General features: G+C 27.0%; 106 protein-coding genes, 3 pseudogenes and 1 other annotated feature (1 of these 110 running past the window's edge). Of the genes and pseudogenes, 86 read left to right on the forward strand and 23 right to left on the reverse strand.

All coding sequences use genetic code 11. The features are described 5' to 3' along the window. Positions 1–291: 291 nt before the first annotated feature. Positions 292–1578 (reverse strand): serine hydrolase, encoded by a 1287-nt coding sequence (locus J7M87_RS07865; RefSeq protein WP_291650348.1) that lies wholly within the window; start codon positions 1576–1578, stop codon positions 292–294. 508 nt (positions 1579–2086) lie between these two features. Between J7M87_RS07865 and J7M87_RS07870 the strand changes: the two genes are divergently transcribed. Further along, positions 2087–2755, forward strand: coding sequence for a polysaccharide deacetylase family protein (locus tag J7M87_RS07870; protein WP_291650350.1), 669 nt, complete (start codon positions 2087–2089; stop codon positions 2753–2755). 47 nt (positions 2756–2802) lie between these two features. Here the strand turns inward: J7M87_RS07870 and J7M87_RS07875 are convergent, their stop codons facing one another. Both J7M87_RS07875 and J7M87_RS07880 read right to left on the reverse strand, forming a co-directional pair. Then, positions 2803–3531, reverse strand: a complete 729-nt coding sequence (locus J7M87_RS07875) for a type 1 glutamine amidotransferase (RefSeq protein ID WP_291650352.1) — start codon at positions 3529–3531, stop codon at positions 2803–2805. 16 nt (positions 3532–3547) lie between these two features. Continuing rightward, on the reverse strand, positions 3548–4906 hold the full coding sequence (locus tag J7M87_RS07880; protein ID WP_291650354.1) for a Mur ligase family protein: 1359 nt from the start codon (positions 4904–4906) through the stop codon (positions 3548–3550). 207 nt (positions 4907–5113) lie between these two features. Between J7M87_RS07880 and J7M87_RS07885 the strand changes: the two genes are divergently transcribed. From J7M87_RS07885 to J7M87_RS07905, 5 genes are all read left to right on the forward strand, one after another. Further along, positions 5114–6031 (forward strand): alpha/beta hydrolase, encoded by a 918-nt coding sequence (locus J7M87_RS07885; protein ID WP_291650356.1) that lies wholly within the window; start codon positions 5114–5116, stop codon positions 6029–6031. Between the two features lie 147 nt (positions 6032–6178). Continuing rightward, positions 6179–8098 (forward strand): PAS domain-containing sensor histidine kinase, encoded by a 1920-nt coding sequence (locus tag J7M87_RS07890; RefSeq protein WP_291650358.1) that lies wholly within the window; start codon positions 6179–6181, stop codon positions 8096–8098. Between the two features lie 18 nt (positions 8099–8116). Then, positions 8117–10120 carry a HAMP domain-containing sensor histidine kinase gene (locus J7M87_RS07895; protein ID WP_291650360.1) on the forward strand — a complete coding sequence of 668 codons (2004 nt, stop codon included), beginning with the start codon at positions 8117–8119 and terminating at the stop codon, positions 10118–10120. A 60-nt stretch (positions 10121–10180) separates the two neighbouring features. Continuing rightward, entirely contained in the window at positions 10181–10783 is a 603-nt protein-coding gene (locus J7M87_RS07900) for a TspO/MBR family protein (RefSeq protein WP_291650362.1), read from the forward strand. Between the two features lie 68 nt (positions 10784–10851). After that, positions 10852–12804, forward strand: coding sequence for a DNA topoisomerase (locus J7M87_RS07905; protein ID WP_291650364.1), 1953 nt, complete (start codon positions 10852–10854; stop codon positions 12802–12804). 48 nt (positions 12805–12852) lie between these two features. Here the strand turns inward: J7M87_RS07905 and J7M87_RS07910 are convergent, their stop codons facing one another. Together J7M87_RS07910 and J7M87_RS07915 are read right to left on the reverse strand one after the other, a co-directional pair. Beyond that, positions 12853–13557 carry an LrgB family protein gene (locus J7M87_RS07910; RefSeq protein WP_291650366.1) on the reverse strand — a complete coding sequence of 235 codons (705 nt, stop codon included), beginning with the start codon at positions 13555–13557 and terminating at the stop codon, positions 12853–12855. Then, positions 13557–13934 carry a CidA/LrgA family protein gene (locus J7M87_RS07915; protein ID WP_291650368.1) on the reverse strand — a complete coding sequence of 126 codons (378 nt, stop codon included), beginning with the start codon at positions 13932–13934 and terminating at the stop codon, positions 13557–13559. Before J7M87_RS07915 ends, J7M87_RS07910 begins: the two co-directional genes overlap by 1 nt. Positions 13935–14143: 209 nt before the next feature. On the opposite strand from J7M87_RS07915, the gene J7M87_RS07920 reads away from it, so the two are divergent. The 6 genes from J7M87_RS07920 to J7M87_RS07945 all read left to right on the forward strand — a co-directional run bounded on the left by J7M87_RS07920 (position 14144) and on the right by J7M87_RS07945 (position 21100). Beyond that, the gene (locus J7M87_RS07920) at positions 14144–15172 is read left to right on the forward strand and encodes an ABC transporter substrate-binding protein (RefSeq protein WP_291650370.1); all 1029 of its coding nucleotides are present in this window, start codon (positions 14144–14146) and stop codon (positions 15170–15172) included. 87 nt (positions 15173–15259) lie between these two features. Further along, a complete protein-coding gene (locus tag J7M87_RS07925) occupies positions 15260–16027 on the forward strand; it encodes an ABC transporter ATP-binding protein (protein ID WP_291650372.1) in 768 nt (255 codons plus the stop codon). Beyond that, positions 16020–16808, forward strand: coding sequence for an ABC transporter permease (locus J7M87_RS07930; RefSeq protein WP_291650374.1), 789 nt, complete (start codon positions 16020–16022; stop codon positions 16806–16808). Before J7M87_RS07925 ends, J7M87_RS07930 begins: the two co-directional genes overlap by 8 nt. A gap of 214 nt (positions 16809–17022) precedes the next feature. Next, entirely contained in the window at positions 17023–18870 is a 1848-nt protein-coding gene (locus J7M87_RS07935; protein WP_291650376.1) for a tetratricopeptide repeat protein, read from the forward strand. Between the two features lie 99 nt (positions 18871–18969). Then, the gene (locus J7M87_RS07940) at positions 18970–20073 is read left to right on the forward strand and encodes a hypothetical protein (protein WP_291650378.1); all 1104 of its coding nucleotides are present in this window, start codon (positions 18970–18972) and stop codon (positions 20071–20073) included. A 136-nt stretch (positions 20074–20209) separates the two neighbouring features. After that, positions 20210–21100 (forward strand): undecaprenyl-diphosphate phosphatase, encoded by an 891-nt coding sequence (locus J7M87_RS07945; RefSeq protein WP_291650380.1) that lies wholly within the window; start codon positions 20210–20212, stop codon positions 21098–21100. Positions 21101–21141: 41 nt separating this feature from the next. Here the strand turns inward: J7M87_RS07945 and J7M87_RS07950 are convergent, their stop codons facing one another. Next, positions 21142–22074 (reverse strand): hypothetical protein, encoded by a 933-nt coding sequence (locus J7M87_RS07950; protein WP_291650382.1) that lies wholly within the window; start codon positions 22072–22074, stop codon positions 21142–21144. A gap of 323 nt (positions 22075–22397) precedes the next feature. Between J7M87_RS07950 and J7M87_RS07955 the strand changes: the two genes are divergently transcribed. Continuing rightward, on the forward strand, positions 22398–23498 hold the full coding sequence (locus tag J7M87_RS07955; RefSeq protein WP_291650384.1) for a 6-phosphofructokinase: 1101 nt from the start codon (positions 22398–22400) through the stop codon (positions 23496–23498). A gap of 170 nt (positions 23499–23668) precedes the next feature. Next, positions 23669–24448 (forward strand): serine hydrolase, encoded by a 780-nt coding sequence (locus J7M87_RS07960; protein ID WP_291650386.1) that lies wholly within the window; start codon positions 23669–23671, stop codon positions 24446–24448. Between the two features lie 382 nt (positions 24449–24830). On the opposite strand, the gene J7M87_RS07965 is transcribed toward J7M87_RS07960, so the two are convergent. Next, a complete protein-coding gene (locus J7M87_RS07965; RefSeq protein WP_291650388.1) occupies positions 24831–25154 on the reverse strand; it encodes a hypothetical protein in 324 nt (107 codons plus the stop codon). Positions 25155–25382: 228 nt separating this feature from the next. Between J7M87_RS07965 and J7M87_RS07970 the strand changes: the two genes are divergently transcribed. Next, a complete protein-coding gene (locus tag J7M87_RS07970) occupies positions 25383–25586 on the forward strand; it encodes a DUF6290 family protein (RefSeq protein WP_291650390.1) in 204 nt (67 codons plus the stop codon). A gap of 254 nt (positions 25587–25840) precedes the next feature. Here J7M87_RS07970 and J7M87_RS07975 read toward each other — a convergent pair whose 3' ends face one another. Both J7M87_RS07975 and J7M87_RS07980 read right to left on the reverse strand, forming a co-directional pair. After that, on the reverse strand, positions 25841–26086 hold the full coding sequence (locus J7M87_RS07975) for a YmaF family protein (protein ID WP_291650392.1): 246 nt from the start codon (positions 26084–26086) through the stop codon (positions 25841–25843). Positions 26087–26350: 264 nt separating this feature from the next. Next, positions 26351–26782 carry a hypothetical protein gene (locus tag J7M87_RS07980; RefSeq protein WP_291650393.1) on the reverse strand — a complete coding sequence of 144 codons (432 nt, stop codon included), beginning with the start codon at positions 26780–26782 and terminating at the stop codon, positions 26351–26353. A 499-nt stretch (positions 26783–27281) separates the two neighbouring features. On the opposite strand from J7M87_RS07980, the gene pyrB reads away from it, so the two are divergent. The 6 genes from pyrB to J7M87_RS08010 are packed head-to-tail and all read left to right on the forward strand — an operon-like array spanning position 27282 to position 32428. After that, positions 27282–28208 (forward strand): aspartate carbamoyltransferase, encoded by a 927-nt coding sequence (pyrB, locus tag J7M87_RS07985; protein ID WP_291650395.1) that lies wholly within the window; start codon positions 27282–27284, stop codon positions 28206–28208. Then, positions 28209–28640: an aspartate carbamoyltransferase regulatory subunit gene (locus J7M87_RS07990; RefSeq protein ID WP_291650397.1), complete on the forward strand. Its 432-nt coding sequence runs from the start codon at positions 28209–28211 to the stop codon at positions 28638–28640. Between the two features lie 28 nt (positions 28641–28668). Next, on the forward strand, positions 28669–29865 hold the full coding sequence (locus J7M87_RS07995; protein WP_291650398.1) for a dihydroorotase: 1197 nt from the start codon (positions 28669–28671) through the stop codon (positions 29863–29865). Positions 29866–29875: 10 nt separating this feature from the next. After that, the gene (pyrF, locus tag J7M87_RS08000) at positions 29876–30751 is read left to right on the forward strand and encodes an orotidine-5'-phosphate decarboxylase (RefSeq protein ID WP_291650400.1); all 876 of its coding nucleotides are present in this window, start codon (positions 29876–29878) and stop codon (positions 30749–30751) included. Between the two features lie 11 nt (positions 30752–30762). Further along, entirely contained in the window at positions 30763–31506 is a 744-nt protein-coding gene (locus tag J7M87_RS08005) for a dihydroorotate dehydrogenase electron transfer subunit (RefSeq protein WP_291650402.1), read from the forward strand. Positions 31507–31528: 22 nt separating this feature from the next. Beyond that, the gene (locus J7M87_RS08010; RefSeq protein WP_291650404.1) at positions 31529–32428 is read left to right on the forward strand and encodes a dihydroorotate dehydrogenase; all 900 of its coding nucleotides are present in this window, start codon (positions 31529–31531) and stop codon (positions 32426–32428) included. Positions 32429–32495: 67 nt separating this feature from the next. On the opposite strand, the gene J7M87_RS08015 is transcribed toward J7M87_RS08010, so the two are convergent. Beyond that, the gene (locus J7M87_RS08015) at positions 32496–32819 is read right to left on the reverse strand and encodes a hypothetical protein (RefSeq protein ID WP_291650406.1); all 324 of its coding nucleotides are present in this window, start codon (positions 32817–32819) and stop codon (positions 32496–32498) included. A 46-nt stretch (positions 32820–32865) separates the two neighbouring features. Next, positions 32866–33231 carry a YtxH domain-containing protein gene (locus tag J7M87_RS08020; RefSeq protein WP_291650408.1) on the reverse strand — a complete coding sequence of 122 codons (366 nt, stop codon included), beginning with the start codon at positions 33229–33231 and terminating at the stop codon, positions 32866–32868. Positions 33232–33477: 246 nt separating this feature from the next. Here J7M87_RS08020 and J7M87_RS08025 point away from each other — a divergent pair, with 246 nt between their 5' ends. Further along, a complete protein-coding gene (locus J7M87_RS08025; protein WP_291650410.1) occupies positions 33478–34314 on the forward strand; it encodes a hypothetical protein in 837 nt (278 codons plus the stop codon). 63 nt (positions 34315–34377) lie between these two features. Here J7M87_RS08025 and J7M87_RS08030 read toward each other — a convergent pair whose 3' ends face one another. Further along, positions 34378–35805, reverse strand: a complete 1428-nt coding sequence (locus J7M87_RS08030) for an alanine/glycine:cation symporter family protein (RefSeq protein ID WP_291650412.1) — start codon at positions 35803–35805, stop codon at positions 34378–34380. A gap of 246 nt (positions 35806–36051) precedes the next feature. Then, entirely contained in the window at positions 36052–38715 is a 2664-nt protein-coding gene (locus J7M87_RS08035; RefSeq protein ID WP_291650415.1) for a PBP1A family penicillin-binding protein, read from the reverse strand. A 106-nt stretch (positions 38716–38821) separates the two neighbouring features. Here J7M87_RS08035 and yunB point away from each other — a divergent pair, with 106 nt between their 5' ends. Beyond that, positions 38822–39478 carry a sporulation protein YunB gene (yunB, locus tag J7M87_RS08040; protein WP_291650417.1) on the forward strand — a complete coding sequence of 219 codons (657 nt, stop codon included), beginning with the start codon at positions 38822–38824 and terminating at the stop codon, positions 39476–39478. A gap of 288 nt (positions 39479–39766) precedes the next feature. Here the strand turns inward: yunB and hpt are convergent, their stop codons facing one another. Continuing rightward, on the reverse strand, positions 39767–40294 hold the full coding sequence (gene hpt, locus J7M87_RS08045) for a hypoxanthine phosphoribosyltransferase (protein WP_291650419.1): 528 nt from the start codon (positions 40292–40294) through the stop codon (positions 39767–39769). A 406-nt stretch (positions 40295–40700) separates the two neighbouring features. Here hpt and hflX point away from each other — a divergent pair, with 406 nt between their 5' ends. From hflX to J7M87_RS08135, 18 genes are all read left to right on the forward strand, one after another. Further along, positions 40701–42497 carry a GTPase HflX gene (hflX, locus tag J7M87_RS08050; RefSeq protein ID WP_291650421.1) on the forward strand — a complete coding sequence of 599 codons (1797 nt, stop codon included), beginning with the start codon at positions 40701–40703 and terminating at the stop codon, positions 42495–42497. Between the two features lie 37 nt (positions 42498–42534). Further along, entirely contained in the window at positions 42535–43146 is a 612-nt protein-coding gene (locus J7M87_RS08055) for a hypothetical protein (protein ID WP_291650423.1), read from the forward strand. A gap of 70 nt (positions 43147–43216) precedes the next feature. After that, on the forward strand, positions 43217–44116 hold the full coding sequence (locus J7M87_RS08060) for a nucleotidyltransferase domain-containing protein (RefSeq protein ID WP_291650426.1): 900 nt from the start codon (positions 43217–43219) through the stop codon (positions 44114–44116). Between the two features lie 17 nt (positions 44117–44133). Then, positions 44134–45534 carry a PLP-dependent aminotransferase family protein gene (locus J7M87_RS08065; protein WP_291650428.1) on the forward strand — a complete coding sequence of 467 codons (1401 nt, stop codon included), beginning with the start codon at positions 44134–44136 and terminating at the stop codon, positions 45532–45534. Continuing rightward, entirely contained in the window at positions 45534–46181 is a 648-nt protein-coding gene (locus tag J7M87_RS08070; RefSeq protein WP_291650430.1) for a YigZ family protein, read from the forward strand. The genes J7M87_RS08065 and J7M87_RS08070 overlap by 1 nt, the downstream gene beginning before the upstream one ends. A gap of 238 nt (positions 46182–46419) precedes the next feature. Beyond that, positions 46420–47157, forward strand: coding sequence for a YebC/PmpR family DNA-binding transcriptional regulator (locus tag J7M87_RS08075; RefSeq protein ID WP_291650432.1), 738 nt, complete (start codon positions 46420–46422; stop codon positions 47155–47157). A gap of 356 nt (positions 47158–47513) precedes the next feature. After that, on the forward strand, positions 47514–48806 hold the full coding sequence (locus J7M87_RS08080) for a potassium transporter TrkG (protein ID WP_291650434.1): 1293 nt from the start codon (positions 47514–47516) through the stop codon (positions 48804–48806). Between the two features lie 12 nt (positions 48807–48818). Continuing rightward, the gene (locus J7M87_RS08085) at positions 48819–49493 is read left to right on the forward strand and encodes a TrkA family potassium uptake protein (RefSeq protein ID WP_291650436.1); all 675 of its coding nucleotides are present in this window, start codon (positions 48819–48821) and stop codon (positions 49491–49493) included. A 515-nt stretch (positions 49494–50008) separates the two neighbouring features. Continuing rightward, the gene (locus J7M87_RS08090; RefSeq protein WP_291650437.1) at positions 50009–51043 is read left to right on the forward strand and encodes a galactose ABC transporter substrate-binding protein; all 1035 of its coding nucleotides are present in this window, start codon (positions 50009–50011) and stop codon (positions 51041–51043) included. A gap of 417 nt (positions 51044–51460) precedes the next feature. Then, positions 51461–52495 carry a galactose ABC transporter substrate-binding protein gene (locus J7M87_RS08095; protein ID WP_291650440.1) on the forward strand — a complete coding sequence of 345 codons (1035 nt, stop codon included), beginning with the start codon at positions 51461–51463 and terminating at the stop codon, positions 52493–52495. Between the two features lie 72 nt (positions 52496–52567). Further along, the gene (gene scfA, locus J7M87_RS08100; RefSeq protein ID WP_016208429.1) at positions 52568–52705 is read left to right on the forward strand and encodes a six-cysteine ranthipeptide SCIFF; all 138 of its coding nucleotides are present in this window, start codon (positions 52568–52570) and stop codon (positions 52703–52705) included. A gap of 71 nt (positions 52706–52776) precedes the next feature. After that, positions 52777–54132, forward strand: a complete 1356-nt coding sequence (scfB, locus tag J7M87_RS08105; protein ID WP_291650442.1) for a thioether cross-link-forming SCIFF peptide maturase — start codon at positions 52777–52779, stop codon at positions 54130–54132. Positions 54133–54220: 88 nt separating this feature from the next. After that, positions 54221–55438, forward strand: a complete 1218-nt coding sequence (locus J7M87_RS08110; protein ID WP_291650443.1) for a pitrilysin family protein — start codon at positions 54221–54223, stop codon at positions 55436–55438. A gap of 33 nt (positions 55439–55471) precedes the next feature. After that, entirely contained in the window at positions 55472–56884 is a 1413-nt protein-coding gene (locus tag J7M87_RS08115) for an aminotransferase class I/II-fold pyridoxal phosphate-dependent enzyme (RefSeq protein WP_291650445.1), read from the forward strand. Between the two features lie 604 nt (positions 56885–57488). Next, complete coding sequence (gene htpG, locus J7M87_RS08120) at positions 57489–59345, forward strand: molecular chaperone HtpG (protein WP_291650447.1); 1857 nt, start codon at positions 57489–57491, stop codon at positions 59343–59345. 166 nt (positions 59346–59511) lie between these two features. Beyond that, on the forward strand, positions 59512–60354 hold the full coding sequence (locus J7M87_RS08125; RefSeq protein ID WP_291650450.1) for a pyridoxamine kinase: 843 nt from the start codon (positions 59512–59514) through the stop codon (positions 60352–60354). Continuing rightward, the gene (locus J7M87_RS08130; RefSeq protein ID WP_291650452.1) at positions 60338–60853 is read left to right on the forward strand and encodes a TIGR04002 family protein; all 516 of its coding nucleotides are present in this window, start codon (positions 60338–60340) and stop codon (positions 60851–60853) included. Before J7M87_RS08125 ends, J7M87_RS08130 begins: the two co-directional genes overlap by 17 nt. A 27-nt stretch (positions 60854–60880) precedes the next feature. Continuing rightward, entirely contained in the window at positions 60881–61678 is a 798-nt protein-coding gene (locus tag J7M87_RS08135) for an endonuclease/exonuclease/phosphatase family protein (protein ID WP_291650454.1), read from the forward strand. Between the two features lie 23 nt (positions 61679–61701). Here the strand turns inward: J7M87_RS08135 and J7M87_RS08140 are convergent, their stop codons facing one another. Next, complete coding sequence (locus J7M87_RS08140; protein WP_291650456.1) at positions 61702–62412, reverse strand: ABC transporter ATP-binding protein; 711 nt, start codon at positions 62410–62412, stop codon at positions 61702–61704. Positions 62413–62425: 13 nt separating this feature from the next. Beyond that, positions 62426–64039, reverse strand: coding sequence for a putative ABC exporter domain-containing protein (locus J7M87_RS08145; protein ID WP_291650457.1), 1614 nt, complete (start codon positions 64037–64039; stop codon positions 62426–62428). A 413-nt stretch (positions 64040–64452) separates the two neighbouring features. Between J7M87_RS08145 and J7M87_RS20430 the strand changes: the two are divergent. The 7 genes and pseudogenes from J7M87_RS20430 to J7M87_RS08180 form a co-directional block, all read left to right on the forward strand. Further along, positions 64453–64707, forward strand: a pseudogene (locus J7M87_RS20430) (SAM-dependent chlorinase/fluorinase); the annotation flags it as partial. Between the two features lie 177 nt (positions 64708–64884). Next, positions 64885–65435: pseudogene (locus J7M87_RS08155) on the forward strand (ECF-type riboflavin transporter substrate-binding protein). A gap of 134 nt (positions 65436–65569) precedes the next feature. Next, positions 65570–67276 (forward strand): ABC transporter ATP-binding protein, encoded by a 1707-nt coding sequence (locus J7M87_RS08160; protein WP_291650459.1) that lies wholly within the window; start codon positions 65570–65572, stop codon positions 67274–67276. Continuing rightward, on the forward strand, positions 67273–68100 hold the full coding sequence (locus J7M87_RS08165; protein WP_291650461.1) for an energy-coupling factor transporter transmembrane component T: 828 nt from the start codon (positions 67273–67275) through the stop codon (positions 68098–68100). Before J7M87_RS08160 ends, J7M87_RS08165 begins: the two co-directional genes overlap by 4 nt. A gap of 256 nt (positions 68101–68356) precedes the next feature. Then, positions 68357–69784 (forward strand): transcriptional repressor LexA, encoded by a 1428-nt coding sequence (gene lexA / locus J7M87_RS08170; protein WP_291650463.1) that lies wholly within the window; start codon positions 68357–68359, stop codon positions 69782–69784. Between the two features lie 134 nt (positions 69785–69918). After that, entirely contained in the window at positions 69919–70125 is a 207-nt protein-coding gene (locus J7M87_RS08175; RefSeq protein ID WP_291650465.1) for a hypothetical protein, read from the forward strand. A 108-nt stretch (positions 70126–70233) separates the two neighbouring features. Continuing rightward, positions 70234–70941 (forward strand): DUF3784 domain-containing protein, encoded by a 708-nt coding sequence (locus J7M87_RS08180; protein ID WP_291650467.1) that lies wholly within the window; start codon positions 70234–70236, stop codon positions 70939–70941. 16 nt (positions 70942–70957) lie between these two features. On the opposite strand, the gene J7M87_RS08185 is transcribed toward J7M87_RS08180, so the two are convergent. Beyond that, positions 70958–71308, reverse strand: a complete 351-nt coding sequence (locus J7M87_RS08185) for a DUF1622 domain-containing protein (protein WP_291650469.1) — start codon at positions 71306–71308, stop codon at positions 70958–70960. A gap of 160 nt (positions 71309–71468) precedes the next feature. Between J7M87_RS08185 and J7M87_RS08190 the strand changes: the two genes are divergently transcribed. From J7M87_RS08190 to J7M87_RS08325, 28 genes are all read left to right on the forward strand, one after another. After that, positions 71469–72080, forward strand: a complete 612-nt coding sequence (locus J7M87_RS08190; protein ID WP_291650470.1) for a DNA-3-methyladenine glycosylase — start codon at positions 71469–71471, stop codon at positions 72078–72080. A gap of 75 nt (positions 72081–72155) precedes the next feature. Continuing rightward, a complete protein-coding gene (locus J7M87_RS08195) occupies positions 72156–72536 on the forward strand; it encodes a hypothetical protein (protein WP_291650473.1) in 381 nt (126 codons plus the stop codon). 44 nt (positions 72537–72580) lie between these two features. Next, complete coding sequence (gene msrB / locus J7M87_RS08200) at positions 72581–73027, forward strand: peptide-methionine (R)-S-oxide reductase MsrB (RefSeq protein WP_291650475.1); 447 nt, start codon at positions 72581–72583, stop codon at positions 73025–73027. Positions 73028–73161: 134 nt separating this feature from the next. Next, positions 73162–75369: a stage V sporulation protein D gene (locus J7M87_RS08205; RefSeq protein WP_291650477.1), complete on the forward strand. Its 2208-nt coding sequence runs from the start codon at positions 73162–73164 to the stop codon at positions 75367–75369. Positions 75370–75388: 19 nt separating this feature from the next. Beyond that, a complete protein-coding gene (gene spoVE / locus J7M87_RS08210; RefSeq protein ID WP_291650479.1) occupies positions 75389–76561 on the forward strand; it encodes a stage V sporulation protein E in 1173 nt (390 codons plus the stop codon). A 135-nt stretch (positions 76562–76696) separates the two neighbouring features. Continuing rightward, positions 76697–77848 carry a transglutaminase-like domain-containing protein gene (locus tag J7M87_RS08215; protein ID WP_291650481.1) on the forward strand — a complete coding sequence of 384 codons (1152 nt, stop codon included), beginning with the start codon at positions 76697–76699 and terminating at the stop codon, positions 77846–77848. After that, positions 77841–78143, forward strand: a complete 303-nt coding sequence (locus tag J7M87_RS08220) for a Dabb family protein (protein WP_291650484.1) — start codon at positions 77841–77843, stop codon at positions 78141–78143. The genes J7M87_RS08215 and J7M87_RS08220 overlap by 8 nt, the downstream gene beginning before the upstream one ends. 99 nt (positions 78144–78242) lie before the next feature. Further along, a complete protein-coding gene (locus tag J7M87_RS08225; RefSeq protein WP_291650486.1) occupies positions 78243–79109 on the forward strand; it encodes a DegV family protein in 867 nt (288 codons plus the stop codon). Between the two features lie 173 nt (positions 79110–79282). Beyond that, entirely contained in the window at positions 79283–79888 is a 606-nt protein-coding gene (ruvA, locus tag J7M87_RS08230) for a Holliday junction branch migration protein RuvA (RefSeq protein WP_291650488.1), read from the forward strand. Between the two features lie 9 nt (positions 79889–79897). Further along, entirely contained in the window at positions 79898–80923 is a 1026-nt protein-coding gene (ruvB, locus tag J7M87_RS08235) for a Holliday junction branch migration DNA helicase RuvB (RefSeq protein WP_291650490.1), read from the forward strand. A 43-nt stretch (positions 80924–80966) separates the two neighbouring features. Further along, positions 80967–81995 (forward strand): tRNA preQ1(34) S-adenosylmethionine ribosyltransferase-isomerase QueA, encoded by a 1029-nt coding sequence (gene queA, locus J7M87_RS08240; RefSeq protein WP_291650493.1) that lies wholly within the window; start codon positions 80967–80969, stop codon positions 81993–81995. Between the two features lie 21 nt (positions 81996–82016). Beyond that, positions 82017–83159 carry a tRNA guanosine(34) transglycosylase Tgt gene (tgt, locus tag J7M87_RS08245; RefSeq protein ID WP_291650495.1) on the forward strand — a complete coding sequence of 381 codons (1143 nt, stop codon included), beginning with the start codon at positions 82017–82019 and terminating at the stop codon, positions 83157–83159. 100 nt (positions 83160–83259) lie between these two features. Then, entirely contained in the window at positions 83260–83535 is a 276-nt protein-coding gene (yajC, locus tag J7M87_RS08250) for a preprotein translocase subunit YajC (protein ID WP_291650497.1), read from the forward strand. A 52-nt stretch (positions 83536–83587) separates the two neighbouring features. After that, positions 83588–83956 (forward strand): TIGR04086 family membrane protein, encoded by a 369-nt coding sequence (locus J7M87_RS08255; protein ID WP_291650499.1) that lies wholly within the window; start codon positions 83588–83590, stop codon positions 83954–83956. Between the two features lie 406 nt (positions 83957–84362). Then, positions 84363–85628 (forward strand): protein translocase subunit SecD, encoded by a 1266-nt coding sequence (gene secD, locus J7M87_RS08260; RefSeq protein WP_291650501.1) that lies wholly within the window; start codon positions 84363–84365, stop codon positions 85626–85628. Beyond that, on the forward strand, positions 85621–86493 hold the full coding sequence (gene secF, locus J7M87_RS08265; RefSeq protein ID WP_291650503.1) for a protein translocase subunit SecF: 873 nt from the start codon (positions 85621–85623) through the stop codon (positions 86491–86493). The genes secD and secF overlap by 8 nt, the downstream gene beginning before the upstream one ends. A 140-nt stretch (positions 86494–86633) precedes the next feature. Further along, positions 86634–87485 (forward strand): DHH family phosphoesterase, encoded by an 852-nt coding sequence (locus J7M87_RS08270; RefSeq protein ID WP_291650504.1) that lies wholly within the window; start codon positions 86634–86636, stop codon positions 87483–87485. A gap of 92 nt (positions 87486–87577) precedes the next feature. Continuing rightward, positions 87578–88096 (forward strand): adenine phosphoribosyltransferase, encoded by a 519-nt coding sequence (locus tag J7M87_RS08275; RefSeq protein WP_291650506.1) that lies wholly within the window; start codon positions 87578–87580, stop codon positions 88094–88096. A gap of 100 nt (positions 88097–88196) precedes the next feature. Beyond that, on the forward strand, positions 88197–90389 hold the full coding sequence (locus J7M87_RS08280) for a bifunctional (p)ppGpp synthetase/guanosine-3',5'-bis(diphosphate) 3'-pyrophosphohydrolase (protein ID WP_291650508.1): 2193 nt from the start codon (positions 88197–88199) through the stop codon (positions 90387–90389). Between the two features lie 14 nt (positions 90390–90403). Further along, entirely contained in the window at positions 90404–90853 is a 450-nt protein-coding gene (gene dtd, locus J7M87_RS08285; protein ID WP_291650510.1) for a D-aminoacyl-tRNA deacylase, read from the forward strand. A gap of 13 nt (positions 90854–90866) precedes the next feature. After that, on the forward strand, positions 90867–91469 hold the full coding sequence (locus tag J7M87_RS08290) for an MBL fold metallo-hydrolase (protein WP_291650512.1): 603 nt from the start codon (positions 90867–90869) through the stop codon (positions 91467–91469). An 11-nt stretch (positions 91470–91480) separates the two neighbouring features. Further along, a complete protein-coding gene (locus tag J7M87_RS08295) occupies positions 91481–92905 on the forward strand; it encodes a coproporphyrinogen III oxidase (protein ID WP_291650515.1) in 1425 nt (474 codons plus the stop codon). Between the two features lie 13 nt (positions 92906–92918). Further along, positions 92919–94166: a histidine--tRNA ligase gene (gene hisS, locus J7M87_RS08300; RefSeq protein WP_291650517.1), complete on the forward strand. Its 1248-nt coding sequence runs from the start codon at positions 92919–92921 to the stop codon at positions 94164–94166. Between the two features lie 16 nt (positions 94167–94182). Next, positions 94183–95967 (forward strand): aspartate--tRNA ligase, encoded by a 1785-nt coding sequence (gene aspS / locus J7M87_RS08305; protein ID WP_291650519.1) that lies wholly within the window; start codon positions 94183–94185, stop codon positions 95965–95967. Positions 95968–96213: 246 nt separating this feature from the next. Continuing rightward, positions 96214–96588: a GntR family transcriptional regulator gene (locus J7M87_RS08310; protein WP_291650521.1), complete on the forward strand. Its 375-nt coding sequence runs from the start codon at positions 96214–96216 to the stop codon at positions 96586–96588. A 2-nt stretch (positions 96589–96590) separates the two neighbouring features. After that, entirely contained in the window at positions 96591–97442 is an 852-nt protein-coding gene (locus J7M87_RS08315) for an ABC transporter ATP-binding protein (RefSeq protein WP_291650523.1), read from the forward strand. A 1-nt stretch (position 97443) separates the two neighbouring features. Next, a complete protein-coding gene (locus tag J7M87_RS08320; RefSeq protein ID WP_291650525.1) occupies positions 97444–98070 on the forward strand; it encodes an ABC-2 transporter permease in 627 nt (208 codons plus the stop codon). A 255-nt stretch (positions 98071–98325) separates the two neighbouring features. Beyond that, a complete protein-coding gene (locus J7M87_RS08325) occupies positions 98326–99282 on the forward strand; it encodes a GNAT family N-acetyltransferase (protein ID WP_291650527.1) in 957 nt (318 codons plus the stop codon). A gap of 21 nt (positions 99283–99303) precedes the next feature. Here the strand turns inward: J7M87_RS08325 and J7M87_RS08330 are convergent, their stop codons facing one another. Both J7M87_RS08330 and J7M87_RS08335 read right to left on the reverse strand, forming a co-directional pair. Beyond that, positions 99304–99576, reverse strand: a complete 273-nt coding sequence (locus J7M87_RS08330) for a DUF1294 domain-containing protein (RefSeq protein ID WP_291650529.1) — start codon at positions 99574–99576, stop codon at positions 99304–99306. A 73-nt stretch (positions 99577–99649) separates the two neighbouring features. Next, positions 99650–99943 (reverse strand): annotated as a pseudogene (locus J7M87_RS08335) (carbohydrate ABC transporter permease); the annotation flags it as partial. A gap of 352 nt (positions 99944–100295) precedes the next feature. Here J7M87_RS08335 and J7M87_RS08340 point away from each other — a divergent pair. From J7M87_RS08340 to recQ, 5 genes are all read left to right on the forward strand, one after another. Continuing rightward, positions 100296–101621 (forward strand): APC family permease, encoded by a 1326-nt coding sequence (locus tag J7M87_RS08340; RefSeq protein WP_291650531.1) that lies wholly within the window; start codon positions 100296–100298, stop codon positions 101619–101621. Positions 101622–101827: 206 nt separating this feature from the next. Continuing rightward, positions 101828–102592: an EFR1 family ferrodoxin gene (locus J7M87_RS08345; protein WP_291650567.1), complete on the forward strand. Its 765-nt coding sequence runs from the start codon at positions 101828–101830 to the stop codon at positions 102590–102592. A gap of 79 nt (positions 102593–102671) precedes the next feature. Then, positions 102672–103022, forward strand: a complete 351-nt coding sequence (locus J7M87_RS08350; RefSeq protein ID WP_291650534.1) for a DUF1540 domain-containing protein — start codon at positions 102672–102674, stop codon at positions 103020–103022. A gap of 263 nt (positions 103023–103285) precedes the next feature. Further along, positions 103286–103903: a TIGR01906 family membrane protein gene (locus J7M87_RS08355; protein WP_291650536.1), complete on the forward strand. Its 618-nt coding sequence runs from the start codon at positions 103286–103288 to the stop codon at positions 103901–103903. A 274-nt stretch (positions 103904–104177) separates the two neighbouring features. Then, entirely contained in the window at positions 104178–106610 is a 2433-nt protein-coding gene (gene recQ, locus J7M87_RS08360) for a DNA helicase RecQ (protein ID WP_291650538.1), read from the forward strand. Between the two features lie 58 nt (positions 106611–106668). Here recQ and J7M87_RS08365 read toward each other — a convergent pair whose 3' ends face one another. Both J7M87_RS08365 and J7M87_RS08370 read right to left on the reverse strand, forming a co-directional pair. Further along, the gene (locus J7M87_RS08365; protein ID WP_291650540.1) at positions 106669–107835 is read right to left on the reverse strand and encodes an iron-containing alcohol dehydrogenase; all 1167 of its coding nucleotides are present in this window, start codon (positions 107833–107835) and stop codon (positions 106669–106671) included. Positions 107836–107942: 107 nt separating this feature from the next. After that, on the reverse strand, positions 107943–109319 hold the full coding sequence (locus J7M87_RS08370; RefSeq protein WP_291650542.1) for an aldehyde dehydrogenase: 1377 nt from the start codon (positions 109317–109319) through the stop codon (positions 107943–107945). A gap of 366 nt (positions 109320–109685) precedes the next feature. Between J7M87_RS08370 and J7M87_RS08375 the strand changes: the two genes are divergently transcribed. The 3 genes from J7M87_RS08375 (at position 109686) to J7M87_RS08385 (ending at position 111753) form a co-directional block, all read left to right on the forward strand. After that, positions 109686–109958 (forward strand): metal-sensitive transcriptional regulator, encoded by a 273-nt coding sequence (locus J7M87_RS08375; RefSeq protein ID WP_291650543.1) that lies wholly within the window; start codon positions 109686–109688, stop codon positions 109956–109958. Positions 109959–110030: 72 nt separating this feature from the next. Beyond that, positions 110031–110290, forward strand: a binding site (T-box leader). A gap of 103 nt (positions 110291–110393) precedes the next feature. After that, positions 110394–111407, forward strand: coding sequence for an aspartate--ammonia ligase (gene asnA, locus J7M87_RS08380; protein WP_291650545.1), 1014 nt, complete (start codon positions 110394–110396; stop codon positions 111405–111407). A 157-nt stretch (positions 111408–111564) separates the two neighbouring features. Next, entirely contained in the window at positions 111565–111753 is a 189-nt protein-coding gene (locus J7M87_RS08385) for a ferredoxin (RefSeq protein WP_008679353.1), read from the forward strand. Positions 111754–111790: 37 nt separating this feature from the next. Here J7M87_RS08385 and J7M87_RS08390 read toward each other — a convergent pair whose 3' ends face one another. Both J7M87_RS08390 and J7M87_RS08395 read right to left on the reverse strand, forming a co-directional pair. Further along, positions 111791–112267 carry a threonine/serine exporter family protein gene (locus J7M87_RS08390; RefSeq protein ID WP_291650550.1) on the reverse strand — a complete coding sequence of 159 codons (477 nt, stop codon included), beginning with the start codon at positions 112265–112267 and terminating at the stop codon, positions 111791–111793. A 1-nt stretch (position 112268) separates the two neighbouring features. Next, a complete protein-coding gene (locus J7M87_RS08395) occupies positions 112269–113033 on the reverse strand; it encodes a threonine/serine exporter family protein (protein ID WP_291650552.1) in 765 nt (254 codons plus the stop codon). A gap of 217 nt (positions 113034–113250) precedes the next feature. Here J7M87_RS08395 and glyA point away from each other — a divergent pair, with 217 nt between their 5' ends. Both glyA and J7M87_RS08405 read left to right on the forward strand, forming a co-directional pair. Next, the gene (glyA, locus tag J7M87_RS08400; protein WP_291650554.1) at positions 113251–114486 is read left to right on the forward strand and encodes a serine hydroxymethyltransferase; all 1236 of its coding nucleotides are present in this window, start codon (positions 113251–113253) and stop codon (positions 114484–114486) included. 186 nt (positions 114487–114672) lie between these two features. Beyond that, positions 114673–115343 carry the start of a methyl-accepting chemotaxis protein gene (locus J7M87_RS08405; RefSeq protein ID WP_291650556.1) on the forward strand. 796 nt of this gene lie beyond the right edge of the window, so the window shows 671 of its 1467 coding nt (coding positions 1–671); the start codon lies at positions 114673–114675; its stop codon lies off the right edge, out of view.

Below are 115343 nucleotides of genomic sequence, written 5' to 3' on the forward strand. Positions count from 1 at the left end.
ATAATAATATTAGATTTCAAAAAAGGTTAAAAAATATGGCTCCAATTAAATATCGAAGCCATTTTTGTAATTCACAATGATATATCCCTTTTAACAATGTCTACTTTTTAGGGGTCAGACCAAAACACGAGCCCCTTTTAAATCATTGATTTTACTTACTTAAAGACGTTTCTAAACTTAAATAGAAATTTTTATATATTATTTATATATAAGCAAAATGGAAGCTCAAATTAGAACTTCCATTTTTATCGGCTGTATCAAAATTTATTTTGATACAGTCCCTTTTGTTTTTTAATAATATCTTCTTCTTCTTTTTTTCATATTAATTATTCTTACTATAAATATTATTAAAACTAATATAATTATAAGTATAAGTAGTGATAATAAATATAAGGATAAGTTAGCTTTAATTAGTTCAAAAGAGGAGAGCTTAATTGTTCCTGAAACTTCTTTAGTATATCCTGGAGTTGAGAAGGTTAATTTAATTTCTTTATTACCACTTAATTTCCAGGCGTCTCTTACATCTCCATTGTAAGAAAGTGAAGCATTTTTATCATTAAAATCATTTTTATAGTATTCAACATTTTCATTAACAAGTATAGGAGCTGTTATTTGCTTTTCAGGACCAAAGAATCTAAATGCTTTATAAGTTAAATCTACAGTACCAATTTCCTCGCTAGCATTTTTATATATTTCTTTTGGTGCTGAGTAACTATAGTTAGCTAATTTTTCTGTATCTTCAAAAACATTAAGGCCTCTTGCGCCATATTCAGACTTTAATACTACAGTAACTAAATCCCTACCATCTCTTTCATAAAAACCAACAAAACAATGTCCAGCTTGCTCTTCAGTTCCTGTTTTACCACCTATATTACCATTCTTACCAAGTATTTTATTTCTAGACTCAATTATTATAGGAGTACCAGAAAGGCTAACACTAATTTGATCATTTTTAGGTGCCATAGTTTCTCTAACCCAATCATTTTTAAAAGCTGCAATTCCTATTTGGGCTAAATCATATGCTGTAGTTTGATTTATTTCAGTATTGCTAGGATTTAAAGGATCGATTTCTAGTCCTGATGGATTAACAAAATGAGTATCTTTAAGACCTAATGCAGCAGCTCTATCGTTCATCATATTTACAAAGTTATCTACGGTTCCACCAACCGATTCTGCCATTAAGTATGCAGTATCATTTGCTGAAAAAATCATTACAGATTTCATAGTATCTTCAGCTGAAATTTTATCTCCAGCTTTTATTTCTTTATAGTTATTTAGTGATGTTTCAGTAACTTTAACTACAGTATCACTAAATGTTAATGTGTCTGACTTTGATTTGTTCTCTGCAAAAAGCAAAGCAGTCATAAGTTTAGTAGTACTTGCAGGTGATAATTTTAAATCAGCATTTTTTGAATAAATAACCTCACCTGTATTAATATCCATTGTTATAGCGGCTTCTCCGATAATTTCTGGAGCTTGAATATTTGTCTCTTGTGCATTTACTATATTAGCAAAAGGAGCTAATAACGAAATAGAAAGAGCAACTGCCAGCGACTTTAGTAAATTTTTCTTTTTCAATTTCATCTCCCCATTTCTAAAGGTTTTAATATATATAAGTTGTATTAAATTATATAGCTAACAAAAATATATAACTAAATTATGTGAAATATAATATTATAAAAATTATGTATTTTAGTAACTTATATAAAATTCAAACAATATATGGCTTCTTTGTATGGTTTCTTTCAACATATTTATTTAAAGCATATTTATTTAATTTATTGCCTATTTAATATTATACTATAAATAAGTATGCATACTAACAAATTAAACATGAATATGATTTAATTTCTTATGTTGAAATTATTTGGTTATACACAAATCTAAGTATAACACCCACTTTACATAATAACAACATATAGAATGATTGTTAAGTGGTTTAATTTACATGTAATATAATTTTAATAATTGTACAAAATAGAAATATAAGCAGGAGGTGGTTAATATCAAAAGATTTAGAAGTTATTTTAGTTTTTTTGCACTCTTTATATTTCTTAACAATATAAATTATATCCCGGTTTCCGCATTGTATACAAAAAATCACATGAAAACTGTATATTTAACTTTTGATGATGGGCCATCTGTAAATATAACTAAAGAGTTAATTAATATCTTAAATAAAAATGATATCAAAGCAACTTTTTTTGTGGTAGGAGATTATGCTAATATATATCCTTATATGATAAAATCTTTAAATGAAAATGGAATGAGTATAATGCCTCATTGCAATATTCATGATTATACATTCTTATATAAAAATGAAGAAAGTTATTTTAAAGATTTAGATAAATGTAAAAGTACTATAGAAGGCATATTAGGAAAAAGAAACTTAAATTTTGTAAGATTACCAGGTGGTTCTGATAATACGGTTTGTGATATTAATGTATTATCTAAAATAAAAGATAGAATATCAAGCAATGGTGAATATTATATAGATTGGACTATTGCAACAGGAGATGCGGAATATAAAGATTCATCAGCAGAGTTTATTAATTCAAGAATAAGAGATGAAGGTGGATTATATGATGTTGAGGTAGTTCTTATGCATGATTTAGGCGATAAATATGCAACTGTAGAATCACTTCAAGAAATAATTAATTTTTATAAAGAAAAAGGTTATAAGTTTAAGTCATTAAATGAAATTGAAGACTGGGAAATTCAATATTTAAAAGATATAAAGGTATTAAATAAATAAGAAAAAATTTAAGGCAAACTATTATAATATAATAGTTTGCCTTAAATTTATTTTTTATTTTCTAATCTTTTTATCATAACTTCTTTTGCTTTTAGCTCAAGAGAATCATCTATATTTTCTAGGCTTATATTTCCATATTTCTTACTTAAGGCTATATTTAAAAATCTATCTGCTAATTCAGGATTTTTAGATAATAATGATCCATGAAAATAGCTACAAAATGTATTTTTATATATACAGCCCTCATTCCCATCTTCACCATTATTTCCGTAACCATGAATGCACTTTCCTAGTGGCTTTAATCCATTAGTGTAAGTTCTACCAGAATGATTTTCAAAACCTACATACGTTTCATTAAAATCTTCATTATAGATAACTGTATTTCCTATAAAACGAGTATCCCCACCTTCGGTATATATATCAAGAATTCCTAATCCTTCGATTTTTTCACCGTTTGGAGCCATATAGTATTTCCCGAGTAATTGATAACCACCGCAAATTGCAATAACTACTTTTTCATCTTCAATATATTTTTGTAAGCTAGGCTTTTTTATAGTTTTTAAATCATTAGAAACTATTGATTGCTCAAAATCTTGGCCACCACCAAAAAATAGAATATCTGTATTTTCTGAATCAAATTCATCATTTAATGAAGTATTAATTATATTAACCTTTATTCCTCTTTGTTCAGCTCTATGTTTAAGTATTAGAATATTACCAACATCTCCATAAACATTAAGTAAATCAGGATAAAGATGACAAATATTTAATTCCATTTATAAACCTCCTTATTTACCAAAGTTTTTTAATGTAACCTTTTGAATGAAGATATTTTCTAAAGTTAATCATAGCAGTATAAGTAGCAAGAACATAAATTTTATCATTTTTACTATTTTTAATTTTTTCTGTTAAATCTTCAAAGGTTTCTTCAATTATAAAAGTCTCTTTATTTAATCCGGCTACATTAAGTCTAACAGCCATATCATAACATCTTATACCAGAAACGAATATTTCATTAATATTAAGGTCATGAAGTTTTTCAAAGTCGACATCCCATATCCAAGAAACATCAGTACCATCAGCATAATTATCATTTAAAAGAAATGCTGCAGCAAATGGATCTTTATTTAAGCAAAGTGTATCTAAAGCTTGATTATATCCTGCAGGATTTTTAACTAAAATAATTTTTACATCTTTACCCTCGATATTTAATGATTCTTGTCTTCCAAAACTAGAATCTTGGTTTTGTAATGATTTTTTTATTGAACTATCATTCATTCCAAGTTCTTTAGTTACAGCATAAGCACAAAGACCATTATAAATGTTATATGCACCTGATTGGCTTATAGTAACTTCTAAATCATTAAGTTTTACAGTTGAACTATCAGGTGTTAATTCTATGACTTCATTTACTGCATATTCTAAAGGAGCTCTTTTAAAACCACAGCCTGTACAGTAGAAGTCACCTAAATGATTGTATGTAATATGATTATATTCATAAGGAGACTTACAGAATTTGCAGAATTTAGCATCGGCATTTATTTCTATATCCTTATTATCTCCTATACTTGCATTAAAACCATAAAATACAGTTTTATTTTGAAGTTCTAATTTACCTAGGAGAGATTCATCTCCATTTAAGACTAATGTAGTATTAGGAGAAAGATGAATTCCTTCTAATATTTTTGATAAAGTAGTGTAAACTTCACCATATCTATCTAGCTGATCTCTAAAAAGGTTTGTTACAGTTATTATTTCTGGATTAATATATTTGGTTATATATTTTAAGTTAGCTTCATCAACTTCAATAATTGCATAAGAATCTTCGACTTTATCAAAGAACTTATAGTTATCAATGAAGGTTGTAACTATTCCAGGAAAAAGGTTTGCACCAGTATTATTAGTAATAACCTTATTTCCACTTTCTTTTATAATGTTATAAATCATGCTAGTTGTAGTAGTTTTACCATTAGTACCTGTGATTAAAACTACTTTGTAGCCCTTTGATACTTTTGAAAGTATATTTTTATCTATCTTTAAGGCCACTTTTCCAGGGAAGGTTGTTCCCCCTTTTAGTATTGTTTTTGTTAGGAAAATTGTAATTTTTGAAGCTATAATGCTTATTATTGATTTAATACTAATCTTTTTCACCACCTTATAATACTTATCAAATATTATATACAATAATATTAATAGATAATCAAATAATAATAAATTTTTGATTTTAACTATGAATAGTATATCATAACTTTATATACTTACAAATAAAGTTGTTATAAGATTTTATTAATTATTGAAGTTTGACAGGTATAAATATAGAAGAGATAATATAATAAATAGAAAAATGGGGGAGTAACTATGAAGAATTTCGTTTTTAAAAATAAAGAAGGAGTAGATATTAGTTGTTATAAATGGAGTGATAATTCAAGGAAACCAAAAGCAGTTATTCAAATAGTTCATGGGATGGCAGAATGGGCAGGAAGATATGATTATTTTGCAAATAGACTTGTTGAAGAGGGATATGTAGTTTATGCTCATGATCATAGTGGGCATGGAAAAAGTGTAAATAACTTGAATGAACTAGGTTTTATAAGTAAAGAAAATAGATTTTATTCAATGCTTGAAGATACAAGAAGATTAAATGAAATAATTAAAAATGAAAATAAAGGGATACCATTAATATTATTTGGACATAGTATGGGATCTTTCTTAAGTCAAAGATATATACAAATGTATGGAAATACTATTGATGCTCTTATTTTATCTGGAAGTAATGGAAGGCCAAAATCATTTACTAAAGCGGGGTTATTTGTTTCTAAATTGGAAATATTGATTAAAGGAAATAATAAAAGAAGTGGTTTGATGGACAAGTTATCCTTTGGAGGATTTAATAAAAGTGTAAAAAATCCAAGAACTAGTTTTGATTGGTTATGCTCAGATGAAAATGAAGTAGATAAGTATATAAATGATAAATACTGTGGATTTATATATCCAACTCCTTTTTATTATGACTTAATAAATGGATTATGGGACATACATAGAGATGAAAATATAGAAAAAATAAAAAAATTAGATATCCCTATATACATATTTGCAGGTGATAAAGATCCAGTTGGGTATTTTGGTGAAGGAATAATAAATCTTTATGAAATGTATAAAAATACTGGATTAAAAGATATAAGTTATAAGTTGTATAAAGATGGAAGACATGAGATACTAAATGAAGCAAATAAAGATGAAGTTATTAATGATGTCATAAAATGGTTAGAAAAATAGAATATTAAAATAAATATATGAACTTATGTATAAGTTCATATATTTATCATATCAACAAAAAATCTACAAAAGTTTCTAAAATTATTCACATATAAAAGGAAATGATGTAAAATTATGTAGTAATAATTGGTGGTGAGGAGAAAAAGGGTGGATTATAATAATTTTAGAATGAGAATTTATTATATTGATATGAAAAAATTATTATCATACATATTAATAAGCTTAATTATATTTAGTATTTACCAGATAGCTTTGATATACGACTTTAGAGCTATATATGATATTGTACAAGCAGTGAAGATAATTACATCTATGATTTTACTTATGTTTATAATACATTTAAAGAGCTTAACTAAAAAAGATATTTACGGGATATTACAAATATTCCTTTTTACTTTGTGTATAGTGTTTATAGTATTTTTAACTCCTGAAAATCAATTTCAAGGATTGAAAATAGTTCTTTCTAAGCTAGGATACAGTAATTGTTATGAGTTTCAACTTCTTAATATAGTAATGTTATATTATATAATAGCAAAATATAAAGATGTCAATGGAAGTGGCAAGAAAATTTATTTAGAGTATATATTATTATTTGGAGTTGTTTCATTTGTAAGTTTAATAAACAATATTATAGACAAGAATTTTACATATTTATTATATATAATTACAGCTACAGTGTTTTTACTAGGAACATATAGGTATCTTAATATAAATAAGGAAAGCTTTAATAAAAAAATATATTTGCTAAAATTAAACTTAAATATTATAATGATAGACTTTATTATTATGACCTTTATGAAGAATTCAGAAATATATTTGCTTGTTGATATAGTTAGGGTGATAAAATTGCTAATTTATATAGCCACTACTTTATCTATAATAGTCAATATATCAAAGGAAAATTATAATTTTATATTTAAAGAAACAGTTAAGACAAATAAAAAATTAGAAGAGATAAATAATGAAATAATACAAAGCAATTATAAATTAGAAGAAGCTTATGGCAAGTTAAAGGATAGACACTTATTATATAAAAGTTTTTTAGGGTGCTTACCGGATCCCATAGTAATAATAAATAATAATCTTAGGATATCTTATTGTAATTCAAATTTTTTAAAAATAATAGAAAAAGAAAATTTAAGAGAAGTTGTAAATAGAAGAATAGATAACTACATAGATTTTAATATTGATATAAGAAAAATAGTAGTTAATATAAATAAAGATCCCTATTCTACGACGATAGATAAAGATGATAAGAAATTAGAAGTTAGATTCTTTTCTTTAAATGGTGAAGAATCAGAATGTATATTATTATTAAAAGATTTGACTGAAGAAATAAAGCTTGTATCCATGAAAGAAGAGTTAGAGAGCATAAAAATGAAAGAGGAAATAAAGAGAAACTTTTTATCGAGTATTTCTCATGATTTAAAGATACCTATAAGCGTAATATATTCAGCAATACAATTAGAAAAAATATTGATTGAAAATAATGATATAGAAAAAATAAATGCTTATAATGAAATAAGTAAGCAAAATTGTTTTCTTCTTACTAAATTTGCTAATAATCTTATAGATACTAGTAGAATAGATTCGGAAAACTTAGATGCAAATTTAGTTTTAGATAACATTGTAGAATTTGTTGAGGATTATTTAGACTCTCTTTCTACAAACATAAAAAGCAATGGAATAAATATGCTTTTTGATACGGATGAAGAAGAGATATATGTTTATTTTGATAAAGAGATGATGCAAAGAGTTATATTGAATTTGGTATCAAATTCAATAAAATTTACTAATGAGGATGGAACTATATTTATAAATATAAAGAATTCAGAAGAAGAAGTACTTATAGAGGTAGGGGATACTGGAATAGGTATGAGCAAAGAATTTATAAAAAAAGCCTTTAATAAGTATGAAGTTGAAGATAGAGTGAAAAATAATAGTTCAACAGGTTTTGGAGTAGGTCTTTTTGTTGTATATAATTTAGTTAAGGCTCAAAATGGAGATATAGAAATAATTAGTGATATAGGAAAAGGAACTATTTTTACAATTAAGTTGTATAAATGAAGGGTGATTGGAAGATAGATGTTAAGTGAAAAAAAATATAGGCATAAAGGGTTAATGTTTAATATATTTATACCTATACTTGTAATTCTAATTATTATTAATATAGCTTTTAAAATGATAAATGAATACATATTTATAACTAGATTACTTTGTTTTTCAATATCAATACTAATATTCATAATAAGCATTGTAAGAGTTAATAACAAGGATTTAGGAGTGCTAAGATATATTGGGGTTGGTTATTTTTATATAGCTATATTAAGGTTTATAGACCTAGAATATTTATGGCAAGAGGAAAGAATTGGACTTCATATGTCTTTCATAGGGCTTATTACATATTTAGAGCTAATAAATATAATATCAAGCATAATTTTATATAAGAAAAGATATTCTCACAGAATTCAAAATTTAGTTTTCATTATAGCTATACCTATAATTTATATACTTCCATTAGGAGCATACAATGAATTAATTTATTTAAGAGAGATAAATGATCCTAATAAGCAATTCATTATAAATCAAATTATATTACTTATTTTATTTGGAGTTATATTATATCAATATAAGAAGTTAGGTAAAGAGAATAAATGGATCATATATACTAGTGTATTACTAATAATAAGTGATACACTTATTGCACTGATAGCAATATTAAATGTAAATTTAACATCTCTTATATGGATTATAAAATTGTTAGCATATTTTTTAGTTTATGAGATTTTTGAAGAAACGCTATTATCTAATGCGTATTCAAGTGCATATGAAAGTTTAAATAGAGTAAGAAAAATTGAAACTAATTTACATAAAAATTTAAAAGGAAGAGAGAAAGAATTAAAAGAATTAAATTTGCTTTTAGAAAAGAGTGAAAAAAGGTATTACGATGTTGTCAAAGCTTTTTCTGATGGATTACTACTTTTTGAAAATGATATTATGATTCATTCAAATTATTATAATGATATATATTATAATATGCCTAGTAGACTAGTATGTACTCAAAGTGATTTAAGACTAAACTATATATTAAATAACATTATAGGTATAGAATATCCTGATGATTATGATATAAATAATTTATCTGCTGAGGTAAGTATGAAAGATGAATATGGAGAAACTAAAGAATTAGAAGTTAGTTTGGTTAAGATCCATGATAATAAAAAAATATTGTTATTTAATGATGTGACTAAATTAGTAAAGCAGAGAGATGAAATTTTAAAAATTGAGAAGAAGATTAATGACGAAAATATTAAGGATGAATTTTATTCTAATATATCACATGAATTAAGAACTCCTATAAATGTTATTTATTCTGCACTTCAATTAAATGAAATGTATTTAAAGAATTGTGAAGTAGAAAAAATTAATAGAAATAATAATGTAATAAGACAAAATTGTCTAAGGCTAATTAGAACGATTAATAACTTTATAGATAGTAATAAGCTTTCAGAAGGATTTTTAGAAATTAATAAAAAGGTTTATAATATTGTAGATATAATAGAAAATGTAGTCTTATCATGTAATTTTTATATGAATCTTAGAGAAACAAAATTAACTTTTGATCCTGAGTATGAAGAAATATACTTTTATTGTGATAAAGATTATATAGAGAGAATAATGTTAAACATTTTATCTAACTCTTTAAAGTATGGTAAATTTAAAGGGAATATATATGTTATGGTAAAAGTGGAAAATAAACAAAATATAGTTATAGAAGTTATAAATGATGCTGAAGCTATTCCAGAAGATAAGAGAAAGGTTATATTTGATAAATTTACAAAGGTGAATACATCATTAAATAGGCCTTCAGAAGGAAGTGGTTTAGGCTTATTTTTAACTAAGGGATTAGTAGAATTACATAATGGAGAAATAACTATAAATGCAGGAGTAAAGTATGGAAATATATTTAAAATAGCACTTCCATATAATAATAATATTAAGGGAGAAGTTGTATTACTAAATAATGATGTAGAGATTAATGAATTACAAGAAAAAATAGATATAGAATTTTCAGATATATATTTTTAATTTCATAAATTAAAATACAAATGCATATATAATAATGAATATTATATAGAGGTGCATTAAATGAAAAGTAAGGAAAAGAAACTTAATAAAGCAAAATTTAGTAAAAAGGATCTTAAAAAGCATGAGAAAGTAAAACATAATAAAACACATAAAAAACATAAAAGTTTAAATATATTTAAAGTGAATGGTGAGTTTAAATTAATACCTTTAATAATTAATATATTAATACCAGTAGGGGCTGGATTTATAGTAGGATATCTTAATCAAAACTCCATTGCTACATATGAAACTTTAAATAAGCCATTTTTTAACCCTCCAGCTATTATATTTCCAATAATATGGACAATATTATATATATTAATGGGAATTGCAGCATATAGAATATATATGAGGAATAAGCAAGGGACTGATGATAAGGGAGCATATTTCTTTTATCTAGTTCAATTAATATTTAACTTAATGTGGAGTTTTATATTTTTTACATTTAGGCTATATGCAATTTCATTTTTCTGGATTATAATACTATTTGTTTTAGTAATGATAACATTTATTAAATTTATTAGAGTGGATAAAGTATCTGCATTTTTATTAACACCATATATGTTATGGCTTATATTTGCAGGAGTTTTAAATTATTTTATTTGGCTACTTAATGAAATGTAATTTAATATGTAGTATAATAAAAATAAGCCTTCTTCTGAAGGTTTATTTTATTTAGAAAGGGAGTTTCTATGGGGAAAACTTTATTTATAGCAGAAAAACCATCAGTAGCTATGGACTTTGTAAAGCTACTTAATGTTAAGGGGAAAAGAAGCAATGGATATATAGAGGGAGAAAAGAGCATTTTTACATGGTGTGTAGGACATATGGTTACTATGAGTTATCCGGAAGCTTATGACGAAAAATTAAAATTTTGGAACTTGAGAGATTTACCTTTTTTACCTAATGAGTATAAGTATGAAGTTATTTCTTCAGCTTCAGCTCAATTTAATATTGTTAGTAGTTTAATGAATAGAGAAGATGTTGATAGTATATATGTATGTACTGACTCTGGAAGAGAAGGAGAATATATATATAGATTAGTAGATGATATGGCTGGCAAACCAAATAAGATAAAGAAAAGGGTTTGGATTGATTCTCAAACAGAAGAAGAAATAAAAAGAGGGATTAAAGAGGCAAAACCGCTATCAGAATATGATTCGTTAGCACATTCAGCATATTTAAGAGCAAAGGAAGATTATATCTTTGGTATAAACTTTTCAAGATTATTAACTCTTATGTATGGAAAGACATTATCTAATGTATTAAGAAAAGATAAGAATGTGGTTGTAGCGGTCGGAAGAGTTATGACTTGCGTTCTTGGAATGGTAGTAGAAAGAGAAAGAGAAATAAGAAGTTTTAAAAAAACATCTTTTTATAAGATATCTGGAGACTTTATTAGAGATAATGATGAAGCTATTATAAAAGGTGACTGGAAAGCAATAGATGGATCTGAGTATTTTGAATCTCCAAAGCTTTATAATGAAGTAGGGTTTAAAAAGAAAGAAGATGCTGAAATCTTAATTAAGGATTTAAGAGATATTGGGTTTGGAACAGTTAAGGAAGTCAAAAAAACAAAGGAAAAAAAGAATGCACCACTTTTATATAACTTAGCAGAATTACAAAATGAATGCACAAAGAGATTCAAAATAAGTCCTGATGAAACATTAAAAATAGTTCAAGGATTGTATGAAAAGAAGATGGTTACATATCCAAGAACAGATGCAAGAGTACTATCAACAGCTGTAGCAAAAGGAATAAAAGGAAATATATTAAAACTTAAAAATATGCCAATAGGAGAAGAGTTAACAAATATCACAATAGAAATATTAGAAAAAGATTATCCAAAGTCTATAATGAAAAGCAAATATGTAGATGATAGTAAAATTACAGATCACTATGCTATTATACCAACAGGTGAAGGAAAAGATACTTTAAGTAAATTGCCTAGTTTAGATAAACAAGTTTATTATATTATACTTAGAAGATTTTTATCTATTTTCTATCCACCAGCACAATATAGTAAAATGTCTATTACAATATCAGTTGGGAATGAAAATTTTATTTTAAATAAAAAGATATGTGTTGATAAAGGATATTTAATTGTTCTTGGAAATGAAAAAGATGAAGAACAAGAAGCTTTTCCTGAGAATTTAAGGAAGGGAACAAAATTAAATATAAATGAGTTAGAAATAAAAGAGGGAGAAACATCCCCGCCAAAGAGATATACAACAGGTTCAATGATAATTGCTATGGAGAATGCAGGAAAGTTAATAGAAGATGAAGAGTTGCGTGAGCATATAAAGGGTGCTGGTATTGGAACTTCAGCAACTAGAGCAGAAATATTGAAAAAATTAATTAATATAGAATACATACAATCGAATAAAAAAAACCAGGTTATAACTCCAACAGAACTTGGAGAAATGATTTATGAAGCAATTAGTGTATCGATTCCTTCACTTTTAAATCCATCTTTGACAGCTTCTTGGGAAAAAGGATTAAAGATGGTAAATGATAAAGAAATTAAACCAGATGAATTTATGGTTAAATTAGAAGCTTATACTAGAAAAAACACTGCTAGAGTATTAAATAATTCTAATATAGGACTTTTAAATACAAAACTATTAAAAATAAAGAATCAATAGAATAAAACTAGTAAAGTTTAACATATAATTAAACTTTACTAGTTTTATTTATTTTACAAATATTAAAAATAAACTATATAAAGCTGGAGCTAGGAATACCGTCATTATACCAGCAATTCCAATAGATAGTGAGCTCATTGCACCTTCTGTTTCACCAAGTTCTAACGCTTTTGTTGTTCCAACAGCATGTGCAGCAGTTCCTAAGGAAATTCCAACTGCAACTCTTTCTTTAATCTTAAATATTTTACATAGAATAGGTCCTATTACAGCACCGATTATTCCAGATAAGATTATAGCCAATACCGTTACAGGTGATAAGCCTCCAAGTTGATTTGTAATTTCTATTCCTATTGGTGTAGTAACAGATTTAGCAAGTAAAGAGATAGTAAGTATATTTTCCATGCCGAAAATATTACCTATTAAGAAAACTGAAGCTATTCCAACACTACTTCCAATTAATATACCTATTACTATTGGTAATAAGTGCTCTTTAAGTAATTGTAATTGCTTATATAAAGGTACTGCTAAAACTACGGTTGCAGGTCCTAGAAACATATTTATAAATTGCCCACCTTTATTATAAACATCAAAATCTATATTAAATAATACTAAAAATCCAATCACTAACGCTATAGATATTAGTAGTGGATTAAATAGTGGAAATTTTGTTTTTTTATAGATAAAAAGTCCAATTTCAAAGGCTATTAGTGAAATTACTAGTCCAAATAAGATATTTTCAGTTAAAATGTTCATTATTTTGATTCATATCCTTTCTTAGTTTTTGTCTTTTGAAGATTCATAACAAATTGAACTACACTTCCTGTGACTACTATAACGATAGATGTAGTAATTATACATAATAGTATAATAAGTATTAAACTATCTTTAATAGAATCAAAGGATGTTATAAGTCCTACACCAGCAGGAATAAAGAAAAAAGCAAGATGATCTAAAAAGAAGTTAGACACCGTTTCAACTTTTTCAACTTTAACTATCTTGCTACATAATAATGCTAATAAGATTATCATTCCTAATATATTGCCAGGTATAGGCAAGGAAAGAACTTTAGAAATAAGCTCTCCAATTAAGTAAATACCAAGAATTATTATGGCTTCCCTAAAAATTTTCATAGCGTGACCTCCTTAAACTATCCAATTAATAATTTAGCACTATTAAATAGAGATGTAAATGCAATAATAAAATTTACAAGCCCTATTTTCAAGTGTTATATGTTACAGAACTATCTAATATAAATTAAAATATCTTATTTTTTAACAAAATTTGCTCTGAACTCATATTATAAAGCATGATAACAATAAAAAGCCTTAAGGAGGTTTAAATGAAAAGTAAATTAATTAAAGTTGTATCTGTAATAGCATTAATAGGGATTACAAGCCTTAGCTTTATTTCTTGCTCAAAAGATAATGAAAATTCCAATAAGGAATTAACAAAGGTTAGATTAAATGAAGTTGTTCGTTCTGTATTTTATGCACCGATGTACGTTGCTATAAATGAAGGATTCTTTGAAGAAGAAGGATTAGAAATAGATTTAGCAACAGGACAAGGTGCAGATAAAACAATGCAACAAGTTTTAAGTAATAATGCAGATATAGGATTTAGCGGTCCAGAACAAACAGTGTACATTAATAATCAAGGTAGAGAGGATTATCCAGTACTATTTGCACAATTAACGCAAACAGATGGAGCATTTTTAGTTGGTAGAGAAGCAGATGAAGACTTTAAATGGACTGATTTAAAAGGTACAGAAGTTATAGGAGGAAGACCTGGTGGTGTTCCAGAAATGGCATTTGAATATGTACTAAAACAAAATGGATTGGATCCAAAAACTGATGTAAATATGGTAACAAATATAGATTTTACTGCTACATCAGGAGCTTTTAAAGCGGGTACAGGTGAATATGTAACATTATTTGAGCCAACAGCCTCTATGATAGAAAAAGAAGGTAGTGGTAAGATTATAGCATCAATTGGAGAAGCTGTTGGGGACTTGCCGTATACTTGTTTTTTCACAACTAAATCTTACATGGATAAAAATCCAGAAATACTACAAAAGTTTACAAATGCAATATACAAAGGTCAACAATGGGTCGAAGCACATAGTGATGAAGAAATAGCTGATTCAATAATTTCTTTTTTCCCAGGAACTGATAAAGACATAATAGTTTCAGTAATGAAAAATTACAAAGAGATAAATGCTATAGCAACTAAGCCATCAATTGAAGAAGAGGATTTAACTAGATTAATGGATGTAATAGAAAGCTATGACGGCAGTCTATTACCAGATAGACCATCTTTTGAAAAAATAGTTAATAATAGTTTTGCAGAAGAAACTATTAATTCTAAGTAAACTTTAAGAGCTAGCTCTAGATTACTAGGGCTAGCTAATAAAATTCTTTCTAAAAAAATTTACATAAATTAGAAAGGAGGTATAAATTTGAGTTTAATAGATATATCAAGTATAAGCTTAACTTACCACTCTTTAAATGGTGAAACCAAAGCTATAGAAAATTTAAATTTTTTAATAGAAAAGGGGGAGTTTGTTAGCATAATAGGACCATCAGGATGCGGAAAATCAACACTTTTAAATATTATTAGTGGTCTTTTAAAGCCTTCTGAAGGAAAGATTATTTATTTAGATAAAGATATAAATAATAGATTAGATAAAATGGGATACATGTTTCAAAAAGACTATTTATTTGAATGGCTTTCTGTTAGAAGCAATGTATTATTAGGATTAAAGATAAAAGGTTTAGATAGTAAGGAAAATATTCAGAGAGCTGATAAGCTTTTAGATAATTATCAATTATCTAAGTTCAAAAATCATAAGCCAACAGAACTTTCAGGAGGAATGAGGCAAAGAGTAGCTCTTATTAGGACTCTTGCCTTAAATCCAGATGTACTTCTTTTAGATGAACCATTTTCAGCTTTAGATTATCAAACAAGGCTTAAAGTATGTGATGATGTTAAAAGCATAATAAAAAAAGAAGGAAAAACAGCTATAATGGTAACTCATGATTTAGGAGAAGCAATATCAACTTCTGATAGGATAATAGTCCTTACTAAAAGACCTGCAAATGTAAAATTAGACGTAAAGATAACATTTAAAAATGCTGAAGCAACTCCATTTCAAAGAAGAAAAGAACAAGAATTTAATGAGTACTTTAATTTATTATGGAAGGAGCTTGACAGTGTAAATGAGTAAAGAACATGAAGCGTATATTAAAAAAGTAAAAAGAGATAGAATTAAAATAGCTGTATTTAGAGTAGCTATATTAATAGCATTTATTGTTTTATGGGAAGTAGCAGCAAGTTTGAAATGGATAGATCCATTTTTAACATCAAGTCCATCTAGGATACTTGATTCATTTATATCTTTTGTAAAAGAAGGAACATTATTAAAGCATATATTAGTAACTTGTTATGAAACAATATTAGGTTTTACATTAGGAACGGTGCTTGGAGCAATTATAGCTATTGTATTATGGGCATCACCTTTTACATCAAAAGTGTTAGACCCATACTTAGTAGTATTAAATGCTTTACCAAAAGTTGCACTTGCACCAATAGTAATATTTTGGGTAGGAAATGGTATGACAGCGATAATTGTTATAGCACTTTTAATTTCTATAGTGACAACAATAATAACAGTGTTAACAGGTTTTAATGAAGTTGATAAAGGTAAACTAAAGCTTATGCAAACACTACAAGCTACAAAGTTTCAAACATTAAAGTATCTTGTATTCCCATCAAATATCCAAGTACTAATTTCTGCATTAAAAATAAATGTTGGCTTATCTTGGGTAGGGGTTATTATGGGGGAATTCTTAGTAGCAAGAGAAGGGTTAGGATTTTTAATAGTATATGGTGGACAAATTTCACAATTAGATATGGTTATGATGAGTATTGTAATTCTTTCATTAATAGCATTTCTTATGTATATGATTGTTGCGAAGATTGAAGAAAGATTAAAAAATATAAATTAGTGTTGAAATAAAAAGCTGATAATAATTTTATTATTAGCTTTTTAAAATTAAATTAAATTTATTTAAAGTTTCTTAATTAATTTTAATGTGTTTAAAATAAGGGTTAATTATTAGGCGGAAATTGTAAAGATTTCAATTGTAAAAGTCAAAAATATTTGATAAAATGTATATTATATAAAAAATGTGTAGATAACATGAAAATGTGGAGGAAGTTATGAAAGAAACAGATAAGCCTTTTTCTACTATAAAAAATTCTTTGAAACCGTTTATTGAGAAACTTAAAATGGTAGTTAAACCGTTGGGAAAAGTAACTTATAGGACAAGCAAAAAAATAAGTAATACATATAAAAAAGCAAATAAAAAAAATCCTTATATTGAACCAGTTGTTATAATTGGTCTTCCTTGTTTATTTGTACTTATTATGATATTAGGAATAAAGAGCTTTACAACTGTAGAAGAAATTAACATAACTAAAAACAATGCAGAATATCTATATTATGAAAATAAGTATGATGAAGCAATAGAAGAATACAATAAGATGCAAAAAGAAGAGAATTGGCCAATTTGGACAGTAAAATCTGCTGATATATATTCTATAAAGGGTGATATTAAAAAATCAAGTTCTCTCTTAAAAGAAGCAATAATAAAAAGAGATAAAATAATAAAAGAAGAAGGATTTGATAATTATAAAGATAAAGATATAGAGTTGATTAATTCTGTGTTGTTTACCTTTATAATGAATAAAGAATATGATGAAGCTATTTCACTTGGAGAACAATATATAAATGATTATGGAATAAACAAAGAAATCTTAAAGACATTATTTGCGGCATATATTTCAAATAACCATGTATACAAAGCAGAAATGTTAACAGAAGAGTACCCTATAGATGAAAAATCATCTTATGATCTTTGTGTATTAGCTAATATGAATATGTTAATTAATAGATGGGATAAGGGGCTTGAGCTCTTAAAGGATGCATGGTATTTAGATAAAAATGAATTAAAAATATATGATGTTATAGAAGATATGGCTTCATTTAATAATGAAAAATTAATAGAAGCAATACAAGATGCCATAGAAAAAGATACAAATGAAGATGTATATAAAATGCTTCTAGCAAAAGCTTATTCAGCTTCAGAAGAAACTGTAAATGATGCAGAAGAATTAATGAAAGATTTAGAAAATAGCAATGTTGATGGAATAGCAAGTGATTTTATAAATTATGAAATATGTAAATCCACAAATAATAATTCAAAAGCAGAAGAATATTTAGAAAATGCTGAAAGAAAAGCAGAAAAAGAAATGAAAGATTCATATGTAACATATTATATTTCAGCGGTAAAGGCATTTAATAATGAAAGATATGAAGAAGCGTTTAAGTTAGCTAAAAAAAGCATAATAGCAAATCAAGAATATACTAATAATTATGAAAGCTTGATTCCTGATATTTTATTAGCAAAAGGAAATATTAAGCCAACAGAAGCATATTTTAGAACTGCTATGATAAAAGAGCCATATAACTATGAAACAATAATTAAAATAGCAAATTATTATTCTAATTATGAATCTAATAATGAAAAGGCTAGAAATTATTATGAGTTAGCTTTAAATATTAAAAAAGATGATAGTGAGTTGTATTTTAAACTTGCTAAGCTAGATATAGTAGATGAAAAGTGGGAAGAAGCTTCTAACAACTTAAATGAAGCGATAAAGCTTGATAAAGATAATCCGGAATACTATAGAGCTTTAGGTGCTGTATATTTAAAGAGTTCAAAGAATGAAGAGGGAATTGAGTTTACTCGTAAAGCTTATTCTATGAATGAAAAAGATATACTAGCATTAAGTAATGCAGGGTGGTATTACTTAATGATTGAAAATGATATTGCAAGAGGATACGAAAATATAAAAGCTGCATATGAAGAAATTCCAGCAAGTATGGATGAAAATACTAAAAATTCTATTATAGAAAATTATAATAAATCTAAAGAGGTTTATGATAATTTTTTAAACGATAGTTCCAAAGAGTTTAAAATAACAGGATTAAAACTATTTTATTAAAAGTGCCACTAGGCACTTTTTTTATGTAGAAATATAATACAATTTCTGGTATTATTATAATTATATTATATATACAATTATATTTATGGGGGGATTTTATTGAAAAAGTCTAAAAAAATAATTAGGTTAATTCTAATTGTTTTAGTAATATGTATGGGTTTTACATTTATATTTAAATCAAAATATTCAAATGATGTTACTATTAAAAAGTGGGATAATATATATAATGAAAATAATATAACATTTTTTTATGGTGAAAAAGATGATGAAAAGATCAAAATACTTAAAGATATGTATAGTATAGAGGAAAAATTAGATATTGAGAAAGATAAAGTTAAAAAAGCTATAAAAATATCAGAGATTTTAAATGAAATAATTACATTTGATGATGTCCCTAATACCAAAGGAATAAATGGATTTGACATATTAAAAGAAAAGAATGGAGCTAAGAAAGCTTCTGCTAGGGACCTTGGAATAATTTACAGAGATTTTCTTGAAAGTGTGGGGTATAAAGCAAGACTTGGAGAGTTTAGAAGAACTGATTCTAAATTGAGTAAACAAAGTTCGTATTATGTAGTTGAATTTTGGAGCAAAGAAGATAATAAGTGGATAATGATTGATTATATTGATAGGGGATATTTTGATAAAGAAGGATTTCCTTGTAGTGCAATGGAACTTTTAGATGGAGATATTAGAAATTTAAATTACACAGGAAAAAGTGATAGAAGCGATTATATACCAATGTTAAAAAAGTCTTTATATACTTATACAATAAGTATTGATAATACTACTGATATGAAAAAAAGCAATAGTTATATAACTTATATTAAAAATGAAAGTGATATAACCTTTAAGTTTAAAGGAAGTTATATTGCACCTACAATATTTACACAAAATAAAGATTTAATGAATAAAAGTCCTATTGATACAACTATTAAAAATGATGAAAAAGCATATATAGTTTTAATGAAAAAACAAGAAAAAACATCACTTGAAAATAAAGAGGAAAATAATAGTTTTGTAATTGGTGCTTTCAAAGATGGTAAAATAATGGATGAATATTATATAAATGAAAAGGACAGTGGCTTTAGAAAAGTGGAAAAATATTCAGATATATTATTAACAAAAGGAGATAATTTAATTGAACTTTCATTAGATGGTGAAAACATAGTAAGTAGTATAGAAATAGAATATAAAAAATAAATTTTTTTAGTTTATTTTTAAAGTTCTTTAATATAATCTTAAGATTTAGCACTATATAATCAATAGACAGCATAAGATTATAAGGGTATAATAAGATTTGTTAAAATTAGAACAGGTCTTAAAAGGAGGAAAAAGAATGGGTTTAGATTTTATCTATATACTTAAAGCTATAGTAATAGCTATAGTAGAAGGGCTTACGGAATTTGTGCCAGTTTCATCAACGGGACATATGATTTTAGTAGGAAGTCTAATAGGATTTAGATCAGGGGCTGCTGGGGCAGAGGAATTCGCAAAAATGTTTGAGGTAGTTATACAACTTGGAGCAATTTTAGCAGTAGTAGTATTATATTGGAATAAACTTTGGGGAGCAGTAGTTGATTTCTTTACTTATATCTTTACATTAGGTAAAAAAGGACAATCAGGTTTCAGATTTGGTATAAATGTAATAATAGCATCAATTCCAGCTTTGATCGTAGGATTAACTTTATATGATAATATAAAGAGTTTATTTAAACCTTCAGCAGTAGTTGTCGGATTTATTGTTGGTGGTATATTATTATTAGTAATAGAAAATAGATTCAGAAGTAAGACTTCAAAAAGAGGAAAAACTCCAACAGTTGATGTTTTTGATTTAACTCCAATACAATCGTTAAAGGTTGGATTATTCCAAGTGTTATCAATGTGGCCAGGAATGTCAAGAAGTGCTTCAACAATAATGGGGGGATGGATTGCAGGAGTTGCAACACCCGTAGCAGCAGAATTTTCTTTCTTTTTAGCAGTTCCAGCTATGATAGGATCATCAGCTATGGATTTATTTAATTTTGATTATTCAATAATGAATTCTACATATATAGTTGCATTAATTATTGGGTTTATTGTAGCTTTCATCGTATCAATAATAGTTATGGATATGTTTGTAAGTTACTTAAAGAAGAAGCCGATGAGAATATTTGCTATATACAGAATTATTGCAGGTGTAGTTTTATTAGGGTTATCACTAGCTGGAATAGTAACTTTAACTATGTAAAATAACTTTAATAATAAAAATAAGAGTACAAATTTGTACTCTTATTTTTTTAATTCATTTTCTAATTCTTTTTTTAGATTTTCAATTTCTTTCATATAGCTCTGAGATTTGTTTGTCAAGTTTGATTGTATAATATTTACTTTAGATTTTAAATTTTTGGTTGAATCTAAAGCTGAATTTATTTTGCCTTGTACAAAGTAATCTGTAAAAAAGTTATCAAATAAATAGTCCATTACACCAGACATACTATCAAGATTTAAAGAAACATTAATTTCATTACTTAAATCTTTTAGCTCATTATTATATCTATTTAACATTACTTTTATTGAATTTATTGATTTTGAAGCATCATCCATTTTTGAACGTTTAGCCATTGTAGCTATTAAATCTCCACCCATCATATCATAGATACCCCAGTTTTGAGCACTATTTAAGTTTGAGATTGCTTTATCTATATAAGGTATTAGTTTATCACCTTCAAGTAAAGCTTCTTGTATTTCTTTAAGTTCTAGAGAGGCATTTTTTAATTTGTTTAAAATAAATAATACTGTTTCACTTTTTTTATTATTAAGTTTTAAAACATATTCAGCCGAATTATTTAAAAGTTCATCATATTTAAAATCAATATCACCAATAGCATTAATATCTTTTAAAATTTGCTTTTTATTAGATATCAATCTATTTAAATAATCTTCTTTTTCTAAGAATCTAGCTTGTGCTTCTAAAAATTCAAGTTTTTCTTTAGAAAGTTTTTCATCTATTGATCCTTTAATTTTATAATAAAGATATGATAGACTAAAGGACTCTAAATTATCTACATCCTTTTTCTCTTTGGTCAAAATTTGTTTTAGTGTTTCTAATGATTCATTAGTTTTGCTTATTTCTACATCAATATTAGAAATCTTTGCTTTCAGTTTTTTTAAAGTATTTTTTTCTTCCTCAAGTTTTAAAAATTCTTCGTTAAAGCTTATCATAAATAACCCCACCTTCTAAATAAATATAAACATATTATAAAGTAATTAATACTATATTTCAATATGGTTTAGTTAAATTCATATAAATTAAAACAATAATTATGAGAAAATTACAAAAATACAAAAAATATTGAAAATAAAGATAATTTTACTTTTCAGTAGAATATCTTTATGCTATCATTAAATAAGAGAATTAACAATAATGCTTTGAAAACAATTGCATTAAATGAAGTTAAATTGTTATATTCAAAAAAAGAATTAACAGAAAATTTTAAATGTATAATCAATTTGAAAGTAACTGAATTGGGTAGGGGGAGTTTTAAATGTCACAACAAATTAAAAAAATAGCATTACTAACAGGTGGTGGAGATTGTCCAGGATTAAATGCAGTTATAAGAGCCGTAACAAGAACAGCTGTAATAAACTATGGAATGGAAGTAATAGGCTATAAGTTTGGATACAGAGGATTATACAATAATGATTTTGTACCTCTAACTTTAGATAGCGTATCAGGTATTCTTCATAGAGGAGGAACTATATTATATAGCTCAAATAAGGACAACTTATTCGATTACTTAGTAGAAGAAAATGGCGTTATGGTTAAAAAAGATGTATCAGATGTAGCAGTAGAAAATCTAAAGAAAGAAGGAGTAGATGTATTAGTTGTAATAGGAGGCGATGGAACTTTAACATCAGCAAGAGATTTTGCAAGAAAAGGTGTTAAAGTAATCGGTGTGCCAAAAACAATTGATAATGATTTAGCATCAACAGATGTAACATTTGGTTTTAATACAGCTATAGATGTTGCTACTGAAGCATTAGATAGGCTTCATACTACAGCTGAATCACATCATAGAGTAATGATTTGTGAAGTTATGGGGAGAGGAGCAGGTTGGATAGCATTAGAATCTGGTATTGCAGGCTCTGCTGATGTTATACTTTTACCTGAAATGCCTTATGATATAAATAAGATTGTTGAGAAAGTTAAAGAAAGAGAAGCTGCAGGTAGAAGATTTAGTATAGTTGTAGTAGCAGAAGGAGCAAAACCTAAAGATGGAGAAGTTGTAGTTGCTAAGATAGTTGCTGATAGTCCAGATCCAATAAGACTTGGTGGAATAGGAAATAAATTAGCTGGAGACTTAGAAAAGCTACTACCAGATAAAGAAATAAGATGCACTGTACTTGGTCATATCCAAAGAGGGGGAATAACTTCAACATATGATAGAATTCTATCAACAAGATATGGAGTTGGAGCTGTAGAACTTATTAATGAAAGTAAGTTTGGAGAAATGGTTTGTCTTAAAGATGGAAAAATGTCTAGTGATAGTCTAGAAAACGTTATAGGACAAAAATCAAAACTAGTTGATCCAGATGGAGAATTAGTTAAAGTTGCAAAACAAATAGGAATTTCATTTGCTGATTAATTATAAGAGAAGTGGTAGATAGTTTACTCTACCACTATTTTTGCTATTAAAATTTAAATAAAACACTAAATAAAAGTTATATAAACTTTTATTTGATACTTCAAAATTTTCTGACAATATGATATAATTTTATTAGGCAGAGAATACAGTAAAGAAAGCTGGAGGGTATTATGAAAGAGATAAAGAAATATTTAGAATCAAGAATTGGGACATATGGATTTTTCTTTGAGGATTTGAAGAGTGGATATATTTATGGTTATAATGAAAACGTTCAAATGGTAGCAGCAGGTTGTATGAAGTTGCCTATAGCTGTATCATTAATAAAAAGTGTAGAAGATAAAAAAAATGATTTTCTAGATAAAATAAAAATTGACGGAAAAGATAAAGTTTATGGTACAGGAATAATACATGAATTTAATGAAAGAGAATATACTGTTTTTGAGTTATTAGTTGCTATGTTAATACAAAGTGATAATACAGCAGCAAATAAAATAATTGATATTGTTGGAATGGAAGAAATAAATAAAGATATAAAAGAGATGGGTCTAAAAAATACAGTGCTAAATAGAAAAACAACTGATGAAAGAAAGACTAAAAGTGAGGTTGAAAATATAACATGTGCACTAGATCTTGCTAGAATTTGGAGACATTTATATAATTCAACTTATCTAAATGAAGAAAATAGTCAGATGTTAATTGATATTTTAACAAGACAGCAAATTAAAAATAAGTTAGCTCTATATATTCCAGATGATTTAAAATACGAAATTTCAAGTAAGACTGGAGATAAGAATGGAGTAGAAAATGATACTGAATTAATTAGATTATCAAAGGGAAATTTTACATTCACGGTTTTATCTATGGGAATACCTAATAGTGTTTATGGAACAGTTACATTAGCTAAATGTGGAAAGACGATGTGGGATAATGTGATGAATAATTGGCATTAATCTTTAGAATGTTTATATATCAATGGTTTATGGAATATTTGTCTGCTTAAATTGTAAGGCATAAAAAGTACATAAATTTTTGAAATAAAATATAGGATAATTATAATAATTATCCTATATTTTATTTTTCTTTGAATATCATCTTCTTCATCTTTAAATACCCTATTATAGAAAAGCACTTAGTTAAATCATAGCTAAGTGCTTTAAATATTTCATAGTAGAAAATAAAAATATAAATTGGTAGAAAAATATGTTTAAATATCCTTAATAATATAAAAGTATAAAAGCACTTAATTAGTAAAATGCAGTAGAAATAAATAAATCAATTTTATAATTAAGAAAATTTTTATAAATAAGAAATAACAATATTTAAATTGCAAAACTATTCTTTTGATAAAAGAATAGTACCTTTTCCGATAATAACTATTTTATAGCTTGGATATAGCTGTGAAATTTTATGTTTAGGAGAGTTTGGCGGTAATTTAATTGATTGGATTAAAGTATCATTTTCATTAAATACTACAAAGTACACATCATCTGTTTTTAAAGTATTTTCGAAATAATTTATTTCATTTAATAGGGTAGTAAAAGTACTTACTCTATATACTCCTTCTTTAAGAGGAGATTCAGCAAATTGAATAGCAGCGTTAGTATATACGTAGGATACTGATAAAAAGACTAATAGTATGATAATAAATTTTTTCATTTAAATAACCACCTTTCGCAATTATTTTGTCTTCATAAATATTTAAATATACAGAATGAATATTTAAATATACAGAATATATAAATATGATAAAATTTTGTAATAATCTTGTTACCAGTATAATAAATATGTAATGTAGTATCGTTTAAAACTATTGTAGAATTAAAAGTAGTTTTAAAATTATCTTTAAGTAAGATAATTTTAAATATATATCTATGGAGGATAATAATGAGTAATACATTAAATTTAATTAAGTTTATTTATAATAAAAGAGAAAAGTCCATTTTAGATGATAAAATTGAGCTTAAGCTCAACAGTAAAGAAAAACAATTAATAAAAAAATATTGTGATTTAAAAGATATATCGATAAATGAATTTTTTAGAACTGTAGCTATGAAGGAGATAGATAACTTCATTTATATAAATATATAAATACGAAATATAAGAAAGGAGGAATAACTAATATTATAGTTATTCCTTGGAGAATTATATAGTCCAATATGTGCCTTTTCATAAAATTAACTTCATATTTCACAGTATGAAATATGTATAAAAAAAGTTATATTGATATATAAAAACTCGAATAAAATGTATCATTATAAATTTAGTAATTAATATCTCAAATTAGTAATTAACATCTCAAAAAGGTAGTGTTCAGTAGGAATGAATAATAATAGTAATATAACTTATAATACTGGTACTTCGACTAGTTTTGTGAAAATAAATTTATGAATATGACAATCAACAAATGTTGGGGTAGCTTTTGCTAAATAAACATGATTACAATTAATGACTGGTATCGCTGGATCTGTTATAATACATATTTCATGAAAGTATCCTAAAAAATCCGTACTAGTTTTTATTTTATGAAGCTCCCAGATATCCCAATAATATAATTCTATTTTAATATAATTTATAGTATGTAGTTTCAAAAGAAATATGTTTTAAAATGATTATATGAAATGTGTTTATTGTTGCTTGTATATAGGAAATTAATAAAATATGATTATAGGAAGTTAAAGTGAGGAAATATAATTTGAATAATAAAAAAAATATGTAAAAGCGTTACAGGAATTATTGTTCCAGTAACGCAAAGAACAATTAATTATTTTTTATATTTAACTTATAGAAGTAAGAAAGTTTACGACTTAGATGAACTTTTAATTTATAAAGATGCACTTTTATTAGATAAATTATTACTGAACATTTACATTAACATTAGCATCGATTTCTCTTTCGTCTTCAATTTCAGTTTCAGTCTCAGTCTCGGTTTCAGTATCAGTACTAGTATTAGTTCCATTAACAGTAACATTTAATGTTATTGTATTACCGTTACTTGTAGTATCGGTATTAGAAGTTTCTTTGGCTTGAAGCTGAGCTTGAAGTTGAGCTTGAAGTTGAGCTTGGAGCTGAGCTTGAAATTGTCTTTGGTCTTGCTCTTGTCTTTGTAGCTGAGCTTGAAGTTGAGCTTGAAGTTGAAGTTGCCTTTGAAGTTGAGCTTGAAGTTGATATAATAATCTAATAGAAGTATTGCCATCATAATTATTAGAGTTATTAAAAGCATAATCGTTAAAAGAAGCACCGATTAATTCATCATAATCATATTCACTTATAAGATATCTGGACATATAAACTCCTCCTTTTATCATTAGTTTTAAACACAATTTATTTGTGATTACTTGCATAGTATATATTATGTAATAAAGTGCAATAGTGATACATATTTTAAATTAAGTTATTAAATTTTTATTATTATAGAATTAAAGATATAGGATAGTAGATTATTAATATTATTCTTATGGATACTTTCTTGACAATGAGAGATAGAAGTGTTATTCTATTGGAAAAGATGACCTTTAATTTAATCCAGAGAGATTAACAAGGAAGAGATTGTAATAGTAAAAGACTTTTATTTAGGGCTTATTATACCTTCCTTGAAATAAGGAAGGTTTTTTTGTAATTAATATAGTATATGTTTCAATTAATAATCTATGTTTTAATTAATAATTTATATCATTAATATATTATAAAATTAAAAGTTAATAGGTTTATTGAATTAAAATAGTAAAATTGAAAGCATATATACCTTTAAATTTAACACAGAGATGTTAACAAGGAGTGGTGTAAATGAATATGAAGAACAAACATTTAATTGATCCAATGGATTTTTCGAGAGAGGAATTACAAGAAGTTTTTAAATTAGCACATCAAATAATAGCAAATCCAAGAGAGTATTCACATATCTGTGATGGAAAAATTTTAGCAACTTTATTTTATGAGCCAAGTACGAGAACAAGATTTAGCTTTGAAGCTGCAATGATGAGACTAGGTGGTAAAATTCTAGGGTTTTCCGAACCAAATTCAAGTTCTACTGCAAAGGGAGAAACTTTAGCAGATACTATAACTATGGTGTCTATATATTCTGATATAATTGCTATGAGGCATCCGATGGAAGGCTCTGCCAAACTTGCAAGTATGTACTCAGAAGTTCCTGTAATAAATGCAGGAGACGGAGGACATCAGCATCCAACTCAAACATTAACTGATCTTTTAACTATAGAGTCTTTAAAGGATGGTTTAACAAATCATACAATAGGAATTTGCGGAGACTTAAAAAATGGAAGAACAGTTCACTCACTTATAAATGCTATGTCACGATATGAAGGAACTAAATTTATCTTAATTTCACCAAAGGAATTATCTATACCAGTTTATATAAGAGAAGAAATATTGATAAAAAATAATATAGAATTTAAAGAAGTTGAAAAATTAGAAGATGTTATAGATGAACTAGATATTTTATATATGACAAGAATTCAAAAAGAAAGATTTTTTAATGAAGAGGAATATATAAGGCTTAAAGATAGCTACATTCTAGATGTAGAAAAAATGAAGTTAGCTAAAAATGATATGATAGTTATGCATCCACTACCAAGAGTAAATGAAATATCTATAGAAGTAGATAAAGATGAGAGAGCTTGTTATTTTAAGCAAGCAGAGTATGGAATGTATGTAAGAATGGCATTAATTGCAAAACTTTTGGGGGTGGCTTAAATGTTAGAAATAACAAGTATCAAAAATGGATTAGTAATAGATCATATAAAAGCAGGAATGGGAATAAAAATATTTAATTATTTAAATCTTGATAAAGTTAATAGCCAAGTTGCTTTAATAATGAATGTTGAAAGTGATAAGGTTGGTAAAAAAGATATAATTAAAATAGAAAATTCTTCAGAAGTAAATTATACAATTTTAGGATTACTTTCACCAAATCTTACTATAAACGAGGTAAGAGAAGGAGAAATAGCTAGAAAAATAAAACCCGAGTTACCTAAAAGGGTTGTAGATGTTCTAATTTGTAGTAATCCAAGATGTATAACAGAGGTAGAGCAATATGTTCCTCATACATTTAATCTAATAGATGAGAATAAAGGAACATACAAGTGTGATTATTGTGATCATATAACTAGTTTGTCTGATTTATAGATCTAAATATAAGCTATGAGGTGAAGTTATGAATTTACTAATAAAAAATGCTAGAATTGTAGATTACTCACAAGATTTTATTGGAGATATTTATATAGAAAATGGAAAAATAAAAGAAGTAGGATTAGATATAAATATAAATGATGTGAATTATATAGATGCTAAAGGACTAACTTTAATGCCTTCATTTATCGATACTCATGCGCATTTTAGGGAGCCGGGGCTTACTTACAAAGAAGATATTGAAACAGGTTCTAAAGCTGCATTAAGAGGTGGATATACTGGTGTATGTTTGATGGCAAATACTAAGCCGATATGTTCTAGTAAAGAAGTTTTAGAGGAAGTTAGAAACAGAGAAAAAGAGTTGAATTTAATAGATTTGCATCAATGTATATCTGTTACAAAAGGTTTTAATGGAAAAGATATAACACATTTAGATGACTTTGCTAATGATAGTAAGATTAAAGCAATATCGGATGATGGTGTTGGAGTTATGGACTCTGAAATTATGTATAAAGCTATGCTTAAGGCAAAAGAACATGGCTGGGTAATAATGTCTCATGCAGAAGACCATAGTTTCTCAGATATAGATATGAGAATAGCTGAAAATATAATGACATTAAGAGATATTTATTTAGCAAAAGAAACTGGGGCAAGGCTTCATATGTGTCATGTTAGTACAAAAGAAGCTATAGGATATATTAAGAATGCAAAGAAGCGCTTTAGCAATATAACTTGCGAGGTCACTCCTCATCATATATATTTAACAAAAGATATAAATAATTATAGAGTAAATCCGCCTATAAGAGAAAAAGATGATGTGTATGAAATTATAAATGCCATAAAAGATGGAATTATAGATTGTATAGGTACAGATCATGCTCCTCATACACAAGAAGATAAAGAAAAAGGATCACCTGGAATGGTTGGGCTTGAAACATCATTTTCTATATGTTATACAAGCTTAGTTAAATCTGGAGCTATAACTTTAAATAAGTTAAGTGAAATTATGTCAAAGAACTGTGCAGATATTTTAGCGATGAATAAGGGGAGAATTAGTCCTGGAATTGAAGGAGATGTAGTCTTATTAGATTTAGATAAGAAGATAAAAGTAAACTCAAAAGAATTTAATTCAAAGGGGAAAAATACTCCTTTTGAAGGTATGGAGTTTTATGGAGAAGTTCAAATGACAATAAAAGCAGGAAGAATTCTTTATAAAAAATAGGGGGATAAATATGAAAAGTTTAATAATGGATAAATTGTTTAATAGAGTAGAAGAAAGAGGAGTAGTATGTGTTGGATTAGATACAGCACTAGAATATATACCTAGTTATCTTTTTGAAGGAAGATCGGAAGTTGAAGCATTAGTTGAGTTTAATAAACAAATAATAGATGCAACTATAGATGTAGCAGCATGCTTTAAAGTTCAAATTGCTTATTATGAAGCTTTAGGATTAAAAGGAATGATTGCTTATAAAGAAACTTTAGATTATTTAAGAAAAAAAGATGCAATTATAATTGCAGATATAAAAAGAGGAGATATAGCAGCAACAGCCAAGCAATATGCAAAAGCTCACTTTGAAGGAGATTTTGAAGCTGATTTTATAACTCTTAGCCCATATATGGGGATGGATAGTATAGAGCCTTATATGCCGTATATGGAAAAAGGAAATAAGGGAGTTTTCTCTTTAGTTAGAACCTCTAATCCAGGAGCAGAAGATATAGAAATGCTAAAGACTAAGGATTCGAGAGATGTGTATAAGATAGTTGGTGATAAAATAGCTGAGCTTGGTAAAGAGATAGTAGGAGAATGTGGGTATTCAAGCATAGGTGGAGTTATAGGATGTACTCATGTTGAAGAAGGTATTGAAATAAGAAAAAGATTTAAAAATATGTTTTTCTTAATACCTGGATATGGCGCACAAGGTGGCAAAGCAAAGGATGTAGCTTTATATTTGAATAATGGAAACGGAGGAGTTGTAAACTCTTCAAGAGCTATACTTTTAGCATACAAAAAGCAAGAAGGTAGGGAAAAAGATTTTGCATTGTGTGCAAGAGAAGAAGCTATAAGGATGAGAGATGAAATAAGAGCAGAGGTAGAAAGTCTATAGGAGGAGAACTAATGAAGGTAACTTATACTAAATCAAAAGTTATATCAAATGAAAAGATAGTTGATGGAATATACAAAATGGCTGTAGAGGATAGTAATGAAGTAAGGCCTGGACAATTCTATATGTTAAAATTAAATGGACAAACTTTGCTTCCTAGACCAATAAGTGTATGTGAAAAAAATGAAGGAACTATAACTTTTCTATATGCAGTTGTTGGGAATGGTACAAGAGAATATATTAATTTAGAAAAAGGAGATTATATAAATCTTATAGGACCATTAGGAAACGGATTTAATGTATATGAGAACCTTGGTAAAGTTGCTTTAGTTTCTGGTGGTATAGGTACTGCACCAATGCTTGAGGTAGCTAAAAAGCTTAAAGAAAATAAAAACTCCTCTAAGCTAGATTTATATGCAGGTTTTAGAGATGATATTTATTTAATAGATGAATTAAAGAGTTATGTAGATGAAGTATATATAAGCACAAATACTGGTAAGCATGGTCATAAGGGATTTGTAACAGATATTCTTAATGTAGAAGAATATGATACTGTACTTTGCTGTGGACCAGAAATAATGATGAAAAAGGTTATAGATACATGTAAGGAAAAGGGTGTAAAAATATATGTATCTATGGAAAAACATATGGCTTGTGGTGTTGGAGCATGTCTTGTATGCACATGTAAAACTAAGGATGGAAATAAAAGGACATGCAAGGATGGGCCAGTATTTGATGGTTATTATGTTGAACTTTAAAATCAAAGGAGGAATTTTATAAATGTTGAAAGTAAATATAAACGGAGTAGAATTTAAGAATCCAGTAATAGTAGCATCAGGAACCTTTGGTTTTGGATCAGAATATAATAATTTTTATGATGTAGGAATTTTAGGTGGAATATCATCAAAGGGATTAACTTTAAATCCTAAAGAGGGGAATGAAGGTATAAGGGTATATGAAACTCCATCTGGAATGATGAATTCAGTTGGACTTCAAAATCCAGGAATAGATAGATTTATAAAGGAAGAACTTCCTAAAATGAGGGAGCTTGGTACCAACATTATTGCTAATGTTGGTGGCGGATGCATGGAAGATTATGAGGAAGCTATTGAAAAATTAAGAGGTACAAGTATAGATATGATAGAACTTAATATATCATGTCCTAATGTGAAGTCAGGAGGAATGGCATTTGGAATAAAGTCAAATGTAGCTTATGAAGTTGTTTCAAAGATTAAGAAGATTTCAGATAAACCTCTGATGGTTAAGCTTTCTCCTAATGCAGAAGATATAGTGAAAATGGCAGTAAGCTGTGAGGAAGCAGGAGCTGATTCAATATCACTAATAAATACATTAAAGGGATTTGCAGTAGATCCGTATAATAGAAAGCCTATATTTAATAATATATATGCTGGTCTTTCAGGACCAGCTGTAAAGCCAATAGCATTAAGGATGGTACATGAAGTATCAAAAGCTGTTAGCATACCTGTAATAGGATTAGGGGGCATTTCTAATGGAATAGATGCAATAGAGTTTATGATGGCGGGAGCAGCTGCAATTCAAATAGGAACTATAAATTTTATTAATCCTATGGCAGGAAAAGAAATAATAAGTGAAATGGAAAAGTTCTGCATAGAGCAAGGTATTAAAGATATAAAAGACATAGTAGGGTGCATAAAATAAAGTATTTAAATAGGACAGTACATAGTTGATTAAAAACAAATATGTACTGTCCTTTAACATATGTATATTATTTCTTTAAAAATACTCCAACTAATATATTTATAATATCTTTTATAGTATCTAATTGATTAACAATTCCATCTTTCATAACAATAGCCTCTGCTGTAGTTTCAACAGCTACATCACTAATGTCTTTAACATTTTCAGAGATTCCACTTAAATTATTTAGAGTACTATCTAGATTTGGTTTATTATCTTTAAGAGTAACATTTATATTATCAATAAGTACAATAAGTTTTCTTAAGGCTAAAATTAAATAAATTAAAGCTACAACAGAAACGATAACTATAATAGTTAATAAAAGAGTATTGAAATTAATAGTAATAGTCATATTATATATCCTCACTTAATATTTATAAAATAAGCATACTATTTGATTAAATATTTGAATTTTCTTCAACATTATTATCACTTTCAGCTGTCATTTCTTCAGAAGAATCAGTAGTTATAGCTTTTTTAGATTCAAGATATTTTGCAATTTTACTTTTAGCATCACTAAAATTACTCTTAGCATCTTCAGTAACATCTATAGCTTTATTTTTTATTGCACTATTGAAATCATTAGCAGTTTTCTTTAATGATTGTCTAGTATCTTTACCTGACTTAGGTGCAAATAATAAGCCACTAGCTAGTCCAGCAGCAACACCAATAGTTGCGCCTAAAGCAACATTTTTAGCAACTTTAGCTTTTTCTTTTTTAGCTTTTTCTTTTTTCTTTTGTTCTATTAATTTTGACAAATTCATATTAAAATCCCCCATTTATAGTAAATTAGTTCTATACATGGATTATAGAATAATTGATAAATAAATACAAGATATGTTTAAAATAAGTTAATAATATTAAAAAATACGAAACTTTATAATTTTAAAAAAAACTTTATATTGTAACTTATATAATGTAAAATATAAATATAAAATAGTAAAGGTTTGTTTAAATCATTGTATTAGATATTAAATTTAATACTAATACAAGAAATTAAGGAGGATACAATGAGACTAAAGAAAGGAACTATAACTTTTAGCATAGTTATTGTAGTATTATTAGTCCTTATAGTATTTATGATAAATAACATACTAAATAAAGGAACAAAAGAAGTTATTGTAGCAAAGAAATTTATAGAAAATTTGTCTGATAATAATATAATAGAGGAATATAAAAATAATAGCGAAATAGTAGAAGAAGCAACATTAAATAAACTTACTAATAAGAGTTCTCAAATACAATATTCTGTTATAGTGGGAAATTACGGAGTAGATATAGATAAAAATTATAATGTACTAGGGTTTTCTAATAAAAATTTAGGAAGTGCATCTATAAATAGTGTTATAGATGAAAAAAAGGCTATTGAGTTGGCAACAAAGTATGTTAATGAAATTACTAATGATGAGTTTAAATTTAAAGAAGTTAGGTCAAGAGAAGAAGAAAATAGTCCATGCTATAATATAGTTTTTTACAAGTATAAAGATGGATACCCTTACTATAAGCAGGAAATAAATGCAGTAATTGATAAAAGTAAAGGAAAGTTAGAAGGATATTCAAACTATCCTTTGGATCATGTAAAACATATTAAAGAAATAAATATTGATGAGGTTAAGGCTGGCGAGATTGCAAAAGGACACTTTGCTAATCTTAATTTAAAAGTTAGTGTTTTGGATAATCCTACGATTGCTTTCTTTTCTGTAAAAGATAACGAAATGGTATTATCATATATTTATAATGTAAAAGTAATTAATAATGATAAAAAAGAAGAAATACATGGTATATGTGTAAGGGCTGATTCAGGAGAAGTAATAAATTTCAATATAGATGCTGTAGCAATAAATTAATAAAAATAAAAAAATTAGTAAAAAAGAGATTTGAATAAATTTAATATTCAAATCTCTTTTTTATTAAACAACTATATCATTTTCATCATATGATTGCCATTCTATTATTTCATCAGAAAGCTCAGGAATCGATGACGCATCAAATATAGGATCTTTTATTCCAGATCTTTTTTGTTTTTTATAGTCATCTAATGCTTTAAAGGCTATTTTACTTAATAATACAATTGCTATTAAATTTATTATAGCCATAAAACCCATAAATACATCAGCTAAATTCCAAACTATATCCATGCTAACAAGTGATCCAAAGAATACCATTGCACCTACTGCAATTCTATAAATTTGTAAGTAAATCTTTTTATCAGTTATAAATTGAATGTTGGCTTCACCATAATAGTAATTTCCAACTATAGAGCTAAATGCAAAAAGTAAAATACAAATTGAAATAAATATTCCACCCCAAGAACCAACTTGAGAGTCAAGTGCTATTTGTGTAAGTTCTATCCCCTTAACAGTCCCATCAAGTGGTGCATCTGATAATAAAATTATAAATGCAGTACAACTACATATTATTATTGTATCAGTAAAAACACCAAGGGTTTGTATAAAACCTTGTTTAACAGGATGTGATACAGTTGCTGTGGCAGCAGCATTTGGAGCTGAACCCATACCAGCTTCATTAGAGAATAAACCTCTTTTTATACCTTGCATTAATGCAGCGCCGATTCCACCACCAACAATTTGATTTATACCAAAGGCATTTTCAAATATTAATTTTAGGACTGAAGGAATTTCACCTATATTTTTAACAACAATAAATAGAGCAACAACTATATATGCTATTGCCATTATTGGAACTAAAATACTTGAAACTTTAGCAATTCTATTTACTCCTCCAAAAATAATAAAAATAGTAAATATTGTTATTAATGCTCCAACGAATACTCTATTAAATCCAAATGAATTGTTTAAAGAAAGAGTAATAGTGTTTGCTTGAACTGAATTGAATACTAACCCAAATGCAATTGTAATAAGTAGTGCAAAAGTAACACCCATCCATCTTTTTTTAAGTCCTTTTTCCATATAATAAGCTGGACCACCTCTAAAAGTATGCCCATCTTTAACCTTATATATTTGAGCTAAAGTTGATTCTATAAAACTTGAGGCTGCTCCAACAAGTGCTATAAGCCACATCCAAAATATCGCACCAGGGCCACCAATTGCAATAGCAGTTGCGATACCAGCAAGGTTACCAGTACCAACTCTAGAAGCAGTACTTATACAAAAAGCTTGGAAGGATGAAACAGAATGCTCATTATTTTCAGCAGTAGCCCCATCTCCAAGAAGCCTAAACATTTCTTTTAGGTTTCCAAATTGAACAAATTTAGTCTTAATAGTAAAATAAAGTCCAATTATAATTAGCATAGCTATTAGTACATAAGTCCATAAAAAATCATTAAATTTTAAAATCATATTATTAAAAAATTCCATAAAATAAAAATCCCCCTTTTACTTATTAATTAATACAAATTTCATCTTAGATTATAATATATTAAACACAAAGAAAATGCAAGAAAAAAGTATTGGTAATTCATAAAATAGGATAAATAAGCTATTTTTTAATGATATGCGCAATATAATGAATTTAATTCTGACAACTTATGTATGAGAAAAAGTATATAAAGGGAAGTGTATAAAAAAAGAGAACCTTAAAGGCTCTCTTTTTGATATGTTTGATTAACCATTATCAGAATTTGGAGGTGGGGTAGTGTTATTATTACCATTGTTGTTAGGTTCATTGTTATTTTCGCCATTATTATTTTCTTCAGAGTCTTCCAATTCTATAGTTATTGTATCACCCTTTTTTGCTTTATCAGATGACAAACTTTTAATTATTCTAGTTTTAGCATTATTATTAGAAATTTTTACATTTACTCCTTTAGATTTTAGTAATTCTATAGCATTATCAGCATTGCTTCCTATAGTAATTCCTAAATCAGATAATTTAAATTCTTCATTTTTTGGAACAGACTTTGTATCATCCTTTTCTGTTGGAAGTACATATTGATAATCAGCTGTACCTGAAGAAGGGTTAGCTTTCTTTATAAATACTCTTTCTTCAATTAAATTTTTTGGAGTATTTTCTGTTGCAAGTTTGTTATTGTTTTTATTAACTTTCGCTGTTACGTGAACATCACAAACTCCTGTAGGCTCAGTTCCAGCAATGAACAACTCATTATATACTCTTGATCCTCTTGGGTCTCTATTACATAAATCTGTAGGCCTTTTTCCAGAGTCTCTACATATAGCAACACTAGTAACACCGCCCGGGTTTCCATCAAATTCTTTATATTCTAAGTTTTCATGTATTGGAGCCATAACAGCACCCCATAAAGATGCAGCAGATGAACTATAACTTGCTCCTCCCATTGCAGAACGATCATCGTATCCAATCCATACGGCACCTGAATAATATGGAGTTAACCCTGCAAATAGGAAGTCGTTAACCTTATTAGTAGTTCCTGTTTTTCCTATTACAGGCATATTAGAAAGTTTTGCTAGTGAGCCATCAAAACTTAAAGGACCTTTAAGTAAATCTCTCATTATATATGCAGTTTGAGGAGAAAATACTTGTGTTTGATTAAGTTTAGCTTCCAATATAACTTTACCAGTAGCATCAACAACTTTAGTATATAATAATGGCTCAGTATATAAACCATTATTACCAAAGGTTCCAAATGCAGAAGCTAGTATATATGGATTACCACCATCGACAGAACCGTCAGGATAAACACCTTCAAATTCTCCTAGAGATAAACCAGATAAAGTCTTTGAATTTTCACCATAAATTAATCCAAGTTTTTCTCCATAAGCTAATCCTGTTTCAACGCCAATTTTATCTTCAACCATAATTGTAGGTATATTTTTAGATAATGCAAGTGATTGTCTTGTTGTAATAAATCCATCAGATACTTTATTCCAGTTTGTTGGATTCCAACCAGGATATTTACTTTGAATAGATGATGGAAGACCTGCATCATCTAGTACTGTACCAGCAGTAATAGTTTTAGTATCTATAGCAGGACCATAAACAGTTAAAGGTTTTGTAGTTGAACCAATAGATCTTAGAGCATAATAAGCTCTATTTGTAGATCTAGCAGGTTGTTCACCTCTACCACCAACCATAGCTTTAACTTGACCAGTTCTATAATCCATAATTACAGCAGCGGCTTGTAATGCTGGTGTTCCATTTTCATCAGTAACTTCTGGATTAGCATATATATCAAGTTGTTGAATACTATTTCTATCATTTAAAACAGCTTGAGTAGAGTCCTGCATTTTTCTGTCCATAGTAGTATAAATTTTTAGACCACCAGTAGCAAATAATCTATCTACTTCCTCATCAGTGTATTTATATACTTCTTTTAAATCTCTTCTTACTTGATCTAAAGTAGGATATACAAACCATTCATAATTAATTTTGTAGTTAATAACTGTTTGAGAAAAAGCAAATTGATTTGCATCTGTAAAAGCATAAGCTTCGTCATATTCTTCTTGAGTTATATAACCTAAATCCCTCATTTTCATAAGAACAGTTTTTGTTCTATCTAAGTATATTGTAGGATCGGCTATATTTTCTGGGTCATAAGGACTATAAGCACTTGGTGCTTGAGTTAAACCAGCAATAAATGCAGCTTCAGGTAAAGTTAAATCTTTAGCACTTTTTTCAAAATAGTATTTTGAAGCAGCTTCAACCCCATAAATTTTGCCACCTAGAGGAATAGTATTTAAGTATGCTTCTAATATTTGATCTTTTGTAAGTTTACTTTCTAGTTTTAGTGAAAGATAAATTTCTCTAATTTTTCTTTCAATTTTAACATCGTTTGTTAATAATGTATTTTTTATTAATTGTTGAGTGAGAGTAGACCCACCTTGTACGTTTCCACTTCCTGTCAAGTAGTATTTTGCAGACCTTAGAGCTGAACCTAAAGTTCTTTTTATATCTACACCAGGATGCTTATAAAAACGTTCATCTTCAATTGAAATGTAAGCATCTTTTAAATACTTGGACATTTCATCTAACTTTACTTTATATCTTTCTTCTTGAGTTGGTAGATTATCAATATATTGACCTTCACTATCATAAAGCATTGAAGGTTCATTTAAAGCTAGAACCGAATTTACGTCAAGAGGTTCAGTACTTTTAATTATTGCAAATACATAACCAAGTCCAACAACAAAGCATAGAAGACCTGCTATTAATATTCCAAGAAAAGTACCTTTCAAAATTTTCTTATATTTAGGTTGATTTTTTTTATTTTTAGAATTTTTGCCATTGTTTTTATTTTTCTTAACATTAGCTTGGCTTTTTTCTGTTCTAGAAGTATCTTTATTAGCCATTTGTTCCTCCCTTGCAATTTAAAATTATTTAAAGTATAAAATAAATAATATAGATTATTATAGCATATTTATATAAAGAGTAAAATAATAACTCGAGAAGGTGTCTATGAAGTATTATACAAAAAAACCTAAAATGCGATTTCAAATTAAACATCCTAAACTTATACTGGTTATTATTGCCATTTTTGTCCTATTTAATTCTATATTGTATTTTTTTGATAAAAATATTTTACCAGCTGTTTTGACTATTGGAGAAGAGCAGTTAAAAAGAGAAGCAACAGAAATTATAAATGAAACTGCTTTAGATATTTATTCAAATCAATTTGATTATTCTGATATGATAATTATAGAAAAAGATAATGATGGGAACATAACAATGTTAAGAGCAGATACTGTAAAATTAAATTATTTATCATCAAAATTAATACTAGCATCTAATGATAAATTTGGTGAATTACAAGAGATGGGATTAGATGTACCCTTAGGTTATATGACTAAAAATTTAGTATTTTATAATTTAGGACCTAAAGTTAATATAAAGATGACTCAAATAGGTAATGTAACTAGCAGTTATGAGTCAGTATTTGAAAGTGCAGGAATAAATCAAACAAGGCATAAGATATATTTGAATGTTAATATGAAGATGAAGATAGTAGTACCATTAAATAGTAAGGATGTAGAAGTTACATGTCAAATACCAGTTGCAGAAACAATAATAGTTGGGAAAATTCCGAATACTGCAATTGAATTAAATAAACCTTGAGAGTAAATAATAAATTACAACTGATAATATATATTAACTAATCTATGAGTTAATATATTATAAGAAAATAAATAGGGACTGTTAAGAAAGTCTATATAATAAATGAGTAAAATAATTGGAAAGTTATAAGAATAAAATATGATTTAGTGAAACGTAATTGAAAATTATAAAAGCCCCAATTTGGGGCTTTTATTGTTATTAAATTACTTAATGATATTTAATATCTTATTATTTTATATGTATATTGTTAGTTGACATACTGGTATATTAAAAAATTAAATATAGATGTTATTTTGATTCCCAGTTAAATACATAAGGCACATTTCTATAGAAACTTTCATAGTCAAGACCGTAGCCTACAACGAATAAATCTTCTATTTCAAAACAACAATAATCTGGTTTCAAATCAACCTTTCTTCTTGAAGGTTTATCTAATAGAGTACAAGTTTTTACTGAATTAGCTCCACGTTTTTTCACATAATTTATTACAAATTCCATAGTGTACCCAGTATCTATGATATCATCTACTATTAATACATCCCATCCTTCTATATTATCAGGAATGTCATTTACAACTTTAACTTCACCAGTACTTTCTTCTCCATGTCCATAGCTAGATGTAGTCATAAAACCAACTTTAGCTTTACAATCAATAGCTCTAAACAAATCTGCTCCAAAAACAAAGCTACCTCTAAGAAGTGGAAGTACATAAAGCTTCTTGTTCTTATATTCCTCAGTTAAAACCTTTCCAAGCTCTGCTATTCTAGTTTTGATTTGTTCTTCTGTAAAAAGTATGTTTCTTTTCTTGTCATCCATTAGTTTAATCCTCCTAAAATGTTCTATATAAACCCTAATATTTTATAAAAATTATATTATAATATCTTTATAATAATTATACTTAATTAGATTTTGTAATATTAATTATATTATTATTTTTATATTACATATTATTTCAAATTCTTGCAACTCATTTTTGAAGACTTTTTGACCATAGTCTAAGTTTTATATTTAGAATTTAAAACATGATATTTATAAAGTATAACATGAATTTTATCTGTGTTATTTATTATATGTAATTGATTAAATATAATTTATATAATACAAATGGTATTTTAATTAGATAAACATAGATATTATATTGATTTGCCTATATTTACAAGAATTAATTAATAGTATAGAATTATATGAAAGTTGTTAATAGTATATAAGTGAGGTGGTATTAATGATATTTGGAAATATAGATGGTATTAAAAAAACTTATTTAGAAGAACTTGAAAAACTTTATAGAGTAAAGGTTTTAAAAGATGAAGTATGTAGTGTAGAAATAATAGAGGTAATATCAAGGTTAACATCTATTTTAGAGAGAGAAATAAGTGTTGCAGTAGATAGAAGAGGTAAGGTTGTTTCTGTTGCTATTGGAGATTCAACTTCAGTTGAAGTATCTATGATAGATATAAGGGAAAAGAGATTATCAGGTGTTAGAGTTATACATACACATCCTAATGGTTTTTCTAATTTATCTGCTCTTGATTTATCAGCGTTATTAAAATTGAAACTTGATGCAATTATGGCAATAGGAGTATATGAGGGGAATGTTACAGATTATTCTTTAGGAATGCTAACAATAACAAATGATTTATTAGATTATGAAGAAAAATTAAATCTTTCAATAGAGGAAGTACTTTCAATTCATATATTAGATAAAATTCATCATGTAGAAAGCATGATTAAAGAGAAAGAGATAGTAGAGGATGAGGCTGAAAAAGCTATTTTAGTTGGATCTGATACTAAAGAAAGTTTAGAGGAACTTAAGGAACTTACAAAAGCTTGCGATATACCAGTATTAGATTCGGTATATCAAAGTAGAAGTAAAATTGATCCAGCTTTTTATATAGGAAAAGGAAAAGTTTTGGAGATAGCTAGTTTAAGACAAAGTAGGCATGCAAATCTTATAATTTTTGATGATGAACTTTCAGGTTCACAAGTTAGAAATCTAGAAGCTGCTACAGGTGCTAAAGTAATAGATAGAACTACTTTAATATTAGAAATATTTGCAAGAAGAGCAAGAAGTAAAGAATCAAAAATTCAAGTTGAATTAGCTCAGTTAAAATATAGAATGGGTAGACTTCAAGGTTTAGGAACAGTCCTTTCAAGAACTGGTGGAGGAATAGGAACAAGAGGTCCAGGAGAAAAGAAGCTTGAAACAGATAGGCGACATATAAAGGAAACTATATATGATTTAAATGATGAACTAAAGAAAATAAAGAAAACAAGAGAAGTACAAAGAGAAAAAAGAACAAAAGAAAGCATTCCGAAGGTATCATTAGTAGGGTATACAAATGCAGGTAAATCAACTCTTAGAAATAAATTGTGTGATGTTGCAGCTCAAAAAGAGATACAAGGAAAAGAAAAAGTTTTTGAAGCTGATATGTTATTTGCAACTTTAGATATAACTACAAGGTCTATAATATTAAAAAATAAAGGGGTAGTTACTATAACAGATACAGTAGGATTTGTTAGAAAGTTGCCTCATGATTTAGTTGAAGCATTCAAATCAACTTTAGAAGAAGTAATATATTCAGATCTTTTATGTCATGTTGTAGATACTTCTTCAGATTCTGCGCTTGATCAAATCAAAGCTGTAGAAGAAGTATTAGAAGAGCTTGGAGCAAAAGATAAAGAAACTATATTAGTATTAAATAAAATAGATAATGCTACAGATGAACAAATAGAAGAGTTGAAAGTTGCATGTTCAGAATATAAAATTATTGAAATATCAGCTAAAGAAGGAATTAATTTAGATAATCTTCTTGATTTAATAGAAGAAAAATTACCTTATAAAATGAAAAAATGTGAATATTTAATTCCTTATGATAGAAGTGATATGAATTCATATCTTCATAGAAATGGAAGAGTTTTAGAAGAGGATTATAGGGAGAATGGAACATTTATGGTTGTTGAGGTAGATGACGAAGCTTATAACAAATCAAGTGATTTTATAATAAACATCCTTACTTAAGAATATACTGTAACAAACAAGTTATGGAGATGATTAAGTGCAAAATGTGATATATGAAGTAGCAATAGATTCATCAAATGACGAAGAAGAGATAACTCTTGAAGATGATCAAGCAGCAATAATTGGTAATAATACGAATTTGAATAATACATCAGGATTAAATGACACATCAGATGCATTAAATCATTCATCTTCTAACCCAGTAGATGATGCAGTGGCTAAAGTAACTACTTTATCTGCTGCATTAAATAGTATGCAAACTAATATAGGCTCAATAATTATAGGTGGTGAAGAAGAAAAATACTTTTATGATAGAAAGGTTAAACCACTATTAGACGAACTATATTTTCTTTCTTTATCAGCACAAGGTATATCTATAGCAGCGCAAAATTTACAATCTAATGCATATGCAAAAAAGAGGCAGATTAAACTTCCTGTTGATTTAACGCATGAAATAGTAAAAGAAGCTTATTGTATTTTAGATACTTTAAAGAAAAGAAATGCTATATATAGGCGTGCTGTTGAAAATGATATTGAAAGATGCGGAGATTTACCAAGCGATTACAAATCATGTTTTGACTGTTTGGATGAAGATTATAAATATTCTGAGAATGATAGTAAAAAAGATGAGGACTGCGATGAAGATTAGACTTTATTGCAGTTTTTTTATATAATAAATTGTAGTAATACAATGATAAATAATATAAGGGGGAATATTAATGGTGAAATCAATTATAGATTACCAAAGAGCTTATAAGGAAATTACAGAAATTCTTATGAAAAATACTGATGTAATAGCCATCTTTGTATTTGGAAGTATGGTTACTGGGGACTTATGGGAAGAATCAAATATAGATTTATTTGTAATATATAAAGATGAATTTGAACAGGTACGAGATTTATACTCAGAGATTATGGATATACCAATACATATAAAACTGTTAGGTAAAGAAGCTTTTAAAAAGAATTTTCTTGAGGCAGGAAAGCGAGATATAATAAGAAATTGTCTTATATCTTCTAAGCTAATATATTCAATAGATCAGGAAATAACAGAGCTTTATCAAAGACTTATATATATAATGGATTCAGATAAAGGAAGATGGAATTTAGTTTATCTAGGAAATACATTGAAAGAAATTGGAATATGTAAAAAGTATCTAAGTACAGGAAGTAGATATACTGCTTCAGAGCTTTTAATTAGAGCTCTAAGCAGCTTTTCTAATCTTTATTTAAGTATTAATGGTTATACTGTAAGCAAGGATTCATTGACTATGGCATGTAATTTAAATGATGAACTTAATGAAATGGTTAGAGAACTTTTTTATTCTGATATTAATGATGAAAATATAAAAAGTGTTTTAAATTACATTGAAGATTACTTAGAATATAATATTGAAGTATCTTCAAAAGATATTTTAGAATACATAAAAGAAGAGGATAAGCCATTAAGTGCTTCTGAGATTAAGAATAATGTATATTTTAAAAATTTTAATATTAAATTCGAAGAAATATTAAAACTACTATATAGGAATAATATTTTGACAAGAAGTGAAAGAAAATTTAAAGATTCCAAGGGAAGTTTACTTGCTGTTGAAAATGTATATAGTTATAAAAAATAATTTGCTTTGGGGGAAATATGAAAGAATTTGTTAAAATATCTTTTGAAGAGGAAATTCCTAAATATGTACAAATAGCAAATCATATAAAAAAATTAATAGATAATAAAGATATAAGTGATGGGGAAAAATTACCTACTATAAGAGAATTAGCAGATATCTTAGAAGTCAATAAAGTTACTGTGGTAAATGCATATAAAAAACTAAAATCAGATGGATATGCTTTTCAAAAAGTTGGTTCTGGAACATATGCTAAAAGAAAAGAGCTAACATCATTGTTTAATAGAGAATATTCTAAGGTATTTAAAAATATGTTACCTGAGGAATTGGAAAAGATTATAGATTTCACAGGAGAAACAAATACAGAAGTTTATTTTCCAATAAATGAATTTAAATCTGTAATAAATAAGGTTCTAGATAGGGATGGAGCAAATGCTTTAATAATAAAAGAACCCCTTGGATATGAAAAGCTCAGAGAAACCATAAATAAATCCTTTTGGAATAATAAATTAGATTTAGATAATATATTAATAGTTTCAGGAGCGCAACAAGGTATTGATATAGCATCAAAGGCTATCGTAAATATAAATGATAATGTTATAGTAGAAAAGCCAACTTATGGGGGAGCATTATCGGTATTTAAATGGAGAAGAGCTAATATATTTGAAATAGAAATTAAAGAAGATGGGGTAGATTTAGAAGAATTTGAAGAAGTATTAAAGAAGAATAAAATCAGTTGCTTTTATACTATGAGTTACTTTCAAAATCCTACTGGTATAAGTTATAGCCGTGAGAAGAAGCTAAGATTATTAGAGCTTTCAAAAAAATATGATTTCTATATTATAGAAGATGATTATTTATCTGAACTTATATATGATAATAATATAGTTCATGAACCATTAAAGAAACTCGATAAATATGAAAGAGTTATTTATATAAAAAGTTTTTCAAAGATATTTTTACCAGGAATAAGGCTCGGGTATATGATAGCACCAGGTTCATTTAATGAAATTATACAAAGTTCTAAGATAAATACTGATATAACTACTTCGAGCCTTATGCAAAGGGCTTTGGAACTTTATATAAGTGAAGGATTCTGGAAAGAACATATTGCTTATCAATGTAGGGAGTATAAGAAAAAATATAAACTAATAAAAAAATTAATTGAAGAGGAACTTTTGGATAAAGTAACATATATAGATCCTAAAGGAGGACTTTATTTTTATATAAAAATAAAAGATAAAAGTGTAACATCTAAGGAGCTATTTTATAAGTTGAAAAAAAGAAATGCATTTATTACCCCAGGGGTAATATTTTATAGAGATTCAAAGAATGGAGATTACTTTTTTAGGATTGGATTTTCTCAAGTAAGTAAAGAAAAGATAATAAAAGGTATAGGTCTAATTAAGGAGGAGCTTTAATGAGTTACATTACTATAAGAGATTTTGGAGAAGATAGTTTTATAGAGAAGAAATCAGAATTTATTGGTTATGCGAAAAGATGTGAAAGTGAAGAAGAAGCAAAGGCGTTTGTAACAGAAATAAAAAATAAACATAAACAAGCTACTCATAATTGTTTTGCATATGTTATTGGTAAGAATATGGGTATTCAAAGGTATAGTGATGATGGTGAACCACAAGGAACAGCAGGAATACCAATACTTGAAGTAATGAAAAAAAGTAATGTAACAGATTGTGCAATAGTAGTAACAAGATATTATGGTGGAATATTATTAGGTGCAGGAGGGCTTACTAGAGCATACGCAAAGGGGGCATCTATAGCACTAAAAGCTGGTGGAGTAGTTGAAAAAGTAAATGGAGTAAGATTATTATTTCATATGGATTACGATATGTTAGGTAAAATTCAATATAAATGCAATGAAAATAATTGGTATATAGAAGATACGGAGTATACAGATAAAGTTGTTGTGCATATATTAGCAGAAATAGAAAAATCAAATAATATTGAAAAAGAAATAATTGAAATATCAAATGGTAAAATAACAGTTAGCAAAGAAGATGAAGGAATATACTTTAAAGAAGAAAATAGACTTTATAAAGTGATTTAGAACTAATAATATGTGCTTTCAAAATTGATATGTTACTTGTAAATATTTAATTATTAATATATTACAAGGTTTATCGTATAGATTATTAATTTAAGTATATTTAAGAGTATATAATCACCATAATAATGTAGTATATTACTAACTTAAGGATATATAAGAAAATTTGTCATAATAATATAATTGTGTTATAATTCCACTATATTTATAAAATTTTTGATTAATGTTGGGAGGAATAAAAATGTCAGGACATTCAAAATGGCATAATATACAAAATAAAAAAGGAAAAGCGGATGCTAAAAGAGGGAAAATCTTTACAAAGTTAGGTAAAGAAATTGTTATTGCAGTTAAAAATGGTGGCCCTGTACCCGACACTAATCCAAAATTAAGAGATGTAATAGCAAAAGCAAAGGCAGCAAATATGCCTAATGATACCATAACAAGATCAATAAAAAAAGCTTCAGGAGAACTTGCTGGAGTTGATTATGAAAAAATAGTTTATGAAGGTTATGGTCCATCAGGAGTAGCAGTAATAGTTGAAACTTTAACAGACAACAAAAATAGATCAGCAGGAAATGTAAGAAGTGCTTTCACTAAAGGTGGGGGAAACATGGGGGCAACAGGTTGTGTAGGTTTCATGTTCCAAGAAAAAGGTGAAATTGTTATTGAAAGAGAAGATAAAGATGAAGATGAAATTATGATGCTTGCTTTAGATGCTGGTGCAGAGGATTTCTCAGCAGAAGAGGAGGTATTTGTTATAACAACTACCCCAGAAGATTTTGGTACTGTTAGGGAAGCTTTAGAATCAAATGGATTAGAGTTCTTAGAAGCAGCAGTTAAAATGCTACCAGATACATATACTGAAATAAATGAAGATGATGCTAAGAAGTTCCAAAAAATGTTAGACTTACTTGAAGATGATGATGATGTTCAAGAAGTGTACCACAATGCAGAATTCCCTGAAGGATGGGATGAATAAATTCAATAGAAACTCCGTATCAATTTTAAGTTGATACGGAGTTTTTTTATTAGAATATTGTATTATTTAACAAAGTAAGAATTTGCAACGTTTTAAGAAGATAAAGTAATTTAGAGAGTGTTATTTTGATCTATTGGAACTTTTACAAGAATATAACTAAGAATAATAAAATTGACAGTATACAACAGCCTATATATAATTAATCATAAAAATCAGGGTAAATTTTATAAAGGAATAGATATGCTTATATGAGTAGTAGATGAAAATTACAGATTAAACAGGAAATGATTCTTAATATTTAATTATTAATATAAGGAAATAATAATAAAAAGACATCACAAAGGAGTGAGCTTTATATGAAATTAATAAAGAAAGTAAAGCCTGGAAGAATTATAGTTTTAGGATTTTTATCAGTTATTATTATAGGAGCTGTTTTATTAAAATTACCAATATCTATAAACGATGGAGTTGAGGTTTCTTTTGTAGATGCTTTATTTACTTCTACAAGTGCAGTTTGTGTGACGGGATTAATAGCTATAGATACAGCTGATACATTTACTGTTTTTGGACGAACTGTAGTAGCCTTATTGATTCAAATAGGTGGATTAGGAGTTACATCAGTAGGTGTGGGGTTTATTTTACTTATGGGGAAAAGAGTAGGAATTAAGGAAAGAACACTTATTAAGGAATCTATGAATTTAGATTCCATGAAGGGCTTAGTAAAATTAGTTAAATCAGTTCTATTAATGACATTAACATTTGAGACAATAGGGGTAATATTAAGTTATTTAGTTTTTTCAAAGGACTATAAACCATTAGATGCATTGGGAATAAGTATGTTCCATTCTGTTGCAGCCTTTAATAATTCAGGATTTGATATACTTGGAGGGCTTCAAAATCTAATACCATACCAAAATAATGTTTTATTAAATTTGACTACATGCGGATTAATAATATTTGGAGGATTAGGATTTTTAGTAATTAAAGAAATTTTAATGAAAAAATCTTTTAAAAAGTTTAGCTTACATACAAAGGTAGTAATCACAATGACAGCTATATTATTAATAGTTGGAACAATATTATTAAAGTTTACCGAAGATATTTCTTGGCTTGGAGCATTCTTTTTTAGTACTTCTGCAAGAACAGCAGGATTTAGTACTTATTCGTTAAGCAATTTCACAAATGCAGGATTATTTGTATTAGTTATTTTAATGTTCATTGGTGCATCTCCAGGATCTACTGGTGGTGGTATAAAGACTACTACTATATTTACATTATATAAAAGTATGTATAGTACATCTACCAATAAACATTGTATTGCTTTTAAAAGAAAGATACCTACTAGTGTAGTATTTAAAGCTTTTAATATAACTATATTAGCATTGTTTGTTGTTTGCCTAGGAACTTTTATATTAAGTGTGGTAGAACCTGATTATACCTTTATGCAACTATTATTTGAAGTAACTAGTGCTTTTGGAACAGTAGGATTATCAACAGGAATAACATCAAATCTTACTGATTTAAGTAAAATCATAATTTCAATAATCATGTTTATAGGAAGAATTGGACCAATGACTATTGCTACAATTTGGTCTTTCAAAGAAGCGGCAAATGCTTATTACTCAGAAGAAACAGTTATAATAGGATAGGAGAGATAAATAATGTTTAATCATAGACCAGAAATAGAGTTTGGAATAATTGGGATAGGTAGATTTGGTTTTGCCTTAGCAAAAACTTTAATAGAAGCGGGAAAAGAAGTAATAGTTTTAGATAATAATGAAAATAAGATAAAGCAAATTAGATCTCTTACAGAAAATGCTTTTGTAGTTAATAATTTAGACAAGGAAACATTAGAAGAAACAGGAATTCAAAATTGTGAAACTGTATTTGTGTGTATAGGTGAAAAGATAGATGTAAGTATTTTAACTACATTAATTGTAATAAATATGGGAGTTAAGAGAGTTATTTCTAAAGCAATAACATATGAACAAGGGTGTGTATTGAAAAAAATAGGAGCTGAAATTGTATATCCTGAAAATGATATGGCAATTAGAATTGCAAATAGATTATTAAATGAAGAGGCATTAGAATTTATTGAATTAAATAATGACATTCATATAGAAGAATTAAGAGTTACTTCAAAGATAGATGGAAAATCAATATTAAAATCTAAAATAAGAAATGATTTTAATTTAAATATTATAGCTTTGGAAAGAGATGAAGAAACTATAATAGAAGTTGATCCAAATTATATTTTAAGAGAAAATGACTTAATTGTAGTTATAGGTAAAAAAAGTAATATAAGAAGATTAGAAGAGTATTTAAATAATAAATAAAAATATCAAATTATAAATAAGGGTCTTTTATAGGCCTTTTATTTTTTTATAACATCTTTATTATTAAAGTATATATATAAGTTTGCGTTGACTTGAAAACAAACGAGGGAAAAAGCTAACTTATATAGGTATATTTTTTATTGAATATAAAAAATAAAAATAATTTAAAATAAAAAAAGAGTGATTTGCCATAATCACTCTCCACAATAAACTTGTGTAATATCTATTTCACTCCACTTGGAAGTTACTTAAGACTAGATTTATAATATCAGTATCTTATTAATATTACAAGTTGTAATTTATGTTTTACTTTGAAATATATGGAGAATGAGGCTATAAATCTTATTTTAAGTTAGTATTAAAAATACCTTTATGATTAATACTAACTCTAGGAATTATAACCTGTAAGAGTAAGTATAAATATTAATTTTAGAAATTATAAAAATATAGATGAATAAAAATAAATTCAGTTATAACAAGCTATAGTAATAATTTAAGAAAAGGTGGAGGATAATGTGAAAAAAGTAAGTTTATTTAGTATGATAATAATTATAATACTGAATACATTAAGTTTAGATATAAGTGCTAATACGATGAAAATTAAGCCTATAAGAGCAGGAGTACTACTATATAATGAAGATGATTATTATATTTCTGAAGTGAGAGATTACTTGTTAAAAATAGAAAATGAAAATAAAGAAAGAATAGATTTTATATTTTATGATGCCGATAGAAATCAAGAATTGCAAAATAAGCAAATAGATGAACTCATAAATATGAAAGTAGATTTAATATTATTAAATATTGTAGATATAAATCAATCAGATTCAATAATAAACAAAATTAAAGCACATAATATTCCTGTAATATTTTTTAATAGAGAACCTTCATCATTAAATGGAATTAAGTCTTACGGGAAGTCTTTATATATAGGAACAGAAGCTTGTGAATCTGGTAATATTCAAGGTGAAATGATAATAAATGAGCTGAAAAGTGGAAATATAAAGGATAGGAATGGAAATGGTACATTAGATTATGTATTATTACAAGGCGATAGAAACAATATAGAAGCACAGTTAAGAAGTGAATGTGTCATAAAATCAATAAATAAAAATGAAATTAGGACTAATGAAATAGCATCTGAATATTGTAATCGGGAGCAAGAATGTGCTAAAAATAAAATTGAGTCTTTATTTTCAAATTATGGAGATAATATTGAAGTAATAATTTCAAATAACGATGAAATGGCAATAGGAGCTATATTGGCACTTCAAGAAAGAGGATATAACATAGGAGATCCAAATAAGTTTATATCTGTAGTAGGAGTTGATGGAACAACTGAAGCAAGAAAAATGATAGAAAATGGATTTATGACAGGAACAGTTATACAGGATGCAGAAGGGATGGCAAAAGCAATTTATAGAATAGGCTTAAATTTAGCTGAAGGAAAGGATCCATTGCAAGATACAGAGTATAAATTTGATGTAACGGGTGTAGGAGTTAGAATTCCGTATAATGGTTACATAGTGAGAAACTCACCAAATTCATAAAATTAGTTTTTTTATACTGTTGTATTAATTACAAATAGATTGTTAAGTAAAGAGCTATTAGATTTATATTTTTATAGAGAGATGAGAAAATTATAGCAGAAATATATCAAATTACATTTTAAGAGATAATTATTATAGTATTATTGTAGTCAAAAAATATATAAGCAAGATAGAAGAATAGTGAGTGTAAAGTAAAAGGTCTATAAATGACCTTTTATTTTATTATTATTTAGTTTTTATTAAAATATAGAAATAAAGGGATTTAGTTTTATTGTAAGTATTTTTAAGCTTGTATAAAAATATTTTTTATGTTCAATACTAATTCAAGAGTCAAAATCTATAAAATTAATATTCAAAATATTATAGTTAATATACTTAGCTAACTGTATTAATAGGTAAAGGATAGTGAAGAAGAATATGAAGAAATTTAGTTTATTTAGTATTATAGTAATTATAATTATAAACATGGTTAGTTTAGATATAAGTGCTAATACAATGAACACAACACCATTAAGAGTAGGAGTACTTTTATACAATGAAGATATTTATTATATTTCTGAAATAAAAAAACAATTAGAAAAACTTGAAAGTGAAAATAAAGATGAAATAGATTTTATATTCTATAATGCTGAAGGAAATCAAGAATTACAAAATAAGCAAATTGATGAACTTATAAAAATGAAAGTAGATGCAATACTATTAAATATTGTAGATGTACATGAATCAGATTCTGTAATAAATAAAATCAAGGAAAATAATATTCCTGTAATATTTTTTAATAGAGAGCCATTATCATTGAATGGAATTAAATCTTATAATAAATCTTTGTATGTAGGAACACAAGCTTGTGATGCAGGTAAGATTAAAAGTGAAATGATAATTAATGAGATAAAGAGTGAAAATATAAAGGATAAGAATGGAAATGGTAGTTTAGATTATATATTATTAGAAGGAGAAAAAGATAATGTAGAAGCTCAATTAAGGAGCGAATGTGTTATAAGATCTTTAAATGAAAACGGAATTAAAACTAATGAAATAGCTTCTGAAGTGTGTAACTGGGAAAAAGAATGTGCTAAAGAAAAGATTGAGTATTTATTTGATAAATATAATGATAATATTGAAGTAATAATTTCAAATAATGATGATATGGCAATAGGTGCTGTTTTGGCACTTCAAGAAAAGGGATATAATTTAGGAGATCCAAATAAATTTATATCAGTAGTAGGTATAGGAGGAACAGAGGAAGTTAGGGAAATGATAAAAAAAGGATTTATGACGGGCACAGTTTTGCAAGATGCTGAAGAAAAGGCAAAAGTTCTATATAGAATAGTACTAAATTTAGCACAAGGTAAGAAAGCATTACAAGATACAGATTATGAATTTGATGTAACAGGGGTAGGGGTAAGGATACCATATAATGGTTACATAATAAGAAATTCACCAAATTTATAAAATTAATCTTTAATAATGAATTTTTTTGTGTTATAATCGTGGGGTATTTTGGAAGAATGGGGGAGTATAATCATGAAACATATCAAGACAATCAATAAGACTAATATCAAAAACAGCTTAGTAAAACCAGGCTGTAAAGAATGTGCTAACTCATGTCAATCAGCTTGCAAAACTTCATGTACAGTTGCAAACTTAGAGTGTGAAAACTAATTAATAAGAAGCGGCAACAATTAGTTGCTGCTTACTTTTTAGTTTAAGCAAAGCTTTTGGAGGGATGGAAAATGTCTTTAATACACAAATTTAAACAAGGTGATAATTATTTTGTATTAGATGTAAATACAGGAGCAGTTCATATAGTAGACGAGCTAGTATATGATTTAGTACATGATGATGGAATGAAGGATAAAGAAGAAACATTAAATCTTTTATGTGATAAATATGACAAAGATACAATTATAGAAGCCTATGATGAAATAATGGAGCTTGTAAAAGATGGCTTATTATATTCAGAAGATAAGTATGAAGATATAGCTCATGGTTCAATGGATGATAGAGATTATATAAAGGCAGTCTGTCTAAATATAATTCATGGATGTAATTTAAGATGTAAATATTGCTTTGCAGATGAAGGAGAATATAATGGACATAAAGGTGTTATGTCATTAGAAACTGCTAAAAAAGCAATAGATTATGTTGTAAAAAGAAGTGGTCCAAGAAGAAACATAGAAATAGATTTATTTGGTGGAGAACCAACTATGATCATGGATACTGTAAAAGAAATAATAAAGTATGCGAGAGAAAATGAAAAAGAGTGGAAGAAAAATATAAGATTTACAATGACAACAAATGCTACTCTTTTAAATGATGATATGATGGATTTCATGGACAAAGAAATGGGAAATATCATACTTTCATTAGATGGTAGAAAATGTGTTAATGATAATGTAAGAATAAAAGTTGATGGAAGTGGATCTTACGATGACATACTTCCAAATATAAAGAAAATGATTAAAAAGAGAACACCTGGTAAGATGTATTATGTTAGAGGAACATTTACAAGAGCAAATACGGATTTCTTTGAAGATGTAATGGCTATGGTAAATGAAGGCTTTGATGAAGTTTCTATAGAGCCAGTAGTTTTAGAAAAGGGACATCATCTTGCATTAAGAGAAGAAGATTTGCCAGAAATAATGAAAAATTATGATAAACTATATGAAGATATGGTAAGAAGAAAAAGAGACAAAAATGGAGAGTATAACTTCTATCATTTTAATGTAGATTTAAATGGTGGACCATGTGTTTATAAAAGAATTTCAGGTTGTGGAGCAGGATTTGAATATGTTGCGATAACTCCACAAGGAGATGTTTACCCATGCCATCAATTTGTAGGAAAAGAAGAATTTAAACTTGGAAGTATATATGATGATACATACAACAAAGACCTTGGCAAAGAATTTAAAAAAGCTCATATATACAATAAGCCTAAATGTAGAGATTGTTGGGCAAGATTCTATTGTAGTGGAGGATGCCAAGCTAATAACTTTAGCTTCAATGGAGATATGAAAATACCTTATGAAGTTGGTTGTAAAATGCAAAAGAAGAGAATTGAATGTGCAATTGCTTTAAAGGCAGAATAATTTAAATATAAAAGTTGGTATTTGCTTATGTTCAAATACCAACTTTTTATATTACAATTATATAAGAAAATAAGTTTTGGAGGACAAGATGGAATTTATATTAAAAAATAAGATGAAGCTTATATATACAAAAACTACATCTAATTTAACATCAATATCTATATCAATAGATGCAGGTGCTTGTAAAGAAAAATACTTATTAGGGCTTGCTCATGCAACAGAGCATATGGTTTATAAAGGCACAAGAAAAAGAAATGAAGAAAAAATAAATAAAGACTTAAGTAAAATTTTTGGATTTCAAAATGCCATGACAAACTTTCCATATGTTATTTATTATGGAACTATGTTAAATGAAGATTTTGAAAATGGGATAGAGCTTTTTTCAGATATAATTTTAAACCCTATATTTCCAAATGCTGGTTTTAAAGAAGAAATGAATATAATAAAAGAAGAATTGAGGGAATGGGATGAAGAATTAGAACAATATTGTGAAGATAAGTTATTTCTAAATAGTTTTAAGGAAAGAAGGATAAAGTATCCAATAATAGGTATAAGTGAAGATTTAGAAAAAATAAAGCTAGAAGATATACAAAAGTTTTATAAAGAAAATTATTTACCCTATAAAACCTCTATAGCAGTAGTTTCATCTTTAGAATTTGAAGAAATTAAAAATATAGTTGAAAGATATTTTGAGTCTTGGGAAAACTCATACGATAAGAATGGGAAGGAAGAAATTAGTTACGACAATACTAATTTTGATTTTTATAGAAATATTAAAGATGGCATTAATACTTGTAAAGTTCAAATTATCTTTCCAATAGATAGTCTAAGCTATGATGAAATAAAAGCACTAAGAATATTTAATGAATATTTTGGAGAAGGAGTTAATTCATTATTATTCGATACATTAAGAACAAAAAATGGTCTTGTATATGATATCTTAACTAAGATTTCTTATGAAAAATATATAAAGCTTTATAAAATAACTTATAGTACTTCAAAAGAAAATCTAGATAAATCCTTAGAATTAATAAATAGTTGTATTGAAAAAGTTAATAGATTTGAGAAAGAAATAAGTGATGAAGATATATTAGATTTTATAAAATCTATGAAACTAAAAAGATGGTTTAGAGAAGAACAAAATATAATATTAGCAAAAGAATTATCAACATATAGTACAATGTTTGGAGATTATAAAATATATTTAGAAGAGTTTATTAATCTTGAATCTATAAATAAAAAATACATTTTAGATGTAGCTAAAAAAGTATTAAAAAATAAATCTATACAAGTAATAAGCAATTAAGAAAGTAGAATTATAAATAAAAGGGAGATATTAATGAATAAAGCGCCTTTATTAGAAGAATTATTAAAATATCATAAAGAAGAAAATTTGATTTTATCAATGCCAGGAAATAAAAGTGGTAAAGCATTTTTAAGAGATTCATTAGGAAAAAAGTTTAAAGAAAATCTAGGAGCTTTGGATATTACAGAAGTGGATCCTTTAGACAATTTACATTGTCCAGAAGGAGTAATAAAAGAAGCAGAGGAGCTTTTAGCAAAAACTTATAATGTTAGAAAGGCATATTTTCTTGTAAATGGAAGCTCTTCAGGAAATTTAGCTTCAATATTTGCTGCTTTTAAAGAGGGGGACGAGGTATTAGTAGAAAGAAACTGCCATAAGTCTATTTATAATGGACTTATTTTAAGAAAACTTAAAGTAATTTATATAGATGCTGTAATAGATGAAGACATAGGAGTATTCATGCCACCTAGAGAAAAAGAAATAAATGAAGCTTTAAGTAAAGCAGTTAATCCAAAAGGAATAATAATTACAAGTCCGAATTATTTTGGAATATCTTATGACATAGAAAAGAAAATAAATGAATTAAAAGAAAAAGGGATAAAGGTAATAATTGATAGCGCTCATGGAGCTCATTTTGGAGTGAACAAAGACTTACCAAAGTCACTAGCGAGTCTTGGGGATTATGTAGTATTAAGTGCTCATAAAACACTACCTAGTTTAACACAAGGAGCATATTTATTAGTAAATAATAATGAAGAAAATATTGATTTTTATGTAAAGACTTTTATGACTACATCACCGTCATATTTAATAATGGCTTCATTAGATTATGCTAGATATTATTTAGATAATTACGGAAAAGATGACTACGGTAATTTAATAGAAAGAGCAGAAAAGTGGAAAGAAAAAATAAACTTATTAGGCAAAGTTAGAGTGATAAATGATGAGAACTTATTTTATAAATATGCAATAGATAAAAGTAGATATTTAATTATTTTAAATAAAGGATATAGTGGTCATAAACTTTTAGATTATCTTAGAGTTAATAAGATACAAGCCGAAATGAGTTTTTCACGAGGGGTAGTCTTAATTTTTTCACCTTCAAATACAGAAGAGGATTTTGAAAAATTATATTTAAGTATTAAGAATTTAAACATAAATGTCTTGAAGACTAATGAAAAAAATGCAGTGTTATCGAAAGTATCACCTGTTAAGGTATTAGAGCCTTATGAGGTTTTTAATTTAAATAGTACTAGTTTAGATATAAATGATGTTTTGGGAAAAATAGCAAAAGAGGCAATAGTTCCATATCCACCAGGGATTCCTTTAATTTGTGCAGGTGAAAAAATTACTAAAGAAGCTATTGATATAATTAAAGAATATATTGAAAATAGCTTGAAAGTAATTGGAGTACAAGATAATTTTATAAGAGTAATTGAAATGTAAGACTTATAATAAAATGCAAATTAATAACGAAATTACTCCTGCTAAACAAATGGAGATACTATCACTTTTAATATTTTTAAAATTAATAGTATTCTTAATTGAATTATTTAATCTAGAAGTTTTGAATATAGGTCTTATAATAGATATGATACCAAAAGTTATAAGGAATATGCCTAATATAAAAATATAATTAATTAAAGGAAAATTTAAAATATTATGTAGGTAAAAAGATAATAAAGATACAATTAATATCCAAGATAAAGTATTTAAAATAAGTTTTTTCAAAATAAACCCTTCTTTACAAATTAATAGATAATTCATTATATCAATATTATATAGTTTTTAGGAATTATTTTACAATAAGTTTTTATAATAAATCTAAATATTATATATTTAGACTTTTATATTAAAGAGTAAAGTTATACTACTTGTTAAATAAAAATCAAAGAAAGTAAAAGAAAAACTAAGCTTTGTTTTACAAAGTTAGTTTTTATTCAAGTAATTGTTAGTGGAGATATTTTAATAACTAAAATAAGCTTTAGTAAACATTGACATAATAATGTCTTTTAAATAAAATATTTATAATAAAGAGGAGGGATTGTTAATGGAGAAAAATAAAGGAAATATTTCAATACATACAGAAAATATTTTTCCTATTATAAAAAAATGGTTATATTCTGATAAAGATATATTTATTAGAGAGCTTATTAGTAATGGGTGTGATGCTATAAGTAAATATAAAAGATTAGTTTCTTTAGGAGAAATTAAGGGAAATGAGAATGAAAAATATAAGGTTACAGTTTCGTTAAATAAAGAGAATAAAACTTTAAAATTTATTGATAATGGAATTGGAATGACTGAAGATGAAGTTAAGAAATATATAAATCAAGTAGCATTTTCAGGTGCTGAAGATTTTATAGAAAAATATAAAGATAAAATGGAAGATGGAAAAGATATAATAGGTCACTTTGGATTAGGTTTTTATTCTGCTTTCATGGTTGCCAAAAGAGTTCAAATAGATACTTTATCTTATCTAGATGGATCAGAAGCAGTAACTTGGATTTGTGATGGTGGCACAGAATATGAAATATCTCCATCTGAAAATAGAAAGGAAAGAGGAACAACAATAACTCTTTTTATTGATGCTGATAGCAATGAATTTTTAGAATTATATAAAGTTAGAGATATAATAGAAAAATATTGTTCATTCTTACCTATAGAAATATATTTAGAAGAAGAAGGTAAAGAAGTTAGGGAAGAGGATATTAAACCTTTAAATGATACAACTCCGTTATGGATGAAATCTCCAAGAGATTGTACTGACGAAGAATATAAAGAATTTTACAAAAAGGTATTCCAAGACTTTAATGATCCATTATTTTGGATTCATTTAAATGTAGACTATCCATTTAATTTAAAAGGAATATTATATTTTCCTAAACTTAAACATGAACTGGAAGCTACTGAAGGTCAAGTAAAACTTTATAATAATCAAGTTTTTGTTGCTGATAACATAAAAGAAGTTATACCAGATTTCTTACTATTATTAAAGGGTACAATAGATTGTCCAGATTTACCTTTAAATGTATCTAGAAGTTTCCTTCAAAAAGATAAGGATGTTATAAAAATATCTAAACATATAGTTAAGAAGGTTGCAGATAAATTAGTTGGACTATATAAAAATGAAAGAGAAAGCTTTAATAACTTTTGGAAGGATATTCAAATATTTATTAAGTACGGCTGCTTAAGAGATGAAAGCTTCTATGATAAAATAAAAGATATTATTATTTTTAGAAGGTTAAATGGTGAGTATATAACCTTAAAGGAATATTTAGAAAATAATAAAGATAAACATGAAAATAAAGTCTTTTATGTAACAGATGAAAAGCAACAATCACAATATATAAAAATGTTTAAAGAAGCAAATTTAGATGCTTTAGTGTTAGATTGCTCAATAGATAATCATTTTATTAGCTTTTTGGAGTCAAAAGAAAATGGAGTTACATTTACTAGAATTGACTCTGATATTTCAGAAACACTTAAAAATAGTGAAAGCGAAGACTCAAAAGAGTTAAATACTAAGCTGGAAGGGTTATTTAAAGAAGCTATTACTAATAAGGTAAACAATATTAAAGTTGAAAATCTAAAAAATGCAGGAACACCTGCTATGATATTAGTTTCAGAGCAATCAAGAAGAATGGCTGAAATGAGTAAAATGTTTGGTGGAATGGAAATGCCAAATATGTTTATGGAAGAAAAGACTTTAGTAATTAATAATAATAATTCAATAATTAAAAAGCTAGCATGTACAGATTCTGAAAGTAAAAAGGATGATATTAATTTAATATGTCAGTATATTTTAGATTTAGCTTTAATAGCTAATAAGGAATTAAATGCTGAAGAAATGAATGACTTTATTAATAGAAGTAATGAGTTATTAAATAAAGTAATAGAATTATAGTAATATCTTAAATATAAAATTAATAAAAAATTAATAAAAAATAGAACTATTAAGTATATATAGTTCTATTTTTTATTATAATTTAATATTGTATCGGTACAATGGACAAAATGTAATTATTGGATTATTATAAAATAAATAACTTAATTAAGAAGCAGGTGCACTTATGAATGGAGTTAAAAAGGTAGCTACAATAAATGATTTATCTGGAATAGGAAGATGTTCACTAACCGCAGCACTTCCTATATTATCGGCTCTAGGAGTTCAATGTTGTCCATTTCCTACAGCAATACTTTCTTCTCAAACGGAATTTCATAAATTTTCATTTTTAGATGTAACTAATGAAATGGAAAATTATAAAAAGGTTTGGAAAGAGCTAAAGATAGAATTTGATTGCATATACAGTGGATTTTTAGGTTCTGAAAAGCAAATTGACATAGTTTTAGATTTTATAAAAGATAATAAAGATTCTTTAATTGTTATAGATCCCGTTATGGGGGACAACGGAATACTTTATGATACTTTTACAGAAAATATGTGTGATAAAATGAAAGAACTTGTTTCTATTGCAAATATAGTAACACCAAATTTAACAGAAGCATGTATATTGACAGATAAAGAGTATAAAAAATACAATACAAGTGATGAAGAAGTTAAGGAAATAGCAAAAAAAATAGCACAAATGGGACCTGAAAAGATTATTATTACAGGAATAATAAGAGAAAGTGAAATTTATAATTTTGCTTACGATAAAGAAAGAGATGAATTTTTTATAGTAAAATCAATTTTTAATAATGAATCATATAGCGGAACAGGGGATATCTTTACTTCAATTATCATAGGATTATTATTAAATAATCATGATTTAAATTTTGCAATTAGAAATTCAACTAATTTTATATATGAAGCAATTAAATATACCTCTAAATTTAAAACTAATCCAAAAGAAGGAATAATGTTTGAAGTATTTTTAAAGGAGCTGATTTTAATAAATGAAAAAAAGTATTAAAACAAGAGATTTAGTTTTAGCAGGATTATTTGCAGCAATTATATGTATATCAATATCTTTTCACATTCCTACAGGATTTAATGGAGGATATATACATTTAGGAGATACATTTATATATATTGCAGCAGTTCTTTTGCCTACACCATACGCAATGCTTGCAGCAGGCATAGGAGCTGGACTTGCAGATGCATTATCAGGTGGAATGATATGGGTGTTACCTACAATAATCATTAAACCAATAATGGTATTATTCTTTACTACTAAGAGAGAGAGTATAATATGTAAAAAAAATTTGCTAGCAATATTTATAGCTGGTATTGTAGGCTGGTTTGGATATTATTTAGCAGGAGCTATTATATCAGGTAGCTTTGTAGCTCCACTTGCAACTTTCTTTATAGATATAATGCAACCTATAGGAAGTGGTATAATATTTTTAATAGCTGGTTATTCTTTAGATAGGGTGAAAATTAGACAAAGATTATCTATAGAAGCAAAATAACTTTAGAATATGGCGTGAGGTAGAAGTATGAAGGTTATGACCTTTAACTTAAGGACAGATTTCTTATTAGATATAAATAATAGATGGAATAAAAGAAAAGAAATAGTTTATGATATATTAAACAATAATGATTGCGATATAATAGGTGTTCAGGAGCTAAATAATAAAATGTTTAAGGATATTTCAAAAGAAGTTCCAGGATATAATATTATTGGAAATCCAAGAAGCCTTAAGTATTTTATAGAAAGAAATGATATTTTAGTTTCTAAGAAACATAAAATATTAGAATACAGTACTTTTTGGCTTTCAGAAGATCCTGAAAAAATAGGAAGTGCTATTTGGTATTCTGTTTATCCTAGAATATGCACAACAGCTTTAATAAAATTAAATGATGGAAATATAGTTAGAGTATATAATACCCATTTAGATTTTTTACTATCAAAGGCTAGGGAGTATGGACTTAAAAAAATAGGCGAGTATATGGATAAGCAACATGAAAAAGACAATTATCCAGCTATATTAATGGGAGATTTTAATGCCAGTCCAACAAGTAAAGCCATAAAAAGTTTCTCAGAAGGTAAATATAGTAGTAAAAAGTTTATTGCAGTACAAGATCATAAAAAAGAAATTTATAATATGTCAACTATGAGTAAGTTTAAAGGAAATAAAAAAGGTCTTCATATAGATTATATATTTGTAAGCGAAGAGTTTAAAGTTTTAGATACTGAAATATTGGATTATAACAAGAATGGAAAATATCCTTCAGATCATTATCCTATGATTGCAAAACTTGATATAAATAAAAACGCTAATACTTCAAAATAGAGTATTAGCATTTTTTATTTTAATTAAGCATTATCAATTATCTTAAAGAATAAATCTTCTATACTACCTAATTCATTATATTTTTCTTTTAAGTATTCTTTGCTACCAGAGTCAACAATTTTACCTTCCTTCATTAAAATCATTGTATCACTGATTTCTTCCATTGAGGCTAGTATATGAGTACTAACTAGTATAGTTTTTCCAAGGGACTTTATTTTTGATAACATTTCTCTAAATTCCTTTATTCCGCTTGGGTCTAGGCCTACAAAAGGTTCATCAATTAAAATTATATTTGGATCATGAATTAAGGCCATTATAATAGAGACTTTTTGCTTCATACCTTTAGATAAGTCCTTAGCAAGGGAATCTTTTTTATTGGTTAAGTTGAAAGCATTCATTAACTTCTCAGCTTTACTTGTCCAATCTTTAACTTTATAAGCTAAGGCTATGAATTTAAAGTGTTCCCAAACTGTTAATAAATTATATAAATCAGGGGTTTCAGGTATGTAGGCTAAATTTTCTCTTATGGCTCTATCCTTTGTAGATTTTCCATCTATTAAAATATCACCTGAATCTTTTCTTAATAAAGAAAGTATGCACTTTAATGTAGTAGTTTTGCCAGCACCATTGGGACCGCATAATATTGATATTTCACCAGTATTTAATTTAAAGGATATATTATCGATTGCTTTATTTTTCTTAAATGATTTAGATAAATTTTTTACTTCTAACATGATTTCCTCCAATTTAATATTCTATAAAATCAAATATTTTATTACATAATAACATTAATAAGCTTATATAAATCCCAACAATTATAGTTAATACTCCAAATGATATGTAAGAGTTAGTAGTTATACCATAAGTAGCTGCAGTTGCAGCAAATGGAATCATTATAAGTACCATTAGTACGAAAGTTACAAGCATTCCTGGACCAGATTCATTATCCTTTGGCATAAGAAGTATTGTGATTAAGTTAAGTAATTTTACTACTAATGAGAATGCTAGGGTAATTAAAAAACATCCTATTCCTAAGATTGAGAATTTGTAATCTAATATAATAGAAGGAATAAGCATTATACTAATTCTAAGTGATAACATTAAAAGTTCATCTAAGACTGTAGAAAGAATTTTATATATTGGTTTTCCTGGGATAATATAAATATATACATTTTTTAACTCCCTAGATAATTCAGAAAAATTAGAGGAAATAAGTACTATATAAACTGTACCTATTGAAATCGCTAAAAGTGAAATTAATTGATTTCCTTTTAAAGTAATATATCCACCTATGATTCCAACTATAATATTAACTAAGAATAATAAAAATTTTTTTAATGGAGTTTGTTTTCTTTTTCTAATAACTGAAGCTTTCCAATATAATGATAGCGTTCCCCATCTTTCTTTAGAAGTACTATTTAAATTAACTTTTTTTATTTCTTTTTCCATTTGTGAATGAACATCTCTCTTATTGTTTTTTAACTGTTTTAATTTTTCATTTTGTGTAGATACCTTTTCAGCTATTTCTTCATAATATTCAACATTAAGAGTTATAAATAAGAAACAATTAATTATAACTAATGACAATAAATATAATATATCAAATATTGGAGGGGTAATTGTTTCTGTTAAAAGTAAAGATATAAATCTTACTATAGATGAAATTATAGGTAATTTGACAATAAAGCTATGAAAAATATACATAGACAATTCGGTAAAGTTAAAGTTTAAACTCCAAAATTTATATAAATAAAATAAAAGCATTGAACATGCTATACCTTGTAATATATAAGAAATAAATTTTAAGCCTTTTACTGAGCCTGTCTTAACTTTTATTGCAAAAAATAAATAAGATAGAGAAATAAAAAATAAGAATATAAAGAAAAATCCTAAAGCTATTGGTAATAATCCTATTAATGATAAATTAGTAAAAGCTAGTAGCATTAATATAATGAAAGTAAACGTCAAAAAGAAGCTAGCTACACCTTTTATTGCACTACGAACCATTGAATAGAAGAGTATTAATTTATTATTTATAGGTGAAGGAAATAAATAACTAATATCTGAAATTGAGAAGTTACTTGGAGCATAATCATTTAAATAGTTTGCTAATACAAATAGTATAAAAACTAATGATACTATAGCTATAATTCCTAGAGCAGATTGTTGCATTTCTTGAGTTATAGAAGCTTTAGTTTCATTTTTAAATATTGCAACTATAAATGATGAAAAGCAAAGTCCGAAGAATATGATTATAGAAAATAATTTCTTTAAGAATAGAAGAGGATGGTAAAAAATTTGGAAAAAGAAATTTTTGATTTTTAAAAGGTCTAAATAGACTAAAACTTTTAAGTCGTTCATTTAAAATACCTCCATAAGTTGTTTGTTAAATTATAGCAAAAAAGTATACTTTAAACAAGGAATACGTATATAGGTATTTCTAATAATAGATTAAAGTTAGAATTAAATTTATCATTAATTATTCATTAAAAGTTCAAAAATAATACACTTATATGCCAATGGAAAAAATATTGACTAAAATAATATACGCATTATATACTCTTTGTATGATATTTAACTAAGGAGGAGTTTTTGTGAAAAATGCTTGAGTATTTCAATCATATTTTGAAATCGGAGATGTGCGGTTAGTAATATTTATGGAGTTGCTAATAACGTAGATAATACACTTCAATTATTTGATTTAAACACATTAAATACCACAATATAATATTAGAGAGGCTTCATATAGACTGATTTAAACTGTTGACTATTGGACTAAAAGTAATCTATTTGTATCTGTGGTCGATTCTGGAGTGGTATTAAATAGAAGGAGTATAGGAGTTAAAACTACAATTGGACAATATATAATTACTCCAAATAATAGAACACTTACCCATATTAAAGGAATATGTAGTAAAGTTGAAGTTTATATTAGAAATAATACAAGAGAAGTTTATAGAAATATAATGGTTTATGAAAAGTCATTTGCTGATGTTTATGTAGGTGAAACTTTGGTTTATGTTAACTAATTATGTAATTTAGCTGTTTCTATAAACCAGGGACCATTCTCTAAAGCTTATAATATACAAACATGAACAAATTGGATAATATCTATCAGAAAAGCTCCTAGAGTAATATATGATTAAAAATTAATTTATAACACGAATATTATTTATTCACTATATATTAAATGAGGAGGAATTATAATGGGAAATAAAATGTCTATTAAAACAATAGTGGCGATTGGTATAGGGCAGCTGTATTTATGATACTAGGACGTTTTGGGGCTATTCCATCAGGTATTCCAAATACTAATATAGAAACAAGTTATGCTTTTTTAGCATTAATGTCAGTATTATATGGTCCTATTGCAGGAATATCTATAGGTTTTATAGGCCATGCCTTAAAGGATTTAGTATTTTTTGGTTCACCTTGGTTTAGTTGGGTTATAGCTTCAGCTGTTGTTGGTTTTATAATAGGATTATCATGGAATAAATTAAAAGTTAATGACGGTGAATTTGGGAAAAAAGAAATTATTATTTTTAATATATATCAAGTAATTGCTAATTTAATTTCATGGCTTTTAGTTGCGCCTACATTAGATATACTTATATATGCAGAGCCAGCTAATAAGGTTTATTTACAAGGAATAGTGGCTGCAATTTCTAATTCAATTACAGTTGGAGTATTAGGTACTATTTTACTTTATACATATTCTAAGACTAGAGTTAAAAAAGGAAGTTTAGATAGAGAGTAATATCTAATTAAAATACTGGGGGCTTTAGGTCTCTAGTATTTTTTACGTATATATTACAGCCAATATATTATTATTTTTAATAATAAATAAAGTTTTCAAGGAACATATAATTTTTATATAAAGGGAGATTTGCTATGAAAAAACCTGTAATTGAGTTCAATAATTTTACATTCCAATACAGAGCTCAAGCAAAGCCAACATTAAATAATATAAACTTAACTATATATGAAGGCGAAAAAATTCTTATTGTTGGGCCTTCTGGATCAGGTAAGAGTACTATTTCAAGTTGTATAAATGGACTTATTCCATTTTCATATAAAGGTGAGATTTCAGGAAGGCTGAAGGTTAAGGGTAAAGAAACAAGTGAAATGAGCATTTTTGAATTATCTAATTCAGTGGGGACTGTTCTTCAAGATCCAGATAGCCAGTTTATTGGATTAACTGTAGGAGAAGATATTGCGTTTAAACTAGAAAATGATTGTATACCACAAGATGAAATGAAAAAGAAAGTAGAAATTGTTTCTGAAATTGTTGGAATAGATAAGCATTTAGAAGCAGCGCCATATAGTTTATCAGGTGGTCAAAAGCAGCGTGTAACCTTAGCAGGGGTTATGGTTGGAGATGTAGATATACTTTTATTTGATGAGCCACTTGCAAGTTTAGATCCTGCAACGGGTAAAAGTGCAATTGAATTAATTGACAAAATACAACAAGAAACAAATAAAACTATAGTAATTATAGAGCATAGATTAGAAGATGTGCTACATTGTTCTGTAGATAGAATAATAGTAGTAGATAATGGAGAAATTGCTGCGGATATAACTCCAGAAGAACTTCTAAGTTCGAATATACTATCTGAAACAGGAATACGTGAACCATTATATATTACTGCTTTAAAATATGCAGGTTGTAAGGTTACTCCAGAAATTAATCCACAACATATTGATACATTAAATTTAAATACATGTAGTGAAAAACTTAAAGAATGGTATGATGAAACTGTTGACAAAGGCATCAATATAGACTCTGAAACTATACTTGAATTAAAAGATATAAAGTTTGGCTATGAAGAAAAACAAGAAATATTAAAAGGAGTTTCTTTTAATATTAATAAAGGTGAAATGGTTAGTATAGTAGGAAGAAATGGAGCAGGAAAATCTACTATATCAAAGCTTATTTGTGGCTTCTATAAACCAACTGAAGGGCAAATATTATTTAATGGTAGAGATTTAGTGAACGATACAATAAAAGAGCGTGCTGACAAAATTGGTATAGTTATGCAAAATCCGAATCAGATGATATCTAAGACTATGATTTTTGATGAAGTTGCATTAGGACTTAGAGTTAGAGGAATTAGTGAGAAAGAAATTAAAGAAAGAGTTATTGATACATTAAAAATTTGTGGATTATATGAGTTTCGTAATTGGCCAATATCTGCACTTAGTTTTGGGCAAAAGAAACGTGTAACTATTGCATCTATTTTAGTATTAAATCCAGAAGTTATAATTCTAGATGAACCAACAGCAGGTCAAGATTTTAAGCACTATACTGAAATTATGGAATTTTTGCAAGAATTGAATAGAAAAGGTGTCACTATAATCATGATAACTCATGATATGCATCTGATGCTGGAGTATACAAATAGAGCAATAGTATTATCTAATGGGTTGAAATTAGCACATGATACAGCAGCAAATATACTTACTGATGAAAAAGTGATATCTGAAGCTAATTTAAAAGAAACATCTTTATATGAATTAGCAATAAAGGCTAAATTAGATAATCCAAGAGATTTTGTTAAAAAGTTTATTGACTATGATAGGAGGATTAGAGGCATATGAGTAAAATGCTTGAATATATAAATATAAATTCACCTATTCATAAATTGACAGGTGCTTCTAAGTTAATTGCTTTGATAATATGGGCATTAGCTTCAATGATTACATATGATACACGTGTACTTATACTTATGTTTATTCTAAGCATATTTGTTTTTAAAATTTCAAAAGTAGAATTTAAGCAAGTAGCGTTTGTTCTTTATTTCATATTAATATTTTTATTGTTAAATAATTTAGCAATTTTTATTTTTTCACCATATGAAGGTGTCCAGATTTATGGAAGTAGAACTGACTTATTTAAAATTGCAGGTACATATACATTAACATTAGAACAATTATTTTATCAGTTTAATATAACATTAAAATATTTTTCTATAATACCAATGGCATTATTATTTATGGTTGCAACTAATCCAAGTGAATTTGCATCTTCATTAAATAAAATAGGAGTTAGTTATAAGGCTGCTTATTCTGTTTCTATAGCACTAAGATATATTCCTGATGTTCAACGTGATTATCAAGATATATCATTTGCACAACAAGCGAGAGGAATTGATATGTCTAAAAAAGAGAAATTAACAAAAAGAATTAAAAATTCTGCAGCAATATTAATGCCATTAATTTTTTCAAGCTTAGATAGAATAGATACTATAAGCTCAGCAATGGAGCTAAGAGCTTTTGGAAAAAACAAAAAACGTACTTGGTATAGTGGAAGAAAGTTTGAAAAAAGAGATTATATAGCTATATCAATAGTTAGCTTAATATTTATTATAGCTATTGTTGCTACTATGCTTAATCGTGGACGTTTTTATAATCCATTTATGTAAGATGTAATAAAAATTGTACTAAATACTATAATTAAAAGAAAGAACATATAAAATAGATGTTTTTAGAAGGCTATAATTTTATATGTTCTTTTTCTTATATAGTAAACTTTTTATATGTAAATAAACTATTTATATTAAGATTAAATAAATTAAAATATAGAATAATGACTTTTAATGGTGATTATTTGACATAAAGTATTATAAAATATATTATTAAAATACAGAAAACATAAGATAGATTTAAGGTGGTGAAAGTATGGAACTTTCGAAAGTTCAAAATAGATTTATAAATCATAAGAGTTCTGGATATCAGCTTTTGAAAGGTAAAGAAGGAACAGGTAAGAGTACTGCATCAATTTATAAGGCTATAAATTTAGAAAATAATTATTGTATCTATGAAGAAGATAAAATTTTATTTGTAACATCTAATTATAGTAAGACATATGAATCAATGGAACTTTATAAAAAAGAAGGGAAAGAAAGTTATTTTTATTCATTATTTTCATTAGAGAAAGATAGATTAAATATTATAACATTAGAAGAGCTTATTGATACATACTCTAAAGCTTTCAGGAGAGAAAAGGGACTAGCTATGCAAGTTATAGACAAAGTAAAGGGCATAGAAATTTTAAAAGAATTAGAAAATGAAATATCATCATTTTATAAAAAATCTAAGTTCCTTCAAAAGGCAACAATCAAATTTATATTAGAAGAAATTTTATGGATTAAAGCAAGCAATTTTTCTAAGGAGTACTATCTTGAAGTTGACAGAAAGGGACGTGGAGGAAGAATTAAAAAGTCTTCTTACACAAGAGAAGCTATTTATAAAATTAAAGATTTATATAATGAGAGTTTAATTAATAAAGGCTTTATGGATGAGTATGATCATGTTATATATGCTATCTCATATATAAATAATCATGGAGGAATATACAGTCATGTTATATTAGATGACATGGAGAAGTTTACTAAAGGAGAGATAGATTTTATAAAATCTATTTATAAAAATAAACCACATTCCTCATTTATTTTCATATTAAATAGTGAACTTAATAATAAAGAAAATTCTTGGATGATAAAAGGAAGAAAAGTAAATAGTTTAGGAATTGATGTAAAAGGAAAGAGCTTTAACTTTAAAACTAAATACGATACTAAGAAGAAAAAGCAAGTAGGTACAGTTGAAAAGTATAAATATATAAACTTAAAAAATAAGGGGATTATTGAGTTTAACATAGATACAGCTTCAAATAAAAAAGAAATATTTGAAGGAAATGATATTTGTTATAATGAAAATGAATTAAAGGATATTCCAATGTTTAATAATATAGCAGCGGGAACACCTATAGAAATGAATGATAATATAGAAGGAAGTTTTTATATACCTAAATATTGGCTTGAAAGAGGAAAGGATACCTTTATATTAAGAGTAAAGGGAGATTCTATGGTAGAAAAAGACATTTGTGATGGTGATTTAGTTGTTATTAAAAAACAAGGAACTGCAAATCATAATGAAATAGTAGCTGCAAGCTTAGATGGTGAAGCAACACTAAAAACACTAAACTTAAATGGGGATTTACCAAAGTTAATGCCTGCGAATTCTTTATATGCTCCAATTAGCTTAGAAAATAAAGAAGTCAATATATTAGGAGTTGCCATTGGAATAATAAAACAGGAGATAAACTAGATGTTTATCTCCTGTTTTAGAATTATGGATAACTAAATTATTATGCAATATTTCCCGGGAAATGAAAATAAATAACATAATATTCAATAATGCTGAATACATATTAACAAATGATAATAATTAGGAGGAATTTTATGAATTTAGAGCTTATAAATGATCAAAAAAGAAAAATATTAGATAATATTAATTATGCTAAGGAATCTAATATAAATAAGGTTTCAGCTATACTTATGTGTAATGATAAAGAAGTACAAAAAGAATTATTATCTTGGCTTGTTATTGAAGGATACAAAGTATCATTAATAAAAGATGAAGTTAATATTTTAACAATTGAGTGGTAAAAATTATCTACTAATAGTATTGACAATATTATTAAAAGTATTATAATTAACCATATAAGGGAATGGAAATGAATTTGATTTTTGGGAATATTTAGATTGGAGTATGTCATGGGATCTATAATATTTATTTCTATTATTTGTATGATTTTTATAGTATTAGGATTGGCTATTAGCAAGTATAAATGCTATTGGCTAATATCAGGATATAATACTCAGTCTAAAGAAGAAAAGGCTAGAGTAGATATTGAAGAAGTAGCTAAACATATGGGTAGAATGTGTTATTTAATAGCTTTTATAATATTTATAGGATCTATGGTTTCAAATTATTTCGAAATTTCTATATTACCTTTTGTGATTATTTTACTAATTATTATATTTGGGTATTTAATTTATATTCAAAGATTTGATCATAATAAAAAGAGCAAAACAGAAATACTGGTAATGATAGTTATAGGATTTATAACATTTTCAATTTTAATCATAACATTTTCATTTGGAAATAAGCCAAATGATCTTATATTAAAAGATGAAGCTATAGTTATAGATGGAAGCTATGGAACTACTTTAAAAAGAAAAGACATAAAATCAATAGAGCTTGTAGATGATATTCCAGAAATAGTATTTAAGAGTAATGGATATAGCGATGGCAGTGCCATTAAAAAAGGTGATTTTAAATTAAAAAATGGAGAAAAAGTTAAGCTCTATATTCAAAGTAATAAAGGACCATACATTAAAATTTCTACAATAAATTTTGATGTATATATAAATTATAAAGATGTGTCTTTAACAAAACAGTCATTTAATAATTTAAAATAGCAAAGATAGAGAAGTTTTATTTGGCTTCTCTATCTTTTTTGCTTTTAGAAGGATTTTCAGACTTCATTTCCCAATGAATAATTAATGTTAAGAATCCTCTTAATAAAGTTATTGATCCTAAAATTATTAGTTCATTCATATTTCTAATAATAACTGTTTTTAATATCTCAGCAGCTAGTTTGAATTCAAGGGCTGTAGCCATTGAATTTGCATATTCCCATTTTATAGGGTAATACTTTTTTGTTATTAATGAATAGGAATAATGATAAAAAGCTTTAATAGATCCAATGCATATAACTAAAATTCCAATTAATTCTAAAATATTTACCAAAGTAGGGATAATTGATTTTATAAAATCTTCTAACATATAAATCTCCTATTAGTAATTTTTTATAATATTTATTATTCCTTTTTAGAAAAAAATAATAAGTAATAATTATGAAATATTTAAGGAATAAATATAGTAGTATAATGAATAATAAAGTTATAAAAGTAATTAATTTATAAATTGAAGTTGGAGATTTATTATGATTATTGAAAAAGAGTTTTATAACCAAGGAGCTATTGAAATTGCAAAAAGTATTTTAGGGCATTACTTAGTAAGAGAAGTGAATGGATTAAAAATTAGAACTAAAATAGTTGAAACAGAAAGTTATATAGGTGCTACTGATAAAGCATGTCATGCTTATAATTATAAAAGAACAGATCGAACGAAGCCTTTATTTGAGGAAGGTGGTATAGCATATGTTTACTTTATTTATGGTTTATATCATTGTTTTAATATAGTAACTAATATTAAGGAAGAGCCAGAAGCTGTTTTAATAAGAGCTGTAGAACCTCTCGATAATTTTGAATATTTATCTAATATTAGATTTAATAAAAATTATAATGAGTTAACTAATGCACAAAAAAGAAATTTAACTAATGGTCCCTCTAAGTTATGTAGTGCTTTAAGTATTACAAGGGAAGATAATTATAAAAAATTATATATAGATAGTGGATTGTACTTAGAATATAATTATGATAAAAATATCGAAATAGTAGAAACTACAAGAATAGGTATAGATTATGCTGAAGAGGCTAAAGATTTTAATTGGCGATTCTATGTTAAAGATAATCCATATGTTTCAAAAAAATAAATAGGATTAAGCTTATGAATATTTATAACAAATAGGACAAAACTATTAGTGAATATAAAATAAGGAGGAATTAATATGAAATTAAAAAAATCATTATTATTACTTTGTTCGCTAGTTATTTTTTCAGGGATTTTAATTGGAGCAACTCCTGAAAAGGGAATGTCAGCAAAAAGTCCAGTTGTTATAGGAGAGGTAACAGAAGTTAAAAAATCAGAAGATGGAAATTCAACTATGATAACTGTACAAGGGTATATGAAAGGAAAAGAAGTTAGTAAAATTACAGTTGTCGGAATTATAAATAATGAGACAAAAGTTATGAATTCTGCAAATGATAAAAAAGAAAATATAGTAATTGAAAATGGAGATTTAGTATATATGAGAGTAAGTGAAGCTATGACTAAATCAAATCCGCCTCAAACCGTAATAAAAAGAATATTTATTACTAAGAATAAATAGAAATTTTACAAAAATGGCTTTATAATATAAATGGAGGATGAAATATGGAAAAATTAAATAAAGATGAATTGAAAAATAGATTAACAGAACTTCAATATAGAGTTACTCAAGAAAATGGAACTGAACCACCTTTTATGAATGAATATAATAATCATTTTGAAGAAGGGATTTACGTAGATATAGTTTCCCTAGAGCCATTATTTATCTCAACAGACAAATTTAATTCTGGTTGCGGATGGCCTGCTTTTTCAAAACCTATAGATAGAAAATTAATTGAAGAAAAAGTAGATAAAAGTCATGGAATGGTTAGAACTGAAGTAAGAAGTAAAAATTCAGATTCACATTTAGGGCATGTATTTTGTGATGGACCAGAGGAGTTAGGCGGACTTAGATATTGCATTAACTCTGCATCATTAAAGTTTATACCTAGAAAAGAAATGAAAGAAAAAGACTATGAAAAATATTTAGCTTTATTTGAGGATAATAAGTAAAGGTGGAAATCCACTTTTACTTTTTATTTAGTTTAATATATAGGTAATAATTTACATAATGTATGTCTTTTTGATATAATAGATTGGACAACCTGTGAATAATAAATCTTTAAATAGCACCATGGGGGAGAAAAATGAATAATAAGAAAAAAGTTAATAAAAGAAATAATAATAAATTTAAGAAAATTTATTCAAGAGAAAGAGCTCTGTATAGTAGTATTAGTATTTGTTTAATATTTTTATTTTTGATAGGAAGATTAACCTATATTATGATTTATAAGAACAAAGAATATAAACATATGGCTCAAGGACAGTGGAATTCACAAGTTTCTGTGGAAGCTAAAAGAGGAGATATAAAGGATAGAAATGGTTCTATACTTGCAACATCCATTGATGTATATAGGGTAGATTTAGATTTAGAAGCTATAGAAATACATTTAGAAGATAAAGATACAACTATAGATAAAGTTGCACAAGATTTAGCAAATGCTTCAGGATTGTCAATTGCTGAGGTTAAACAGAAATTAAATACTGTTGATGAAAATGGAGCTAAAATAAGAAATAGTACACTTGTTACAGGAATAGAAAAAGAAGTCGCAGATAAAATTAAAGCATTAAATATATATGGAGTTATCATTTCTATTAATCCAAAGAGATATTATCCAAATAATAATTTCTTAGCTCATGTGCTAGGAAGTGTGAATTCTGATAATACAGGATTAAATGGAGTAGAGTTACAGTATGATTCAGAATTAACAGGGATAGCTGGTTATAAAATAGCAGAAGTCGATGGATCATTAAAGGAATTACCATTCCAAACAGTAAAATATACAAGCCCAATTGACGGTAAAGATGTTATGTTAACAATAGATGAAAATATTCAACTTATGGCTGAAAGAGCAGCTCAAAAGGCTTACGATGATAATAAAGCAAAAGAAGTATCCATTATAGTTATGAATCCTAATAATGGTGAAATTTTAGCCATGGTGAATAAGCCAGATTTTAATCCTAATGATCCATATGGAGAATATGAGGATTTTGAAGGTGAAAATGATTTTGAAAAGCTACAAAATATGTTTAGAAATAGTTCTATAAGTAATACCTTTGAGCCAGGATCTACCTTTAAAAATATTACTATGGTTGCAGCTATAGAAGAAGGCGTTGCGCATGAAAATGATACATTTTATTGTGATGGTGGAGTGAAATTTGGTTCTACAACAATTAAGTGTTGGAATACAGCAGGGCACGGTACTCAAACTTTACCTGAGATATTACAAAATTCTTGTAATGTAGGTTTTATGGAACTAGGTTCTAGGCTAGGTAGTGCAAAATTAAAAGAATATATAGATAAATTTGGATTTGGAAAATTAACTAAAATAGATCTTCCAGGAGAATCAGAAGGAATTGTAAAATCAGTAAGTGATATGAGTGAAATGGATTTAGCGACCATTGCGTTTGGACAAACTAATACTGTAAATAGCATTCAACTTATGAGATCTTTTAATGCTATAGCTAATGGAGGAAAGTTAATTCAACCACATATTATGAAAGAAGTTACGCATGAGGCTGTTAATGGAACAAAAGTAATAGATGAAGAGTTTAAACCTGCTGTTGAAGAAAATGTAATTTCTGAAGAAACAACAGCTGTGCTAAGAGATTATCTAGAAAGAACTATAAATCAAGGACAAGAAATTGGAAGCTTTATGGGGAAAGAAAGAAGGGTAGGGGCTAAGACAGGAACTGCTCAAAAAGTTGATCCTATATTAGGAGGATATTCTGCTGACAAGTATATTGCGTCAGTTGTTGCTTTATATCCTGTTGAAAATCCTCAAGTAACAATATTCATAAAGGTTGAAGACCCGAGTGCAGGTCAATATTATGGGGGGCCTGTAACAACTCCAGTATTAAAATCATTATTATCAGAAATGTTTACTTATATGGATTCTCAAGTTTATACTGAAAGATATACAGAAAAGAAGAAAGTGGTTGTTCCTGAATTAAGAGGAAAATCAGTTGATGAAGCAACAAAGATATTAGAAGCAAATAATTTAAATATAAATTTAGAGGAAAATGGATCAAAAGTTACTAATATGGATCCTTATCCAGGTTCATTAGTTGAAGAAAATGCTATTATAAGTGTTAATTTACCTGATCCAAAAAGTGATGCAAATAAGTTAATAATGCCAAATTTAAAAGGTAAGACTTTAGAAGAAGCTACAGATATTTTAAATAAGCTTCAAATAACATTTAAGGCAAATGGTACAGGTATAGTAGATAGCCAAGATGTTATTGCTGGCAAACTTATTGAGAAGGGAACAAAAGTTAAATTAGATTTGAAATAATAGAATAGTAGGAGATAATATGAATAATGTAAGAGAGTTAGATATAAAGGGGAGAAACAAAAAGAAGACAACTTCAATAAAAAGAAAAAAAATAAAAATGAAAAATATAGATTACAGTTTGTTATGTGCTATAGTAATATTACTTTTTATAGGTATAGTTATGGTATATTCATCAAGTTCATATTATGCTTTGTATCAAGAGGATGTTTGGAATTCAGACCATTACTTTACTAAAGAAATAATATGGACGGTTGTAGGAATAATAGGCATGATGGTTACTATGTCTATAGACTATCATATTTATAAAAAGTGGACTCCTTGGCTAGTTATAATTACAATAGGTCTTTTGGTGCTTGTTTTATTTGTTGGAGCAGAGGTTAATGGAGCAAGAAGATGGATTAGATTTGGAGGATTATCATTACAGCCATCAGAGTTAGCTAAATATGTTGTAGTATTATATTTAGCCATGTTAATAGATAAAAGAAGAGGTAAAATTAAAGAATTTAAGGAAGGAACATTATATTATTTAGCTATAGCAGCTGTATTTGCAGGGTTAATAATTTTAGAGAAAAACTTAAGTATTACTGCAATTGTTATGATGGTTGCATTCATAATGATATTAGTTGGTGGGGCTAAAATAAGTCATTTACTATCTCTTATTCCAATAGGGTTAGCAGCTGGCATTGGGTTGATTATTATGGAGCCTTATAGATTAAAAAGACTTACTAGCTTTTTAGATCCATGGGCAAATCCAACAAGTGATAGTTATCAGCTTATACAATCACTTTATTCATTAGGTTCAGGAGGTTTTTTTGGGGTAGGTCTTGGTAATTCAAGGCAAAAGGCTTTATTTATGCCAGAGCCTCATAATGACTTTATATTTGCTATTATAGGTGAGGAATTAGGATTGATAGGTTGTGTGGCTATAATATCTATATTTATATTTATAGTAATAAAAGGGACTTCCATTGCAGTTAAAGCAAGAGATAATTATGGATATTTAGTAGCTATAGGAATAATTTCAGTAATTTCTATACAAGCAATAATAAATATTGCAGTTGTAACTGGATCAATGCCAGTAACAGGGGTTCCAATGCCGTTAATAAGTTATGGAGGTACTTCCCTTGTGTTTAATTTATCGGCAATAGGTATATTACTTAATATTTCAAGACAAAGTAAAGAGGATATTTAGAAAGCACTATTTTAGTGCTTTTTCTTTTAATAAAATTACTTAAATATATATTAAAACTTAAATAATAACTTATAATATGTTAAAATAAAGAAAGGGTATAGTAAAATATTTACAGTAGGTATTGGAGGGGTTAGCTTGATAGTTATTATAAATAATGTATTTAATAATAATATTGATATTTCAAAAAAGGTTTGTGAAGAAATTGAAAATAGTATAGTTTATAATCCGTATGAAGTAGCCTTGATGTTAGATAATATATTAAAAAAAGATATAAAGGAAAACTGTGAGGATTTAGATATTTGGAATAGGTTAGTACTTGAAACTGCTAAGGAAATTCAGAATAAATATGAAAAACACTTAATTGTACCAGCAAAGATTAATAAAATAGAAAATCTTATAGTTCTAAAAAATAATTTTCTTAATATAGATAGTGAGGTTTATGTTTTTAATATTACTAGCAGCATAGAGTACATTCAAAATGATGAAGAAGAGTATCATAATATTAATGTAAATGATAAAAGTAATGAAAATATTAAATCAATAATAATAGATAAAATAAAAATTTTAAGTAGTGATTTTTTAAATAACGAGTTTTTAATTAATAAAACTTATATTATTAAAGGAAGCAAAATAGATGTAAATCTTTTAAACTCTTCTCATCAAAGTGTAAAAAATTTATATAGGAAAAAACCAAATTATGAAATTATATTAGAAACTCATCCATTAGTTATTCAACAAGAGTTAAATATAGAAAGATTAGAAAAATATTTAATGCCAACTAAAAGTATAGAATGTGATTCTATAGATATTAAAAAATTAGCTGAAAGTTTAATTGGAAATGAGAAGAATAAATTAATAATCATAAATAAAATATTAGAATTTACTAGAAATATAGAATTTGATGATGAGTTATCTACAAGAATATATGAAGGCGAAGACACTCAAAGTGCTTTAAATACAATAAGTATTATGAAGGGAAGTTATGGTGAATGTACTAATGTATTTATTGCATTATGTAGGGCATCTAATATACCAGCTAAATTTATTTTAGGAAAGACCTCTAGAAATTTATATCATACATGGGCAGAAGTATACATTCAGGGTGTTGGTTGGATACCAGTAGAAACAAGAATAAATATTCCCGTAGATATAAATAAGGGCTATTTTGGAATTACTAATAAGCATATAAAAGTTTATGAAGGTGTTGACTTTGAAGATATAAATGTTAAATTATATAATTTAGATATAGATTTAGAAGTATTGAATAAGGAGAAAGTTTATGATTAAACATATAGTGATGTGGAAATTGAAAGAAAATGCAGAAGGTAATACTAAGGAAGTTAATTCGCTAGAAATAAAAAGACAAATAGAGTCTTTAAAAGAAAGAATAGATAAAGTATTAGAGTTAGAGGTAGGCATAAATTTTGAAGAATCTAATCAAGCTTACGATGTGGTTTTATATTCAATTTTCCATTCAAGGGATGATTTGAATTATTATCAAAACCATGAAGAGCATTTAAAGGTTGTTAATTTTATAAAAAAAGTAATAGAAGTAAGAAGTGTAGTAGATTATGAAGTATAATCTTAAATTACTTTTTAAACTTCATAGAAAAACTTTGAATATAGATGTATAATAAAATGCATATTATAATTATAGAAGATATTTTGGGAGGAGATGACTATGAAGACAGTTATTATAACAGATTCTTGTTGTGATTTACCTATAAGTTTTGTTAAAGAAAATAATATAGAAATAATGCAGCTTAGAGTTAATATAAAGGGTGAGGATATTCCAGATGATCTAGGGAAAAGCATAAAGTATAAAGAATTTTATGATATGATTAGATCAGGTGAAATGCCTTCTACATCTCAAGTTAACTCATATACATTTGCAGAAGCATTTAAGAAATATTCTAGTGAAGGCTATTCAGTAATTTATATAGGATTTTCATCAGCACTTAGCGGTTGTGTAAATAGCGCAAGAATAGCTAAGGAAGCTGTAGAAGATGAAATTAAATCTGCAGATATTACTGTGATTGATACAAAAAGTGCATCACTAGGGCTAGGACTTATAGTTTATTATGCTGCCAATATGCTAAAAAATGGAGCAACTAAGGAAGAAATAATAAACTGGATAGAAGAAAATAAACTAAAAGTTAACCATTGGTTTACTGTAGATGATTTAAATCATCTAAAAAGAGGTGGTAGAGTATCAAGTACAGTTGCTATAGTTGGAACAATGCTTAGTATAAAGCCAATAATGCACGTAGATGATGAAGGAAGGTTAACTTCGGTTTCTAAGGTGAAGGGTAGAAAAAAATCAGTTAAAGAATTACAAGAAAAATTAAAAGAAAAAATTGTAAATGCAGAAAATCAAACAATCTTTATAAGTCATGGTGATTGTTTAGCTGAAGCAGAACAGTTAAGAAATTTAATTTTAAGTGAAGTAAAAGTAAAAGAAGTTATTATAAATAACGTAGGACCAGTTATAGGAGCACATTCAGGTCCAGGAACATTGGCATTATTTTTTATAGGTAATAATAGATAAGTTTTGGGATAATTATTTTATAGAAAGGAGTAAGATTAATTTAATCTTACTCCTTTTACATCCTTATGCTTATGTTTCTACCTTGAATTATTTTATTTATAATGATAAAGTATAGTGTAGGTTAGAAGCTAAACTAAAAAAATATTTAGTTGGCATATGAGGGGGTTAGTTGTATGTACGAATACATAAGAGGAAAATATAAAGGTATAAATAGAGATTACATTATTATTGAAAATAATGGTATAGGATATAAAATATTTACATCAGGAGCAACTATGTCATCTATGCCTAAAATTGATGAAGAAGTGAAGTTATATCTTGAGCAAATAGTGAGAGAAGATTTTTTGGGGTTATATGGATTTGACTCGAGAGAAGAACTTGAAATGTTTAAGCTGTTACTTTCTATAAATGGAGTTGGTGCAAAAGCTGCATTATCATTATTATCAATTAGTAGAATTAATAATTTAAGGTATGCAATAATGATGGGAGACGAAAAACATTTATGTAAAGCTCCTGGAATTGGAAAGAAAACTGCAGGGAGAATTATACTAGAGCTTAAAGATAAAATTAAGAAAGAAGATATGTCTGAAGTAATAGAAGGCTCAGGTGAATTTGATGATTTAATGCCTAATAATGCAAGTAATATAGCGGAAGCTTTAGGTGCACTTTTAGCTCTTGGATATTCGGAAAAAGAAGCAGAGGCTGCACTTAAAAAAGTAGATAAGACAGATACTCTAGAAAATATAATTAAAAATTGTTTAAAGGTTCTTATGGGATAGAGGTGAATTATGGAAAGAATAATAACACCACAAGAAATATTTGAAGATGGAAATGCTTTGAGCTTAAGACCACAGAGTTTAGGTGAATATATAGGCCAAGATAAAGTTAAAGAAAGATTAAATATATTTATAAAGGCAGCTCAAAACAGGAATGAAGCTTTAGATCACGTGTTACTATATGGGCCACCAGGTCTTGGTAAAACTACTTTAGCTAATATAATAGCAAAAGAAATGCATGGAGAATTAAAAATAACTTCTGGTCCAGCTATAGAAAGAGCTGGTGATTTAGCTGCAATATTAACGACGCTTAAAGATAATGATGTTTTATTTATAGATGAAATACATAGATTAAATAGAAATGTAGAAGAAATATTATATCCAGCAATGGAGGATTATGTTCTTGATATTGTTATTGGAAAGGGAGCAGCGGCTAAATCTATAAGATTAGATTTACCTAAATTTACTTTAATAGGAGCAACGACAAGGATAGGTATGTTAACATCTCCATTAAGAGATAGATTTGGAGTTCTTTGTGATATGCAATATTATACAGAAGATCAACTTAAAGAAATTATAATTAGGTCTGCTTTTGTATTAGAATGCAATATAACTGAAGAAGGTGCTTATGAACTTGCAAGGAGATCAAGAGGTACTCCGAGAATTGCAAATAGATTATTAAAAAGAGTTAGGGATTATGCTCAAGTTTATTCGGATTCTCTTATAAGTTATAAAGAAGCAAAAGCTGCACTTGAACTTTTAGAAGTGGATGATAAAGGTTTTGATAGAGTTGATAATAAAATATTGGAAGCAATAATAGATAACTTTAATGGGGGACCAGTAGGAATAGAAACTCTTTCCTATTTTATAGGAGAAGAGCTTGGAACAATAGAAGATGTATATGAACCTTACTTATTGCAAACAGGATTTATAGTAAGAACTTCAAGAGGAAGGGTAGCAACAGATAAAGCTTATGAGCATTTAGGTAGAAGTAAGGTGAATAGAAAAGTACCTGGAGAGCAGCAGAAGCTGTTTTAGAGGAAATTTAAATTATTAACGATAAAGATTAGGAGATAATAAAATGAAAGTAAGCGATTTTGATTTTTATTTACCAGAAGAATTAATTGCACAACATCCTTTAGAAAAAAGGGATTCTTCTAGACTTATGGTTTTAGATAAAAAAACTGGAGAAATAGAACATAAATCTTTTCATGATGTAATAGAGTATTTAAATGAAGGAGATACCTTAGTTTTAAATAATACAAGAGTAATGCCAGCAAGATTAATAGGGGAAAAAGAAGGAACAGGTGGAAAAATTGAGTTCTTGCTATTGAAAAGAATTGAAGGCGATAAATGGGAGTGCTTAGCTAAGCCAGGTAAAAGAGCAAAGATTGGTCAAAAGTTTACTTTTGGCGAAGGAAAACTAACATGTACAGTAGTTGATATTGTAGAAGAAGGAAATAGAATAATAGAGTTTTCATATGATGGAATTTTTGAGCAAGTACTTGATGAGTTAGGAGAAATGCCACTTCCACCATATATTACTGAAAAACTTGAAGATAAAGAAAGATATCAAACTGTATATTCAAAAGAAAAAGGGTCAGCAGCAGCTCCAACAGCAGGGTTACATTTTACAGAAGAACTATTAAATGAAATAAAGGCTAAAGGAGTTAATATTGCATACTTAACTCTTCATGTTGGATTAGGAACATTTAGACCAGTAAAAGTTGAAGATATAAATGAACATATAATGCATTCAGAGTATTATCACTTAGATAAGGAAAATGCAGATTTAATAAATAAAGCTAAAAAAAGAGGTAATAAAGTCATAGCAGTTGGTACAACATCTACAAGAACTTTAGAGACAATTGGTGATGATAACGGATTTGTAAAAGAACAAAGTGGATGGACTGATATATTTATTTATCCAGGATATAAATATAAAGTTATTGATGAACTAATCACTAATTTTCATTTGCCTGAGTCTACTTTAATAATGCTAGTTTCAGCTTTATCAGGAAAAGAAAATGTAATGAAAGCTTATAATGAAGCTGTTAAAGAAAAATACAGATTTTTCTCCTTTGGAGATTCTATGATAATAAAAGAATAAACAAGAAGAGGAAGTGAAATTTTGAGTAAGAAAAGATATACTTTACTAAAAAAAGATGGAAACGCAAGAAGAGGAAGATTTGAAACTCCTCATGGAACTATAGAGACTCCTGTATTTATGAATGTTGGTACACTTGCTGTAATAAAAGGAGCAGTATCAACAATGGACTTAAAAGAAATAGGATGTCAAGTAGAATTATCAAATACATATCACCTACATTTAAGACCATCTGATAAAGTTGTAGCAAAGCTTGGGGGATTACATGAATTTATGAATTGGGATAGACCAATACTTACAGATTCAGGCGGATTCCAAGTGTTTTCATTATCCGGAATGAGAAAGATAAAAGAAGAAGGGGTTTATTTCTCATCACATATAGATGGTAAGAAAATATTTATGGGACCAGAGGAATCAATGCAAATTCAAAGCAACCTAGCATCAACTATAGCTATGGCCTTTGATGAATGTATTCCTAATCCATCTACAAGAGAATATGTAGAAAAATCAGTTGCAAGAACAACAAGATGGCTTGAAAGATGTAAGAAGGAAATGGATAGATTAAATTCACTTCCTGAAACTATAAACAAGGATCAAATGTTATTTGGGATAAACCAAGGTGGATGCTATGAAGATATAAGAATAGAGCATGCAAAGACTATAACAAAGATGGATTTAGATGGATATGCAATAGGTGGTTTAGCAGTTGGTGAAACTCATGAAGAAATGTATAGAATAATAGATGCTGTTGTACCGTATTTACCAGAGGATAAGCCAATTTATTTAATGGGAGTTGGAACACCAACTAATATATTAGAAGCAGTTGATAGGGGTGTAGATTTCTTTGATTGCGTACTTCCAGCAAGAAATGGTAGACATGGGCATGTGTTTACAAAAGAAGGAAAGATAAATCTAATGAATGCAAAATTTGAGTTAGATACAAGACCTATAGATGAAGGATGTCAATGTCCAGCGTGTAAAAGCTATACAAGAGCATATATAAGACATTTATTTAAAGCTAAAGAAATGCTTGCTATGAGACTATGCGTATTACATAATCTTTATTTCTATAACAAGCTTATGGAAGATATAAGAGCTGCTATAGATGGTGGATACTTTAAAGACTTTAAAGAACAAAAATTAAAAGAATGGAATGGAAAAGCTTAAAGTATTAAGTATCTGTTAATATAATTGACAATACCATATAAATAAGATATAGTTTTTATTATGAAAAATATTAGTTATTTTATGAAGGGAATGAATTTAAATGCCACAAATATTATCACTTGTAGTACCATTCGTATTAATGTTTGGTCTTATGTACTTTTTATTAATTTTACCTGAAAAGAAGAGAACAAAAAAATACAATGAAATGTTATCAGCATTAGAAAAAAATGATGAAATAATAACTAGAGGCGGAATAATGGGAAAGATAATAATAGTAGAAGAAGACTATGTTATTATCGAAACTAGCGCTGAAAGAACAAAATTAAAAATATCTAAAAATGGTATCGCTTCAAAAGTAAATAAAGTAACAGAATAAGAATAATACCCCCTAGTATTTCATAAAATTAATACTAGGGGGTGAAATTTTTATGGAGTGGTCAAATTATTTTAAAAGTGTTCTAAAAGGTATTGTTTGGGCAATTATGGTTACATTTTTAATAACAGCAATACTTTCTCTGGTAATGAATAGTGTTACTCTTGGAGAAGGTGTTTTTAATATTATTTATGTAGTTATTTCTTGTCTAGCTTTGGTTGTAGGTTCACTAGTTGCAGTAAAAGCACATGGAAGTAAAGGGTGGATTGTTGGTTTAGCGGTTGGATGTATGTTTTACATAGCTCTATATATAATTGGAATTATATTCGGCGCAGAACCAACATTAGGTATGTATGATTTTATTAAATTTACATTATGTGTATTTATTGGCCTTTTTTCTGGAATGCTTGGCGTAAATCTATAACGTTATCGACGTAAGAAAAAATTATTTATTAGAACTAAAGATTATTTAACTAATTTACAAAGATATATAAGATACCATTAAATAAGAGAGTTTTTTAATTCTCTTATTTTTTATTTTATAAAAAGATATACAATGATTTAATATTAATTTAATGAAAAAAATTTGTTAAAGCTAAATATAGCAATATTATCTATAAAGTATAAGATAAATATAAATTATATGTGATTACTGTATAGATTTACAAAATTAGAGATATAATTAGGTATAGAGTTGTGTTAAATAATATTTATTAATGAAATTTGGTAGATAAAGGATGGAAAACGACTCCAATTAAGTAAAAAGTAGTTGATATTACTTAACATAAGTAATATAATTTTAGGTGAAAACTTACCAGAGGGGGAAGAACATGAAAGCGAGAAGCAAAAGCAAGAGTAAAAGTTCAATATTATTTATACTCTGTATCGTTGCTATTATCTCATTAGCATTTACAGGTTTTAAAGGGTTTGAAATAGCAGGATGGGAGTTTAAGTCATTTGATAAAGCAATAACTAAAGGACTTGATCTTCAAGGTGGAGTATCGGTTTTGATGGAAATACAAGAAGATGATGTTCCGTCAGATGTACGTCAAAGAACAAAGCAATTATTAGAGCTTAGAGTTAATAAAATTGGAGTGTCTGAAACGGTTGTTACTGAAGAAGGTGAAAAAAGAATAAGAGTAGATATACCAGGAGCTTATAACTCAAGTGAAATAGTTGATGGATTAAGTAAAACTGGTAACTTAGAATTTAAGGACCCAGAAGGTAATGTTGTTTTAACAGGTAAAGATGTTAAAGAGGCAACAGCTATTCTTGATGATACATCAAGACCAGTTGTATCATTAGAGTTAAATGAGGAAGGGCAAGCAAAATTCGCTGAAGCTACAGCTAATAATATAGGTAAGACTATAAGTATATCAATGGATGATGAAGTAGTATCAGAGCCAGTAGTTCAAAATGCTATTACTGATGGAAAAGCTGTTATTAATGGAATGTCTTCAATGGAAGAGGCAACAAAGTTATCAGGAATTATAAGTTCAGGAGCACTACCAGTAACAGTTAAGGCAGTCTCTGTTAAAAATGTAGGAGCTCAATTAGGTACAGAAGCATTTCCAAATGCAATTAAGGCTGGTGCTATAGGAATATCATTAATATTCATATTCATGATACTTTGGTATAGAGTTCCAGGAATTTTAGCAAGCATAGCATTAACATTATATATAACACTAGTACTTTTAGTATTTGTAGAAATGGGAGTAGCTTTAACACTGCCAGGAATTGCGGCGTTATTGTTAACAGTAGGTATGGCAGTAGATGCAAATATATTAATTTTTGAAAGAATTAGAGAAGAACTTTCAAGAGGTGTATCTGTTAAAAGTGCTGTGAAAAGTGGATTTGAAAATGCAATGTCATCAATTATAGATTCAAATGCTACTACATTTATTGCTGCACTTATATTGTATTTTATAGGTTCAGGAACAGTAAAAGGTTTTGCTGTAACACTAATGATAGGAATAGTTTTAAGTTTAATTACTGCTTTAGTAGTTACTAAGATTTTGATGAATTTTGCAGTAGATATGGGACTTTTAAAGAGTCTAGGACAGTTTAGAGTGAAGAGGAGGGCTAATAATGCTTAAAATTATAGAAAAAACTAAGCTTTGGTTCGCCTTATCAATTATAGTTATAATAGTAGGATTAGGATTTACTATTTCAAGAGGGTTGAATTTTGGAATAGACTTTTTAGGGGGAACTAAAGTTGTTATTGAATTAGGTGAAGGGTTTAATAAACCTGAAGCAGATGAAATAGTTAAAGGAATAGTTCCAGATGCAGTTACAAATGAGGCAGATGAAACACAATATGAAATTAAAGCTAAGGATTTAGATAGTGAAAAAGTTTCAGAAGTTTTTAAAGCCTTACAAGATAAATATAGTTTAGAAGATGATGCTTTATTATCACAAGATGAAATTGGAGCTTCAGTAGGAAAAGAGCTTACAAGAAACTCAGTAATTGCACTATTAGTAGCTTGTGCTGCTATGCTAATATATATTGCAATGAGATTTGAAATGAATTATGGTGTAGCTGCTATCATAGCACTAGTACATGATTTATTTATCACAATTAGCGTATTTGCAATTTTTAACATACCTGTTAATACACCATTTATAGCAGCTATATTAACAATTGTAGGTTATTCTATAAATGATACAATAGTAATTTTTGATAGAGTAAGAGAAAATTCTAAAAATATGAGAAGAGCATCAGCTACTGAAATTGCAAATAAGAGTTTAACTCAAACTATGTCAAGATCAATAAATACAACTTTAACAACATTAATTACAATTATAGCAGTTAATATATTTGTACCAACAGTTAGGGAATTCACATTCCCATTAATAATAGGTATTGCAGCGGGAGCATATTCTTCCATATGTATAGCTTCGCCAGTATGGGTTATATTAAAAGATAAAAGAGGTAAAAAAAGTAAAGCTGAATTAGCTTAATCTTTTAAAAATAACAAAAAAAGTTAAACCTCCGAAATATTTTTGGAGGTTTATTATTTTTTCCTTAGAAAACATTTGTAATATTGGAGATTTTACATTATAATATATGTGTTTTCTTAAGTTTTATGGAGGAGTTTATAATGCGTAAGTTTTGGGAGAGTATTTATAGTCCAAATTATATTACTGGATATAATCCCTTTATACTTAAAAATATGAATAAAGCTATTGAACATATGGTAGAAGCTATAAATAATAGGAAAAAGATAGTTATTTATGGGGTACCAAATGTAGATGGGATATGTGCTATATCGTCCTTAATATTAGTCTTAAAATATTTAAATGCAGATATAGAATATATAATTCATGATGAGGCTTCTAGTTCTGGAATAATATCAGAAGATATAAAGAATAATGTTAGTTTTCTAGGGGGGCAACTTTTGATAACCTTAGGTATAGATTTAAGTTCAGAAAAAGAAGAAGAGCTTTGTAGGGATCTTGGGATAGATTTGATAGTTTTGGAAAATAAAGAAGTTAATAATGAGAGAAGTTACATATACATAAATCCAAATCAAAGGGGATGCCAATATAGATATAAAAATTTATCTATTAGTGGATTAACCTTTAAATTAATGCAAGCAATTGCGATATACTATAACATAAAGAGCATAAATAAGTATTTGGATTTGATACTTATAGGAGAACAATGGGCGGAAGTTCCTTTAAAGGGTGAGAATGGAGTTATTTTAAAGGAAGGTAGAAAATTTTTAATAAATACAAATAATTATGGCTTAAGAGCTATAATGAATTATTATAGTATTGTTGAAATGGATGAAGAGTGCATACTAAAGATTATAGATGTCATTACACCAACCATAAATGCAGTAACAATGATGGATAATGCACGTATAATTATAGAGCTTTTGACTACTACTAAAAAGGAAAGAGCAGAACAAATAACAAAATATTTAAACAAATCAAAAATAACTATATAATTAATTTGATAATTACTTAAAATAAGAGTTGGTAGTTTTTAGTAAGAAAAATAATTATATAGTTTATAATTTTTAGTGATGGAGGATTTATCATGAATCTAAAAGAAAAAATAAGAGTAATTGAAAATTTCCCAAAGGAAGGAATAAGCTTCAAGGATATAACTACAGTAATTGGAGATGGAGAGTCATTAAGATACTCAATCGATAAAATGGTTGAACATTTAAAGGATAAAGATATAGATTTAATAGTTGGACCAGAAGCAAGAGGATTTATTTATGGAGTTCCTGTAGCTTATGCAATGGGAATAGGATTTGTACCAGTAAGAAAACCAGGAAAGTTACCTGGTGAGACAATATCAATAACTTATGATTTAGAATATGGTAGTGATACATTACAAATACACAAAGATGCTATAAAAAAAGGACAAAGAGTTGCAATAGTTGATGATTTATTAGCAACAGGTGGTACTATAGATGCAGTAGCTAAACTTGTAGAACTAGCTGGCGGAGAAGTAGTTTGTTTAGATTTTGCAATTGAACTTACAGGGTTACATGGAAGAGATAAATTAGAAAAGTATGAAGTTATGTCTTTAGTTGATTACGAATTCTAATATTGTTGAAATATCAAATTAAATATTATATAATAAAAGAAAATGGCTGGTTGTTAAAACCAGCCAATTATTTTAGACTTAATCAAAGGAGATTACCCATATGTATGAAAACCTATTACGAAAAATAAATGGAAATTGTAACAATATAGATACAGATATCGTAAAGAAAGCATATGATTTAGCATGTGATGCTCATAAGAATCAAAAGAGAGAATCAGGTGAGCCATATATAACACATCCAATAGATGTGGCTGAAATACTTGCTGAAATGGGTATGGATACTAGTACTATAGTAGCTGGACTTTTACACGATGTTATAGAAGATACACACTATACATACGATGATATAAAGAATATATTTAATGAGGAAATTGCAGATTTAGTTCAAGGTGTAACGAAGCTTGGCAAGATAGAGTATAAGACAAAAGAAGAGCAACAAGCTGATAATGTTAGAAAAATGCTTTTAGCTATGGCAAAGGATATTAGAGTAATAATTATAAAATTAGCTGATAGATTACATAATCTTAGAACTTTGAAATTTATGCCTAAAGCAAAGCAAAAGCAAAAGGCCAAAGAAACTTTAGATATATATGCTCCATTAGCTCATAGATTAGGGATATCTAAAATTAAGTGGGAACTTGAAGATTTAGCTTTTAGATATTTACATGAAGAAGAGTATTATGATTTAGTAAAACAAATTGCAGAAAAAAGAGTTGAAAGAGAAACTTATATTGCTGAAATAATAGAGGATTTACATAATAAATTAGAGGAATCTGAAATAGATTCTGACATAGATGGAAGACCAAAACATTTTTTTAGTATATATAAAAAGATGGTTAATAAAAATAAAAGTATTGAGCAAATATTTGATTTAACAGCAATAAGAATTTTAGTAAATACAGTTAAAGATTGCTACGGTGTATTAGGGATAGTACATACTATATATAAGCCTATTCCGGGGAGATTTAAAGATTATATAGCAATGCCTAAGCCTAATATGTATCAATCTCTTCATACTACTGTAATAGGGCCTCAAGGTAAAACATTTGAAATACAAATTAGAACATTTGAGATGCATAAAACTGCAGAATATGGTATAGCAGCCCATTGGAAGTATAAAGAGGGTGATACGCAAGAAGATAAGGAAAAATCCTTTGAAAATAAGCTTGCGTGGTTAAGAGATATGCTTGAGTGGCAAAAAGAAACATCAGATGCAGAAGAATTTATTGAAGGCTTTAAGATAGATTTATTTACTGATGAAATTTTTGTATTTACTCCAAAAGGTGTTGTAATCAATTTACCAAATGGAGCTACCCCAATAGACTTCGCATATAGAATACATACAGATGTAGGAAATAGATGTATTGGATCAAAGGTAAATGGTAAGATAGTACCTCTTGATTATAATCTGAAAACCGGTGAAATAGTCGAAGTATTAACATCTAATAATGCTAAGGGGCCTAATATGGATTGGCTGAATATGGCTAAAAGCAATCAGGCTAAAAGTAAAATAAGACAATGGTTTAAGAAAATTAAAAAAGAAGAAAACATAGATAAAGGTAAGGAAATCTTTGAAAAAGAACTAAAGAAGCAAGGGGTAATTTACTCAGAAATTGCAAAAGGTGAAGCATACGAAAAATCAGTTAAAAGATATAATATTCATAGCATGGAAGATTTATATGCTTCAATAGGAGTAGGGCAGATTTCAGCTTCATCATATATATCTAAATTAAAAGAAGAAAATATTACTGAAAAACAAAGTATAGAAAGTATAAACAAATCAATTGATGATCATATTTCAAAATCAGATAAGGCAAATATAAATAAGAAAACATCTTCTAATGATTATGGAGTAACAGTAAAAGGTGTTAATAATCTAATGGTAAGATTTGCTAGATGTTGCAATCCGGTTCCAGGAGATGAGATACTTGGTTATATAACTAAAGGAAGAGGAATTTCGGTTCATAGAAGTGATTGTAGTAATTTAAAAGCTTTAAGGGATTATGATAATGGAAAAACAGTAGAAGTTTCATGGGGCTATTCAAAGGGAGCAGCATATGTAGCTGAAATACAAGTTAGAGCAGAAGATAGAATAGGAATATTATCAGATATAATGATGATAATAACTGAAGCTAAACTGCCATTAAATGCATTAAATGCTAAATCATCAAAAGGTAATATTGCTATAATAAATATAAAAGTAAAAATAGATTCTATTGAACAATTAAGAGAACTTATGAGAAAGATAAGAAGATTAAAAGGCGTAATGGATGTATACAGAATGAATAACTAGAGAGGTGATTATATATGAGAGCCGTAGTTCAAAGAGTAACATCTTCTAGGGTTACAGTAGAAGGAAATACAATTGGTTCAATCAATAGAGGCATTAATATATTAATAGGTATCTCAAGGGATGATACTGAAGAGGATCTAATATATATTAAAGAAAAGGTAATTAATTTAAGAATATTTGAAGATGAAGCTGATAAAATGAATTTATCACTTTTAGATATAAAAGGTGAAATTTTAGTGATTTCTCAATTTACTCTATATGGAGATTGTAGAAAAGGAAGAAGACCAAATTTTATGGAGGCAGAAGGTGGAGAAAGAGCTAAAGCTTTATATGAAAAATTTGTTGAGTTATTAAAGCAATCTAATTTGAAGGTTGAGACTGGGGAATTTGGAGCTCATATGAAAGTTGATATTCAAAATGATGGTCCTGTAACTTTAATGTTAGATAGTAAAAAGAATTTTTAAAAGGAGGATAAGTATGATTGTAAAAACATATCCACTAGGTTCATTACAAACAAATTGTTATTTAGTAATAGATGAAAAAATGAATAAAGCTGCTATAATAGATCCAGGTGCAGAGGCCAGTTATTTAATTAAAGAAATCGAAACTTTAGGAGTTGAAATAGAAGTTATACTTTTAACTCACTGCCATTTTGATCACAATGGAGCTGTAGAAGAATTAAAAGATAAATATAAAGTAGATGTTTATCTTAATAAGGCAGAGGAAGAGTATATGGAGAGGGATTCTTCAGGGATATTTGGTAAATTGCCAAATATATATAAATATATAAATGAAGGTGATGAAGTAAAAGTTGGAGAATTAACTTTTAAAGCAATCTTTACACCAGGGCACACTAAAGGTGGAACTTGTTACTTAGTAGAAGATAAAGTATTCACTGGAGATACTTTATTTAATGGTTCAATAGGTAGAACTGATTTCTTAGGTGGTAGCTATAATGAGATTATAGAAAGTATAGAAACTAAGCTTATGGTACTTGATAAGGACGTAGAAGTTTATCCAGGTCATGGGCCAAAATCTACTATTATATTTGAAAGGATGAGAAATCCCTTCCTAGCATAAGAGGAGAATAAATGGAATTAAAGATTAAGTTAAATAATTTAAAATATAGATATGACGTATATCAAATGTTTAATATATATTATGCACTTGACGAAATTAAGTTTAAAGAAGACGGTAACTATATAATAAACATAGAAGAAGATAAAATATCATTTTCGTTTAACGAGTTTTATAGAGAATGTAATGTTTTAGAAAATATAAAAGAAGATATTAAGAGATTAATTTTTTCTTCATTGAAAGAAATAACTGGAGATTACTATCCATGGGGAATACTTGTAGGAATAAGGCCTTCTAAAATAGCTTTAAAGTACTTAGAAGAAGGAAAAAGTGAAAGGGAAATAATAGATTTATTTCAAAAGAAACATTTAGCTTCAGAAGAAAAAGCTAAGCTTTGTATCAAAGTAGCTAAAAAGGAACAGGAGCTTGTAAATAAAGATGAAAAGAGTATTGCCATATATGTTGGAATGGCATTTTGTCCAACAAGATGTTTTTACTGCTCTTTTACAGCTAATCCTATAGGTGGGAATAAAAAATTAGTAAATCCTTATTTAGAAGCATTAACATATGAAATAAGAGAAATGAAAAAATATGTTAATGAGAGAAAGCTAAAAATAGAAAGCGTATATTTTGGTGGTGGAACACCAACAGCAGTAAATAATGAAGAGTTTGAAGAAATTATGAAAGAAATTTATAATGCTTTTGTAGTAGATAAAGATATACTTGAGTTTACTGTAGAATGTGGAAGACCAGATAGCATAACTTTAGAAAAGCTTCAAACTATGAAAAAATATAACACTACTAGAATAAGTATTAATCCTCAAACAATGAATGATGACACATTAAAAATGATTGGTAGAGGACATACATCAAAAGATGTTATAGATAAATTTAATTTGGCTAGAAATTTAGGCTTTGATGATATAAATATGGATATGATAATAGGATTACCTGGTGAAGGGATAAAAGAAGCAGAATACACAGCTAGTGAAATATTAAAATTAAGACCAGATAGCTTAACTGTTCATGGATTATCTTTAAAAAGAGCATCGATTCTTTATGAAAACTTCATTTTAAAAAAAGGAATACAAATAAAGAAGCAAGATGAGCTTTCATCAATGTATGAAGTAAGTAGAAGTCTAGCTAAAAATTTAAATATAGATCCATATTATATGTATAGACAAAAAAATATGGTTGGCAACATGGAGAATTTAGGCTATTCTAAAGAAGGTAAAGAATGCTTATATAACATACAGATGATAGAAGATAAGCAAACTATAATAGCTTTAGGAGCAGACGCCGTATCAAAAGTAGTCTTTCTAGAAGAAAATAGAATTGAAAGATTTGGAAATGTTAAAGATATTAGAGAGTACACAAGCAGAATTAAGGAAATGGTAGAGGAAAAGATAAAACTTTTAGATACACTTTACCTTAAATAGGAGGAGATATTTTATGGAAATCCAAGCACCTAAGGGTACTAAGGATATGCTACCTCAAGATGCATATAAATGGCATTATGTAGAGGGAGTTTTAAGAGATGTTTCAAAATCATATGGAGTAAGAGAAATAAGAACACCAATATTTGAACATACAGAATTATTTTTAAGAGGTGTTGGAGAAACAACTGATATAGTGCAAAAAGAAATGTATACTTTCAATGATAAAGGTGATAGAAGTATTACCTTAAAACCAGAAGGTACAGCACCAACAGTAAGGGCTTTTATAGAAAATAGATTATTTAATGAAGCTCAGCCAACAAAGTTATATTACATAATACCTTGTTTCAGATATGAAAATGTTCAAAAAGGAAGACTTAGACAATTCCATCAATATGGCGTTGAAGTTTTTGGCTCAAAAGAAGCATCAATTGATGCTGAAGTAATTTCATTAGCTATGGAATCATTAAAGAAATTAGGACTTAAAAGTTTAAGTTTAAATATAAATAATTTAGGTTGTCCTAAGTGTAGACCTAAGTATAATGAAGCATTAAAAAAATATCTTGAAGAAAATTATGATAGTCTTTGCGGAATTTGTAAAACTAGATTTGAAAAAAATCCAATGAGAATTCTTGATTGCAAAGAAAAAAGTTGTAATGAAATAACTAAGAATGCTCCAATTATATTAGATTATATATGTGAAGAGTGTGATTCTCACTTTATTGAGGTTAAAAATTATTTAGATGCACTAGATATAAAATATAATATAGATCCGGGTATTGTAAGAGGATTAGATTATTATACAAAGACTATATTCGAAATATTAAATGATGATTTTACAGTTTGTGGCGGCGGAAGATACGATAAGCTTATAGAAGAAATCGGTGGACCAGAAATGCCAGCTGTGGGATTTGGACTAGGTTTAGAAAGACTTATAATGACTTTAGAAAAAGAAGGTATAGAAATTCCAAATGAAGGGTTAGTTGACCTTTATATTGGTGCTAGAGGAGAAGATGCTAAGACAAGTGCTTTTGTATTAGCTAATAAGCTGAGAGCAGTTGGTATAAAAACAGAAATAAATCATATGGGAAGAAGTATTAAAGCAGAAATGAAATATGCTAATAAAATTGGTTCTGCTTTTACTACAATTTTAGGTGATGACGAACTTCAAAATAAGACATTAAAGCTTAAAAGAATGAGTGATGGTGAGCAGTTTGAAGTAAGTTTAGATAATATAGAAGAAATAGCAAAGCTTGTAAAATAGTTAGGAGGAAGAAAAAATGGGTGAAGCTTTAGGTGGCTTAAAAAGAACCTTAATGTGTGGAGAAGTTAGAGAAAATAACGTATCACAAAAAATCACATTAATGGGTTGGGTGCAAAGAAATAGAAAATTAGGAGGTCTACAATTTATTGACCTTAGAGATAGAACAGGAATAATGCAAATAGTATTTGGTGAAGAAATAAATGCTGAGGCTTTTGAAAAGGCTAAAGATGTTAGACCTGAATATTGTATAGCAGTTACTGGAGAAGTAGTTTTAAGAGAAGCTCCTAATCATAATATGTCAACAGGATTAGTAGAGCTAAAGTGTGAGAGTTTAAAAATTCTTTCAGAATCAGATACACCTCCAATATATATAAAGGAAGGACTAGATGCTGCTGAAAGTATAAGATTAAAATATAGATATTTAGATCTTAGAAGACCAGATATGCAAAGAATATTCATGATTAGAAATAGAATCTCTAAATCAGTTCGTGATTATTTAGATGAAAACAACTTTTTAGAAGTAGAGACTCCAATGCTTACTAAGAGTACTCCAGAAGGAGCTAGAGATTATCTTGTACCTTCTAGAAACTATCCTGGAATGTTCTATGCGCTTCCACAATCACCACAAATTTTTAAACAACTATTAATGGTTTCAGGATTCGATAGATATTATCAAATAGTAAAATGCTTTAGAGATGAAGATTTAAGAGCAAATAGACAACCAGAATTTACTCAAATAGATTTAGAAATGAGTTTTGTTGAACAAGAAGATGTTATTAAAATGAATGAAGGTTTAATAGCTCATGTATTTAAAGAAGTAGCAGGAGTAGATGTTAAATTACCAATAAAGAGAATGACATTTAAAGATGCTATGGAAAAATACGGTTCAGATAAGCCAGATTTAAGATTTGGAATGGAAATAACTAATATTACAGAAGACGTTAAGGATATGGATTTTGTAGTATTTAAATCAGCAATAGAAGCTGGTGGTTCAATAAGAGCTCTTTGCTTAAAAGGTGGAGCAGATCTTGGAAGAAAGCCAATAGATAAATTAGGCAAATTTGTTAAGACATATAAGGCTAAAGGTCTTGCATGGATTCAATTAAAAGAAGATGGAGTTAAGTCTTCTATTGCTAAGTTCTTAACTGACGATGTTACAAACTCAATAGTTAAAACTATGGGAGCAGAAGTTGGAGATGCTATTTTTATAGTTGCTGATAAGAATTCAGTAGTATTCCAAAGCTTAGGAGCACTAAGATTAGAGCTTGCTAAACAATTTGACTTAATAAAAGACAAAAATGAATTTAATTTTACTTGGATTACAGAATTCCCATTATTTGAATATGATGAAGAAGAAGGAAGATATCATGCAGCACATCATCCATTTACATCACCTATGGATGAAGATATAGATATGCTAGAAACTAATCCGGGAGAAGTTAGATCAAAAGCTTATGACTTAGTTTTAAATGGTGAAGAATTAGGTGGAGGATCTATAAGAATCCATGATTCAAAACTTCAACAAAAAATGTTTAAAGCATTAGGATTCACAGAAGAATCAGCACAAGAAAGATTTGGATTCTTAATAGATGCATTTAAGTTTGGACCACCACCACATGGTGGATTAGCTTTTGGACTTGATAGAATGGTAATGTTCTTAGCTGGAACAGAAAATATAAAGGATGTTATTGCATTCCCTAAAAACCAAAATGCTTATTGCTATTTAAGTGAAGCACCTAATATAGCAGATGAAAAGCAATTACAAGAATTAGGTATTTCAATAAATACAAAAGAAGATTAAAATAGATTAAAGAGTGTAGTATCAAGAAAATTGATACTAGATTATAAAAAAGGAAGTTCGAGTTAGAACTTCCTTTTTTGCGTATATTAATGTAATTATGAAAGATTTTCATAAAAATGTGATACCTATGCAATAAATAGGTTTTTGAGACTGTGAATTTTTTATTCTATTGACAACAGTGTATATATGGATTAATATATGTATATAGACAATATATACACTTTATATACAATTGGAGGTGAAAGATTGGATATAGTAATTAGCAATTCCTCACAAGTACCTTTATATGAGCAAATTGAGAGTCAAATAAAGAATCAAATTATTAATTTAACTTTAAAACCTGGAGAAGCATTACCTTCAATAAGAACTTTGGCTAAGGAGTTGAAGGTAAGTATAATTACTACTAAAAGAGCTTACGAAGAACTTGAAAAAGAAGGATTTATAAAAACTGTTGTAGGAAAAGGGACATTTGTAGCAGAATCAAATAATGAAAGACTTAAAGAAGTGGCTATGTTTGAAATTGAAAATAAATTAGAAGAAGCAATAATTTCTGCAAAAGCTATTGGATTAACACTAGATGAAGCATTAGTAATATTTAAGAGTTTATATGAGGAGGTATAAAAGTGGAAGCAATTGAAATGAAGAATTTAAAAAAGGAGTATAAGAATTTTAAGTTAAATATAGAAGAATTAAAAGTAAAAGAAGGCTTTATAACAGGATTTATTGGACCAAATGGTTCAGGAAAAACAACAACTATAAAAGCTATAATGAATATGATTAAATGTGATGAAGGAGAAATATTAATTCTAGGAGAAAATATTCCGGAAAATCCTAAAGTTAAAGAACAAATAGGATTTGTTGGTGATGTATGTGGATTTTTAGAAGAAAGTAAATTGAAAAATATAAAATCTTCTGTATCTAGATTTTATACTACTTGGGATGAAAATTTATATAATAATTTAATTAATAAATTCAATATAAACGAGTCATCAGTTTACGGAAAATTATCAAAGGGGCAAAAGAAGCAATTTGAATTAACTATGGCATTATCCATAAGGCCTAGAATTATAATAATGGATGAGCCTACTTCTAGTTTAGATCCAATTGTAAGAAATGAGTTTTTAGAAATATTGCAAGAAGAAATGGAAAAGGAAAACCTTACAATTTTTTATTCAACACATGTAACTAGCGATTTAGAAAAATGTGCTGATTATATTATATTTATATATAAGGGTAAAATTATATTATATGGTGAAAAAGATGAAATATTAGAACAGCATTCTATAATAAAAGGAAAGAAAGAACTTTTAGATAATGAAACAAGAACATATCTTATTTCTATTAAAACTAATGGGTTTGGTTTTGAAGGATTAACATCAAATAAAAAAGAAGCTTTTGAGATTTTTGGAAATGAGGTTATCTATGAAAAACCAACTTTAGAAGATATTATGCTTTATTATACTAGGAGGGATTAATATGAGGAAAATATTAAATTTATTATTTTTACAATTTGAAACAGTATTTGCATTAAAAAAATATATGATTTTAATAATTGCTATGGGAATATTTTTAGGATTTATAAATCCTAAAATGATGACTTTTGGTGGAGCACTATTTATAATGGCTACATGTTATAGTACAGCATTTTATGAAGAAAAGAGTAAAATCAATTATTTAATATATTCTTTACCAATAAAGCCAAAAGAATATATATTATCAAGATATATATTTGTAGCTATTAATACACTAATAGCCACTATAATATCATTAGTACTATATACAGGCTTGATTTCTTTAAATATAGTTACGATAAGTGAACTTGGTCCATTATGGCCATTTATTTATATAATGACAGGTATAGGTGTTTTTGTGATGGCTATATTGATTCCATTAGAATTAATATTAGGCTTTGAGAAGGGCAGAATAGCAATGGTATTTTTAGTAGTTTTTCCAATGGTTTTTTCAACTGAATTAATAAAATATTTACCTATGATAGATTTTGATATGTTAATAGTAAAAGTATTAGTTATACTTTGTATAGTTACATTAATTTTATCATCATATTTTATTACTTCAAATCTATATGCTAAAAAAGATATTTAATAAATTGGATTAGAATTTATATATTGTATAAATTCTAATCCAATTTATTTTATTTACTATGTATAAGTAATAAAAAATATTATATGATAAATTTTTTGTGATTTTTTTACTTAATTCTATTGGGATATATGTAAGTTTACTTTAATATTAAGATAAGAATTGAATGATAAAATTTACATATGCTAGCATTTTTATAGAACGTAATTAATTTAAGATTCATATATTTTATTAAAAGAAAAACTAGCAGGTGTAATTATGAAATTAGAATTTATAGATAAACAAGGTTTTAATAAAATAGTAGATGAATTAAAAAGCTTATATAAAGTGTGCCTTAATAAAGATCTAAGTACAGAATATTTTTTATGGAGATATTTAAATAATCCAATAGATGATTTTGTTCTTTGTATTGCAAGGGAAGATAATAAAATAGTTGCAAGTTATTCAGTTTTACTTATTAATATAGTATTAGATAATGAAATAATAAAATCAGGAATATCAATGCCAATATTAGTTAAACCTAATTCTCGAAATAATGGATTGTCTTTTGAACTTGCAATAAAAGTATATGAAAAGCTAAGAGAAACAAAGTATAGCTTATTATTAGGATTCCCAAATGAAATATATCATTATAATTTAGTAAAAAAATTTGGATTTGAGGATATATATGAGATGCCAACACTTAAGCTAGAAATTAAGGATAAGGATATTTATCATATAAATAGATGTGATATTCAAAAAGTAGATATAGACAATGATTATAAGTTTAATTATTCATTACTATTAAAAAATAATTCTGATAAAATCAAAATTTATAAGGATATAAATTATTTAAAATGGTTATTTAGAGAAAATCCTATAGAGAAATATAATAATTATGTTGTTAGTAAAAATAAATTAGTGTTAGCTTCACTTATATTTAAAAAAAATAAAAATAAAATTCAGGTATTAGAATTAAATTCAATAGACAAAGAATACACTAAAATTTTATTATGTAAGCTATATAGAGATAGTGCAGAAGATGGAATTAAATATATAGAAATTTGTTGTTCTATCTATAATAAAGATCACATAATTTTAGAAGAATTAGGTTTTAAAAATAATATACCTATAACATATTTTACAGTAAAAAGGATAAATTATTTTGATAATAAAATTAATGATTTTAAAAATTGGTATATTCAAATGAGTGATTTTAAAGATAGTTTAAAATAGAATTGGATAATTTATTATAAATTATCCAATTCTATTTTTTATAATTAGATAAGTTGAAAGTTGTATTAAAATTATTATTGGTATTCCTAAGGTAAATTTAAGATGTTTTGTCTTATGCCTAAATGAATACATACTCAAATAAGCTCCTATACTTCCACCAATTAAGGAAATGAAAATCATAGTGGATTCTTTAATTCTCCATTGTTTTTTTATAGCTCTTTGCTTGTCTATATAAACTATTATAAAAGCTATAATGTTAATAATAAAAAGATAATAAATAAAAATGTTTTCCATAAAATCTCCTTTATAAGTTTCATAGTATATGATAAGTATAAACCATAAAACTTATTATAGTAAATAAAGTTAATTATTTAATTGAGCCTTGAACTGTTCCTTTAATTATATACTTTTGAATAAAGAAGTAGAAAATAATTATTGAAATCACAGCTAAAATTAATGCAGACATGGCTAATTCCCATTGCTTAGAAAATGAACCAAAGAAATTATTCATAGCAAGAGAAATAGTATTTATTTTACCGTTTATAGTTATGAATGCTAATAAGGAGTAATTCCATAAACATATACAATTTCAAACCATAACTATTACGATAATTGGTTTTAAAAAATGGAGTACAATCTTATAGTATAATTCATATTTATTATAGATATTTTCAATTTCTAAATGTTATTGAAGGAGAAGCCATTAGTAAAGTGATATGCTTAAAGAATTAGAATCCATTGGCGCAGTATATATGACTTGATTCAACTGAATCAGTATGAATATTTTCAAGTATAGAAACTATATAAAAATAGAAATAATATGTTTATTAAAGATATTATTATATTTAAGAAAGTAAATATATAAATTAAGTTAGTTAATGTTAACGAAATTAGTTAAATATATAAATTATATTTAAATATTGATAACTTTTTATTCTTATTTTTGCCTTTTTGTGATATATTGTACATAGTTATTTGTAATTATCAATAAAACATAAAAAAGAGGTGGAAATATGAAAAAAAATGAATATGGTTTATTCACTGCCATAGGAATGATAGTAGGAATTGTAATAGGATCCGGGATATTTTTTAAAAGTGATAATATATTAGTAGCAACTAATGGAAGTATAAGCTTAGGAGTCCTTGTTTTCTGTATTGCAGCTATGGGAATAATATTTGGAAGTTTAACAATTTCAGAATTAGCATCAAGAGAATCGACTGCAGGAGGGATAATAACTTATGCTGAATTCTCATATAATAAGTCTATAGCTTGCGCATTTGGATGGTTTCATACTTTCTTATATTATCCGACACTTATAGCTGTAGTTACATGGGTGTCAGGGATATATATATGTATGTTATTTGGAATTGATGGTGGACTAGCACTTCAAACATTCATTGGATTTATAGTTATGGTAGTACTATATATATTAAATATCTTATCTGCAAAGCTAGGAGGATATTTTCAAAATGCTTCAACTGTGATTAAAGTTATACCTCTAATATTAATAGCATTAGCAGGAGTCTTTTTTGGAAATCCTAGTGAAATATCAGTAAGCGACATTACACATATGAAGTCTGCAACATGGATAGCTGCAATTGCACCTATAGCTTTTTCTTTTGATGGATGGATTATATCAACTTCTATTGGACATGAAATTAAAGATTCAAAAAGAAATTTACCAAAGGCTCTAGTAATTGCTCCTTTATTTATATTGATTATTTATGTATTATATTTTGTTGGGATAAGCATGTATATTGGACCTGATGCAATTATGAGTTTAGGGGATGCTCATGTTGATTTAGCTGCTAATAATTTATTTGGAGCATGGGGAGCTAAGATAATATTAACATTTGTAGTTATATCTATATTAGGTACTGTAAATGGATTAATAATGGGACATACTAGGTTACCATATTCTTTAGCTATAAGAGGAATGTTTCCAAAATCAAATAAGATAAAAATAGTTAATGAAAAATTAGGTATGCCAATTATATCTTCAATAGTAGCTTTTGTAATTTCATTAATTTGTTTAATTATTCATTATATAACACAAAAATATAATTATTTACCTAACAGTGATATATCAGAAATATCTATTACTATAAATTATTTATTGTACATATTATTATATTACAAAGTGTTTAAAATGGGATTAAGCGGTGAGATTAAAGGAATATGGAAAGGAAAAATTAATCCTATACTTGCAACTATTGGATCACTTATAATTTTATTTGGAAGTATTGGAAATCCATTGTTCTTTATATATGCATTAATATGTGGAATTATCTTAATATCAGCAATTTTATTTTGGAAATATAATAAAGAAGATGTTTAACTTTAATATAAGAAAAATGCAAGAAAAGATAGGAAGAAGTCCTGTCTTTTTTTATTTTGAGGAAAAAGAAAAAATAAGATATAAATATGTAAAATTAAAATAATTCCCAATATATTACAGATGATATATAATTATTAACATAAGCTTATTATTGTAGCCTAACTATATTTTAATAGTGATAAAAGGAGAGGGTTATATTGAAGGGTATGATCTTATATTTTAGTGGTAGTGGAAATACAAAATTTATTGCAAATAAAATAGAAGAAGAATTTATAAAAAATGGTTGTGATATAGAAAATCATTCGATAGAAGAAAAGATAAACATTAAGAATTTTTCATATGATTATTTAATACTAGGATTTCCTAAATATTTTGAATATGTTCCTCAAAATTTTATGGAGTATATAGATGATAATTTAGGACCATCTGATAAAGAAGTAAAAACAATGATATTTACTACTGGTAAGGGTAAAAATAAAATGTATTTTAATGAACTAGAAAAAAAATTATTAGAAAAAAAATTTAAAATTATAATGACTAAAAATTTTAAAATGCCAAATAGTTTTATTATAAGTAAAAATTATAAAAGTGTTAAAGATTTAGAGAGTATTTATCAGAGTTCATTCAATGAAATAAAAGAGACAGTTGTAAATTTTTTAATTGAAAATTATAGTAAAGAAGAAATAAACAATTTTAAAGCAACAATAATGAAAAGGTTATATAAATTTAAAACTAAAGATTTATATAAAAATTCATATAGGTTTTCTGTTAATTCTAGTTGTGATAAATGTAATTTATGTGTTAAGGTTTGCCCAACAATGAACATAGAATATATAGGGGGTGATATTAAATTTAGAGATAATTGCATTATGTGTTGTAGGTGTATAAGTTGCTGTCCTAAAAATGCAATATTGTATAAAAATAAAAAACAACCACAATATAAAGAAAATATAAATTTAATTGTAAGTTAAGTAATGCATAGGAATAAATATAGGTTATAATGCAAAAACTTTCTATAAGAGGAAAATCTCTTGCAGAAAGGATGATTAAATGAACAGATTAGCATGTAATGTAAGAAAGTGCAATCATAATTTTTTTGGAATGTGTGATAATGATAATATTAAAATTATCAATAAGATAGATGGTGAAATAAAAACATCTTGCATAACATTTGAAAAATATAAAATTTCTAAAAGAGTATTTATGATAGGAAAAACAGATTTATATATAGATAGATTAGATAAAATTCAAGACAGTTTACTTACTCCATATATAGAGTGTAGTGCAGAAAAATGTTATTATAATAAAAAGAAAATATGTTATTCTAGCTATGTTATGATAGGCTCAAACAAAGAAAATGGTAAAATTGAAGGAAGATGTGAATCTTTTAAGGCAAATTAAAAAGAATTAAAATACAATATTATAGATATAAGATACTTAGTGTAAATTACTACAATAACTATCTTATATCTTTTTTAGTATTAAAAATTGGGTATAAAAAAACTAGAATCAATTGTTTTGAGATTATAGTACTTGCTTTATTTTTCATATTCAAAATAATAATTAATATGTTATTATATATATGAGTAAAAATAGATATTTTTAATTAGCTATGTTGCTAATTAATACTATTTAATAATGTTTAGAAATAAAAGAGGTAAAAAATGAAGAGGTTGTTAATTTCAATATCCAAGATTATTCAAGGCATAGCGGTAGCTTTATTTACAATTGGATTAAGCGTGATTATATCATTAAATTTAAGAGTTATTTATAGCTACTCGATAGATAAATATAATTTAACAAGAGTAGGACAACTTTCAAAAGAAGCATTAATGAATGATTATAATATATTATTAAATTACTTACAAAATCCATTTATAAAAAAGTTGAAATTTAATAATTTTATAATGAGCAATAATGGAGAATTTCATTTTTATGAAGTTAAAAAAATCTTTTTGAATATTTATTTAATTATTATAATCATATCACTAACGTTTATAGTAATTAAGTTTATTTTAAGGAGATATAATAAAAAGTTTGAACTATTTAAGATTCTTAATTATGGAGCCAATACACTTATAAGTATAATTACAGTATTACTAGCTTCAATATTCATAGATTTTTCAAAGGCCTTTGTAGTATTTCATAAGATATTTTTTAATAATGATTATTGGGTCTTTGATTCAAAAACAGATCCCATTATTGATGTTTTACCAGAAGAAGTATTTAAATTATATGCTATAATAGTGATAGCATTTGTTTTAGGGTTTATAATTCTTTAAAAGATATTTTATTATAAAGAAAAGAATAAAAACAAATTAACTAAGAATGAAATTCTTATGAAAGAGTGAAGGAGTCCCTTCACTTTTCTTTTAAATATATAAGTTAGAATAAATGTTAAATGTACTCGTTAATTAAACAAATTATTAGTTGATAAATATAATTTTAAGATTTGCAGATAACTTATTTAATTATTAAATATGATTAAGAACGTATGTTTGTGCTGATAATTATAATAGTTAAATAAATGGTAGATAGTTTTAAGGAGTGTTTTATATGAAAAATAGAGGCTTAGAAATATTAGAAAAATATTATGGATATAAAAGCTTTAGAAGAGGGCAAGAAAATATTATAAATAGTATTTTAAGTGGAAATGATGTATTAGCTATAATGCCAACTGGTGGAGGAAAATCAATTTGCTATCAAATACCTGCATTATTATTAGATGGAGTAACTATAGTAATATCTCCACTTATATCTTTAATGAAGGATCAAGTTGATGCAATAAAAGAGATGGGAATAGAATCTGCATATATAAACAGTTCATTAACTTCTAAAGAATTTGAAGAAATAATAACTAATGTTAAAGAAAATAAATACAAAATAATATATGTAGCTCCAGAAAGATTAGAATCATATGAGTTTATTATGGCTATAACTGAATGTAGAATAAGTCAAATTGCAATAGATGAAGCGCATTGTGTGTCTCAATGGGGACATGATTTTAGATCAAGTTATAGAAGAATAAGAAACTTTATTGAAATGTTAAATATAAGACCAATTATAACAGCTTTTACTGCAACAGCAACAGAAGAAGTAAAAGGGGATATAATAAATTTACTTGGACTTAGAGACCCAAGTTTATTTATAACTGGATTTGATAGAGAAAACTTATTTATTAATATAGAAAAAGGAAATGATAAAAAAAGTTATATATTAAAATATATAGAGGAAAATAGAGATAGCTCAGGAATAATATATGCAGCAACAAGAAAAGAAGTTGATTATATTTATGAACTATTAACTTCTAGTGGATATAAAGCTGGTAGATATCATGCAGGGCTAAATGATGAGTTAAGAAAAGAAAATCAAGAAGATTTTATTAAGGATAAAATTAATATAATGGTTGCTACAAATGCTTTTGGTATGGGAATAGATAAACCTAATATTAGATTTGTAATTCACTATAACATGCCTAAAAATATAGAAGGCTATTATCAAGAAATAGGTAGGGCAGGAAGAGATGGAGAAAAAAGTGAATGTATATTATTATTTTCTCCAAGTGATATCCATACACAAAAATATCTAATAGAAGTTAGCACTGAAAATATAGAGAGAAAAAATAACCAATATTTAAAACTAAAGCAAATGGTAGATTTAATTTATAGTAATGATTGTTATAGAAAATATATTTTAAATTATTTTGGTGAAGCTGTTAGCGAAGATTGTAATAATTGTAGCAGTTGTTTAAGTGAAGGTGAATTAGTAGATAAAACTATAGATGCGCAAAAGGTATTATCATGTATTTACAGAATGAAAAAATCCTTTGGAGTTGCAATGGTAGTAGATGTTTTAAGAGGGTCCAAAAATAGTAAGGTTATTAATGCAAAGTTTAATGAGCTTTCAACTTATGGAATAATGAAGGATTATTCTAATGATGATCTTAAGGTTTTTATAAATACTTTAATTTCTCATGGATATATAGATTATGTAGAAGGTACTTATCCAGTTATAAAGCTTAATAATAGATCAGTTAAAGTTTTAAAGGGAGAGGAAAAGGTTCAATTTAAGGAAGTTAAAATTAAGAGTACTTCAAATGATATTAATACGTTATTTGAAATTTTAAGAGAACTTAGATTTAATATCGCAAATGAAGAAGGGGTTCCGCCTTACATAATATTTGGTGATAATACCCTAAGAGAAATGAGCACAAAATATCCACTTAATTTAGATGAACTTATGAATATTAGTGGAGTTGGAGAAGTAAAGCTAAATAAATATGGTGAGGCATTTGTTAATGCAATTAAAGAGTATGTTGATGAAAATAATATAAAAATAGTTAATAATGAATATAAGAAGAAAAATGAAGAAGTTTATTTGAGTGTTGATAGTAATATAGAATTACTATCAAGGTTAAAAGTAATCAGAGGCGAATTTGCTAATAAAGAAAATTCTCTTCCACAAGCTATTTTATCTTTAAATACTTTGAAGGAAATAAGCGGAAGGTTTCCTTTGAATTTAGAGGAGTTAAAAGATATATCTGGAATAGGACCAAAGAAGATAACAAAGTATGGAAATGAAATAATAGAAGAAGTAAGAAGATTTGTAGTAGAAAAAGATTTAGATATAGTTTTTGAAGAAAAAGGAAAAAGAAAAGTAATAATTGATGGAGAAAAGAGATCAAATGAAGAAATAGCTATAGATATGGTAAAGGATGGAGTTAATTTAGAATTAATTTCAGAAAGTATTGAGATATCTATTTCAACAATATTAGGATATGTAACAGACTATATAAAGGAAAATGGAGAGTTTTCTATTAGTTTAAATTTAAATAAATATTATAATATTGATGATAAAGAAAAGATATTAAAAGCTTGTGAGGTAAATGGTTATGAAAAGGTTAGTATTTTGAAAAAATATTTACCTGATAATATAAAGTATGAGTCAATAAGGGCAGTAATATTAGAAGAGTATTTTAAAGTATCTTAAATAAAATTAGAATAAAAAAGGTGTTACTTAAAAGTAACGCCTTTTTTCATACTATAAATTAAAGAGCTAATTTTAAAATTTCTAAAGCTTCAGGATAACGTATTTCAACAAAGTTTCCTACATGATCGCAATGAGCAACTAATTTTCTTGCCATTTCATCTATATGTTCATCGTTAATATTTACATGGTTTAATCTAGTTGGAAGTTCAATTTTAGTAAAGAAGTTTTCTAAAGCTTCAATACCACGAAGTGCTGTTTCTTCAGGATTATTCATGTTTATATCAATATCAAAAACTCTATTTGCAAATTGAGCAAACCTATTTACATCATGTTTATAAACGTATTTCATCCAAGCAGGGAATATAATTGCAAGCCCAGCACCATGAGCAATATCATATATTCCGCTTAATTCATGTTCTATATCATGTGTTGCCCAATCTCCAACTCTACCCATGCTTAAAGAATCATTATGAGCAACCATGCCTGATAACATGATTTCTGCTCTAGCATTATAGTCATTAGGATTTATAGTTAATCTTAAAGCATTATTTATTATTGCCTTTAAGGCACCTTCACATAATCTATCAGTTAAATCAACATATTGTTCATTAGTAAAGTATCTTTCAAGTATATGAGCAAACATATCTGCAATACCGCAAGAAGTTTGATATTTAGGTAAAGTAAATGTAAGTTCTGGATTTAAAATTGAAAATACGGGTCTTAGTGTAGGATGTCCAGTACTTCTTTTATATAATCCATCTTCGTTTGTTATAACACAACCTGAGCTTGTTTCACTACCAGCAGCTGGTATTGTTAATATAGTTGCTACTTGCAGACATTTATGATTTATAGGTGTACCTAAAAATAAATCCCAAACATCTCCATCATAATTTACACCAGCAGCTATTGCTTTAGATGAATCAATAACACTTCCACCACCAACAGCTAATATAAAATCTATATCATTTTTTCTACAAAGTTCTATACCTTCTCTTACAAGTGACACTCTTGGGTTAGGTTTAACTCCAGAAAGTTCTATTACTTCTATGTTTTCTTTCTTTAATGAATTTATAACTTTATCATATAATCCAGTAGATTTTATACTACCACCACCAAAGTGAAGCAATACTTTACTAGCATATTTTTTCACTTCTGCACCAACAGTATTTTCAGTATCTTTTCCAAAGATGATTTCAGTAGCATTTTTATAATTAAAATTTTTCATAAAGTCCTCCTTATATTTGGATATTAAAATATAAATATATAATACTCTAATAATGAAAAGGTTTCAAGCGATGTGAATGGCATAAAATATAATTTGAATATAAATATTTATTTCATAACTTTCTTTAATAAATTAATTTTATTATTATATGGTGCAAATTTAATTGGAAATTCAATGAAAGTTCCTCTTTTAATTACAGATTTTTTATGAGTGAATACGTCAAAGCTTGCTTTGCCATGATATGCTCCCATGCCACTTGGACCAACTCCACCAAAAGGTAAATATGAAGATGCAACATGAATTATAGTATCGTTTATTGTAACTCCACCAGATGTAGTTGAATTTAACACTTTTTCTATTGAAGAAGAATCTTCAGAAAAATAATATAATGCAAGAGGCTTATCTTTATTTATTACATAATTTAAAGCTTCATCCAAGCCTGAATATTCTAAGATAGGAAGAATAGGACCGAAAATTTCTTCTTCCATGATTAAGCTATTTTCTTTAATATTTATTAAAATAGTTGGTTCCAAATATAGATCTTTTTCGTCAACTGATCCTCCAAAATAGATTTCACCATCATTTAAATAGTTTTTTAATCTTAATAATGAATTTTTGTTTACTATGCGTGGAAAATCAGAACTAGATTTTATATTAGATCCAAATTGGAGTAATAATTCTTTTTTTAATTCCTTTAGTAATTTTTCTTTAACATCTTTTTGAACTAATATATAATCTGGAGCAACGCAAGTCTGACCAGCATTTAAAAATTTTCCCCAAACTATTCTTTTGGCAGCTAAATCTAACTTAGCTGAACTATCTATAATACATGGGCTTTTTCCTCCAAGTTCTAAAGTAACTGGAATAAGATTCTTTGATGCTTTTTCCATAATTATTTTCCCAACTCTAACGCTTCCAGTAAAGAAAATATAATCGAACTTTAAATCTAGCAAATAAGAAACAGTATCTTTTCCATCTAAAGGATTAACAACTCTTATATAATTCTCTTCAAAATTTTCGTTTATTATTTTTTCAAGTAGTAAAGCTATATTTTGAGTGCTTTCTGAAGGCTTAATAATAGCACAGTTTCCGGCAGATATAGCACCTATTAATGGAGCAATAACTAACTGAAATGGATAGTTAAAAGGTCCTATTATTAATGCTATACCATAAGGGTCTTTATAAATATAACTTTTAGCAGGAAAGTGAACAATAGGACTTTGCTTTTTTTCTCTTTTAGACCATTTTCTTAAATTTTTTATATGAAGATTTAATTCATCATAAACTATTCCAATCTCAGTTGCATAACTTTCAAAATTTGATTTCCTTAAATCTTTATATAAGGCATCCATTATATCTTGTTCATTTTCTTTTATTATATTTTTAAGTTTTTTTAAATTATTAATTCTAAAGTTAATGTCTTTTGTCTTATTAGAATAAAAAAACTCTTTTTGATTATTAAATGTATTTAAAATCTTATCCATTAAAACCTCCATAAATTATCACATAAAAATTGAAATTAACATAATAATATTTATATATAACCTTATTATAGCACCTAAAAAGAATAATAAATTAAATATTCTTCATAAATAACGAGAGATATATTCTTAAGAATATTTATATGAACTGTAATAAATATTCTATACTAGTTGAAATATATAAATAATAATATCAATTTACATAAAAGAAAATAAGATATATTTAAGAATTTGAGATTTTATTTTAATAGACTATTTATTAGTTAAAAGGATATTAGTGATAATTCTGAAGATCTTAATTGAAAGATATGTATATAAATGTTAAAATATAAATACCCTATAGAGGTATAGTGATGTGGAGGTTTAAATATGGAAGAGGAAAATGAAAAATTAAGAAAAGATATAATAAATAGATTAAAAAGAATTGAAGGCCAAGTAAAAGGAATTCAAGGAATGATGGAGAAAAATGTATGTTGTTCTGATATATTAGTTCAAATATCAGCAATTAGATCAGCAATAAACAGAGTAGGTGGACTAACGATTGAGTATTATGCAAATAATTGCTTAGGTATTGAAGAGGGATCATGTGAGCAAGATACTTTAAAACAATTAATAAAAACTATAAATACATTTGTAAAATAAATATTAAAAAACTTTTAATTATCTATTTACAAAATATTAATAAAGTGATAATATTCTTTATAAATAATTGAATTACAGGCTATGATGAGAAGAAGTAAAAATAATGTATCTTTTCAGAGAGTTCTACATTTGCTGTGAGTAGAATAAGAAAGTTAATTTGAATAACATCTCTGAGCCGTACCCAGAAAGATAACAACTAGTAGGCGGTAACCGGGTTGCGCCCGTTATAGTGCTAGAGTATCTAAGTTTTACTTACGTACTTGAAGAGTCTATTATTGCGAAGTAATAGTGAATTAAGGTGGCAACATGGAATTATAGCTTTCATCCTTTTATATACATAAAGGATGAAGGCTTTTTTATTTGTAATAAAACTATTTACTCTTGGGGATTTGATTATTTAAATTTAAATATTTATTTAAAGGGGGAGCTTTTAAAATGAAAGTAGAAGGAATAATAATACCAGAAGGCTACAAAAGTAGTACAACATTAATTGAAACAGAGGTTCATATTAAAAAAATTAAAGACTTCTTTGAAAAAAAACTAGCGGAAAATTTAAAGTTAACAAGAGTTTCAGCACCATTATTTGTTGACGCACAAAGTGGTGTTAATGATAATTTAAATGGCATAGAAAGACCAGTAAAATTTGATGTGTTAGCAACTGGAAATGATGTAGAAATAGTTCATTCATTAGCTAAATGGAAGAGGTTAAGTCTTCATAGATATGGATTCAAAGTATCGGAAGGGTTATATACTGATATGAATGCAATAAGAAGAGATGAAGAATTAGATAATTTACATTCTATTTATGTAGACCAATGGGATTGGGAAAAAGTTATAGATAAAAAAGATAGAACTGAAGAAAAACTAAAGGAAGTAGTAAGATGTATATATGATGTTTTTAAAGAAACTGAAAAGTATGTTCATAAGGATTTAATAGAGGGTCAAGATAAGTTGCCAGAAGAAATATTTTTTATAACTACTCAAGAATTAGAAGACAAGTATCCAGAATACACTCCAAAAGAAAGAGAAGATGCTATATGTAAAGAATATAAAGCAGTATTTTTAATGAAAGTTGGGGGTGTTTTAAAATCTGGAGAAAAGCATGATGGAAGAAGTCCAGACTATGATGATTGGAATTTAAATGGGGATATATTATTTTGGTATCCGCTTTTAGATAGGGCTGTAGAGTTATCTTCAATGGGAATAAGAGTAGATGAAAAAGCATTAGATTATCAACTGAAAATTTCAGGAAATGATGATAGAAGAAGTTTAGATTTTCATAGGATGTTATTAAACGGAGAATTACCTTATACAATAGGGGGAGGAATAGGCCAATCTAGAATTTGTATGTATTTATTAAATAAAGCTCATATAGGAGAAGTACAAGCAAGTACATGGGATGAGAAAAATTTAAAAGTATGTAGAGAAAACGACATAAACTTATTATAATCTATTAAATAAAGAATAATTAATATTTATTACTAATAATAGTTATTAAATAACATTGACAAATAAAAATAATTATTTATAATTATGATATATTAAGTTATAAATGTACATTAACTTTTTTAGATTTAAGGTAATGTAAATAAAGGAGGCGAATTGCATGAAGGCATTTGTTGACGAAAATACATGTATATCTTGTGGACTTTGCGAAGGAGTCTGTCCAGAAGTATTTTCATTAGAAACAGGAGTTTCAGTTGCTATAGAAGGAACTGTTGCAGCAGAATTGGAAGATGCAACAAGAGAAGCTTGTGAAAGCTGTCCAGTAACAGCTATTTCAATAGAAGAGTAATTTAAAAGCCATACACTAAATAATAAGGTGTATGGCTTTATTTTTTAAATTTTCTTTTTGCACGTCTTTCTAATTCTCTAAATTCTCTCTTCTTTCTAGCAGACATTAAAAGTCTAGTAACTGTTGATACAAATATAACTCCAAGGGCAAGTGAACCAGCATTTGCTAATGTAGTTAGACCTATTTCTAAAGATTTCATTATATCTCCATTTATAGCTTCGTACATTGTATAATACATTCCTCCACCAGGTACTAATGGAATTAAGGCACAAATTATAAGTGTTGTAACAGGAGTTTTTAATACTCTAGCTAGAACTTCAGAGTAAATACTAAATATAATTGCTGAAATAAAAAATGATGAGGTTGTATTAAAACCTAAACTTTCACAATAGAGGCTTATGAACCAACTTAACCCTCCACCTAAAGCGGCATAAAATAATTTTTGACCTTTTATATTAAATAATATACCAAAACCAAGTGTAGAAAAAAATGCAAACAGTGATTGTATTATCATATTATAATCCTCCAAAAGTAGAAAGCCAGAAACTAAGTACAGCTCCAGTGCCTACAGCTATCGATATTGCTACCAAAAAAGCTTCAGCAGCTCTTGTAAGACCTGCAAGTAAGTCTCCAGATATTGTATCTCTTATTGCATTTGTAATAGCGAGACCGGGAACTAATAACATTATGGAGCCAATTATAGTTTTGTCTATGTCATTTATAAATCCTGACTTTAAAAATAAAATAGCAATTATAGCAGCAATTCCAGCTGAAATACTATTTATGAAAAACTGATTTATTTCAAGAGTAGAAAATTTAATCGATACAGATTTTATAATAAGTCCAATGAAAAAAGCAGCAATAGCTTCTCTTATCTTTCCACCAAAAAGAAATACAAAGCAAAAGGCACCTAATGCAGAAATTAATATGGCAGTTTTATTATTATATCTTTCTCCATTATTTATTATTTGGAGCTGAGTTTTAAGTTCTGATACAGATAAACCTCGACTTATAATATTTCTAGATAGATCATTTACTTTATCGACCTTATCTAAATCAATAGTTCTTGTTGAAACCCTTCTAATTAAAGAATAAGTTTTCCCTTCATGACATACAGAAACCATAATACCAGTTGGAGTTACAAAGCTTTCGGCCTCTTCTATACCATAGATTTTGCATATCCTCCATATTATTTCTTCAGCTCTATATGTTTCTCCACCAGACTCAAGCATTATTTTTCCTGCAAAAGTTGCAACGTGAAGTATTTCATTCATATCCATATTTTATGCTCCTTATAATCAAAAAAATTTCTCAAGGTATTATAACATAATAGTATTATATATAGTATATACTACTTTACAGAATTAATAATATATATAATATTATTAATAAATTAATTTATAAATTTATAAAAAAACAAGAATAAATTAGAAATATTAATTGATTATTATTTAAATTATATTTATAATTTAGTAAAAAAGGATTTGGGGTGATAAAATGAATTTTGAAAGTATTTCAAAAGAAGATAAAGCAATCTATGAATTAATAGAAAAAGAACTAAAAAGGCAACAAGATGGAATTGAACTAATTGCATCAGAAAATTTTGCTTCAAAAGCAGTAATGGAAGCTATGGGATCATTCCTTACAAATAAATATGCAGAAGGATACCCAAATAAAAGATATTATGGTGGATGTCACGTAGTTGATGAAGTAGAAGATATAGCTAGAGAAAGAGCAAAAGAATTATTTGGGGCTGATCATGCAAATGTTCAACCACATTCAGGGTCACAAGCTAACATGGCTGTTTATTTATCAATACTTGAGCCTGGTGATACGGTTTTAGGAATGGATTTGAGTCATGGAGGACATTTAACTCATGGTTCACCAGTAAATTTCTCAGGAAAGTTATTTAATTTTGTTTCTTATGGTGTTGATAAAGAAACTGAAACTATAGATTATAATATAGTTAGAGAATTAGCGCTTAAGCATAAGCCAAAACTTATTGTAGCAGGTGCAAGTGCATATGCAAGAGTGATTGATTTTAAAGTTTTTAAGGATATATGTGATGAAGTGGGAGCTTTATTCATGGTAGATATGGCTCATATTGCAGGACTTGTTGCAGCAGGAGTACATCCATCTCCAGTGCCGTATGCAGATTTTGTTACTTCAACAACACATAAAACATTAAGGGGACCAAGAGGTGGATTAATTCTTTGCAAAGAAAAATATGCAAAGCAAATAGATAAAACTATATTCCCAGGAATACAAGGAGGCCCTCTTATACATACTATAGCAGCAAAAGCAGTATGTTTTAAAGAAGCATTAGATCCAAGTTATAAAGATTATATAAAAGATGTAGTTAATAATTGTAGTACATTAGCTAATGAATTAACTAAATATGATTTTAAAATAGTTTCAGGTGGAACAGATAATCATTTAATACTTGTTGATTTAACTAATAAAGATGTTACAGGAAAAGATGCTGAAATACTTTTAGATAGTATAGGAATAACAGTAAATAAAAATACTGTACCAAATGAAACTAAAAGTCCATTTGTAACATCTGGTATTAGAATAGGTACACCAGCTGTTACAACAAGAGGGTTTAATGAAGAAGATATGAAGGAAATAGCATCTATTATAAATGATGCACTTTCTACGAAAGATCACGATTTAGAATTATTAAAATCAAGAGTTAAAGCTTTATGTGAAAAGCATCCTTTATATAACTAATAAATTTTAGAAAATATTATTAGTAGAATATATAATAAGAAATTAAAAATAGTGGAAATATGTTATTCTAATAAGAATGATTTTTTACATATTTCTACTATTTTTTTTATTTATTAATACGCAAATTGTAAAGAATGATAAAAATAAGACGATACTTATAGAAAAAGGGTTTGGGGGAAGAGATACGTGGAAAATAAAGTGACAAGAGAAACAAATAGGGGATTTGTTGTAGCAACTTCAGTTCTTACAATAACATACTCTTTAGGGTTATTAGCTATGGTGAAAAACAAAAGAATAGAAAATGAATTTGCATATTTAGCACTTGCAATTACATTAATATCAACAAGTATCATGATTATGTTTTATTTTAAGAATAAAGATAACATAAAGATAAGGCATATAGTTGGGACACCATATGCAATAGTTTATGCAATATTATTATTTAAATCTAATTTGATGGTAGCTCCAGTTGCAATAGTACCTCTTATAGTTATATGTATGATATATTTAGATCATAAATTTATGATAATACCAATAGTAGGAGCTTTTATATTAAATATAATATGGGGTTTTGTAAATTTTAATAATGAAGCTGTTAGAGATAATATATTTTTAGAATTAGTATGTATTTTTATGTTTTATGCTATGGCGTTTATTATAACTAGAATATCAAATAAAATAAGGTTAGAAGCAGATCTTGAAAGAGAAAAAAGCAATAATATGGTTAAAGAACAAGAGAAGATATTAATTGAAATAAGGTCAGCAATAGAATCATTAAATAAGAATACATCATCAATATCAGAGACTTTTAATACTATAGAATCATCATCATCTGATATAAGTAGTGCTATTTTGGA

It is taken from the genome of Clostridium sp., assembly GCF_017888565.1.
In the GTDB taxonomy this organism is placed as follows: domain Bacteria; phylum Bacillota; class Clostridia; order Clostridiales; family Clostridiaceae; genus Clostridium.

Coding starts and splice junctions, on each gene's coding strand:
- J7M87_RS08020 (WP_291650408.1), bottom strand. CDS start 33,231: ATGAATTTGTCAAAATTAATAGAACAAAAGAAAAAAGAAAAAGCTAAA.
- J7M87_RS08175 (WP_291650465.1), top strand. CDS start 69,919: ATGAATTTAGAGCTTATAAATGATCAAAAAAGAAAAATATTAGATAAT.
- J7M87_RS07970 (WP_291650390.1), top strand. CDS start 25,383: ATGAGTAATACATTAAATTTAATTAAGTTTATTTATAATAAAAGAGAA.
- J7M87_RS08180 (WP_291650467.1), top strand. CDS start 70,234: ATGGGATCTATAATATTTATTTCTATTATTTGTATGATTTTTATAGTA.
- yunB (WP_291650417.1), top strand. CDS start 38,822: ATGAAGTATTATACAAAAAAACCTAAAATGCGATTTCAAATTAAACAT.
- J7M87_RS08160 (WP_291650459.1), top strand. CDS start 65,570: ATGAAAAAACCTGTAATTGAGTTCAATAATTTTACATTCCAATACAGA.
- J7M87_RS08225 (WP_291650486.1), top strand. CDS start 78,243: ATGAAGACAGTTATTATAACAGATTCTTGTTGTGATTTACCTATAAGT.
- lexA (WP_291650463.1), top strand. CDS start 68,357: ATGGAACTTTCGAAAGTTCAAAATAGATTTATAAATCATAAGAGTTCT.
- J7M87_RS08165 (WP_291650461.1), top strand. CDS start 67,273: ATGAGTAAAATGCTTGAATATATAAATATAAATTCACCTATTCATAAA.
- J7M87_RS08080 (WP_291650434.1), top strand. CDS start 47,514: ATGAAATTAATAAAGAAAGTAAAGCCTGGAAGAATTATAGTTTTAGGA.
- J7M87_RS08035 (WP_291650415.1), bottom strand. CDS start 38,715: ATGGCTAATAAAGATACTTCTAGAACAGAAAAAAGCCAAGCTAATGTT.
- J7M87_RS08125 (WP_291650450.1), top strand. CDS start 59,512: ATGAATGGAGTTAAAAAGGTAGCTACAATAAATGATTTATCTGGAATA.
- J7M87_RS08135 (WP_291650454.1), top strand. CDS start 60,881: ATGAAGGTTATGACCTTTAACTTAAGGACAGATTTCTTATTAGATATA.
- J7M87_RS08355 (WP_291650536.1), top strand. CDS start 103,286: ATGAAGAGGTTGTTAATTTCAATATCCAAGATTATTCAAGGCATAGCG.
- J7M87_RS08340 (WP_291650531.1), top strand. CDS start 100,296: ATGAAAAAAAATGAATATGGTTTATTCACTGCCATAGGAATGATAGTA.
- J7M87_RS08390 (WP_291650550.1), bottom strand. CDS start 112,267: ATGATAATACAATCACTGTTTGCATTTTTTTCTACACTTGGTTTTGGT.
- J7M87_RS07915 (WP_291650368.1), bottom strand. CDS start 13,934: ATGAAAATTTTTAGGGAAGCCATAATAATTCTTGGTATTTACTTAATT.
- ruvA (WP_291650488.1), top strand. CDS start 79,283: ATGTACGAATACATAAGAGGAAAATATAAAGGTATAAATAGAGATTAC.
- J7M87_RS08295 (WP_291650515.1), top strand. CDS start 91,481: ATGGAATTAAAGATTAAGTTAAATAATTTAAAATATAGATATGACGTA.
- pyrF (WP_291650400.1), top strand. CDS start 29,876: ATGAAAAGTTTAATAATGGATAAATTGTTTAATAGAGTAGAAGAAAGA.
- J7M87_RS07920 (WP_291650370.1), top strand. CDS start 14,144: ATGAAAAGTAAATTAATTAAAGTTGTATCTGTAATAGCATTAATAGGG.
- J7M87_RS07980 (WP_291650393.1), bottom strand. CDS start 26,782: ATGTCCAGATATCTTATAAGTGAATATGATTATGATGAATTAATCGGT.
- J7M87_RS08065 (WP_291650428.1), top strand. CDS start 44,134: ATGAAAGAATTTGTTAAAATATCTTTTGAAGAGGAAATTCCTAAATAT.
- aspS (WP_291650519.1), top strand. CDS start 94,183: ATGGGTGAAGCTTTAGGTGGCTTAAAAAGAACCTTAATGTGTGGAGAA.
- J7M87_RS08220 (WP_291650484.1), top strand. CDS start 77,841: ATGATTAAACATATAGTGATGTGGAAATTGAAAGAAAATGCAGAAGGT.
- J7M87_RS08190 (WP_291650470.1), top strand. CDS start 71,469: ATGATTATTGAAAAAGAGTTTTATAACCAAGGAGCTATTGAAATTGCA.
- J7M87_RS07895 (WP_291650360.1), top strand. CDS start 8,117: ATGTTAAGTGAAAAAAAATATAGGCATAAAGGGTTAATGTTTAATATA.
- J7M87_RS07955 (WP_291650384.1), top strand. CDS start 22,398: ATGTCACAACAAATTAAAAAAATAGCATTACTAACAGGTGGTGGAGAT.
- J7M87_RS08330 (WP_291650529.1), bottom strand. CDS start 99,576: ATGGAAAACATTTTTATTTATTATCTTTTTATTATTAACATTATAGCT.
- J7M87_RS08385 (WP_008679353.1), top strand. CDS start 111,565: ATGAAGGCATTTGTTGACGAAAATACATGTATATCTTGTGGACTTTGC.
- J7M87_RS08270 (WP_291650504.1), top strand. CDS start 86,634: ATGCGTAAGTTTTGGGAGAGTATTTATAGTCCAAATTATATTACTGGA.
- J7M87_RS08375 (WP_291650543.1), top strand. CDS start 109,686: ATGGAAGAGGAAAATGAAAAATTAAGAAAAGATATAATAAATAGATTA.
- J7M87_RS08030 (WP_291650412.1), bottom strand. CDS start 35,805: ATGGAATTTTTTAATAATATGATTTTAAAATTTAATGATTTTTTATGG.
- J7M87_RS08365 (WP_291650540.1), bottom strand. CDS start 107,835: ATGAAAAATTTTAATTATAAAAATGCTACTGAAATCATCTTTGGAAAA.
- J7M87_RS08145 (WP_291650457.1), bottom strand. CDS start 64,039: ATGAACGACTTAAAAGTTTTAGTCTATTTAGACCTTTTAAAAATCAAA.
- J7M87_RS07905 (WP_291650364.1), top strand. CDS start 10,852: ATGGGGAAAACTTTATTTATAGCAGAAAAACCATCAGTAGCTATGGAC.
- J7M87_RS07995 (WP_291650398.1), top strand. CDS start 28,669: ATGAATTTACTAATAAAAAATGCTAGAATTGTAGATTACTCACAAGAT.
- J7M87_RS08095 (WP_291650440.1), top strand. CDS start 51,461: ATGAAGAAATTTAGTTTATTTAGTATTATAGTAATTATAATTATAAAC.
- J7M87_RS08345 (WP_291650567.1), top strand. CDS start 101,828: ATGATCTTATATTTTAGTGGTAGTGGAAATACAAAATTTATTGCAAAT.
- J7M87_RS08275 (WP_291650506.1), top strand. CDS start 87,578: ATGAATCTAAAAGAAAAAATAAGAGTAATTGAAAATTTCCCAAAGGAA.
- J7M87_RS08205 (WP_291650477.1), top strand. CDS start 73,162: ATGAATAATAAGAAAAAAGTTAATAAAAGAAATAATAATAAATTTAAG.
- queA (WP_291650493.1), top strand. CDS start 80,967: ATGAAAGTAAGCGATTTTGATTTTTATTTACCAGAAGAATTAATTGCA.
- J7M87_RS07960 (WP_291650386.1), top strand. CDS start 23,669: ATGAAAGAGATAAAGAAATATTTAGAATCAAGAATTGGGACATATGGA.
- hpt (WP_291650419.1), bottom strand. CDS start 40,294: ATGGATGACAAGAAAAGAAACATACTTTTTACAGAAGAACAAATCAAA.
- J7M87_RS08025 (WP_291650410.1), top strand. CDS start 33,478: ATGAGACTAAAGAAAGGAACTATAACTTTTAGCATAGTTATTGTAGTA.
- J7M87_RS08015 (WP_291650406.1), bottom strand. CDS start 32,819: ATGACTATTACTATTAATTTCAATACTCTTTTATTAACTATTATAGTT.
- secD (WP_291650501.1), top strand. CDS start 84,363: ATGAAAGCGAGAAGCAAAAGCAAGAGTAAAAGTTCAATATTATTTATA.
- pyrB (WP_291650395.1), top strand. CDS start 27,282: ATGAATATGAAGAACAAACATTTAATTGATCCAATGGATTTTTCGAGA.
- J7M87_RS08010 (WP_291650404.1), top strand. CDS start 31,529: ATGTTGAAAGTAAATATAAACGGAGTAGAATTTAAGAATCCAGTAATA.
- ruvB (WP_291650490.1), top strand. CDS start 79,898: ATGGAAAGAATAATAACACCACAAGAAATATTTGAAGATGGAAATGCT.
- J7M87_RS08140 (WP_291650456.1), bottom strand. CDS start 62,412: ATGTTAGAAGTAAAAAATTTATCTAAATCATTTAAGAAAAATAAAGCA.
- J7M87_RS07900 (WP_291650362.1), top strand. CDS start 10,181: ATGAAAAGTAAGGAAAAGAAACTTAATAAAGCAAAATTTAGTAAAAAG.
- htpG (WP_291650447.1), top strand. CDS start 57,489: ATGGAGAAAAATAAAGGAAATATTTCAATACATACAGAAAATATTTTT.
- scfB (WP_291650442.1), top strand. CDS start 52,777: ATGTCTTTAATACACAAATTTAAACAAGGTGATAATTATTTTGTATTA.
- J7M87_RS07950 (WP_291650382.1), bottom strand. CDS start 22,074: ATGATAAGCTTTAACGAAGAATTTTTAAAACTTGAGGAAGAAAAAAAT.
- J7M87_RS08075 (WP_291650432.1), top strand. CDS start 46,420: ATGTCAGGACATTCAAAATGGCATAATATACAAAATAAAAAAGGAAAA.
- glyA (WP_291650554.1), top strand. CDS start 113,251: ATGAATTTTGAAAGTATTTCAAAAGAAGATAAAGCAATCTATGAATTA.
- J7M87_RS08255 (WP_291650499.1), top strand. CDS start 83,588: ATGGAGTGGTCAAATTATTTTAAAAGTGTTCTAAAAGGTATTGTTTGG.
- J7M87_RS07910 (WP_291650366.1), bottom strand. CDS start 13,557: ATGAACATTTTAACTGAAAATATCTTATTTGGACTAGTAATTTCACTA.
- J7M87_RS07935 (WP_291650376.1), top strand. CDS start 17,023: ATGAAAGAAACAGATAAGCCTTTTTCTACTATAAAAAATTCTTTGAAA.
- J7M87_RS08320 (WP_291650525.1), top strand. CDS start 97,444: ATGAGGAAAATATTAAATTTATTATTTTTACAATTTGAAACAGTATTT.
- J7M87_RS07965 (WP_291650388.1), bottom strand. CDS start 25,154: ATGAAAAAATTTATTATCATACTATTAGTCTTTTTATCAGTATCCTAC.
- J7M87_RS08350 (WP_291650534.1), top strand. CDS start 102,672: ATGAACAGATTAGCATGTAATGTAAGAAAGTGCAATCATAATTTTTTT.
- J7M87_RS08195 (WP_291650473.1), top strand. CDS start 72,156: ATGAAATTAAAAAAATCATTATTATTACTTTGTTCGCTAGTTATTTTT.
- J7M87_RS08370 (WP_291650542.1), bottom strand. CDS start 109,319: ATGGATAAGATTTTAAATACATTTAATAATCAAAAAGAGTTTTTTTAT.
- J7M87_RS08060 (WP_291650426.1), top strand. CDS start 43,217: ATGGTGAAATCAATTATAGATTACCAAAGAGCTTATAAGGAAATTACA.
- hisS (WP_291650517.1), top strand. CDS start 92,919: ATGGAAATCCAAGCACCTAAGGGTACTAAGGATATGCTACCTCAAGAT.
- J7M87_RS07945 (WP_291650380.1), top strand. CDS start 20,210: ATGGGTTTAGATTTTATCTATATACTTAAAGCTATAGTAATAGCTATA.
- J7M87_RS08185 (WP_291650469.1), bottom strand. CDS start 71,308: ATGTTAGAAGATTTTATAAAATCAATTATCCCTACTTTGGTAAATATT.
- secF (WP_291650503.1), top strand. CDS start 85,621: ATGCTTAAAATTATAGAAAAAACTAAGCTTTGGTTCGCCTTATCAATT.
- J7M87_RS08280 (WP_291650508.1), top strand. CDS start 88,197: ATGTATGAAAACCTATTACGAAAAATAAATGGAAATTGTAACAATATA.
- J7M87_RS07875 (WP_291650352.1), bottom strand. CDS start 3,531: ATGGAATTAAATATTTGTCATCTTTATCCTGATTTACTTAATGTTTAT.
- J7M87_RS07990 (WP_291650397.1), top strand. CDS start 28,209: ATGTTAGAAATAACAAGTATCAAAAATGGATTAGTAATAGATCATATA.
- scfA (WP_016208429.1), top strand. CDS start 52,568: ATGAAACATATCAAGACAATCAATAAGACTAATATCAAAAACAGCTTA.
- J7M87_RS08005 (WP_291650402.1), top strand. CDS start 30,763: ATGAAGGTAACTTATACTAAATCAAAAGTTATATCAAATGAAAAGATA.
- J7M87_RS08115 (WP_291650445.1), top strand. CDS start 55,472: ATGAATAAAGCGCCTTTATTAGAAGAATTATTAAAATATCATAAAGAA.
- J7M87_RS08325 (WP_291650527.1), top strand. CDS start 98,326: ATGAAATTAGAATTTATAGATAAACAAGGTTTTAATAAAATAGTAGAT.
- asnA (WP_291650545.1), top strand. CDS start 110,394: ATGAAAGTAGAAGGAATAATAATACCAGAAGGCTACAAAAGTAGTACA.
- J7M87_RS08085 (WP_291650436.1), top strand. CDS start 48,819: ATGTTTAATCATAGACCAGAAATAGAGTTTGGAATAATTGGGATAGGT.
- J7M87_RS08395 (WP_291650552.1), bottom strand. CDS start 113,033: ATGGATATGAATGAAATACTTCACGTTGCAACTTTTGCAGGAAAAATA.
- J7M87_RS08070 (WP_291650430.1), top strand. CDS start 45,534: ATGAGTTACATTACTATAAGAGATTTTGGAGAAGATAGTTTTATAGAG.
- recQ (WP_291650538.1), top strand. CDS start 104,178: ATGAAAAATAGAGGCTTAGAAATATTAGAAAAATATTATGGATATAAA.
- dtd (WP_291650510.1), top strand. CDS start 90,404: ATGAGAGCCGTAGTTCAAAGAGTAACATCTTCTAGGGTTACAGTAGAA.
- spoVE (WP_291650479.1), top strand. CDS start 75,389: ATGAATAATGTAAGAGAGTTAGATATAAAGGGGAGAAACAAAAAGAAG.
- yajC (WP_291650497.1), top strand. CDS start 83,260: ATGCCACAAATATTATCACTTGTAGTACCATTCGTATTAATGTTTGGT.
- J7M87_RS08110 (WP_291650443.1), top strand. CDS start 54,221: ATGGAATTTATATTAAAAAATAAGATGAAGCTTATATATACAAAAACT.
- J7M87_RS08290 (WP_291650512.1), top strand. CDS start 90,867: ATGATTGTAAAAACATATCCACTAGGTTCATTACAAACAAATTGTTAT.
- hflX (WP_291650421.1), top strand. CDS start 40,701: ATGATATTTGGAAATATAGATGGTATTAAAAAAACTTATTTAGAAGAA.
- J7M87_RS07885 (WP_291650356.1), top strand. CDS start 5,114: ATGAAGAATTTCGTTTTTAAAAATAAAGAAGGAGTAGATATTAGTTGT.
- J7M87_RS07930 (WP_291650374.1), top strand. CDS start 16,020: ATGAGTAAAGAACATGAAGCGTATATTAAAAAAGTAAAAAGAGATAGA.
- J7M87_RS08130 (WP_291650452.1), top strand. CDS start 60,338: ATGAAAAAAAGTATTAAAACAAGAGATTTAGTTTTAGCAGGATTATTT.
- msrB (WP_291650475.1), top strand. CDS start 72,581: ATGGAAAAATTAAATAAAGATGAATTGAAAAATAGATTAACAGAACTT.